Below are 112844 nucleotides of genomic sequence, written 5' to 3'. Positions count from 1 at the left end.
CAAGCCCTGTCGCAATTCTATACCGACACTCACCTGGCGCGTGGCGTACGCATCGTCACCGAAGCCTTTGTCAGCGAGCTGTCGCTTGGTGAAGGCGACGAGAAGATCGTGCACCTGGAAGATGGCCGCACCCACGCCTTCGATCTGCTGCTGGTCGGGATCGGCGCTCTGCCGGCCGACGATCTGGCGCAGGGCGCAGGCCTGGTGTGCGCCAATGGTACCGTCGTCGATGAAGAGGCGCGTACCTCCGTAACGAATATTTTTGCCATCGGTGACGTTACATCGCGCACCCTGCCCTTCTATGACGGCCGTTTCCGCCTCGAAAGCGTGCCCAATGCCCTGGAACAGGCCAAGCAGGCGGCAGCCGCCATCACTGGCTACAAACCGCCTGTGGTCGAAACGCCATGGTTCTGGTCGGATCAATATGAATACAAGCTGCAGATCGCCGGGCTGTTGCGGCCCGACACGCGATCTGTCGTGCGTGGTGATTCTGCCACCGGCGCCTTCAGTGTCTTTCATCTCGATGGCGACAACCGGCTGAAGACCGCCGAATGTGTCAGCCGGCCCGCCGATTTTATGGCTGCAAAGCTGTTGATTGCCAAGGGCGTGGCGTTGGACGACGCCGTCGTCGCTGACGCCGAGGCCTCCTTGAAACCCTATCTGCAAAAATAGCTTTCGCAGCGCACAAATATGCGCTTAATTCCCCGCGCAAGCGACAAATTGGAATTTCAACGATCGTTTAAAATTCCACATGACAGGCCGTCGCAAAGCCGCTACACGACCGCATAATTTACAAGAGGGACATCATGCCGACCTCAGCCACTCCCAAGATATTTCCCGACGCTGCAACGGCGTTGCAGGGCCTGACCTTCGACGGCATGACCGTCATGTCCGGCGGTTTCGGCCTGTGCGGCATACCGGAAAACCTGATTGCTGCCCTGCGTGATTCCGGCGCTAAGGGCCTGACGGTCATCTCCAACAATGCCGGTGTCGACGGTTTCGGCCTGGGTCAGCTGCTGACCACGCGTCAGATCAAAAAGATGATCAGTTCCTATGTCGGCGAGAATAAGGAATTCGAACGGCAGTTCCTGGCCGGCGAACTGGAACTGGAATTCAATCCCCAAGGCACCCTGGCCGAACGCATACGCGCCGGCGGCGCCGGTATTCCTGGCTTTTACACCGCCACGGGCGTCGGTACCGTGGTCGCCGAGGGCAAGGAGATCAAGCGCTTTGGCGATCGCGACTATGTGCTGGAAACCGGCCTGATCGCCGACCTCAGCATCGTCAAGGCGTGGAAGGGCGATGCCCGCGGCAATCTGGTTTTCCGCAAGACGGCGCGTAATTTCAATCCGATGATGGCGACCGCCGGCAAGATCTGCGTTGCCGAGGTCGAGGAGATCGTCCCGGTTGGCGCGCTGGATCCCGATAACATCCACACGCCCGGCATCTATGTCGACCGCATCGTGCAGGGCACCTTCGAAAAACGTATTGAACAGCGCACCATCCGCGCCAAGGAAGAGGCGTAATCATGCCCTGGACACGTGATCAACTCGCCGAGCGCGCTTCTCAAGAGCTTAAGGACGGTTTCTACGTCAATCTGGGTATCGGTATTCCGACCCTGGTCGCCAACTACATCCCCGAAGGTATGACCGTTACCCTGCAGTCGGAAAACGGCATGCTGGGCATGGGCCCCTTCCCGACCGAGGACGAGATCGACGCCGACCTGATCAATGCCGGCAAACAGACCATCACCGAACTGGATGAGACGAGCTACTTCTCGTCGTCGGACAGTTTTGCGATGATCCGTGGCGGCCATATCAACCTGACCATACTGGGCGCCATGGAAGTGGCCGAGAACGGCGACATCGCCAACTGGATGATCCCGGGCAAGCTGGTCAAGGGCATGGGCGGCGCCATGGACCTAGTCGCCGGCGTCAAGCGCGTCGTCGTCGTCATGGAACACGCCAACAAGCATGGCGAGTCGAAGATTTTGAAGGCCTGCACCCTGCCCCTGACCGGGACGCGCGTGGTCAATCTGATCATTTCGAACCTGGGCGTGTTCGAGGTCAAGCCGGACGGTTCGGGCCTGACCCTGATCGAACTGGCGCCCGACGTGACTCTCGATGAGATCGCCGCCAAGACCGAAGCCGCCTACGATGTCGCGCTGACAGTTTCCGCCTGACCTGAAGCCCGAAGGGCCTGATGAACTACCAACGTTCTGCGCCAGACGCAGAGGAACGCCCAGCATCTGGCTGTTCGTGCTTTTCGTTTTTTCGTGCTTTTCGTGGCCAAAAATTCCACCGCAAAACGTTACTTATTCACTGAGTTGCGCTGACAGATTTCTATCGCTTTGCCGCAGTTTCCATGTCACTGACGATGGAATTTATGGCCACGAAAAGCACGAAAAAACGAAAAGCACGAACGTTGCGGCGTTAGTCCAGCTCATGAGGCATCGATGGTATGTATATGAAAGCGCCTTTCAGGCGCGGCAGAATGACAACTAACGCAGCACCGGGATATGGGGCGAGGCATCCAGCGGCAGTTTGCCCAGCAGGCGCGGATCGTCATGGATCTCCACCATCCGGGCATAGGGCACGAAGCCCGAGCGGATATAGAAGGGCACGGCTTCAGGGCTGTCGAACGTGCAGCTATGCACCCACAGGCGGCTGATCCCGCGCGCCCAGGCACGGCGTATCGCTTCATCGATCAACATGCGTCCCAGGCCCTTGCCGACCGCGCCCGGAACCAGGCCCAAGAACGCCAATTCGCAAACACCCGAACCTTCGAAATGCAATTCCAGTATTCCAGAAATGTCTCCGTCCGTCCGAAAACGGAACGAATCGCGGGCTGGGTCGGCCAAGACCGCCGACAGTTGCGCATCCGGCATCAACAGGCGCGACGTCCACATCCATGGCCCGCCCACGGCGCGAAACAGGTCGCGATAGCCGTCGAGGTCGGTCGGATCGACGCGCTCCAGTTCCAGACCGTCGGCAAACGGCGCCATGGTGCGCTTCGGCGGGGCCAGCATCTCCAGGCAGGTCACCAGATTGACCAGCTTGGTGTTGGGCAGGTCGTAATAGCCGTCGGCCAGGTCGAACACAGCCACGCCTACAGACCCTCGACCTTCTGCTTGCCGTCTTTCGGCAATTCCGTCATCGGCGTTGCAGGCGGCGCCAGCGGCGACAAGGTCTCCTGGCTGAAACCGATCAGGGCGGCCACGGCCTGGCTGGTGGCCTTGCTATAGGCGTCGGCCGTCATCGACATGTCGCTGCGCTTCACTCCGATATCGGCCGTGATAAAACGCTGATTGATCACAGTGCGATCGCTGACGCGCGTGATGCGCGCATCCAGGGCGATAGAAACGGTCGGCTTATTGTGGCCGTACACCGTCTCGAAGCGACGAACCGCAACATCGAGCCGGTACGGCGCCGAAGACGGGCCGCGCGGTTCCAGGTGAATATTGTTACCGCCCCGTGCAAAACCTTCGCTAACCGCGGCATAGAACAGGGCCTGGGCCGGCGCCGACCAGCGAGCTTCGGACACATAGGCGACCTGATTGTCTTCGATGGTGACAATACCGTCGCCGGCGCTGCCCGGCGGGAAGATCACCGTGCCGAGCGTCACGGCCACCGGCACGCCGGTCGCCGACGCCGCGGGCGCGTCCAGCAAAGCCTGGTCGTAGCCGAAGCGATAGAGTTGCACGGGCTTGGTCTTGGGCAGCAGATTGATGCAGCCGCCAAGGCTGAGAGCAGCCACAGTCAGTGCCAAGGCCGCCGCGCCCTTTGTCAGGTGTGCATAGCGTCTCATTGGTTGACCTTTCTTTCCTTGGCGACCGGTTTGACGATCAATTCCTGCGGACTCTGTTGAACGGAATCAACGAGGGTTTTTAGCGACTGCGCAGCTTCGTTGAGGTTGTTGAGGCTTTCCTGCAGTTCCGGCAGCGTCGAGCTCTGGACCTGGTCGATCGGCGCCTTGAGGGAATCGGCGACGACCGCGACATGGTCAGCGGCGGTAGCCAGTTTATCGGTCGCCGCGTTGATCTTCTCAAGCGTTTCCGGCATCTGGCTGCCCAACACGCCATCCGTCGTATTGGCCAGTTTGGTGACGGCGTCAGCCGCCTGTCCGGCGCTGATGATCGCCTCATGGGCATCATCGATCATCTGCTGCCGGCTTTTCAGGTCCTCAGTCACGGCCTGCAGATTGGACAGTGTGTCGGAGAAGCTCTTGATATTGCGGTCCGACAGCAGGCGATTGACCCGGTCAAGGCTCTCATAGGTCTTTTCAACAACCGAGCCTGAGCCCTGCAACAGCTTTGACAGCGCGCTTTCTTCCGAACGGATGACAGGCGGCGGTCCGCCTGGTTTACGCCGCAACAGAGGCGACGCCGCGGAGCCCGGCGAAATCTGCATATACAGCAGGCCCGTAATCCCCTGGGGCTGCAGGGTCGCCACCGAGTCGGCACGTATGGGTGTTTCCGAATCGAGCTTGATGCGGGCAAACACCTGATGGGTATTGGCCTTGCCCAGTCGCAGATTGGTCACTTCGCCGACCTTGATGCCGTTGAAATGGACTTCGGAGCCCTTGTTCAGCCAGTCGACCGGTTGATTGAATTCGACGTCATAGACGCCAAATTCCTGGTTGACGTCGAACTTGATGAACCAAAAGGCGAAGCCAAGCAGAATCAGCGCCATGATAAAGGTGATCAAGCCGACAAAGGCGTAATGCGCCTGACGTTCCATGCAGCGTCTCCCTCTACGACTTGACGCGCCCTCTGGGCCCATGAAAATACTCATGAATCCAGGGGTGATCGGATTTTTCCAGCACCTCTATGCGGTCCTTCAGCACCACGCGGCGGTCCGCCAGAACGGCGATCTCGTCACAGATGGCATACAGACTATCAAGATCGTGCGTAATCATAAAGACCGTCAGGTCGAGACTGCTGGCCAGGTCGCGGATCAACTGATCGAAGGCCGCGGCCCCGATCGGATCCAGGCCGGCCGTCGGCTCATCGAGGAACAGCAGTTCAGCGTCGACCGCCAGGGCGCGGGCCAGCGCCGTGCGCTTGATCATACCGCCCGACAGTTCCGACGGCATCAGGTCGGCCGCGCGGAGCGGCAAGCCAGCCATCGACATTTTCAGCAGGGCGATCGATCGCGCTTCACGCGGGCTCAGCCGGGTAAACTCCAGCATCGGCGTCATGATGTTTTCGGCGACACTGAGGGTCGAGAATAGCGCCCCGCCCTGGAACAGCACGCCGGTCTTGGCACGGATGGCCTGGGCTTCCGCCGTCCTGGCGCCGGACAGCTTCTGGCCGAACAGCCAGATTTCGCCGCTCACCGGCTTTTGTAGCCCCAAAATCGAGTTCAGCAGAACGGTCTTGCCCGAGCCGGACCCACCGACAATACCCAGGACCTCGCCGCGTTTGACGACCAGGTCCAGATCCTCATGGATGACGTGGTCGCCAAAACTGTTGTTCAGCCCTTCGATGACGATCGGATCGTCGCCCTGCCCGTTGCGCGGTTTGGCGACATGGTTGAGGCTCAGCTTTTGGCGCGGCTTTCCGTCCTTCGAATCGCCACCTTCCGGTGGCTCAGCACCCGCCAGGTCATGGGCATCCGGCGCTTCGGTCGGGGGCTTTTCAGTCGGCGTTTTTTCATTGTCGTGGCTCATCAGAAGGTGAACCCGTTGAACAGAATGGCGAACATGGCGTCGAGCATGAAGACCAGGAAGATCGACTGGACGACCGCTGTCGTCACCTGACGACCGAGGCTCAGGACGTCGTCCTTGACATTCATCCCCTGCCAGCAGCCGACAATGGCGATCGTGGCGGCGAAGAATGGCGGACGGACGATGCCGACGAAGAAATTATAGAACGGAATATAGTCGTGCAGGCGCTGGAGGAATATCTGCGGCCCGGCGCCCAGGCTGCTCCAGATGGCCAGCATGCCGCCGAACATGGCGGCAATCGTGGCAATGAAGGTGATAAAGGTCGACATGAAGACCAGCGCGATCAGGCGCGGGACGATCAGGGCTTCGTACGGATCGATCCCCATGACGCGCATGGCGTCGATTTCCTGGTTCATCTTCATGGCGCCGACTTCGGCGGCAAAAGCCGAGGCCGAGCGGCCTGCCAGCAGGACGGCAGTGATCAGCGGGGCGAATTCACGCAACGAAAAGACGCACACCATGTCGATGGCAAAGATACCGCCGCCGAACTGCTGCAGCTGCAACACGCCGATAAAGCCGATCACGGCGCCGATAAAGAAGCTGGTCAGGGCCACGATGGGCACGGCATCGATGCCGGCGCGCTGCATGATATTGACCAGCGAGGCCCAGCGGATCTTGGTCGGACGGCCCAGCGACACCATCAACTGGGCGATGATATGGCCCATGAAAATCGACTGGGCGATAAACCCGCGCTTGAAGCGCATGGTCATCTGGCCCAGTTGAACCAGGCCGAAATAGATGGGATGCAGCCAGAACTTCGGTTTTTCGGGATTTTCCAGCGTGTAGGTGGTGATGTCCGGCGTGTGATCGCCAACGATGCGATAAAGTCGGGCGTAGTTGTCCTGGCCGGTAAAGATGTCGCCGTGCAACCGGTCGCCGATCGCACCCCGCAGCAGATAGGCGCCGGCCGTATCCAGGGCCTCGATATTCTCGCTGGCCACCGTCACGGCCGTGTAGGCTTTCAGGGCATTACGTAATCGATCAGCGAGCCCTTCGATGCTCGTGACAATCCACTGGCCTTTCGGTCGCAGCACAGCCGTGCCGTCTTCCCCGGCTTCAACCGCGAAATCCGCCTTGTGCGCTTTGGTTTTGGCCTTCGGCATCAGGGATTAGAGACTCACTTTACAAGCCTGTTCCGGCTCGACCTCATACATGTCGTAAATTGATAAAATGGCAAGAGCGAAGCCAAAAGAAGGCGTACAGATCGGTTCAACTTTTGGATCTAAGCCGCATTATCGGTCAGGCGCAGGCGATAAATGCCCTTGATGCCTTCCAGCTCGACCGGCTTACCCTTGCGAACCAGTTCGATTCGCCCCTGACGCACCAGGCTGGTGATGACGGCCCGGACCTTGGGAAGTTCGCGTTGCCAGTTGTCCGTGCTGACGGCCTTGGCAACATCGTTAGGGCTTATGGACTCGCCTTTACGCACCTGCGATAAGAGCGACAAAAGTGTCTCTTCTATAAGTTGGGACATGGTGTGCCTTTCGGAGTGCGTAGGATGAGCAGTGATGAATTCGCCGGCTGGCAGAGGGCCGAGCCCGGCGACACCTTTAACGGCCTGATTGGCGCCTACTACTACGATGCGTCCGATCCCGCCAAGGTAAAGGTGGCCTTCAAGGCGGAAAAACGCCATCTCAACGGTGGCGGCAGCGTCCATGGTGGCTGTCTGCTGACCCTTGCCGACACGTCCCTGTTCATCTTCGCCATCCCGTATCTTGGCGAAGGCGCCGCCGTGACGCTGCAACTGGACGCACAATTCCTGTCACCGGGCCGTGAGGGCGACATCATTATCGCCACTGGCGACATTACTCGCGCCGGCAAGACGGTGATCTTCGGCCGGGGCGAACTTCACTGCGGAGACCGGCTGCTGATGAGCTTTACGGGCATACTCAGCCGCAAGAAGTCCCGCCCGCAAGGCGACGGTTAAGCAAGGATTGGAATCCACAGATTACACCGATTACACAGATTTTTTCAGAGACTTATCACCGGCATTTGCGGCTTACCACCTTCCCCTAAGGATCGCTTCGCGATCGCAAAAAGCCGCTTAACAGCACCGGCGAGGGCTCGCTAAGGCTCTGAAAAAATCTGTGTAATCGGTGTAATCTGTGGATCGCCCTTCTTAAATCCCAAGTTGCGAAGCCCGCGCGCGCAAGGCAGTAAGCCACCGTCCCAGGTTCACCAGATCCTTGGCCGGTCGGAAACGGGCGATTCGGGCAAAGTCGAACGCACAGACCGCGATGATGTCCGCCACCGTCAGCCGTCCGGCGCAGACAAACTCCCGTCCTGCCAGATGCGCATCCAGCTTCGTGCAATAGTCGCCGGCAAAGCCCAGCATGTGCTCCGCGACCGCCGGATTAGGCGCCTCAAGCACCGCCAGGGCGGGCACCTTCATCCGCGTCCCCAGCATCAGTGGCGTCGCCAGTTGCTGTTCCAGCCGCCGCGTCCACATCTCGATCTCGGCGATCTCGCGCGCATCACGGCCAAACAGGTTCGGTTCCGGATACAGGCTTTCAAGATAACGCCCGATCGCCACCGATTCGGCGATGACCGATCCATCGTCCAGTTCCAACACCGGCAAGCCCGCCGCGCCGGACCGCGCCACCACCTCATGGCTGCGATGTTCCAGCCCCATAAGATCGACCTGGACCAACGCGATATCGCCGATCCCTTTCTCGGCCATGATCCAGCGCACGCGCCGCGGATTGGGCGCGTAGTCGGCGACGTATAACTTCATGAGGCGCTCCTGAGTTTCTTTTAGAAACCTTATAGGCCATACACCGCGTTCGGCAAGGCCCCGACCACGGCCGCCGACAAGCAGGTCGCCAGGAAGCCGGCGAACAGGGCTTTCCAGATCAGGCTGAAGATTTCCGGCCGTCGCGCCGGCATCAGGGCGCCGAAACCCGCCGCCGAGATACCGACCGAGCCGATATTGGCAAAACCGCACAGGGCGTAGGTCAGGATGATGCGCGTGCGCGGCGTCATGTCCGACACCGGAATGGCGGCCAGCTTCAGGAAAGCAACGAACTCGGTCAGCACCATCTTGACACCGAGTAGCCCGCCGGCCGTCTTGGCTTCATTCCACGGCACGCCGATCAGCCAGGCCAGGGGCGTGAAGATATAACCGAGGATGCGTTCGATGGTGATCGGCTCACCGCCAACATGGTAGAAGTTGCTGAGGATCATGTTGGTCAGGGCGACAAAGGCCACCATGACGATCAGGATGGCGGCGATGTTCATGGCCACCATCATGCCGTCCTGGGTGCCCTTGGAGACGGCATCGACCACGCTGTCATATTTCAGCGAGCTGTCGTAATCGATCTTTTCCGCCTTGCGGTCCAGCAGCTCCGGCACGATGATCCGCGCCAGCAGCACGCCGGCCGGAGCCGAAACAATGGCGGCAGCCAGGATATGGCCGCCGGCATTGGGAAGGACGTCAGACAGGATGAGCACATAGGCGACCATGGTCGAGCCGGCGACATTGGCCATGCCGACGACCAGCATGACGAAGACTTCCGAGCGGCTCAGCTTGTCGAGATAGGCGCGGATGATGATCAGGCTTTCGACATTGCCGACGAAGATGTTCGACGCCACGCCCAGGGCCGATGCCCCGCCAAGCCCGATCGTCTTTTCGAAAATGACGCCGAAGAAGCGGATGATCAGCTTCAGGATGCCGATATGCCATAGAAGAGCAGACAACGACGCGATGACCAGGATCAAGGGCAGGACGCGCAGCGCAAAGACGAACAAAGCGCCTTCGTTGGTCACGGCATAGGGCTGCGCACCGCCGCCCATATAACCAAAGACGAACTGCATGCCACGTCCGGTGGCTTCGCCCAGCGCCGCCATGCCGGCGCTGATGCCTTCCAGCACGACGTGCGACTTCGGAATGGCAAACAGCATCAGGATCAGCAGGACCTGGACGCCGATGGCCCCAACCGTCAGCCATATCGGAAACTTTTTCTTGTTTTCCGACAGGCCCCAGCACGCCAGCAGGATGACAACGATGCCCAGCAGGCTCTGCAAATTTTCCGTGCCGTAATGCATTTACGCTATCCCCTTAAAAGGAGATCATATTCCGTACCAATTGTAACCTTGGCAAGGGTTATTTTGCAGTGCGATCTTTGCGCCATGCGGCGCCCAGCACTGTATCGAAGATCTCCTTGCGGTCCGCCGGCGTTTGCAGGCCACCGGTCGCGGCCTGAAGGCGCGTCATGTTGCTCAGCACATAGGCCTGGCCGTGTGCCGCCGCGGCCGCCGCATCATAGGCCGCGTCGATATCCGTAGATATACCTTGGGCCAGCAGGGTCCGGGCCAGCATGGAGTCGACGCGGATCGCCACGCTGGAATTGGGGCTGTAGGGCGCCAGTATCTGCCGCGCCTGTTCAAGATCGCGTCGTGCGCCGGCATAGTCCTGAGCCGACATTTGTATCGCCGCCCGCAACATCAGGGCGTCCGCCGTCCGCGATGAGGTCGGCGCCGTGGCCAGACGTGTGACCAGAACCTCCTCGACCAGGGCTCGCGCCGCGTCCATGTCACCCGTCTTGAACTTGAGATTGGCCTGGACCAGAATATAGCTCAGCGAACGGTCGAACTTGCGATCGTGATTCTTCAGATTGATCGCCAGGGCCTGCGCGACCGCCGCCTCGGCCTTGCGATATTCGCCCTGGTATTGATAGGTATTGGACAGGTCGTTATAGACCCCGCCCAGCAGGACGTCGGCAAAGTCGCCCAGCGGTGTCAAAACATCGACCGCCTTCAATTGCAGGGTCATGGCCTCATCAAGCCTGCCGGTATAGACAAAGACCAGGGCCAGGTTCTGGTAGGCGCGGCCCAGGATCTGCGGGACCTGCGGCGTCGAATCCTCGGCGATACGCAGGGCGCGGCGGAAGTCGGCCTCCGCCTCGTCGTACCGCCCCATGCGACGCAGGGAATCGCCCAGAACGCCCAAGGTGTCGGCAATATCGGGATGGCCGGGTGACTGCATGCGTTCGCGCAGGGCAAGAGCCTGTTCGGCCAGGACGCGTGCGCCTTCATAGTCGCCGAGCGTAATCTTCATGTCGGCATAGTCGGTCAGGGTCGAGGCCAGATAGATATTAGGCTTTGCGTCGGGCGCGCTCATGATCGCCACTGCCCGGTCGAACGGCGCCATGGCGTCGAGATACACGCCCTTGTATTTGAGGGCCAGGGCCAGCATCGACCACGCCGCGCCCGACTGCCATTTTTCGTCCGGCGTTTTCGCCAGCCTTTCCATATTCTCGGCCGCCTCACGCGTCATGGCGATGGCACGTTCGGGATCGGAATCGAGATAGGCATTGGCCAGGGCCGCTTCGGCGGCGTAGGTCTTGAAATGATCCTTCCCAAGCGTGGCGATACGCTGGTCGTAGGCGGCTATGCACGGCGTCTCCGCGGTCTGCATGGTGGCGGCAATACTGGTCTCGCACACCGCGGCCAAGGCGTCGCCGGTCAGTTCCAGATTCTTGCCCTTCTGTGCCAGAGCCAGGGCCTGTTGTGCCATGGCCAGGGCTTCGTCGAGCTTGCCGTCCAGCGACAGGGCGTCGGACTGCTTGATCAGGTCATCGACCGTTGGGGCAGCCGCCATAGCCGGCATAGCCGCCAGAACCACAGCGCAAGCGCCAAGCATAATGCCTTGCCGTATAAGCGAAAATACCACTTAGCGCCCCTGTTGCGATCTGTTATGGACGGCAGTAAAGGCGCGCCGCGTCGCCCTTGTCAACGGGCGGCATAACAGAATTATTTCGACCTTGACATAGAGCGTCCGCCGTCACCATTGTCAGGCAAAATCGGGGAGAGGCGCCTTATCATGATCGCTGTCAAACGGCTTGTGCTGGCTATGGTATGTACGCTGGGCGCTGTGACCGGTACGGCCTCGGCGCAGGATGCCGTTCCGCTGCGCGCCCCGATCGATGAAGCCTTCCAAGCCGCGCAATGGGCGGATCTGTCGGTGACCAGCCAGGCCCTGGCGCGAGCGGCCGCGCGCAGTTCGGCGCGCACACCCGAGCTGAAGGACCTGATCGACCGGCTGATCGTGGCGCGCCAGCAATATGACGCCCTCGACCAGGCGGCCAATGCGGCGCGCGGCGGGACCAGCGAGGCCGCCAAATACAAGGCCCGCACCCTGTCGGAAGCCGCCGACAAGGCCTATGGCGAGGTCCAGTCGCTGTCGGCCACGCTGAGCCATGACTATCCCGCCTACGATTCCCTGGTCGCCCCCTTCCCCATCACCCTGGCCGACACCCAGGTCCTGCTGGCACCGGACGAAGCCCTGGTAATGATCCACCCGACCGCCGACGGCACCTATATCTTCGCCGTGCGCAACACCGGCACGACCTGGTACCGCAGCGACGCCACGGCCCAGTCGCTGCGCCCCGATGTCGACGCCCTGAGGTTCGCCCTTGATCCCGGCCGTGAAGCCCTGCGCGGCACGCCGACGTCGCGCGGCAGTCCGGTCGACGCCTCCGGCCTGCCGCCGGAATTCACTTTCTCGCGCCAGACCGCCTATCGCCTCTATGGCCAGGTCTTCGCTCCCGCCGAACCGGCCCTGAAAGGCGCCAAGGTGGTCTATGTGGTGGCGTCGGGACCGCTGTCCTATCTTCCGCTGTCGGTTCTGGTGACCACGCCGCCCAAGGGCAGTGACCACGATCCCCGCGCCCTGCGCAAGACCGACTGGCTGATCAAATCCTATGCCCTGGCGACCCTGCCGTCGGTCAACAGCCTGAAATTCCTGCGCGGCGCGCAAAAGACGGGTGCTGCCGGCCACGGTTTCCTTGGCTTCGGCTCACCCGATCTCAGCGCGGCCGAAGTCGCTAATAACCTGGTCCCCCTGCCCGGCGCCCAGGCCGAGCTGTTGGCCATGGCCAAACTGTTCGATGATGGTCCCAATGCCGCAAAGCAGGTCTATACGGGCGCCAAGGCGACGGAAAAAAGCCTGCGCAACGCCGACCTGTCGCAGGTCCGTATCATCGCCTTCGCCACACATGCCCTGCGCGCCGGCGAACTGGAAGGTCTCGATGAGCCGGCCCTGGTTCTCAGCGAAGATGGCGCGATCGGCGACAGCAATAATGACGGCCTGCTGACCGCTTCGGAAGCCGCCAACCTGCGTCTCAATGCCGACTGGGTGATCCTGTCGGCCTGCAATACGGCTTCCGGGCGCAAGGCCGTGGGAGTCGAAGGCGACGAGGTCCTGTCCGGCCTGGCGCGCGGCTTTCTGGCGTCGGGCGCCCACAGCCTGGTCGTGTCGCACTGGCGCGTGGCCGACCAGTCGGCGGCGCGCCTGACCTCGACAGCGGTCCGCTACTATGTCGGCGGCAAGTATGGACGGGCCGAGGCCTTGCGTGCCGCCATGCTCGACATGCTCGGTGATCGCACGAACCCGTCCGACGCCAACCCGGCCAACTGGGCCGCCATGGTCGTGGTCGGCGAAGCGCGTTGAGGATCAGTTGTACGGCGGAAATATCGGATAGGACTCGATAACCCCATATTTGGCCACAGCCGCCTGGACATCCGCGCGTGCCTTTACGGCTTCGAAGCGCGCCGCCATCTGTGCGTCGATCGGCGTCGGATGCGGTAAGGCCAGGTAAGTCTGCATATCGACCAGGGTCGCATTGCGCAGGTCCGGGTCGTCAAGCCGGCTGATGATCAGTTGCGCCAGGCCGTCACCGTCATCAGCACACAACAGCGCGGCTTCATACGGCCCGTAACCCTCGTCGGCATGGGTTTTCATAAAGGCCATGGACCTGGCGAGGCCGGCCTTGTCACCGGTCTGGGCGTAGGCGCAGGCCCGCACCTCCTCCGCCGACATCAATCCGTAGATGCTGGCGCCGTCGCCCTCGTCGTCGATTCCCTTGACCGCCGCCAGGGCATCGGACGGCCGGCCCAGGCTGTTGTAGATGTCGCCCAGATTGATCGTCTGGCTGACTGTGTCGTCCTTGGCGGCCAGAGCGATGTCACGCGCCTTCAACTGCGCCGCCAGCACCTCGTCGTGACGCCCCATCTTTGCCAGTACGCGGCTGCGGGTGTCATAGAGCCAACGCAACTGGTCGTCCTGGTCCGTGAAGGCCGGTTTGTCCTTAGGCGCCTTTTCCGCCCTGGCAATGGCGGCATCCAGCACAGCCAGGGCTTCGGGCAGGCGGTTGCGCTTCAGCAAAGCGCTGCCCAACGACTGCGCTCCGGCCAGAAGGCCCGGATTCGCGGCAACCTTCGCCGTCAGTTCGGCCAGTTCGCCGTCCAGCGCCCTGCTCACATCGCCACTGAAAGGCGCGTCGACCATGAACCGATTATAGCGCTTGTCGACACGCAAGCCGATAATCAGGTCCGGATCGGTAAGGACCGCCGCGATCTGCCGCGCCTTGTCGTCCATGCCCTTGGCGGCATAGATTTCCAGCAGCGACGACCAGAACCCCTGGGGGGACCAGAAGGGATCGTCCGGCGTATATTTGGCATCCCACAAGGCCTCCAGAAGCTTCTGCCGCGCCACATTGCCATCTTTCAACTGGGCCGACCGTCGCACGACATTGCCGACAAACGGCATGTAGAGCTCGCTGGCGCGCTCCGGCTCAACATTGATAGCCTGGGTCAGGGCCTGCACGGCGACGGCATCGTTATCGAGATGCAAGGCCACCTGGGTCAGCTGAATCCAGTAATAGCGGCTGGGGTTGGTAACTATGTCCTGCACCTTCATCAGGTGATCATAGGCCGCCGCATAATCTTTCAGGTCCTCTTCGGCCAGCGCCAGCATGAAATAGGCCGATGCCTTGACCGAAGTGGACGCGGTGGCGAAATCGGGCGCGGCGATCATAGCGCGCATATCGGCCGCCGCTTCCGCCGGTTTTCCATTGTCAATATTGGCGGCAGCGGCATCAATCCGCGCCTTCGCCGTCTCGGCAGCCGGCGCGACGGCCGGCAGCTTGACGATATGGCCGTCGGCCAGTGCCGGACCGGCGCTCAGCGCCCCGATTGCGACGGCTGCAAGCAACACAGGTTTCAACATGTTTCCCTCCCCTGAACAGTTGCCTGAAAACTAAACGGCTTATGGCCGCTTGTCATCCGATTTGCGTGCAAAACGGCTTTACATTTGGGGCGGATTGGTGACGATTGCGCTTTAATAACTAACCTGAAGGACGACTCGCACCATGAGCCTGGCCACAGGGCAGAACGATGCCACGGTCCGCCACCTCCTCGTTGTCGATGACGACGACCGCATCCGCACCCTGCTGAAGGAATTCCTCACCCGGCAGGGCTTTCGCGTTACGGCCGCCGCCCATGCCGACGCCGCCAAGCGCATGCTGCAACTGCTCGATTTCGACCTGCTTATCGTCGATGTCATGATGCCGGGCGAAGACGGCTTTTCGCTGTCGAAATGGGTGCGCGCCAATTCCAATGTGCCGATCCTGATCCTGACAGCGCGCGGTTTGCCCGACGACCGTATCATGGGCCTCAGTATCGGCGCCGACGACTATTTGTCGAAACCCTTCGAGCCGCAGGAACTGCTGCTGCGCATCGAAGCCATACTGCGGCGCACAGGTGTTAAGCCGGCCCTGCCGAAGTCAATCACCATGGGCGCGTTCAGTTTCGACCTGGAACGCTCCGAACTGAGCAAGAGCGGCACTCTGGTTCGCCTGACAGAAGCCGAGTCGCAACTGCTCAAATACCTGGCCGAACGCGCAAATGTCGCGGTCGATCGCATGGATCTGGCCAAGGACAGCGTCGACACCACCGGCCGCGCGGTCGACGTCCAGGTGACTCGCCTGCGCCGCAAGATTGAACAGGATCCAAAGAATCCGCGTTACCTCCAGACCGTACGCGGTAAGGGCTATATGCTGGCGCCCGACTAGCTGAGATGAAACTGCCCAAGCTCCGCGTCCTGTCGACGATCCTGAAGCGCAACTTTCCGCGCACCCTGATGGCGCGCGTGCTGCTGATCATCGTCCTGCCGATCGCCATCATGCAGGTCCTGATCACCTGGGTCTTTTTCGACCTGCACTGGGAAACCGTGACCGCCAAGCTCTCGGAAGGCCTGGCCGGCGACGTCGCCTGGGCGGTCTCCGCCTATAAGGAAGAACCGACCGATGCCAATCTGCGCAAGATCAAGCAGCAGGCCTTGGAGTCGATGCAGTTGTCGATCACGCTGAAAAAGGGCGACGCCCTGCCGCCCAGCCTCCGTCCGACCATCTTCGTGGCCCTGAACCGGACCATAGACCGCGCCCTGCGGGATCAACTCGACGATCCCTACTGGTTCGACACAACGCGCTTCGAAGGCTATGTCGATATCCGCGTCAAGGTCACCCAGGGGACCTTGCGCATCATCGCACCCAAGGACCGCGCCTACGCCACCACCGGCTACATCTTCATCTTCTGGATGTTGGGTGCGACGTGGCTGCTGACGACCATCGCCATGCTGTTCATCCGCAACCAGGTCCGCGCCATCGAACGCCTGTCCCAGGCCGCCGAACGCTTCGGGCGCGGCGAGGACGATCCCAATTTCAAACCCTATGGCGCCACCGAAGTGCGTGCCGCCGCCGAGGCCTTCCTGAAGATGAAGGCGCGTATCCAGCGCCAGATCGAACAGCGCACAACCCTGCTGGCCTCGGTCAGCCACGATCTGCGCACGCCCCTCACCCGCCTCAAGCTCGAACTGGCCATGGGCGAACAGGACGAACCCAACCGGCGCATGAAGCAGGACGTGTCGGAAATGGCCTATATGATCGACGAATACCTGGCCTTTGCGCGCGGCGAAATGGCGGAAAACACCGACAGCGTCTCGGTGCGCGCGCTGATGGACACGATTACCGACAACGTTAAGCGCACGGGCCACAGGCTGCAAACCGAACGGCTGGAGCACGACCTGCGCATCAACATCCGCGAAATGGCGATACAGCGCGCCATTACCAATCTGGTCATGAACGGCTTCCACTATGGCAAGCACGTCGCCTTCCGCGCCGAACTGAGCGAAGACGATGGCCGCCAGATGCTGCATTTCCTGATCGATGACGACGGTCCGGGTATCGCGCCGGAACGCCGCGAAGAAGCCTTCAAGCCGTTCAACCGCCTCGATGATTCACGCAACCAGAACATCCAGGGGGTGGGGTTGGGCCTTGCCATCGCGCGCGACATCGTCCGTGGCCATGGCGGCGACCTGTTGCTCGATACATCACCGATGGGTGGCCTGCGGGCGCTGATCAGCATACCCGCCTGAGAAAGCTCCGAAGGGCCTTTCGCATTCGGCTACATCTAAAAAGAACACCATGATTTTACAGTAACTTTCAACGCGGAAAGCGCCGAAAAGTCGGAAAGACGCGGAAAAAGAGCAAGCTGTCCCATTCTCGCCCGAAGGGCATGCGTTCCACGCCTTTGTCAATCGCATGAAAAGAGGGCGCTTCGCGCGGGAGCAGTAATCTCCTGAATTTCGGCGTCTTTCCGACTTTTCGGCGCTTTCCGCGTTGAAAATAGCTGTCGTCTGCAATGTGTTTTATGCCGTCCATGCCGCCCCCATACAGCCTGTACCGCTGCCAGCCGAGGTCGGAGCAGCCGGCCTACCCCAGTTCCTTGGCGCGCTTATAGGCCGCCAGAACCGACGCGCTCAACAGTTCATCAATTCCAGAACCATCGTAGCGAAGCACTTTCAAGGCTGCCTCTGTCGTCCCGCCCGGCGACGCGACCTTCTTGATCAGGTCCTCGGGATCAGCGCTAGTGCCGTCCAGCAGGCTGGCGGCCGAAATCAGCGTTGCCCGGGCAAGCACCCTCGCCTCCTCGGACGATAGCCCCGTTTCCAGGCCGGCTTTTTCCAGGGCACGCACAAAGGCATAGACGTAGGCCGGGCCCGAGCCGGATACCGCTGTCGCCGAATCGATCAGGTCTTCGCTATGCAGCTTGACCACAGCCGCCATCGGCTCGAACATGGCCCGCGCCGCCGCCATGGCCTCCGAGCGTTCAGCATATATGCTGGCAACGCCCTTGCCTGTAGAGACACCCGTCGTCGGCATGACCCGCGCAATGGCATGGCCGGCAAAGGCGTGTTTCAGATTTCCGGTCGTCACCCCGGCCATGACCGAGATCAGCGTTGCGTCGGGATTGAGATTGCCGTGCAGAATCTGGGCGACAGCATGCCAGCCCTGAGGCTTGACGGCCAGGATAACCGTCCGCGCTTCTTTCCAGGTTTCCGGCGACGGATTGAGCCTGGCGCCCTCGGCGGCGTAGGCCAGGGCCTCTTCGCCCGGCACTAGATCCAGTATCATGATGTCGGCCGGCTTGGCCTGGCCCTTTAGGCGAAACCCCTTGAGAATGGACGATCCCAGCGCACCGGCGCCAATCAGCAGGATGGGCTTGGTCGCAACGTCCATGCTCAGGCTTCTCCTTGCGTTTCGAACAGGCAGGCGGCGAAGGCATCGCGCGCCAGAGCTGCGCCCTTGAACCAAAAATCGAAGGCTGGATAAAACCGGTCGACCGCCTCGGCCGCGCTGTTGATCATGTGGGCGCTGGCCACGACCGAAGCGCGTTCCAGCGGATTGAGCGCCACCGTATGGCGGAACACCACGTCATAAAGTCCCATGCCCGCGGCCTCGCCCTCGGAATCGCGGAAAACCTCGAAATGACCGAACCAGACGTGCTGGTTGACGATGGCGAGCAGTTCGTAAAGCCCGGGCAGACGGTCCTCGGTCAGCGGCTTTCCGGCCCCCGACTCGACGTCCAGCGAGCAGCACAGTTGCAGGCACTCGCCCTCCGGCCGCCACGAGAACCACATCTCATAGGTCCGCCAGTCGCCGGTCAGGGCAAAGCCCAAATCGCCTTCGGGCGTGCGTTCGAACTCCAGCCCCTCCTCCGTCAGGATGGACTCCACCACATCGAGCGGGTCGAAAGTGGCATCGCTGTCATATTCCTGGGGCGTCGTCATGGGTTTCCCTGATTATACTCTGGTTCAGTCTTGCGGCAGGTCGAACTCGGGCTTTGCGCCCTTGCCCTTCGGCTTGGCAAGAAGACTCGCCACCTGCGCTTTAAGTTCGGCGACTTCGGCCCGCAAAGCCTCTAACTCGTCACGGCGGACGAGATCCATATCGGCGACGAAGCGGTCGGCCTGCGAACGGAAGGCGCTTTTTGCCTCCTCACCCGCCGCCTGAGCCAGCGACATGGCCGAGGTGGTCATCTTGGCCAGTTCGTCGAGGAATGGATTTTGGCTTTGCACGGCAGACGCTCCCTAAAATGCTTCACGCATTCAATATAGAGGCTTCTCCCTCAGTCGACAAAGTTTTTCCATGATTCTGCGCTCAATGTCTTCCTTTTGTGGCGACTTGTCACAGGGAAGTTGGTAAACGACGCAACGCTTACGGGGAGACGTCCTTTCATGCCTTTGACCTTGCCGGACATCAATCCGGTTCTCCTGCAGCTTGGCCCCATAGCCATACGCTGGTACGCCCTGGCCTATGTGGTGGGCATCGTCCTGGGCTGGCAATATATCGCCCGCATGCAGCGCAATACCGCCTTATGGGCGCCACGCAACGCGCCGCTCGAAACGGACCAGGTCGACGATCTGATCCTGTGGATTACGCTGGGCGTCATCCTGGGCGGTCGGATCGGCTACATCCTGTTTTATGACGCCTCGATCATCTGGACCAACTTCTGGGAAGTCTTCATGATCGGCCACGGCGGCATGTCCTTCCACGGCGGTTTTTTGGGCGTGGTCGTGGCGACCGTCGTCTACTGCCGGCTCAAAAAGTTCAGCCTGGCGCAGACCCTCAATATCGGCGACCTGTTGGCCGTTGCGGCACCAATCGGGCTGTTTTTCGGCCGCCTGGCCAATTTCGTCAATGGCGAGTTGTGGGGGCGACCAACAGACGCGCCGTGGGGTATGATCTTCTGCAACACATACAGCTGCGGCGGCGGTGCCGGAGTCGTGCGCCACCCCAGCCAGCTCTACGAAGCCGGCTGCGAAGGCCTGATCCTGTTCGCTGTCCTGTGGTACCTCAGCCATGTCCGGGGCGAGTTCAAGCGTCCCGGTCTGTTAATGGGCGCCTTCATTGCCGGCTATGGTGTCTTCCGCATTATCATCGAGAACTTCCGCGAGCCCGACGAACAGATGTTGCCCTTCTTCAAGAACGTCATCACCATGGGGCAAAGCCTGTCCCTCCTGATGGTGCTGTCGGGGACCTTCTTCATCTGGTTCGCCCTGCGTAACGCGAAGATCGAAACGGCCACCAAATAATGTCGCTAAAAGCCCGCCTGATCGAACAGATCGCGCTCGAAGGCCCTATGTCGGTTGCCGACTACATGGCGCGCTGCCTGCTCGATCCGCTCGACGGCTATTACAGCCGGCGCCCGGCGCTCGGCGCCGAGGGCGACTTTATAACCGCCCCCCTGATCTCGCAGATGTTCGGCGAAATGATCGGCGTCTGGGTGGCCCAGACCTGGCTGGCCCTCGGTTCGCCGGCGGCCTTTCGCCTGGTGGAAATCGGCGGCGGCGACGGCACGCTGATGACCGACATCCTGCGGGTGGCCAAGCAGGTGCCGGGCCTGCACGACGCCGCCCAGGTGGTGATGATCGAGCCGTCCCTGCCGCTGCGCATGGTGCAATCTCAGGCCGTACCCGGCGCCATCTTCCTGCCCGATGTCGATGCCCTGCCGCAGAGCCTGCCCCTCATTATTATCGCCAACGAAGTCCTCGACTGCCTGCCCGCCCGCCAATATGTCCGCACCGAAGACGGCTGGCATGAACGCCTGGTCGGTTTGCGCAACAACGACCTGTGCTTCGGGCTCAGCGCTGAAGCGAGCCCTGCCGTCAAGTTCGAACCGGCCAATCCGGGCGATGTCGTCGAATATTCCGCCGAGCAGGTGCGTTTCACAGCCGCCTGCGCGCACAAGCTGAAAGCCACGTCCGGCGCCATGCTGCTGATCGACTACGGCCGGGACGCGAGCGAGACCGGCGACACCCTTCAGGCCCTGAGCCACCATGAAAAGCGTGATCCGCTCGACTCGCCCGGTCTGCACGACCTGACCGTCTGGGCCGACTTTCCGCTCGTTGCCGCCACCGCGTCCAGCGCCGGATTGAAGGTCTCACCGGTCGTCGCGCAACACGTCTTCCTGCAACGCCTTGGCATAGCCACCCGCCTCGACGCACTTGAAACGAAGAACCCTGACCAGGCCGCCAAACTGCGGCGCCAGTATGAGCGGTTGATGGCCCCGGATCAGATGGGCGAGTTGTTCAAGGTCGTGGCCTTCGCCTTTCCGCCCGAACTGCCCCTGTTCGCCCTTGAAGCGAGCCCGCCTTCGCCGTAAAAGCCCGCCATGTCTCCTTTGCCGCCCCGCATTCTTCATCCGCTGCTCGACCTGCCGGGCATCCAGCACGGTTTCTTCACCCGTCAGGGCGGCGTATCGGAGGGTGTCTACGATTCGCTCAATATCGGCCTGGGCTCGAAAGATGTACCCGAAGCTGTCCAGGAAAACCGCCGCCGCGTCGCCGCCTGCTTCAACCGGCCGGCCGATCATCTGCTTAGCCTGTACCAGATCCATTCCGCGACGGCGCTGGAAGTGTCCGGTCCGTGGCAACAGGACCGCCCGGAGGCCGATGGCCCAAAAAACTATCGCCCCGAAGCCGACGGCCTCGTTACCACCACGCCAGGCCTGATCCTGTCAGCCCTGTCGGCCGATTGCGCGCCCCTGCTGTTTGCCGATCCGGAAGCCCGTGTCATCGGCGCGTGCCATGCCGGCTGGAAGGGCGCCTTGTACGGCATGATCGAGACCACCATCGCCCTGATGGTCGAAAAAGGCGCCACACCAGCCAATCTGCGCTGTGTCGTCGGTCCCTGTATCGCCCAGATCTCTTACGAAGTCGGCGCCGACTATGCCGAGACCTTCGCCGCGCATGACCCCGACAGCCCGTCGTTTTTCATTCCCGGCAGCAACGCGGACAGGCGTCAGTTCGACCTGCCGGGCTACTGCCTGATGCGCCTGCGCCGCGCTGGCCTGACTCAGATTGCCGCAACAGGTCACGACACCTGTGCCGACGAAGCGCTGTTCTTTTCGAACCGGCGTAACTTCAAACTGGGGCTGCCTGATTATGGCCGCCTGGTCTCCGCCATCGCCCTACGGGCCTGAGGTTTTTTAAGGTTTACGACGTTTAGGCCTTGAACCACGGCCAACCCCTGCTAAAAGCCGCCGCAAGTGTAACGGGACTCTGCCATGAAACTGCTCGCCGCCAATTCCAACCGGACTCTGGCCCAGGCCATCGGCGACTATCTCGACATGCCATTGACCAAGGCCCGCGTTCAGCGCTTCGCCGATCTCGAAATCTTCGTCACCATCGATGAAAATGTCCGCGGTGAAGATGTCTTCGTCATTCAGTCGACCAGCTACCCGGCCAATGACAACCTGATGGAACTGCTGATCTGCATCGACGCCCTGACCCGGGCCTCGGCCAAGCGCATCACGGCCGTCCTGCCCTATTTCGGCTATGCCCGCCAGGACCGCAAGACGGGCGGGCGCACGCCCATCTCGGCCAAGCTGGTCGCCAACCTGATCACCCGCGCCGGCGCCCACCGCGTCCTGACCATGGATCTGCATGCCGGCCAGATCCAGGGTTTCTTCGATATTCCGACCGACAACCTGGTCGCCATTCCCTTCATGGCCAAGGATGTCCAGGCCAATTACCGCAATCCCAACGAGTTGATGATCGTCTCGCCCGATGTCGGCGGCGTGGTCCGCGCCCGCGCCCTGGCCGACCGGCTGGGCACTGACCTGGCGATTGTCGACAAGCGCCGTCCGCGCGCCGGTGAATCCGAGGTCATGAATATCATCGGCGACGTCACCGGCCGCAACTGCATCCTGTTCGACGACATTGTCGACTCCGCCGGCACCCTGTGCAACGCCGCCAAGGCTCTGATGGAACGCGGTGCGGCATCGGTTTCGGCCTATGTCAGCCACGGCGTCCTGTCGGGTGAAGCGATGAACCGCGTCGACAAATCGGTGCTCAAGGAACTGGTGATAACCGACTCGATCGAGGCGACCGAAGCCATCCGCACGCACCCCAAGGTACGCATTGTCCGCGTCGCGCCGCTGATCGGCGAAGCCATACGGCGCATCGCCAATGAAGAGTCAGTTTCGAAGCTGTTCGACTAATAAATATTCGGGATTCCACATCAAAACTATTTGATCGGTTGGCCATAAAGCGGGCATAAAGCCGCCATTAGCCGCAAGTCGTTGTTTTAGCTAATTTTCCCTTAATTATGGGCCTTGAATTGGGCTTGAGAGATCGAAAATCGGCCACAATTTTGGCAACATTTTTATTGATCACTTATGGCCAAGTGAAGCACCATGTGATGTAAAGTCATGCAGTGGCGCGATCACGTTTCACAAACAAAATCAGCACATTCTCCGGATACGCGTATTTTCCCGGCACGCGTCCGGCACCTCGGTAAAAAAGGAAGTAGCGTATGAAGATGGCCATTACGAAGGGCTTATGCAGTAGCCTGGTAGCCCTTAGTCTCGCCATCACGCTGGTCGGCTGCGCCACCGACGCGCCACCGCCACCGCCACCGCCGCCACCTCCCGCGCCCGAAGGTCCTCCGGTCGCGCTGTCATCCAGTGTTTCGGATGCTGCCGCTGTCTATGTCGACTATATTGCCCGCACGCGCGCCATGAGTGCCAGCTTTGCCAGCGGCGAGATCGTCCAGGCCAAACTTCAGGAAGGCGCGTCCTACGAGCCGGCACAACTGTCGCGCGGCGTCGTGGCCTATGCCGCCATCGTCGCCATGCAGGAACCCAGCTTCCGGTCGAGCCTGCGCGGCTACGCTTCCAATGAGGAAGCCCGCTCCGATCTCGTACAGCGCATTGCCGCCGATCCACGCTACGCCGCGTCCCTGCCTTCGGCCAGCATCGCCGCGCGCCGCGTCATTCTGGCGCTCAGTTCGGATGGCCAGTCGGTCTATAATTCCGGCGCCGGTGTCAAACGCGCCGCCTATGACATCCAGCACCAGAATTGGTCCAAGGAAGTGGTCGCCGACCGCGATGGCCGCCTGATCCAGACCAAGCAGAATTCGGTCACCCTGCGCAGCGTTCAGAGCGATCAGAGTTCGCGCCTTCTGGCGGCCGCGCTTACCGGCTCTGGCCTTGTAACCCAGGCAACCACCGGCCAATCGACCGGCGGCTATGTCATCCAGGGTGACGGCGTGACCTTTACCCCCGCCACTGCGGCGTCCGACGACCAGAGTGCGGTCGAAGCTATTCCAGTGGCGGCCCCTGTGGCCGTTGCCACGGCCCCGGCCGGTAAGACAGGCACCAGCAAGACGGGCGCCACTGCGCCCGCCGCAACGGATTTCGCCATACCGGCTGCCGCATTCGCCTCGACCACCGATCTGTTCGACCGACCCGACCTGTTCGACACACCCTATACCAATGCGATCAATCGCGGCCTGACCATCGCCGCGCTCGCCATTCTGGGTGAAGGCGGTGACAACAATGCCAGCCTGATCAACAACCTGCTCGAAGAGGCCGATGGCGAGCGCTGCTTCGACATGAGCAAGCTCAACCTGTATCAATGTCTGGCCGTAGCCAAGCCCTATTACGAAGACGTTTTCTGCCTGGGTCAGCACGTCCTGATGGATACCGGTCAATGCCTGGGCAAGATGTCCAGCAATGCCCTTAGCTTTGATCCAGTTCGCACCATCAGCTTCGAAGACCACGCCGACGCCGAGCCCTATATCAAGCCGGCTCCCGTCAAGGCGACCAAGGGCAAGAAGAAGGCCACCGCCACGACCACCCGCAAGAAGCGCCGCCACTAGGCAGGGGCACAGCCCCTGCACCCGGAATCGCGGAAGCGTTGAACCGCGCGGAATTCACGACGGAATATGTGTATTTTCACAGCGGAATATACGCATTTTCCGCCATATGGGCGGTTGCGTACCGCGTGATGTTCGTGTATCACCCGCGCTCTTAAAAATTTTCTCGCCGTATCCGCGTCAGGATACGGCGCTATTGTTCGAGGAAGAGGCTTATGGCCGAGATTGTTTTGGACGTCGAAGTACGTGAGCGCACCGGTTCGGGTGGCGCGCGCGAGACCCGCAATGCCGGCAAGCTGCCCGGTATCCTGTATGGCGGCGACAAGGGCCCTGTCCCCATCGCGGTCAGCCTGAATGAATTCAAGAAGTCGCTGTTCACCGGCAAGCTGAACGGCCACCTTGTGACCCTGAAGTACGGCAGCGAGACCCAGAAGGTCATCGCCAAGTCGATCGAATTCCACCCGGTCACCGATACGCCGATCCACTTCGATCTGCTGCGCGTCGACGAACACGCCAAGATCAAGATCAGCGTTCCGGTTCACTTCAAGAACCATGAACTGTCGCCCGGCCTGAAGAAGGGCGGCGCGCTTAACGTATCGCTGCACGAACTGGAAATCCAGGTTCCCGCCGATCACATTCCGGAAGACATCATTGTCGACCTGACCGGTTTGGAAATCGGCCAGTCGGTGCACATTTCCGACCTGAAGCTGCCGTCCGACGTGACGTCGGTTGCCAATGGCGCGACGGTTGTGGCCTCGGTCACCGCTTCGGGCGCCAGCAAGAGCGACGACGCCTCCGGCGAAGCCTAAACCTTACGGCTTGGCTGAAAGTTCAAGCCCCGTGGCCAGATCCTTGTGATTTGGCGCGGGGTTTTTTCTTGCCCGCATGTCTGATACCAACAGACATCCATTTGGGAGTTTTCCGTGCATCTTATCGTTGGCCTCGGCAATCCCGGAGCGCAGTATGCCAAAAACCGGCACAATATCGGCTTTATGGTTATCGATGAACTGATCCGTGGCGCTACCTTCGGCCCCGAAAAGAAGCAGTTCGACGGCATCACCAGCGACGGCACCATCGATACGGCCAAGGGGCCGCAGAAGATTCTCGCGTTGAAGCCCCAGACCTATATGAACAACTCCGGCCTCAGCGTCGCCAAGGCCTTGCAGTTCTACAAGCTCAAGCCCGACCAGATCATCGTATTCCATGACGAACTTGACCTGGCGCCCGGCCGCCTGCGCATGAAGATGGGCGGCGGACATGCCGGCCATAACGGCCTGCGCTCGATCATGGCCCATATCGGCCCCAACTTCATGCGCGGCAGGATGGGGATCGGCCATCCCGGCGCCAAGGAACTGGTGCTCAACTGGGTACTGGCTGACTTCGCTAAAAGCGACCAGGCCTGGCTGACCGCGCTCAACGACGCCTGCGTTGCCGCTCTGCCCATGCTGTTCTCAGGCCAACTTGACTCGGCAGACCGTTACCAGGCCGAGGTTATGCGCCTGGCGCCCTCGCCCAAGCTCGATACGCGGCAACTGAACGCGAAAGATGCAGGTTAATGACTCCGAAATTCACTGATCTTCGATCAGGAATTTCGTCAAGGGCGACCGCCCGCCCGAGCTGTTGCGAGGAGCCATGCGGCGATTGAGCTCAAAAAAGAATATAGTGCTGGCCGCCTTTGGTACCTATGGCGATCTGCACCCGATGATGGCGCTGGGCCTCGCCCTGCAACAGCGCGGTGCTCAGGTCACCCTGGCCAGCCATCCGGATTACCGCGCCAAGGTCGAGGCGGCAGGCCTGACCTTCTGCCCGTGCGGCCCGTTGCGTGATGCCTATCTCAAACGGCTCAACATGCCGATGGAGGCTATAGTCGAGCGGACGGCGCGCGATGCCGCCTTCATGTTCGAACAGCTGGTCGCGCCGGGAATCATTCCGGGGGTCGAGGATATATTGCCGGCGATTCGCCAGGCCGATCTGGTTGTCGCCACGTCTTTGGCCTACGCCGCCGATATCGCCGCTCAACTGGCCGGCAAGCCTTTCATCGTCGTCGCCTTGCAACCGATGATTCTGATGTCGGCCTGGGATCCGCCACTATTGACCGAGGTTCCCTTCATCCTGTCGCCCAAGAGCCTGCTCGGACGCACGTGGAATCGCCTTATGCTGGCTGCGGGTGGTCTGTATCTGCGCCGCGGGTTGCGCCCGATCGCCGCCGCCTATCGTCATTTCGGTGTCACGTCGCGATTCGCCGTCAGTGGCGTCGCTTCCAACCGCATGACCCTGGCGCTCTTTTCACCGCTGCTGGCAAAAGCGCAGCCCGACTGGCCTCCCAACACCTGCATTCTGGGTACGCCCGTCTATGACAGCGAAGACGGCCGCGCGTCCAGCCTGCCGACGGCTGTCGCCGCCTTCCTCGATACCGGCCCGCCGCCGCTGGTCTTCAGCCTGGGCAGCGCCGCCGTCCACGCCGGTGAAACCTATTACCGCAATGCCATCGCCGCCACGCAAAGCCTGGGCCAGCGTTGCATCATCCTGTGCGGTCCTGACAGCCCCCTGCTGGGCGAGGACTTCGGCGCCGAGGTGTGTATCACCGCCTATGCGCCGCATTCCCTGCTGTTTCCGCGCGCCCTGGCCGTCATCCACCACGGTGGCATAGGCTCCACAGCCCAGGCGCTGCGCTGCGGGCGGCCCATCCTGACCACGCCGGTCTTCGCCGACCAGTTTGACAATGCCCGCCGCGTGGAGCGCCTGGGCTGCGGCCTCACGCTCGACTTCAAACGCTTCACCCCGGACGCTGCCGCGCGCGCCCTGGGCCAGTTGTTGGCCTCAGCGACGATTGCGGAGACTTGCGCCCGCGTCGGGCCGATCATTGCCGCCGAGGATGGGGCCGGCCGCGCCGCCGAGCTACTGATGGCCGGGTGAAAACCTCTGGTCGCTGAACGGAAAATGCTTTAGGGAACGGCGCAACTCCATTCGCCTCAAACTGTAAAGCTCCATGGCCCTTAAAGTCGCTATCGTCGGTCTGCCCAATGTCGGCAAATCCACCCTGTTCAACGCCCTGACCCAGACCGCCGCGGCCCAAGCCGCCAACTACCCCTTCTGCACCATCGAGCCCAATACCGGCGATGTGGCTGTGCCTGAGCCCCGCCTGCCCGTCCTGGCGGCCATTGCCGGCTCGAAGGAGATCATTCCGGCGCGCATCAACTTCGTCGACATTGCCGGCCTCGTGCGCGGGGCGTCGAAGGGTGAAGGCCTGGGCAACCAGTTCCTGGCCAATATCCGCGACTGTGACGCCATAACCTATGTCGCACGCTGCTTCGTTGACACCGACATTACCCACGTCGAAGGCCGTATCGATCCCATTTCCGATCTCGAAATTATCGAGACCGAACTGATGCTGGCCGACCTGGAATCACTGGAAAAGCGCCTGCCGCAACTCGAAAAGCGCGCCAAGACCGGCGGCGACAAGGAAGCCGCCATCACGGTCAGCCTGATCAATGCCGCCCTGGTCCATCTGCGGGCCGGCCGGCCGGCACGCCTGGCGGTCGAACAGGGCAAGGTCAGCAAAGAGGACATGAAGGCATGGAACATGCTGCAACTCCTCACCTCCAAGCCTGCCCTGTACTGCTGCAATGTCGAGGAAGCCTCGGCCGATAAGGGCAACGACCTGTCCGACGCCGTGGCCACGCGCGCCAAGGCCGACCATGCCAACAGCGTCGTCATCTCGGCCCATATCGAATCGGAAATCGCCCTGCTCGACGCCGACGAGCGCCAGGAGTTCCTGGAAACCCTTGGCTTGGAAGAGCCTGGCCTCAACCGCCTGATCCGTGAGGCCTACAAGCTGCTCGGTCTTCAGTCCTATTTCACGGTCGGCCCGAAGGAGGCGCATGCCTGGACGATCCCCGTCGGCTGCACGGCGCCCCAGGCCGCGGGCGTCATCCACTCGGACTTCGAAAAAGGCTTCATTCGTGCCGAAACCATGGCCTATGACGATTATGTCCAGTTCAAGGGTGAAGCCGGCGCGCGCGAACACGGCAAGTTCCGCCAGGAAGGCAAGGAGTATGTCGTCAAGGACGGCGATATCCTGAACTTCCGCTTCAACGTGTAAAATGCGAAACCGGTCGGGCTCGGTTGACACCGAAGAAGAGGCTGCGGCATTGACCTTGCCGCAGCTCGAGACCCTGATCGTGCGCGCCCGGTACGGCTATGAAACCGGCGGCAGTTCCGAAGGCCGCAGCGCCTTCTTCAATCGTCTCGTTGAGTTGGCAAGCCTCCGTGAAACGCACTACGGCATCCTGGCACGGAAACGCCGCCTCTGACGCGATTCAGTTGTCCTTCACCACGCATTCGTAGTTGACCACGCCGAAGTTCGAAGTGTCGGAGCCCTCGAGGTAATATGGATACTTGTAGCCCGGCTTTTCCTGGACCAGGTGAAGGTTGATATAGTCCGCGTCGTTCCAGGTCCAGTTATTGGGTAGGGCGTCGCCCGACGTCATATGCGCCGAGACAATGGTGACTCCGGTCCCGAAGGAGCTGTCATTGACGCCGAAGCCTTCGATGGCGTAGCGGCTGTGATAGTCGCGGCCTTCCGCCGTCAGCACCTGGTTGGCGTAGCCGGTAAAGCGATAGGCCTCGTAGGTATTTTTGCGCTCGAAATGAAGCTCGGCATTGGTTTCGATCACACCATCCTGCACTTCATCGAAGCCCTGTTTGGTCAGGCAATACCAATCGTGATCGATAATGTAGTCGTAATATTGCGGATAGTCGGTCTGACTGACCTGAGCCTGAGCTTGACCGGCCAGCAGCATCACGCTCGCTACGCAGGCGGCAAATGCAATTTTCCCATATGTCATTATATGCCTCCATGAGCCCGATCGCAGCCTGGAGCCGACAGAAACCGACCCCAGGCTGTCCGGGAACACCCCCGCCCCCGATCAAGGCTAACACAGGTTTAGCCGCGCCGTTAAGCCGTACGGCATACCTAACACTATTTGTAATTGTCACGGCGCCAGCCCCTACAGGCGCAAAAAAGCCCACCGACAGTGCGGCGGGCTCTTCTTCTTATCTTCAGCACCGGCTGCGGTGGCGGCATGATGAGCCGAAAATGGCTGGCTGCCGAGAAACGGAGCGGAGCGTACTCAAGTACGTGAGCACCGTATCCCTAGCATTGTGAAAACAATGCGAAGACGCATTGATGCCAGACGGCCGTTTGCAGGCCATCAGGGGCGTCACCGCCTAGTGTTTGCCCTTCCAGACTTGACGGTAAGCCAGATACACGACGCCGGCCAGGATCAGCAGATACAGGATGACGGCAAAGCCGGTCTGCTTGCGTTCGACGGCATGCGGTTCGGCGGCCCATTCCAGGAAGGCAGCGACCGCCTTGGCCTCGTTCTTCAGGGTCGAAGGCGTACCGTCGTCAAAGGTCACGCGACCGTCCGCCAGGGGCGGCGGCATGGCGAGAACGCCACCTTCCGGAACCTTCTTGGGATCGCCCGACCATGAGCTGGCGAGGCTGCCGTTGACATAGACGTTATAGTGCTGGCCCTCATTGACGTGCAGGCCGTAGGGTACGTCCTCGAAGCCGATCAGTACCGAATAGATATACTTGGCGCCGCCTTCGCGAGCCTTGGCTATCACCGACAGGTCGGGCGGCAGGGCGCCGCCGTTGCTGGCCTTGGCCAGTTCGTCGTTCTTGAACGGCGACGGAAAACGGTCCGACGGTGTACCCTTGCGGGTGGTGTCGTCGCCCGTGTCCGGATCGATCTCGGCAATATCGTATTCCGAGGCGATCTGCTTGACGATGGCGTTGTCGTTCGCGTTCTTGTATTTCTCGTCGTAAAAGGGCCCGCCCTTTTCGCCGAGATTACGGAACGACAGCAGATTCATGCTGTGGCAGCTGGAACAGACCTCGCGGTAGACCTTGTAGCCGCGCTGGACCTCGGCCTGATCGAAGGTGCCGAAAGGACCTTCGAAGCTGAAGCCGGGGTCGACCGGTTCCTTGCCGCCATGGTGGGCGGCCAGAGCCTGGCTACCGAAGCTGAGACCGACGACAACTGCCAGGCCAGCCACCAGTTTCAGGGATTTCGTCATAAGGTTAGACATGTGACCAAAGCCCTCACTTAATGTTTGGCGTGTTCGGCGAGCACGGCTTCGGAAATCGAAGCTGGCACCGGCAGGGGGTCTTCCTTCAGGCCAATCCACGGCATGATGGCAAGGAAGAAGGCAAAGTAATAAAATGACAGCATCTGCGACAGGCTCACGACCGAAAGGCCAATAGGCTGCCCCTTGGCGTCTTCTCCGAACGAGAAGACCATGTCGGAGGGCAGTTGCCCACCGCACCAACCCAGGCCGATACAGGCGATGACGAACAGGACGAAGAACCAGCGCATCACCGGACGGTAACGCATCGACTTGACCTTGGAGGTATCGAGCCATGGCAGCACGAAAATAACCGCGATGGCGCCGAACATCAGGATGACGCCGATCAGTTTAGCCGGAACCCCTAAGACGTCGACAGTGATGCAGCGCAGGATGGCGTAGAAGGGCAGCATGTACCATTCGGGCACGATGTGGGCCGGCGTCTGCAGCGGGTTGGCCTTCACATAGTTGTCGGCATGGCCCATGGCGTCCGGCGCGAAGAAGACGAAGACCGAGAAGAAGATCAGGAAGATGACCATGGCGACGCCGTCCTTGACGGTGGCGTACGGCGTGAACGGCAGGGTGTCTTCCTTGGACTTGATCTCGACGCCGGTCGGATTGTTCTGGCCGACGACGTGCAGCGCCCAGATGTGCAGGACGACAACGCCGGCAATAACGAAGGGCAGCAGGTAGTGCAGCGAAAAGAAGCGGTTCAGGGTTGGCTGGTCGACCGAGAAGCCGCCCTGCAGCCAGGTCAGGATCGAGGGTCCAACGACCGGGATAGCGCCGATCAGGTTGGTGATGACGACCGCGCCATAATAGGACATCTGGCCCCATGGCAGAACGTAACCCATAAAGGCGGTGGCGATCATCAGGAAGTAGATGACACAACCGAGCAGCCACAGGACTTCACGCGGCGCCTTGTAGGAGCCGTAATAGAGACCGCGGAACATATGGATATAGACGGCGAAGAAGAACATCGACGCGCCGTTGGCGTGGATGAACTGGATCATCCAGCCGCCGTTGACGTCGCGGCGGATGCGTTCCAGGCTGTCGAAGGCCAGGTTGACATTCGGCACATAGTGCATGGCCAGGATGATGCCGGTGATGATCTGGATGCCTAAGCACATCGACAGGATACCACCGAAGGTCCACCAGTAGTTCAGGTTCTTCGGCGTCGGATAGTCGATAAAGCTGTCATAGGCCAGGCGCACGATCGGCAGGCGCGAGTCGAGCCACTTTTCGATACCGGTCTTGGGCACATAGTTGGACGGATGCTCGCTCATGCTTTAGCCCACCTTGATCTTGGTGTCGGACAGGAAGGAATATTCCGGGACTTCGAGGTTCTTCGGCGCCGGTCCCTGACGGATGCGACCCGACGTGTCATAGACCGAACCGTGGCACGGGCAGAACCATCCGCCGTACTCACCCAGGCCGAAGTTCGGAACGCAGCCCAGGTGGGTGCAGACGCCGACCAGGATCAGATACTGTTCTTTGCCCGCTTTCACGCGCTCGGCGTCGGTCTGCGGATCGCGCAGCGTCTTGACGTCGACCGCCTTGGCCTCGGCAATTTCCTTGGCCGTGCGGTAACGCACGAACAAGGGCTTGCCACGCCACTTGACGACGACCTGCTGGCCTTCGGCGACCTTACCCAGGTCGTATTCGATGGAGGCAAGGGCAAGCGTATCGGCCGCCGGATTCATCTGGCCGATCAGGGGAATGGCCGCCATGGCCACGGCACCGGCCGCGCCGGCGCCCGCCGCTATATAGATAAAGTCGCGGCGATTGGGATCCTTCTCGCCGCTGTTGTCAGGTTCGCTCACCTTGCCACCTCTTCAATACCGTCGCGACCCCGCGACGGCTGCCGCATTCGCGCTAAAACTTTCGGCACTTCATGACTGATTCCCTTAACGAAGTAATCAGACTCAGGCCTGCGCAGCCCGCCTTTACGCGCCGAATGCGTCTATAACCACAATTGCGCTGAGGATTCAAACCACCAAAACACTTTCAAGGCCATTTTCTTGACAATAATGGTGCGCTCCCCATGCTGCGCACCTTTACCATCCCGACACCGGAGTCCCCAAGCATGCGCCTGGCCCTTTACCAGCCGGATATTCCACAAAATCTGGGCGCCGCCATCCGTCTCAGCGCCGCACTCGAGGTCGCGCTGGACGTCATAGAACCGTGTGGCTTTCCGTTGAATGACAAGGCTATCCGGCGGGCGGCCATGGATTATGGCGGATGCGCTAAAGTGTCGCACCACGCGGGATGGGCTGATTTTCTGACGTTCGCGCGACAAAACAGTGACGCCAGGCTGATCCTGTTCACGACGCGCGCAGCCCTGCCGGTGTACAATTTCGCCTTCGCGCCGGACGACATATTGCTCATGGGCCGCGAAAGCGCCGGCGTGCCGGATGAGGTCCATGATGTTGCCGATCACCGCGTCTGCATTCCGATCAGCGCTCAGGCGCGGTCATTCAACGTCATCACTGCCGCCGCCATGGGTTTAGGTGAAGCGCTGCGCCAGACGGGGGGCTTGCCGGTTCGGTAGGATTTCAAAACTTCTTTAAGCCTGCGACAAACTCAGCCCTTTGCGGGCACGGGCTCCTGGGCGTATAGGACCGCCATGACCGATACCGCTCCCCTCCCCGATACCCTTATTGATCGCCGGCAACAGGCTGCCGCCTGGTTCCGTGCTCTGCGTGACAGCATCTGCGCTGCCTTCGAAACACTGGAAGACGAAGCCCCTCCCGGCCGATACAGCGGACCGGCCGGTCGTTTCGTCCGCACGCCGTGGGATCGCGCCGAAGGCGGCGGCGGCGAAATGTCGATCATGAAGGGCCGGCTGTTCGAAAAGGTCGGGGTCCATATCTCGACCGTCCATGGCGCCTTCTCGCCCGAGTTTGCCAAGTCGATCCCGGGCGCAGCTGAAGATCCGCGTTTCTTCGCCACGGGGATCAGCCTGATCGCCCACATGACCAATCCGCATGTGCCGGCGGTGCACATGAATACGCGCTTCATCACCACGACCCAGAGCTGGTTCGGCGGCGGCGCCGACCTGACGCCGCTGATGGCCGCCGATCGCAGCCAGGACGCGCCCGATGCGGTGGCTTTCCACGCTGCGTTTCGCGATGCCTGCAATCGCTTCGATCCCGCCTATTATGAAAAGTTCAAGGCATGGTGCGACGACTACTTCCATCTGCCCCATCGCAACGAACCGCGCGGCGTCGGCGGCATCTTCTACGATCATCTCAATTCCAGCGACCACGACGCCGACTTCGCCTTTACCCGGGCAATCGGCGAATCGTTTCTCGACATCTATCCGGAGATCGTGCGCGGACGCATGAGCCAACCGTGGAGCGAGGACGAGCGCGAGGCGCAACTGGTCCAGCGCGGACGCTATGTCGAGTTCAATCTGCTGTATGATCGCGGCACGCTGTTCGGGCTAAAAACCGGCGGCAATGTCGCCTCGATCATGTCATCCATGCCGCCCGTGGTGAAGTGGCCTTAATTTCCAAGAAAATTGGAAATCGCGCCCAGAACCTGGCTACGGCTTGACGGCCCCTTCAGGGTTTCGACAGCCCGGTCGACCAGGGCCGCGTCGATCCGGATACCCCGCCGGCTGATCAGCAGGTCGCTGGCAAAATCCTGGCAGAATTCCGGATGGCACTGGAACGACAACCCCTTGCGGTCGGTGTAGTAGAGCGCGCCGTGCGGCGTGAAATCCGAGCCGGCCAGCACCACCGCACTGTCGGGCTTCTTCACCACCTGGTCCTGATGCGTTACCGCTACTCTAATCAACGTTTCATCGGCGGGCTTGCCAAGCAGGTCATGCCATACGTCGCGCGCCTTGATCCTGTATTCGTGCAGCCCGACGCCCCAGCCCTTGTGCGATTTCTCGACATGGCCGCCATAGGCCTGGGCCATGACCTGATGACCGAAACAGATGCCGACGACCGGAACGCCGGCATCCAGTGCACGCAGCCAGCCGATCAGGTCGCGAATCCACGGATCGTCCTCATAGACACCCGAGGGCGAGCCGGTGATGACCACGCCTTTCAACGTGTCATCGGCCATTGGCAACTCGCCTTGCAGCGTCTTGAATGTGCGGAAATTGCGCCCTTCCCCGGCCAGGAGGCTGGCGAACATGTCGGCATAGGTGCCGTAGGTCTGATCCAGTCCGGCCGGCGGCACGCCCGTTTCCAGAATGGCTATATAGTCGTTACGCATGAACGCCCCACGGGTCCAAAGTCTACTAAAACCTATGCAAATTCTGTGCCTGATAAGATCGTTTATTTCGCAAGTGCGTCAAGAGCTTCGTCAATCACGCTTTGTGAAAAATCATGATTAAGCCATTCGGTTTCTATTTGCTTAAGCCTCAGGCCGACCTCGGGACCGGGCGTCATGCCGCGCGCCAGCAGGTCGGCGCCCTTCAGGGGAAACACAGGCACGTCGATATTGCCGACCATGCGCATCAGGTGGTCCGGGGCACGACGCATATGGGCTGCGACCAGCAAGACGCCATCCTCCACCGCCTGGCGGCCGAAGCGATAGATCAGCCGCGCCAGGTCGTCGCGTTCGACGGTTTCGAGATAGTACAGGACCTGCCCCGCGGTTTGCAGCCGCGCCATCGTGGCTTGCGAAAACTTCAGCCGCATCTGGGCCGTCTTCAGGTCATGCGCCGCCAGCCCCAGGCCACTGTCGATCAGGGCCAGCAGACGCCGTTCGACCACATCGCTGAACGCCACCATGGCGGCGAGTTCCGGCAAGGCTTCGCTGGTCAGTTTCCAGCCCGGCACAATATGCGGCATCAACCCGCCGGCCTGCATGGCTTCGAAGGCCAGTAGCGGCGACGTCACGGCCATGGTCTTGCTGACCTCGCTCCAGATGCGCTCGCCCGACAGGCCGTCAATTCCAGTCTTCAGGGCAATGCAGGCCCCAAGGGAAGCGCTGTCCATCCCCTGGCCGTAGCCGGCCGTGAAACGGAAAAAGCGCAGGATACGCAGATAGTCCTCGCGGATGCGTTGTTCCGCGTCGCCGATAAAGCGCACCCGACGCGTTGCGATGTCCTCAAGCCCGTGGCCGGTCGGATCGTAAACATGGCCATCGATATCGGCATACAGGGCGTTGATATGGAAGTCGCGGCGCTGGGCGTCCTTAGCCCAGTCGTCGGTGTATTTGACCACAGCCCGGCGGCCGTCGGTCTCGACGTCTTCGCGCAGGGAGGTAATCTCATAGGGCTCGCCATCGACAACAGCGGTGATGGTGCCGTAGTCCTTGCCGGTCGGGACATGGCGGATGCCGGCCTTCCCCAGGGCCGCCTCGGTATCGTCCGGCAGCAACTGCGTCGACAGATCGAGATCGCTGCCGGGCACGCCCAGCAATACATTGCGTACGCAGCCGCCGACAAAGCGCACACAGCCCTTGCCGCCTTTCGCTTCAAGGGCTGAAAAGACGACGCGCGTGGCAGGCGCGTTCATGGCGTCGGAAAGGGTGATGATGCGAGTCATGGCGACAGCGTAGCAAGGTCAGACGACCTTGACGACCCGCCCATGCAGTTTCAGGCCGTCCTGGCAGTAATGGATCAGCAGGCGTTTGGCATCGACTGGACCTGGCATCTCGATATTTTCAGCAACATCGAAGCCGAACGGCTTGAAATAGGCCTGCGATCCGACCAACAGAACCGCGCGAAGCCCCCTGTTGAAGGCGGCGTCGACGGCGGCGCGGACCAGACTCTTGCCGATACCCAAACCGCGATGGGTCGGCTCAACGACGATGGGACCGAGAAAGACCAGGGGTTCGTAGATATTGGCGACTTCGTCGAAGACAAAGACCGGCCACTGACGAACCGAGCCCAGCAGGCGTTCACCCTGCATGGCGGTAAAGCTGAGATCGGCCTCCGGCGCCGAGCCTTCGCGCAGGCGTTCGGCCGTCTTGGTGTAACGCCCGGGGCCAAAAACACGATCGGTCAGTTCGAGAACGCGGCGCGACTGCTCCGATGTCTCGAGACTTATAGCGTAATCCAATGCAAATGTATCCAGAGCCAAAGCAAGCGCCCCCGACAAAACCAAGTCCCCTGACGTCGTTTTCCGGTTAGGCGCAATGCGAATGAAGGTCAAATCAATTAACGGCAAAGACCTTGCAATTAATGCGTCTATTTGTGACAAACACTCGCCCTAACGCCTTGTTTCCCTTGATGTATAAGGATATTTTCTACCGGGACAGGAATGCAGTGAACGCAGCCTTACCTGTTTAAGAACGCCGCAAATGCGGCTAGGGCCTCGGGACTTGTCAGCAGTTGCCGGAAAATCCGCCCCTCGGCCTCGATTACCGGCCACAGGGTGTGCGGATCGCGCATCAGCGCCTTGGTGTGACGCAGGGCTGCGGGCGACAGTTTCAGCAGGCTGCGCGCCAGGCCCTGAGCCGTCCCGGCCAGATGTTCCGGCGCGACCACGCGATTGACCAGGCCCCAGGCGAGCGCCGTCTCGGCCGTGACCGCCTCCCCCTGGGACAGCCATTCGAACGCCCGGGCATGGCCGATCCGTTGTTGCAGCAACAGGGTCGAGCCCGCCTCCGGGACCAGGCCCAACTGCAGGAAAGGCAGGCGCAGACGGACCGTGTCAGCCGCCGCCACCAGGTCGCAATGCAGCAGCAGGGTTACGCCGACACCAACCGCCTGGCCCTGCACCGCAGCGACCAGCGGCTTGCTGAAAAAGGTCAGCGCCCTGAGGAATCGAAATACCGGCATGCTGTCGGGATCGACATCCCCTGCCGTCAGGGCAGGCCCCGCTATCAGAGCTGGGATGTCCTGGGCAAAATCGAATATGTCATTGCCGGCCGAAAAATCACTGCCCTCGGCGGCAATCACCACGACGCGCACGGTATCGTCGCCGTCGGCCTGGGTCAGGCCCTCAGCCAGCGCCGTGTACATCGATCGCGTCAACGCGTTCTTCTTGGACGGACGGTTGAGGCGCAGCGTCAGTACGCCTTCCTCACAGTGGGTAATAATATCGTCCAAATCCTGCGCTCCCTTTAGTTGACGTGAACGTTAACGGAAATTTCGTGCGGGCGCAACGCGCGAAACACGGGCACGGAGACTTGCCTTCCAATAGCCATATCCTGTAGATAAGAGGGTAAATAGCCCGGCCGAAGCGAACCGCTAGCCTGGCAGTCTTGTGCAGCGGAGACCATCGCCCATGAAACTGGCGTCCTTGAACCCATTGAAATTTGCCGGGGCGCTACGCACCCTGGCCGTGACAGCCGGTCTGGCACTGATCGCCAGCTTAGCTGCTGCCCCCGCCTATGCGGCGACGACCAAGCCCATGACCGAAGCCGAATCGATTGCCGCGGGCATGGAGGCGGCGCCGAATATAATCGCGACGGCCAAGCTAAATTGCGAGATCGCCAATGCCAAGTTGCTCGGTCCAACCGAAACAGAGGTCAACGGCGCCAAGGTCAGCGGTAAGCTATATGAAATCGCTTGCAAGTCAGGCCCAGGTTTTATCATCACCGCTATTTCACCTACTCAGACCCAAGAGCCTTTCAGTTGCGTTGTGGCGGCCAAGATCCGCGAAAAGGCAGCGGATTCTACGGTGTGTACCCTGCCGGAAAACTTGCCGGTCTATAAGTGGCTGACCCCGGTGGTCCAGCCCTACCTGCCCGGTTGCGAGGTCACCAAAGCGCGTCTCATCGGATCGTCGACCACCGGCGCGCCCATCGACCGCTACGAAGTGGCCTGCGCCGCTGGCGTCGGCGGCCTTGTCGACTACGCCCGCTTGGGTACCGACACCCCGACCGAATTCAAAAGCTGCCTGGTTTACGACGGCTCGGCGTCGGCCTGCACCTTCACGACCAAGGCGCAGATCATCGAATCCATGAAGCCGATCGCAGCCGCCGGCAACGCCAATTGCGTCGTGACCGATGTCCGCTTCGTCGGCATCACCAAGGAAAGCGATGGTTACTACTATGAATTCGGCTGCGCCACGCCTCCGGGCTTTATCGTCCTGACCAAGCTCGACAACAGCTTTGTCCGCAACATTCCCTGCGCCAGCGCTGCGGGTCTGGGCGGTTGCCAATTCACCGACGCCGGTGTGGCTGCGGCCGATGCCAATAGCCGGATGAGCGCACAGTTGAAAGAAGGCGGCTACCCCTGCACTGTGAAGGACTACGAAGTCATCGGCACGCAAGAGTCGACCAAGCGTGACTATATCGAATTTACCTGCCCCGAGCAGCCGTTCGGCCTGATCGGCTTCATCCCACAGGAAGGCAGCACCGCCGCCCTGCGCGTAAATGACTGTTTCATCGACCAGGTTGGCCGCAAGTCGTGCACCCTGACCACGCCTGAAGTTCTTCTGGCCCAGGTCGACAAGCTGATCAAGGTCGCCAAGCCGGACAAGGGATGTGATGTGTCGGAAATCCGTTACATCGGTGAATCCGACAGTATCGACGCAGGCGTGATTGCCGAGGTCGCCTGCAAGAACAAGCGCGGCTACATCGTCATTATCGCCGCCGACCGTCAAAGCCTGATCACCGCTATCCCGTGCACCATAGCCAAGGCCCACAAGGAAGATCAGCAATGCGAAATCCCGGGCAACGGCACCTACGCCTCGGCCGAATAAGTCAATCGAGCCCATATATCAAAGCCCGCGAGGAACCACCTCGCGGGCTTTTTTTATGATTTCCCACACTGGGGAGTTTACGGCACCACCGCATAGGCGCGTACGGGAAACGTCCCCATGCCAACGATTTTCGGCGGTACGGCGTGAAAGCGGAAACCCGTATCGGGCAAGGCGGACAGGCCCGTCAGATGTTCGCCGATCGGTATCCCTGCCCTCAGCACGTGCGTATGGACCGGCCGGCTTTTGCCGCGCGTGTCGTCGATATTGTGTGAATCTATGCCGACAAAGGTTGCGCCACGGGCGACCAGCCACAGGGCCGCCGCTTCGGTGAGATAGGGGTGATCACTGAAATAGGTGGGTGTGCGCCAGAAACGGTCCCACCCCGTCGCGATCAGCACCGCCTTTCCGGCAACGTCAAGCCCTTCGAGATGTTCAGCATCGGTCCCGAGACCGCTTTCGAACGGCCGCCGGACGACGATACCGTCGAGTTCGGCCAGAGACTCCAGCGACAGTCCGGCCAGGTCGCAGCCATCGGCATGGCGATGAAACGGCGCATCGACATAGGTGCCCGTATTGGACACCATCTCGATACGGCCCATCTGAAACGTGCTGCCGTCGTCATAATTGGCACGCGAGTCCTCGCGCGACCAGTAGTCACAGATCACGGGCCCAGGCAGCCCCTTGTAGGTTTCCATGCCGGCTTCGATCGTGTGACTGAGGTCAATCCGCTTCATGCCACCTACAGCGACTCCATGAAGCGGCACGCCTCGCCTTGGCTGGGGCCGACGATCTCGTCGTCGCGCATCACCACCCGGCCACGAATAATGGTCGCCTTGGGCCAGCCCGTGACCTCCATGCCGTCGAACGGCGTCCAGCCACTGCGCGTACGCATGTTTTCGTGCTTCAGCACGCGCTTTGCCTTCAGGTCGACCAAGGTGATATCGCCGTCGTAGCCCTGCGCCATCCGGCCCTTGTTGGCGACCCCAAACACGCGCTGTGCCCCCGCCGAGGTCAGGTCGACCAGCCGCTCCAGACTCAGCCGGCCATTGGCGACGTGGTTGAGCATCACAGGCAACAGGGTCTGTACGCCCGGCATGCCTGACGGCGACTGAGGATAGGGCTTGGCCTTTTCTTCCAGCGTATGCGGCGCGTGGTCCGAGCCCAGCACGTCGGCCACGCCCTGGGCAATGCCGCGCCACAGGCCCTCGACATGGTACTTGTCGCGGATCGGCGGGTTCATCTGGGCCAGGCCCTTCAGCCGCTCATAGGCTTCCGGCGCCTCCAGAGTCAGGTGCTGCGGTGTCAGTTCGACGGTGGCGATGTCCTTTTGCCCGGCCAGGAACTCGATCTCCTCGCGCGTCGTGACGTGCAGGACATGGATACGCTTGCCGGCCTCGCGCGCCAGCCGCACCAGGCGGTGCGTCGACTGGATCGCCGACTGGGCGTCCCGGACAAAGTCGTGGCTGGTCCAGTCGCCTTCGCGCGCCAGCGGCCGGCGCTCGGCCAGGCGGTATTCGTCTTCGCTGTGGAAGGTCGCCCGGCGATTGACATTTTTCAGGACCTGGGCGACGCCCTCGTCGTCGGCGATCAGCAGGGTGCCGGTCGAGGCGCCCATAAAGACCTTGACGCCGCAGCAGCCTTTCAGCCGCTCCAGCTCGCCCAGTTCATGGACGTTTTCGTGGGTCCCGCCGACATAGAAGGCGTGGTCGCAGTGCATGCGATGATGCGCCCGGCTCAGCTTGTCGGCAAAGGCTTCGGGATTGGTGGTCGTCGGATTGGTGTTCGGCATTTCGAATACCGCCACGACCCCGCCCATGACAGCCGCCTGGCTGCCGGTCTCGAGATCTTCCTTCCATTCCAGTCCCGGCTCGCGGAAGTGAACCTGGGTATCGATGACGCCCGGCATGGCCAGCAGACCGGTGGCGTCGAACACGTCGGCCGCCGACGCCTGCGACAGATCGCCGAACTCCGCGAACCTTCCGCCGATAATGCCGATGTCGCCGCGCCCTCGCCCGGCGTGGTTGATGATGTCCGCGTTGCGGATGATCAGGTCAAAACTCTTCGGCATGGGCAGGTTCCTCCACGTCTTTTCCGGCAACAGGCTTTTTCGTCGCTCCGCCATCGTCTTTGGCAACCGGCGACACAGTATCACGCATGTCCGTGTCGTCGTCGCCGGACACCTCGATTTCGGCGTCCGCGTCGGACTCGATTTCTCCCGTCGCCTCGGCTTCAGCGTCTATCCCGGGCTCAGTCTCTATTCCTGGCCCAGCCTCTATCCCAAGCTCAGCATCGGCTTCAGCCTTGGGCTCGGTATCAGGCTCCACTTCCGGTTCTTCGACCTTGGGCGGAGTCAGGCGCGCCATGACCTCTTCAACCCCGTCATAGACCTTGTCGATGTTGAGGTCCAGCATATGACACACGGACAGTTTCAGCTTCGGATCGGCGGCGCGAATATCGGCCAGGCTGCGCGGCCCGCGGATGACATACATGTTATCGCCTGGCGGGGCATCGCCCTCGTCCGACGGCCCATAGAGCCCAAAGGTCGGCACGCCCGCTGCCGCGGCCAGACGCAACCAGATCTCGTCATTGCCGACAAAGGCCGCCGTCTTCTGCAACACGGCGCACGCCGTGGCGAGGTCGAGCTTGCCCGTCAGTTCCATCACCTGGGCGCGCGGCGTGGCCATGGCCAGAGCGACGGCCGTGTCGCGGTCGGCCTCATTGCCCAGGATTACCAGGCTGTGGGCGGCAAAGGGGCCGTCATCGCGCATCAGCCGCGTCGCCAGGACGGCAAAGCGTTCCGTCGGCCACCGCCGGCCCAGCCAGCCGGCGCCCGGCGCCATGGCCAGGATCGGCGCCGTCAGCCGGCCACCATCGAGCAGCGCCTGGGCCCTGACGCTGCGTTCCGGCGCCAGCTTCAGGCGCGGAATCACGTCGGTTTCCTTCAGGGCCAGGGCCTGGCATATCTGCTTTAAGGGTCCGGCCACATCATTGGGATTGATGATGATCCGCGTTTTTGAGCGAATCATCCGCGAAACCATCGATGGGCCGACATCGACCAGCAGCCCCCAGGCGCGGCGGCTCAACTCGGCCAGCACGCCCAGCGCCTTGAGATTGAAGATAGCCCCATCGAAGGCCAGGGTTTCGTCGATCGCCGGTTCGTCCACAAACAATTCGGCCGACGCCTTTGTGGTCACCAAGGTGATCCGGGCGTGCGGAATTTCCTGTTTCAGGCGCGGAATCACCCCGGCGAGCGCGATCGCCCGCGCTGGTTCGCACAGCGCCAGCAGGAGAATCGGAAAGGGTGATTTCATGCTATCTACCTAGTGACATTTGCGCCTATAGCAAGGCTGGCGCCCGCATTACACGAATTTGCTCATGACCCGAATAGCAGCCCTTCCGCACCGTACTCAAATCCGTATTACCGGTCCCGATTGGGCGCCGTTTCTCAAGGGATTGTGTACAGCGCATATCGACACCTTGATTCGCATGCTGGAGCAAAACGCGCCCTTAAAGCGGCTTTACGGGGCTTTTTTGCGGCCACAGGGCAAGATCTACGCCGATTGTCTGCTGCATGCCGTCTCGAGCGACGAAATCCAGCTCGACGTCGCGGTCGGTGCACGCGACGAATTGCTGGCCAAACTCAACATGTACAAGCTCCGCGCCAAGCTGACGATCGAGGCGCTCGACACTCCGGTTTTTGTTGCTTTCGACGGTCCGCCGCCGGAAGGATTCCTGCCCGATGCGCGCGGCGATATTCTGCAAACGTCCATTGCGTTTGCCTATACGCCGCAGACCGCCAATGCGACACTTGTCGAGTGGACGCAGTTCCGCTTTCGCCACGGCCTGTCCGAACCGGGCGAGGATTTCGCCAAGGACGAGCTCTACGCCATCGACGCCAATCTCGACCTGCTGGAGGCCATCGACTTCCACAAGGGTTGCTATGTCGGCCAGGAATTGACCTCACGCATGAAACGCCGCGGCCAGATCAAGAATCGCATCCTGCCGCTGGTCCATACGGGTGTTTTACCGGTTGGCGCCGAGGTTCTGCAAGGCGACCGCCGAGCAGGAAATGTGTTGGCCTCGGCCCCGGGCGCCTCCCTGGCCCTGATGCGTGTCGACCGCCTGGACGGTGAATTGCGCTGTGGCGACACGCCGACTAGCCTTGAAATCCCCTTATGGATAAAGCCTCACATCGAAATATTACAATCGTAATACGGAACATGCCATGACCGATCTGATCCGTTGCCACTGGCCAAAGAACGACCCGCTTTATTGCGCCTATCACGACGAGGAATGGGGCGTACCCGAGTTCGACTCACGCGCCCTGTGGGAAAAACTGGTGCTGGATGGTTTCCAGGCCGGCCTGTCGTGGATCACCATCCTGCGCAAGCGTGATGCCCTGCGCGCCGCCTTTGCCGGTTTCGATCCGGAAAAGGTCGCCCGCTTCGATGACGCAGATATCGAGCGGCTGATGGACGATGCCGGCATTATCCGCTCACGCGCCAAGATACTGGCCGCCATCGACAGCGCCCGCATCACGCTCGATCTGCGCGACAAGGGTATCGAGTTCAAGGACCTGATCTGGTCTGTCCAAAACCACAGGCCGCAGATCAACCACTTCGAAACCGGCCAGATCCCGACGGAAACCAAAACCTCCCAGGACCTGGCCAAACTGCTCAAGTCAAAGGGCTATAAGTTCTGCGGCCCGGTCATCGTCTACGCCTTCATGCAAGCGGTAGGTATGGTCAACGACCACGCTGTTACCTGTTTTCGCCACGGCGAGGTGTCTGAAATGATGAAAGCTGCTTAACCGTCTTCCTTTACGTCAAATTGAAACGTCCTGTGGCTGAGTACCGGCACTGCCAATGCGGGGAAGCCTCCATGCTGATGTTCAGACCCTTCGTCAAATACGCTGATTTCTCAGGTCGGGCACGACGTTCCGAATACTGGTTGTTTCAGCTCTTCCAGGTTCTCGCCTGCCTCGCCCTGATCGCTTTCATGATAACCGGCTTGTCCCGGGGCGCCGCTGGCGCCATAGCCGGCGGCATGTTAGGCATGGGATTGATCGGTCTGCTGGTCCTGGGCTGTCTTCTGCCCAACCTGGCCGTGACTGTCCGGCGCCTGCATGACAGCAATAAATCCGCCTGGTGGATGCTGCTGTACGTACCGGGCATATTCTCCTGGGGACATAATTTCCAGACCCTGGCCAATATTGGAACGCCTTACAATGCGAACCGCTCTGCCGAACTGGCGGCAACGGTTGGCCAGGGCGCCATGATCGGCATGGTGGCCTTGTTGGCCAATCTTACCATGTTCATCCTGATGTGTTTGCCCGGCACGCGCGGGCCCAACCGCTTCGGTCCGGATCCGAAAGGTGACGGTACCGACATCGCCCGGACGTTCGACGGGCCGGATTTCGATTCGCCCACCTCCCCTACGCCGAACACGTCCATCTTCGATTTTGGTGATGCGCCCTCCCCATCCCGGACCCAGGCGGCTCCACAGCCGCAGGCCAGCAAGCCTCAATCCTATACACCTCAACCCTATACCGCGCCTTCACGGCCCGCACCGCCGCCGTTCAGCACGGCGCGACCAACCTTCGGCAAGCGCCGCTGATTTTACGGCCGCCATCTTTCCGCAAACGGCGGAATCATTTAACAGGATTCCATGGCGGATTTTTATCACGAACAGAACTATAGCGGCCTCGTCTGCGGCGTGGATGAGGCCGGCCGCGGTCCCTGTGCCGGCCCGTTATGTGTCGCTGCTGTCATTCTCGATCCGCGACGCACGCCCGACGGCATAGACGATTCCAAAGCTCTGACCGAAGCCCGCCGCTTTGAGTTGGAACCGCAAATCAAGGCGGCCGCCATCGCCTGGTCGGTCATCACCATCTCGCCGGAAGAGATCGACTGCCTTAACATTCTGGCCGCCACACTGGAAGGCATGACCCGCGCGGTCGCGGCGCTCAGCCCCGCCGCGGATCATGCCCTGATCGACGGCAACCGCTGCCCGAAACAACTCAGCGTTCCCTCAACCGCCATTATCGGGGGTGACGCCCTGTCGCTGTCGATCGCTGCCGCCTCGATCCTGGCAAAGACGGCCCGCGACCGCATCATGATCGAACTGGATGCCGTCTATCCGCATTATGGCTTCAAGCAGCACAAAGGCTACCAGGCCGCGTTCCATCTCGACGCCCTGCGGCTGCACGGCCCTTCGCCTGTCCACCGCCGTACGTGGTCGACGATCCGCGAATTGACCGTGACCACGGTCCTGGCAGACGCCGGATAGCTCTGGGCTGCATTCAAGCGCAAAAGTGAGTCTTTTTCGACTCACTCACAACTATTTTCGCAAAGCTGATTCCCGACGAGTCAAGCCTTAAGCGTTTTTTAACGCGAAAGGATTCTTGTCACAGATTCAAGCTGTTACCTCCGCCGGCAAAATGCCGTGCGGATTTTGCGAAAGTGATACCATGCGCAAGCTCAAATCCGCCCCGGTCCAGGCCAGCCCTGTCGCGCTGTCCGCCCCCCTGAAGCTCGACACCATTCATCTGGGTGAATGCGTCGAGATTCTGAAGACCCTGCCGGACAATAGCGTCGACCTGGTTTTCGCCGATCCGCCCTATAATCTCCAGTTGGGCGGTGACCTGCTGCGCCCGGACAATTCCAAGGTCGACGCGGTCGATGATGAGTGGGACCAGTTCGCCAGCTTCGAAGCCTATGACGCCTTCACCCGCGACTGGATGCGTGAATGCCGCCGTGTGTTGAAGGACGACGGCGCCATCTGGGTCATCGGTTCCTATCACAACATCTTCCGCCTTGGCGTCGCCATGCAGGACATGGGCTTCTGGGTGATGAACGACGTCATCTGGCGCAAGGCCAACCCCATGCCTAATTTCAAGGGCACGCGCTTCACCAATGCCCACGAAACCCTGATCTGGGCGACCAAGGCCAAGGGCCAGAAGCGCTACACCTTCAATTACGACGCGCTGAAGGCCTTTAACGAGGACACCCAGATGCGCTCCGACTGGAGCATTCCGCTATGCACCGGCGACGAACGCCTGAAGGACGAACACGGCAACAAGGCGCACCCGACGCAAAAGCCGGAATCCCTGCTCTACCGCGTCCTGCTGGCCTGTTCCAAGCCCGGCCACGTCGTCCTCGATCCCTTCTTCGGTACCGGCACGACCGGCGCCGCCGCCCGCCGCCTCGGCCGCCACTTTATCGGTATCGAACGCGACGAAACCTACGCCAAACACGCCCGCGACCGCATTGCCCGCGTCATTCCGGCAACCGCCGAAGACCTGGCTGTGGTCGGGTCGAAAAAGGCCGAGCCGCGCATTCCGTTCGGCGCTTTGGTCGAGGCCGGCCTGCTGCAGCCTGGCGACGTTCTGTATACGCCGAAGGGCGACAAGACGGCCAAGGTTCGCGCCGACGGCTCTTTGGTCCACGGCGAATTGTCGGGATCGATCCACAAGATGGGCGCGATGATGGAACAGAGCCCCGCCTGCAATGGCTGGACCTATTGGCGCTTCAAGACCGACGCCGGCTTAAAGCCGATCGACGACCTGCGCGCCCGCATCCGTAGCGACATGAACTGACCAGCGGAGCGGTTCAATTTATTTTTGTGACAGCGCCGGCATTCAAATCGGCAGCTTAAGTATCTCGTTGAGTGGTCGAGGTATCAACAATGTCAGTCCTCCACCGCCTGCGGGGGAGCGGGGCGCCCCGTGGCGTGCGCCGAAGGCGGCGGAGGGGGGTGTTTTTAAACCTACCTTAATCAACGCTTTGAATTGAAGCCTAGCTCAGCATGCCTTTGCATCTACCAACAGTGCCCCCTCCGGCGCTTCGCGCCACCTCCCCCGCAGGCGGTGGAGGACTGCTACAGTGTTTCGTCTATAGTTCGCTGGCGATGTCCGAAAAGTAACGGTCGGCCTAGATTCGTCTAAACACCTACCGCGCGGCGATCCTCTGATCGTCGCGCTGGTCTTCTAGCCGGAATTGACAGGTCACAATCAAGACCCGCCCTTCAGAGCTTTCGCCATCACGCGTCTCCGGTCCAACAACCCAGCGGCTAACGGTTTTCACGGCGATCTTGACAAAATTCTGGTCGACAATGTCATTCTCTTCAGCCTGGCAATCGCTCATGCGACCGGACCGGGTGATGACACAGGTGACATCGAACGACTTGCCCTGGTCGGCCAGATCGAGATCGTCACCGTCGGGAATATAGCGTGCCGGCTCGGGCTGAAACAGGACCACGACATCCTCAGATGTCACCAGCTCCTGGGCCATGACATTGGCCGGGCAGGTCATGATCAAGCTTGCAATCAATCCGCCGCATATGGCGCTCAAACGCGCTAGCAAATCCGTCATCAGCTGTTCCCGTCCCATGACTCATACCACATTGTGGTACATGCCTATTAATTTTGACGTTTATGTCAATTATTATTTGACGGATAAGTCAATTATTTGCTTTCGGCGGTCGCAACGTCCGTGCGGTCGGCTCGCCGGAACTGGCAGGTCACCAGCAGGGTTCGTCCGACCGAAGACTTGCCGTCGACCGTCTGCGGCGACATCACCCACTGGCTGACATTGGCCACGGCGATACGGACGAAATTCTGATCGTAGAGATCGTTGTCACCCGCCTGGCAGTTCTGCAACTTGCCCTCAGCGCCAATGATACAGCTGACGTCGAAACTCTTGCCCTGATCGGAAAGGTCGATTTCCGAACCCTGCGGCTGGTATCCCGACGGCTGTGGCTGGTAGACGATGTTGACTTCGCCCAGATAGACAGCGTTCGAGTGGGCTGTGCTCTGCGCCGCCGCCACACCTGTCATCATGAATGCCAATGCCGCTGCGGCCGCTGCCACCACTATCCATATCGGTCTCATCTGCGACCTCCATCGGGAATGAATTATGGCGGAAATGTAGCAAACCCGACGCCGGCGACCCAATGTGGCTTTCCCCGTCAATACATTAAGGATGCGTAAGGAAGTTGAGCGCCTTGGCAAAGACGGTCGGCAGCGAACGTGGCGCTGTCAGGGACAGCAATTCATAGCTGTTGTGAAGGCGCAGGAAATCGCGCAGCGCCGGTGCGTCCAGCCGCAGCACCCACACAGACTGGCTCAGGGCAAAGTGCGTAAACACATGTTCATACGCCCCAACCGCCTCGTAGGCGCCATCCAACGGAGGTTGTACATGAACATTCAACCAGGGCCGATCCCGCCATTCGGCGTGCGGCAGGCCCAGCATTCCGCCCAGCAAACCCTTGTCAGGCCTGCGTTCCACGACGACAGACTGCCCATCGGTAATGACAAAAGCCACCCCATGGCGACGCGGCTTGGCAGCCTTGGCGATCTTGACCGGGAAAGCCTCGGGTGTTCCCATCGCCAGGGCCGCGCAGGCCTCGCTCACCGGACACAGCAGGCATAGTGGGCCCTTCGGCCGGCAGATCTGGTTGGCCATATCCATAAGCGCCTGGGGCCAGTCCCCGGCCCGCTCGGCCGACACCCACTGCGCCGCGGCTTGGCGGACCTCAGCCCGGCCGGCCGGCAAGGGCGTCGAGATCGCATACAGCCGCGTCATCACCCGCTCGATATTGCCATCGACCACATTGGCCGGCCTATCGAAAGCGATCGCTGCCACCGCCGCCGCCGTATAGGGCCCAAACCCTGGCAGTTGCAGCAACTGCGCCTCCGTGTCCGGAAACACACCGCCATGGTCGCGCACAACCGTCCGCGCACATTCCAGCAGGCGCCGCGCCCGGGCGTAGTAGCCCAGCCCAGCCCATTGCGCCATTACGTCGCTGTCCTGCGCCGCCGCCAGGTCGGCAACCGTCGGCCAGAGCTCGAGAAACCTTTGATAATAGGGCGCGGCATGGGCCGTCGTCGTCTGCTGCAGCATGATTTCGGACAGCCACACCCGGTAGGAATCGCGCCTACCGACCCGCCACACGAGATCGCGGCCGTGCGTATCGTACCAGGCGAGCAGCCGCTGCCGCAAATCCGAGACAAGCGCTTCGTCCTTCAGTATAATCGTCATTATGAAACGCTCTCTGCCGTCCATCGAAGACTCGGTGCGCATCCTGCGCACGACTCACACCAAACGCGCGCCAAAAGCGCCGCCGCCGGTAAAGAAACAGGTTCAGCCGCTGCTGAAAAGCCTGCAGGCGCGTTTTGAGGGCAAGGAAGACGAAGCTTTCAAGCTGAAAGGCCGCTGGGCCGAGATTGTCGGCGAGTCCCTGGGCCGCCTCTCCGAACCGGTACGCCTGATCAAGGGCAAGGCCAATGTCGGCGGGGCGCTGGAAATCCGCGTCCAGGGGGCCTACGCCACCTTGATCCAGCATCAGTCGCAGACCCTGGTCGACCGCATCAACCTGTATCTGGGCGGTAAGCCTGTCGGCCGGCTGCGCATAATTCAGGGGCCTCTGACCACCCGCACACGACCACCTCCCCTTCAACGTCCCGCCCCCCTGACCGCGAGCGAGGAACTGAGTCTGCAGCAATCGGTCGGTGATGTGACCGATGAGCGGCTGAAAGCCACATTGCTGCGCCTTGGTCGGGCCATCGTAAAGCGCCAAAAGACCAGCGGGCAACAAGGTTCCAGCTAAAAAGGGCTCAAAATGCAGATGCCATATTTACAGCGCAATCAGACTCTTTATTAAGTACAACCTCCAAAGGCGGAAACGGCCATCACTGGCGCGGTCTTTCGTCCAGAATCGCTCAAAAGAAACGATCCAAAGAAACGCCATGACCTTATCCCTCAACACGCACTCCGTCGCGCGCGTCGCCGCGCTTGGCCTGGTCGCCGCTGCGGCGCTCGGCATGGCCGCCTGTGGCAAGAAGCCGTCCTCCGCTGCCGGAGACGATGTCTCCATGGGCAGCCCGACGGCCAAGGTCACCGTCATCGAATATGCATCGGTCGCCTGTCCGATCTGCGCCCATGTCAATGAAAAGGTCATGCCTGCGTTCAAGGCCAAATATGTCGACACCGGCAAGGTGCGCTATATCTACCGCCCGATGATGACGGGTAACGGTACGGTCGCCGCCGCCGGTCATATGCTGGCCCAATGCGTCGGCAAGGACAAGTATTTCACCGTGATCGACGCCATCATGCGCGCCCAGAAGGAAATGGACGAAGGCGGCAACCCCGAAACCTACGCCAATGCGCGCCCGGTCCTGGTCCGTATCGCCGCCTCGGCCGGCCTGTCGGAAAGCGCCTTTACCGACTGCGTCAGCGACGCCAAGGGCATCGAGCACCTCAACGACCTGAACAAGCAATATCTCAATCGTGACGGCATCAACGGTACGCCGACCTTCCTGGTCAATGGCAAGAAGGTCAACGGCACGCCGGACGACATCAAGTGGTTCGACGACGCCATCCAGCCGGCGCTGAAGTAACCGGCAACGCCATGACCGGCCTGCGTGGCATATACCGAGGCATAATCTCCGCCGCCGTTATGGGCCTGGCCTTGCTGGCCAGCGCCTGTGCGCCGAAAATAACGCCGGTCGGCGACGGAGACATGACCAAGGGCAGCCCAACGGCGCCGATCACCCTGATCGAATATGCCTCGGTGACCTGTTCGCATTGCGCCGATTTCAACAAGCGCCTGATGCCGGAGATCGAAGCCAAATACATCCGGACCGGCAAGGTCTATTACGTCTATCGCGAATTCCTCACCCAACCGACGGAGGTCTCGGCCCAGGGCGTCCTGCTGGCCCGCTGCGCCGGCAAGGACAAGTATTTCCAGGTCATAGACGCCATCATGTCGTCGCAGGACGCCATGTTCGTCGACGACCACTCGGCCCTGCCCGTCCTGCTCAACATCGCCAAACAGGTCGGCATGTCGGAGGCCCAGTTCAAGGCCTGTGTCACGGACACCAAGGGGCTGGAACGGCTGCAGGCCAATGTCGACATCTATGCCAAAAATGACCGTATCGACGGCACGCCAACCTTCTTCATCAATGGCAAGAAGCTGGACCGCAAGACCGGCGATCTGGATGAATTCGAAAAGGCTTTCGCGCCCCTGCTGGCGGCGAAATAGGAACAGAATGGCCATGTTTTCCAGGCGCTTGACACTGCTGACCGCCGTTGTGGTCATGGCGGCCCTTTCGGTGCAGCCTGTGGCGGCCAAACCGAAAGCCCATCACGCCGCAACCAAGCCCACGCCGGCAAAAAAGACGCCGCCGGCGCCCGCTATTCCGGCGATCGTCATTCCAACGTCCGAGCCCGGCCTGCTGCCCGATATGTCGCTGGGTAGCCCCACGGCGCCGGTGACGGTGATCGAATATGCCTCGGCCGCCTGCTCGCATTGTGCCGCCTGGAACGCCGATGTCTGGCCGACCTTTCAGGCTAAATATGTCGCGACGGGCAAGGTTCGCTACATCTTCCGCGAAGTCCTGACCAACCCGCAGCAATATGCCCTGTCGGCTTTCCTGCTTGGCCGCTGCGCCGTCACCCACAGCAAGGACCCGGGCAATTCAGCGCCCTACTTCGCCGTGGTCAACAGCTTCTTCAGTGGGCAGAAGGCCTATTTCACCGATAACGTCATCAGCCCCATCATGACCGACGTCCGGACCAAGACGGGGATGAGCCAGGCCGATGTCCAGGCCTGTATCGGTGACAGTGCGGGCTTCAGCGCCTTCATGGCCAATATGAACGCCCGCACCAAGGCTGACCATGTCAGCGGCACCCCGACCTTCTTCGTCAATGGCCAACGAATCAAGGGCCACGACCTGGCCGATCTGGATGCCGCCATCGCGGCCGCCAACTAATCGTCATCGGCAAAGCGCGGCGCGCCGACCAACAGCTCCCAGACGCCGCCCAGGGCCCGGAAAAACCCGCCAACGGCCGTAAAGACCAACATCAGGCTGATGAACAGATCCAGGGGAACGGGAATCGGATTGGCGAAAAATGCCCCGATTCGCCCCGCCATCTCCGCCACACTGTCGACCCTGACCGCGGCAGCTATGGGTGACGCGCCCCACACCCACGCCGCCAACACCATGGCCGCAGTACCGAGCGCAATATCGATCGCACCGCGCATCCGCACCCCACGCGGCCAGGTCAGCACCACCACGCCCAATCCAATCAGCGCTATGAAATAGGCGAGGACCGGCCAGAAGATCGCGGCCTTCAAAGCCGCCAGGTCGACATTGGCCAGCCCGCCCGCACTTATCGGCATATTGCCGAAATCGGCCGGCATGGCGCGTAAGCCGAAGCTGATGACGCCGATCCACCACAATATGAAGACGCCCCCGCCGGTGACCAGGGCGACACCCCGGCCGGCCGACGACTGGCGCCGCGACCAACTGTGGAAGCCCCATCCATGTTCACGCGGATACTCGTAAGCTGCTGCTGTTGTCATTGCCTTGATCCTTTCGCTGATATCGCCCCATTCCCACGCTGCAAAATCGAGAAACCGCAGATCCCGCACGCGCCAGGTGTTGAAATACTCGATGGTTATGCCTTTACGCTCGATCAGCCATGCCGCGACCGTGGCAAACCCGATCAGGGTCATGACCCCGGTCAGCCCCGAACCTATGGCCTGGCCGAAGGCGTCGCCGATATGTGCGCCGCTGAACATCCGCCCGATAAACACCGCTGCCGAGATGCAGATTTCCAGCACCACGGCAAAACGCACGGCAAAAATCCAGTACGGATAGAGGGCCGGCCCGACACTATATTGCGGCCCGTCGCGATAGCGCGCCGCGACCACGATCGGATGGCCGAAATCGCGCAGCAACTGCTCGGTTTCGTTGTCGCTCAGCTTACGTCCCAGTTCGCTTTCGCGGACCTCGATCCGCGTCAGGATTTCATCGCGCAACTCGGCCGTGATGTCGTCGCGCTTCGCCCTGGGCAACAGCCGCGACACAGCGCGCAGATAGTCCTCCAGCATGTCCATTCCGAACCCCTTCAATTCCCGGTAATTTTCTCGAGCGAAGCGCTGATCGCCCGCCACTCCTCGACTAGCCGCCGCAACATGGTCTCGCCGGCCGGCGACAGGACGTAGAACCGCTTCTTGCGCTTCTCTTCCTCGCGCCATTCGCTGACCAGCAGCCCCTGCGTCTCCAGCCGCCGCAGCAGCGGATAGAGGGTGCTTTCCTCCATATCCAGGCCATCGTCGGCCAGGGCCTGGCGCAGGGTATAGCCGTAGCGCTCGACCCGCAGCCGGGCCAGCACGGCCAGGCTCAGCGAGCCGCGCCGCAGTTCCGCCCGCAGGCTTTCGAAGAGGTCGCCCTCGCCGTCCATATAACTGTATCTCGTATAGTGTGCTACATACACTGTGTATCATACAGTACTATCGCAGACTCAAGCCGGTGTCAACTGTCGCCGACGCCCTTCAGAATATCCGCAATTTTTTGAAGCGCGTCTCTCCTCTCCGCAGTCCTCCACCGTAGCGAAGCGTTGGCTGCCGCCTAGGCCGGGGGAGGTGTTGGCGAAGCCGACGGAGGGGGCATTCTACCTACCTAATCTATTCCGCCCCTACTTCAGCGGTCCATTTGCCACAGGTTCTCCGAATACCGGAACGCCATCAGCATTGTAAGCGATGGGCTGTACCCGAGTATGGCGGTTGGGATCGTACAGTGGGTCTCCCTGGATCTCGCGATAATCCCGGGCATGATAAACCAGCATGTCCCGGCCCTTTTCATCGACCGTAAAGCCGTTGTGCCCCGGTCCCCAGACATTGTGCGCCGGCGAGCTCTTGAACACGGGCACGTCGGACTTCGCCCACACGGCAGGATCCATGATATCGGCATCGTCGCGTGCGGTCAGCATGCCCATGCAGTAATGCTCATCGGTGGCGCTGGCCGAGTAGGTCAGAAACAACCGACCGTTCCGCGCCAGAATGGCCGGCCCTTCATTGACCTTATAGCCGATGATTTCCCAATCCAGGGTCGGCACCGTCAGCCGCGCCGGCTTGGCGCCCAGCGTCGTCGGCGAGGCCAGCGGCGCCAGGTACAGGTTGCTGTTGGTGTCGATCCCCGGCTCATGCTGGGCCCAGCACAGATAGCGCACGCCCTTGTGCACGAAGCTGGTGGCGTCGAGATTAAAGCTATCCCACGGCATTTCGACCTGGCCCAGAAGGCGCCACATGCCCGTCAAAGGATTGGCGTCGTCGCAGGCCAGCACAAAGGTCCGAACGTGGAAGACGTCGCCGTGGTCGCCGGCGCCGAAATAGATATGCCACCTGCCGTCAAAATGGTGCAGTTCGGGCGCCCAGATATGGCCACCCATCTTGCCGCTGGCTGGCCGCTTCCAGACTACGGCTTCGTCGGCAATGGCCAGTCCAGCCAGGGTCTTCGCCCGACGGATAACCAGCCGATCATACTCCGGCACGCTCGCCATCATATAGTAATAGCCGTCGCTGTGGCGTTCGATGTGCGGATCAGCGCGCTGCAACACCAGGGGATTCATGATCTTGGCCTTTCGGTGACGCGCCTGAGTTGCCACCGGAGTTATCAACCCCGCCCCGGCCGAGGCGATCAAAAAGCGGCGCGAAATGGAGGCATGGGACATGGTTTTACTCGAGCAGGGTTTGTTTTGTCTGACAATTAGCCATCACTTAGCACGCCCATTCGCCATGTCAAACCGAACCCTCGGGATGAGGATGGATATAGTCCTGCGGAAAGACGAAGTGCATCCGGTAAACCAAATCGAGATTTCGCGCCGCCATGACCTTTGCCTCCGCCTCGGTCTTGCCGAACCGCGCCACGTAAAAGGCGGTCAAGGCCGCTTCCGCCACCGGGTACTGCGCCTGTATCTGCCCGTATAGCGCTTTATAGCTGGCGCTGCCGCGCGACCATCGCTTTAGGCCCGCATCGACATCGCGCCGGCGATTATAGGGGTTGCGGCTGACAGCCCATGGCCGCACGGCCGTATTGGCCCAGCCGGCGTCGACATAATTGCGGATCCACGCCGTCGGCTGCAAGGTCCCTTCGCCCAGCCCGTCTCCCAAGGTAGAGTCCAGCAACCGGGCCAGAGTCCGCACCTCCGGTGGTAGCAAAGAACTGGCGTGCTTCACCTGTCGCGCGAAGCGGATCGTGCAACGCGCCATTACCCCGTCCTTCCCGGCCGCATAGACGGTCCAATCGTCGAGCGCCGCGAAAATATAGCCCGTATTCACCGCCCATAATGCCTTAGCGCCCTTATGGCGCAGCATCATCGCCGGCAGGAATTGCTGATCGATCACCAGTCCAGGCGTCTTGCCGTCGTCGCTCGAGGCGAAAGCGCCTTCCGCCACCTGGCTGTCGACACCATACAGCCTGTACCAGTCGCCGCGCCAGCTAAACCCTGCGTCGTCCATGACCCAGCGCGTCGCGCCCGCCGGGGCGATTTCCCAATAGAGCTCACGGCGCGCCCGGCCGTCGGCAGGGATCGTCTTGAACACCGCCGGATCGGCGACCAGCCCCCGCCCACCGGAAATGTCGCCCCTCGCCTTTTGCGCCACGATCTCGACCGCGCTGTGTGCCGGCATGGTCACGGCGTCATTGATGTAAAAGGACGACGAATAGAAGGCCGTGTTCGCCACGCTCAGCGTATCGCGACAGACCTGCGACGTGCCGCCGAGCAGCACCGGCGCCGCTGCGGCGTTCCCTGATAAGATTACGGCAGCCATCACCGCGCCGGCCACCCACACTCTGCACATTACCGTATTCCCTGAAAACCCGGCTCGATCCTACGCCGGACCCTGGCCGGGCGTTAGCGTCGTCATCGGCCATTTCCAGCCGCAATTATCCTTAAGATCGCGGCATGTGCGCATTTGTACGTAGTTGGCCGATGAACCAACTGTAACTGGACACAGCCCGCTGAATTGGTAGACAATGAGACGACCTACGAGAGGGAAGTTGGATGCGTTGGACATCGATAGTGCTGGCGATTGGGATCGCGACAAGTCTTGCGGGCTGCCAGCGCACCCCGTCCGAGCCCAAAGGCACCGAGGCCGTTACCCAGGGCCAGGACATCGCCTGGCGCGAAGGCGATGTCGATGACGCGCTGGCCGAAGCCAAAGAGAGCGGCAAGCCGGTCCTGCTGTATTGGGGCGCCAAATGGTGCCCGCCGTGCAACCAGCTGAAATCCACCCTGTTCAAGGACCCGTCCTTTATCGCCGAGACGCGCCATTTCGTGCCCGTCCATCTCGATGGCGACACACCGGGCGCCCAGCATTGGGGCGAGCGCTTCGGCATCAGCGGCTATCCGACCATCATCATTCTGCGCGCCGATGGCTCCGAGATCACGCGCCTGTCGACGGCATCCAACCTCCTGTCTGTGCTGCGCGTCGCCGCCGGACGCACGACCTCGATCGACGCCCTGTTCGACAAGGCGAAACAGACCCCCTCGGCGCTGTCGCGCGACGAATGGCAGTTGCTGGCTGCGTTCGACTGGCGGAACGATCCCAAGCACTTCGGCGACACTGCGTCCACGGCGGCCCTTCTTGAGACGCTTGCCGGTGCGGCGCCCGAAGACGCCCTGAAGCGCCGCTTTGCGCTCCTGGCCCTGGTCGTCGGCAGCGCGAAGGGAGCGGACGGCAAATACGTGCTAAGCCCGCCACAGCAGGCGACAATCGAACAGGTTCTTCCGGCCATCCTGAAAAACCGTGGCGAAGTCACCGCAAATCGCCAGGAATTGAGCAACACAATTCCGTCGCTCATTGCGGCCCTGCCGGATGCGGCCCAACGCACGGCGCTTGGCGGTTCGCTGATCGCGGCGCTCGACGGCGTCTATAACGACAAGAACCTCCCCGTCCCCGACCGCCTCGCCACGGTCAATGCCGATATCCTGCTCGACGCAGGAAACGGCGGGCCGGCTTCAAAGTCCGTGCTGAGCAAGGTACGCAAGCGGACACACTGGGCAGACCAGGTCGCCACGGATGCCATGGTGCGCCAGTCGGTTATCTCGGACGCTGCCGACCTGCTCCACCGCGCCGGTGACGATGCCGGCGCCAGGAAACTGCTCGAAGCCGAGCTCAAGCGCTCAGATTCGCCCTACTACTATATGCTCGACCTGGCCACGATTGCCGAGGACACAAAGGACGGTCCGGCGGCCATTACCTGGGCGCGCAAGGCCTATGAAACCTCCGAAGGCTCGGCAACCCGCGTCCAGTGGGCCATCTCCTACTCAAAGACTGTCCTGCGCCAGGCCCCGAACGACAGGGCGGCAGTGGAGGCCAGCGCCCAGGCGGTGATCGACGAACTGGGCAAGAATTCCGGCGACTATTATCAACGCACGCGCGTCAAGGTCGGGGCGTGGGGCGCGCTGGTCCGCGAGTGGAGCGAGGCGCATGATGGTGGGGCAGTGTTTGCGCGACTCGACAAGAACATGGCCGACGTCTGCGCCAAACAGGGCGAAGAAGCGGCGACCTGCCGCAACTGGGCGCAACCTGGGTGACGAGTTTTGCCGAGAGAAAAGCATTTAGCCACGGATGACACGGATGCGCCTCGCCTCCGCTGCGCTCCGGCCTCGCCGCTACACGGATTTCAGGATAGTCTGCGCCGCCAGTGTCCTGCTCCTCCTTATACATCCCTGACGCGAAGCCCTTGCGAAGCGTTGGGGAGGGGGACCATGCCAAGCCAAGCGTAACGAAGTGAAGCGCAGGCTGAAGCATGGTGGTGGGGATTCTTGCTTACCTTCCCTACCCTGCCTTACCTGCCGTTGCCGACACGCCCTTGGCCTCGCGCCAAAGCCTGCTATCATGCCCGCAATCGCGCCGCCGCCAAGGCACAGCCAAAATCAGGGGAGACAGCATGCGTACAACAGTCTTATGGGCGCTCACAGTGTTGCTGGCCGGTTGCGCAACCGCCCCCGCCTCTGATCTGCGCACGGCCGCCCAGGGGTTTCACGGCGTCTTCCTGCATGACGAATGCATCGGCGAGAACGTCGCCCAACCCGATACCTGCCTGCACGCGCGCCACCACGAAACGTCCTTCGTCTTCGGCGGCAAGGCCGGGACAACCTATGACGTGACGCTGCGGGTGCGCGGCCTGTTTGAACCGACCGCCATGCAAGGCGGCGCAGCGCCAGATCCGGCGCATCCCTATCTGTATACCGGTGGGCAGACCAGCACCCCGGATTATTCGCAGTGGCGTATCGATGTGTCGTCGCCGCAGCAGACCTACACGCTGAACAACTATCCAAAGGTGTCGCACACCATCTACAAGGAAGACTTCGAGGCGCCCATTCGCGTCGCGGCGGGAGCAAGCGTGACCATCCAGGTGATCGACGGCAATGACCGTCAGATCGACAACGGTGACCACGGCCACGCGGACCGGCAGCAGATGATCGAAGGTGTTACGGATACGCCCCTGGCGGGCCAAATGCTTCGGCTCGATGTTGTCAGCGTAAAGCCGCGTTAGTGTCGGATCGTATCCAGATGTCCGAAGACGTCGAGGCGAGCCTTTATAAACCTATCGAGCGAGGTCAGACTGTGGGTTTTGCCCCATAGCAGAATAACTTACCGACAAGGCGTGCAGACCTTCATCTTATTGATCACCGCAATCAACAACGAGACTAGTCATGACGGCTCCAGAGTGATGACAACCTTGCCCCTGGCGCGGCCGCCTTCGACATAGGCCAGGGCCTCGCCGGTCTCTTCAAACGGGAACACCTTGTCGACGACAGGCCGGATAGCGCCGGCTTCGACCAGGGCGGTGATGTCCCGCAGTTGTTGGCCACTCGCGCGCATGAAGAGGAAGGTGTAGCCGACGCCGAGTTTGCGCGCCTGCTTGCGGACCTTGCCGCTGAGCATGCCCATGACGAATTGCAGTATCGGGTTCAAGCCAAGACTGCGGGCAAAGGCAGGGTCGGGTGGACCGGAAATCGAGATAGCCAGGCCGCCGCGCTTGAGCACGCGCAGCGACTTTTCGAGGGTGGCAGGGTCCTGGCTGTTCAGGACCAGATCGTAGTCCGACAGAACCTCCTCGAAGTCCTGCGCCTTATAGTCGATGACCACATCGGCACCGAGGCGATTGACCAGGTCGACATTCGTCGCGCTGGTGGTGGTTGCAACCGTTGCGCCCAGATGTTTGGCGAGCTGGATGGCAAAAGTGCCAACGCCGCCCGATCCGGCCTGGATGAAGACCTTTTGGCCGGGCTTGAGCTTGCCCACTTCGACGAGCGCCTGCCAGGCGGTCAGGGCGACCAGCGGAAGGGACGCTGCCTCAGGCATCGACAGGTTCGCGGGCTTTGGCGCCAAGTCGGCTTCATTGACGGCGATGGCCTCTGCGAAGGTTCCGACGTGGTGGTCGCGCGGCCGGCCATAAACCTCATCGCCCAGCTTGAAAGTCCGGACGTTTGAACCGACGCGAACGACGGTTCCGGCAAGGTCGTGCCCGAGGACGAACGGCGGACGATAGGGCAGCAGGGCTTTGAATTCGCCGTCCCGGACTTTGGAATCGAGCAGGTTGACAGCCGTGGCGTGAATCCGAACCAGAACTTCATCGGCCCTCACCTTCGGCTCCGGCAGGTCGGCCAGGCGCAGGACGCCGTTTTTCTCGTATTTATCGACAACGAACGCCTTCATGGGGCTTTCTCCGGTTTTAGTGTTGTAGTGGGCGCTAAAGCGCCAGGAAGGACAAGGCCTTGGATACGAAATCGGCGTGATACTGGAAAATGCCGCCATGTCCGGCGTCTTCGTAGATAACGAGTTGCGCGTTCGAAATGCGCTGCGCCATGTCAACGCTGTTGACGGTTGGCACCATGATGTCGTTGTCGCCATTGGCGATGAGAACCGGGATGCGAATGCCGCTAAGATCCTGGGGTGGCTGCCGGCCCCAGGCCGTGATCGCCTTGAGCTGACGCAGGAGAGCGCTGTTCGTGAGCGCCTTGTCCCGGCCGGTCTTGCGCTCTTCGAGACGTTGTAAAAAGGCTTTCGCGGCCTGCCGGCCAGTCTTCGTGGAGGTGAAAAACAGGAAGGTTTTCGGGTCGCGTCGCGTCAACAGGCCCTTGAATATCAGCGGCCATGAGACCGGGCCGACCTTGTCGATACCCTTGCCGCCCGCAGGTCCCGTGCCGGTCAGGATGAGTTTTCTCACCAGGCCCGGTGCCTTCAGCGCGATATCCTGCGCCACAAATCCGCCGAGGGAAAAACCGAACAGATCGACCTTCTCGAATCCCAATGCCCGGATCAGGGCAATCGCATCGCGCGCCATTTCGTCGACGGTCAAGGGCGCCCTGCCCCCCGAGGCGCCGACGCCACGATAATTGATGGCGATGACGTTGTGACGGCTGGCCAGGCTATCGACAATCCTGGGGTCGAAATTGTCGAGAACCGCGCCCCAATGATTGAGAAGGATGAGCGGCACACCGGCCCTTGGGCCGAGTTCGCGGTAAGCAAAGGTCGTCCCGTCGACATCGATCGACCGATTTGGGGCATCGACATAGCGGGTAGCTGGTTCGGAGGTGTTGACAGAACGGGTCATTGTTTACGCCAGGCCGAATTGTTTGTGCAGAATCTTGTCAAAAAGGGCGCGAGGCGCGAAGCGGCGGGCGAACGCGACCTGCCGGGCTGCCTTGCCGGACGCGTAGCGCAGGCGTGGTGTTCTGTCGCGCGCCGCCTTTACGATGGTTGCCGCGACCTCCGCCGGTGAATCACCAGCCGCCATGGCCTGACCAAAGGCGATTCGATATTTTGCCTGGCTTGTCGCGTAGGCCGCAATCGGTCTGTCGCCCGGCGTGTTACTGGCTTCAAAGGATGTACGCGTCGCCCCCGGCTCAATGACAACGATGCGCACGCCAAACTCGCGCACCTCGTGATCAAGGGATTCGGAGTAGCCTTCGACGGCGAACTTGCTTGCCGAGTAATAGGCGCCGTAGGGAGCCGGTGAGAGGCCTAGTATGGAACCAATATTCAGGATCCTGCCGCCTTTTTGCTGGCGCATGATCGGCAGAATCGCATTGGTCACCCGCACGACGCCATAAAAATTTGTCTCGAACAAAGCGTTGACCTGCGCGATTGAGCTTTCTTCGGCCGCCCCCGTCACGCCGAATCCGGCATTGTTGACCAGTAGGTCGATATGACCGAGCTCGGCATGCGCCTGGGTGACCGCCGCCGCGACGGAGTCGTCGGACGTGACATCGCAGGCAATCATCCGGATGCCGTCGCGCACTTCGCCGGGGACCGCATTGCGGCTGGTTCCGATGACGCGGTAACCGGCCCTGGCCAGCGCCGCAGCCGCGGCCTTGCCGATGCCACTCGATGCTCCGGTCAGGAACGCGGTCTTTTGGCGCGCTTTCGCTTTGGAAATAGCCATGGTCTTACCCTTTTCGTGATGCGCGGCACCCACCGCGGCGGCCAGTAGCGACACCTTTTCAGGCCACTATTTTTATTGATGACGATCGTCATCATATGTTATAGATGATTTACGTCATCAAAAATGTCAAGCGAGATTTTGCGGAAATGAGGGACGTGCGTGCTCGGCGGAGGTATCGTGCACAACGCACGGCGTTTCCGCCGCAAACGGAGTGAGCCAATGAAGGTATCGCAAGAAAAGAAACTGGAGAACCGCGAGCAGGTCATTGAAACGGCGGCACGCCTGCTGCGTGAACGTGGTTTCGACGGCATTGGCGTAGCCGATATCATGAAGGCGGCTGGCCTGACTCATGGAGGATTTTATCGACACTTCGAGTCAAAAGACGATCTTGCCGTCAAGGCGAGTGAAAGGGCCATCGCGGAGACAACAGGCGTCCTGATAGAGGAATTGGCAAAACAGCCGCCGGACCCGTTCCGCGCGCTTATCGAGCGCTATGTCTCGCCGGAACATCGCGATGACCCAGGCACGGGCTGTATCCTGCCGGCGCTGGCCGCGGATGCGGCGCGGCGCGACGATCCCGCCCTGCGCGGCGTCTTTACGGCAGCCATAAAAGGCTATCTTGCGCAACTGGAGCTTATTCAGAGTGCACGACGACGCGAAGGCGGCCATCGCGCGCCGGCGGCCATCCTGGCTGAAATGGTCGGAGCCATGATATTGTCGCGTGTGATCAGTGATGAAGCCCTGGCGGATTCCGTCATTGCCGACGTTGTCGATGATATTGCCGGCCCGAGAACGTGAAAGCGGAATGTTGCACGATGGCGTAACTGAGATCCAACATCCAAATCCCCATTGACGGCGCCGGCGGGGTCCAGAAGAATAGCTTCCGGGCATCGCGCGTCGAGGAACGGGACATGACACAATTAAGCGACGTGCCGGCCGGCGGCAGCATCGGTGTTCGTATGCGCCGCGGCGAGCGTCTGCGCATTGTCGATATCGAGGGCGGGCAGTCCGGTGACTTGATGGTCTATTCCGCCGACGGCCGCGAGCGGTTGTCGAACGGCCGCAGTTTCGACTATAACGGCAAGATCAATCTGACGACCGGCGATATCCTGTGGTCCGACGCCAGTCGGCCGATGCTGACGATTATCGGTGACGATACCGGCCGCCACGACTTCCTGTATGTTTCGTGCAGCACCGAAATGTACCGCCTCCAGTACGGCCTGGATGACCATCCCAATTGCGTGGACAATCTTGGGCGCGCCTTGCGCGACCTGGGCATCGAACCTGGGCCGTTGCCGACCGCGTTCAATGTCTTCATGGTGACCGAGGTGGCGAGTGACGGGACCTTGTCAGTCCTGCCGCCGAAATCCGTTCCCGGCTCATCCATCGAATTCCGCGCCGAGATGGACCTGGCCGTGGCGATCTCGGCCTGTCCGGCATCAACGTGCAATGGCGGCGCGCCCCCGCACCGCATGGCATTCGAAATCCTGCCGTCATTGCCGGATTGAGCTTGACTGCGGGTGCCGCTGAAGCGTTCGCAGCTACGGCCTTTCGGCCAGAGACGAATTATAGGCCGTCGAAAGGCCGCGCCGCCGATAAACTCAGGATTTCGACCATACCGGGCGTGGCCTCAACGACGCAGAAGTGACGTCCGCGGAGCCGGAAGCATTGGGGGATAGTGCACCTGTCCCCTCAATCATGCAGATGCTGCGGCTTGATGTGATGAGCGTGAAAGCGCTATGACAAACTGAAGGGCAATTGCCGGCATTGCCCATGCAATATTCGGCGCCAAACCAAGCTCGTATATGGTCGGGCATTCACCTGAAGGAATAGCAAATGAAAATGGGCAAATGGGGTGCCTGCGTTCTCGCTCTCTTGGCTTTAGCCAAAATGGCAAAGGCCGAACCGCTCAATCTGCATCTGGCTTCCTCGGGATATGTCTATTTCAATCGGCCTGGCGCCGACCTGGCTACACACAACGCAGATCTTGCAGCCTGCGCGGCCGCCGTCCCTTTTGAAGTCGACCCCAATGCCGGCGATTCTCCAATACACGCTGGCCTGCTTTTATACGATGGCTTTATCGCGGCTGGAGCAGCTGACGTTGAAAACTGCATGGTGACACGGGGGTGGCGCGTCGTGCGATTGTCTAATGTCGAAGGGATAGAGGTTTCCGCCCTGCCACTGGCTGACCTCGTGGCGCGAATGACGCCCTGGATCGGCGCCGCGACACCCGAGGGCAGCCTCGCTCGTATGTGGAACAACGACGCCATACGGGCTTCATCGTTCACACCGGTCGATGCCCGCTTCTTTCATGACGGGCAGCTAAGCTGGAAGATCAACAACGATCTGAAAAACCGTCCCGCGAAAGGGCAAAGCGGGCCTCCTCGCGAACTCGTATCGTTCCCATTGTATTTCAAAAGAGGCAAAATCGACTCCCGATGGCCGGCCAAGATCGGGCAATCGGTGAACCTTGCCAATATTTCGAAGGCGCCCGCCGGCTCGGCGCTGATTGTGCTGCGCGTCGTGAATATAAGCATTCCCAAGCACAGAACACTTGCGATTTCTCGTCTGGGTCCGAACGGCGAGGACATACCCTCGCTGCAGGACCACGATCCGGATTTTTTTGCCTTTCTCGAAAACCGTTACAAAACCGACTGGTTCATCGAGGCCGTTCCTCCCGGTCGCTGGCGTATCAACACCCTCGGCATAAGTGTGCTGTGCCTCGGCGCGCCGGCCTTTGACGTGAAGGCCGGTGACGTCATCTATGCCGGCACGATCGATATGGCGTCGGAGAACCGAACACCCGACCTGGCGCTTGAACCGGTAAAAGCTTTTCTGGCCGGTACGACGGCAGCAGACACCGTCAAACCGGCGGACTATTACAATGGATCGGTCAGCAAATGCGGACTGGACATGTATGCCTTTGAAATTCCCGGAGCCCCGTTTCTTCCTGGTTATACCTGGGGCAGCCTCGCGGCAACCCCACCATTATCGCCACCGGACGGCAAGGATTCGTCTACCGTGCAAGGTCAGTAGAATCGGATTTGAAACCTGCGTCGTGCGGTGCGTGATCGGTCAGCCCGGGCAGCGCCCGAAATATCAAGGGAGGCTCCATGCTGTTTTTCAGTTCGCTCAAGGACATATCGAAAAATATCCAGAAACGCCTCAAGGCCGAAGTGCAACGCGACGGCACTGAGGTCCTGCACGTCTTCGCTTTTGGCTACAAATTCGACTCCGCCTTCTGGATCGGTGTCCGGACTGACACCGAACGGGATTGCCTGCTCTCTGACGAAGCCCTCAGGGCGCGCCTGAATGCGATCATTGCCAAAACCGGCTATGCTGAAAAGGCACGCAAAAAATACGGCGTCGAATTTCGCAAAGCTGGCCACGACTATCTGTTCGATATTGGCGTTACCTTCGAATCCCAGGAAACCGTTGATCGCACCTTTGACGGCAATTGGTGGTTGGCAATGAAGTAGCGCAGTGTGTTCCCACTCAGGATACCGGATTCATCGCTGGTCTCGAACGCGTACTCGGTCGCCCCATCGTTCGTCGTACGCTAGGAAGAAAACTGGGAGGCCTCAGCGCCTCCCATATCAATTTGTGTGCAACCAGACGACGCGGTCTGCGCTACTACTGCGGCATGAGACCGTCTGACTCCGCAAATATCCTGACCCGCTTCCTGTCACATGAACGCGAGAGCTCTGACAGTGATGCCGCACATATGTTCGTTTTGTTTATGCGCTTCTATTCAGAGCAGCGGGCCACGGGCCTAAGCGATGGTCCGAACAGCGACATGTTGCTCTTTCAGTATGGCTGCTATGATTGGGGCAAGGGTGAGTTTTTCGAGCTGAACCTGACCCGTCAGTTTATCGTGCCCAATGGCGAGGACGATACCACGATCAGTCAGCTTCAAATGACTTTCCGATACAAACCCAACGAAAGACTCCGCGACCTGCCGCGGCATAATCTATGGTGCCGAAACCCTGATGATGTGGATGCTTTACGGCGTGACGTGCTCAGCAGCCCCGCCTTGGCCCTGACAGCCGGTCGCGATATTGAGGAATTTGCCATCGAATGGGAACTGGTCTGATGACTGCCCGCGATTTCCTGGAATTAGATGCTGAGGATCAACCAGTCCTTCTGTCGTGCGGTTTCGCGGTATCGGACACATTGAAGAAAATTGCTCCTGTCCCCTTATTCTGATCACACACTCCCTATAGGGGTGTGACTGTTGTGACCGGGTGACGCCGGACGCAGGATGAAGAGGGCGGTGTCACAGCGACAGAGTTTCCCGGCGCGTTTTGGACAGCCCCTTGGCCACCGCTTCGGCGCGCGAATGGGCGTCGAGCTTGCGGAACACTGCCTCGACGTAGAACTTGACAGTATGCAGCGAGATGCCGAGCTGGCGGGCGATCAGCTTGTTCGAGGCGCCCTGGCCCATGGCGCTCAGCACCTCGATCTCACGCAGCGTCAGCAAATCGCCCAGGGCCGGTTCGGCGGCCGGGCCAAAGCCCGTCGTCCCTTCCGGTGTGCGCACGATCAGGCCAGTGGCGACAGCCTGGAGCGCGGCAGCGATCTGCTCCGCTGAAGCGTCGGCCGATAACTTTCCAGCCGATGCCGTCTTGCCGCCCAGGGCGACGACGGGGGTTTCGACTCCCGGCGCGCCGTTCGGCCCGGCCAATACGACTTCGGCCACCGCCGGGTGCGGCACGGCAATGAACGGACCGTCGGGCAGGCTCAGGCCCGGCGCGACATGGACGGCAATCAGGCGTGAGGTGGACAAGGCGGGAACAGTCATTCGGCCGGCCTTTCGGCGATGGTGACGGTGAGAGTCTGGATGGCTCCGCCACGTATCAGACGCAGTTCAATGGGCTGGCCGATGCTGTCGGCGCCGAACAGCGCGGTCACGCGCAGACGGCGCGCCACCGGCTGACCGGCAATGGCGATGACGATATCACCCGACAACACGCCCGCCCTGGCCGCCGGCGCATCGGGCACGGTCGACATGACCATTAGGCCGCGTTCTGGCGCCTCTTCGCCGAGTTCCGGCACAGCCACCGGCTGCAAGGCAGCGCCGATCCAGCCGCGCGCCACCCGACCGCCTTCCAGCAATTGAGGAATGACGCGTTCGATGGTGGCGTGCGGAATGACAAGGACCTGGCCGCGCGGCCCAAAGGCCGACACCCCGACCACGCCGCCGTCGGCATCGAGCACCGGCCCGCCTTCCTCGGACATGGCCATGCCGAGATCGACCTTGACGTAGGCATCGATGCGTCCGCCGGCCTGGCTGGTCCAGGCGGGGCCGACCTGGTTGACAACACCGAGGCAGACGCTGGCGCCGCCGTCCTTGCGCGCTCCAACTGCCAGCGCTAGAGCGCCGGTACGGGCGACTCCGGCCGCCGGAGATTCAAGGCCCGTTGTCTTCGACAGGCGCAGCAAGGCGATATTGCTGCTGTCATCGCGGCCGAGGACAGTGGCTTCGGCTTCGGAACCATCGGACAAGGTGGCCGGGAACGAGTCGCGACGCGGCAGGGTCTGTTCCGAAGCGATAGCCAGGTCCCCGCGCCACAGGGTGGCGGTCAGGTGGCGGCCGTGCCGCATGTGCAAAGCGGCGACGCGCGGCGCGGCCTGGGCCGCCTGATCGGCCAGGGCATCGGACAGGGCGGCGAGCGGATTGGGGGAAGCGGTCATGTTAGGGGAAGCGGTCATGGCATATACTCCGGGACTTAAGATGGGGACTGTTTTCGCATGCGCACCCCGGTGGCGAAACCGGCCGGATGGCCGGGACCGCGCCCGGCTGAATGACTGGGTTGCAATCAGGCGGGCCGAAATTCATCTCGTTGGCATGACCCAAACCCTGCACCCAGATATCGACCTGCCACTGGCCCCCTATTCCGAAGCCGTGGCGCGCGCCTTCGACCGCGCCGGTCCCGCCGTCGCAAAGGTCAACGCCCTGGCCGCCAACGGCCGACCGATGGGCCATGGCTCGGCGGTCCTGTTCACACCCGATGGCTACCTGATGACCAACAGCCACGTCGTCGCCAATGCCAAGGCGTTGCGCGTCTCCCTGACCGATGGGCGGGAACTGGAAGCGTCTTTGGTCGGCGACGATCCGGCGACCGACCTGGCCGTATTGCGCGTTAGCGGCGATCACCTGAGCCGCGCCGAACTGGGCCGGTCGTCCTCCTTGCGTGTCGGCCAGCTGGCCGTCGCCGTCGGAAATCCATTCGGCTACCAGGCAACGGTGACGGCCGGGATCATCAGCGCGCTGGGCCGGACGCTGCGCTCGCAGTCCGGGCGGCTGATCGATAGCGTCATCCAGACCGATGCGCCGCTCAATCCCGGCAATTCCGGCGGACCGCTGGTCGACGGCTGGGGCCGGGTCATCGGCATCAACACCGCCGTGGCCGGCGGCGCCCAGGGCATCTGCTTCGCCATCGGCATCGATACCGCCCTCGACGTCGCCATGCGGTTGATGCGCGACGGCCGGGTGCGGCGATCACGCCTGGGCGTCGCCGCCCAAACGGTGATGCTCGACCGCCGCGTCCAGCGCGCCACCGGCCACCCGCACCTTTCGGCGGTGATGATCAGCGAGGTGTCGGAACCGTCGCCGTTGCAGGCGGGCGATATCCTGCTGCGCTGGGACGACGTCGCCCTTGCCGGCGTCGATGAGTTGCACCGGCAGTTGACCGAAGAAGCGGCGGCGAAAACGGCACACCTGTCCCTGGTGCGACGGGGAAAGATGATCGACGCGCAAGTGCGGCCGCATTTGACAATGTAGGAGATGGTCTGCTCGCGTGGCGATTTCGCGTCGCGATTAAACAACAGTGGCAGCAAACGTCAGGCCAAAATGTCGGCAAGGCGCCATCGATTACGTGGCCTCAATTCTCTAAAATGTGGTCCCAAGGCAGGGGGCGGTCAAGCTGCCGAAGGGCCGATCCGACCTTTTTCAGGATCAATAATTCCGCAATTGATATCATGTTACCGTAATTCAAGGGCGGCGACTACGACGTATCGTCTGAAATATACAAGAAGGTCTGGCCGGACGGGTCGATCTGCTTCGAGGTCCACCCCGGTCGTCTCGCTTTACCCTGGCTGTCATATGACATCTGTCCGACGCACACCACGGCCGGCCGCCGAAGTCCCGCCTCCTAACCATTCGGACAATATGGTAGACGACGTTCGACGCGAATCTAGCGATCTTCCAACCCACATTTTCCAACGAAGTCGCACGCGCGCCATGGCATGCGGGACGGTTTGGCGGAAGCAGTCGATAACGACTCTGACCCCTTAAATTCTAAATTCTGACCCCTTAAATTCCATTCATCCCAATCCCAACATGCCTGGAAGCTCAGCAACGAACTGTCGTTGCTTCGGTTCATAATCTTCAGCCAGAGCTATAATCTGTCGGCTCAACGCTTGCTGGTCGTCGTGCGACATAAGCTGTAACTCGGCGGCAAGCTGCTCCAGGGCTCCGATAGCAGCGTCTTCATCGAGCAACTCTGAGTTAGTATACTCAAGAAATATCGCCATATCGACGATGGCCTTGACCAAATGATGCGTCTCCAACGGCGTCCCCACTTTTACCAGACGTTCACCTACGGCAAGGCTTCCGGTGACCTAAGACACACATATCCGGTATGTCATCCAATTTCATCTTGCAATTGCGACAGCATTAATTGAGATTTTCACCGAAAGCCGAGGAACCGTACATGAAAGCCGTCGCCTTATGTCTGAGCCTCGCTATTATTTTTGCGGCAGGAGACTCCTTGGCTCAATCCACGCATATTCCGCGCGCTCAGCTTGATACCATGTTCGCCGACATGAGGGCCCGCGCCCCTTGGAACGTCGACGGGGACCTCCTCTGGGGTTACTTCTTCATTAGCCCCTATCGCAACCAACTGGACAAGGCCGCCGATGAGCTTGCCGCCAAGGGCTACCGCGTCGTGGATATCCGCCAGGTAGCTCCGGAGCGTTGGGGTCTTCATGTCGAGAAGGTTGAACACCATACGGCTGAAAGCCTGTTCAACCGCAACGAAGAACTCTACATTTTCGCCGCCGCTCACATGCAAATGGTCTATGACGGTATGGACGTCGGCCCGGTGCAATGAACCTGCCCTCCAACTCAAGCGCCGACGACACCGATGAACGACCTCCGCGTCCAATTAAAGCGCCCCGCCATTCGCTTCATCGTCGGCGGCTTCCGGCCGTCTGATGACCCAACGGACAGTTGGTTCGGCCGCGTCAATCTTTGCGCCCCGGGAGAAGATTGGCCACAGCATAACGGCAGGCCGATGCATGCGCTTTGCCAGATCAACCTAACCAAGCTTCCTTTTCGTCCCCCGCGTCTCGATGACCTCGCCTTCATTACCGTCTTCATAGGCCCCGACACCCTACCCTTGGATACACCCAACGGCGAAGCCTGGTGCCTCCGCGCCTATAAGAACTTGGACGCCCTCCTCCCGCTTCATGCGATCGAGACTGGCTCACGTATCAAACCATTCCCCATGGCTGCAACTGTGATCGAGGAAGACTTCCCATGCCACGAAGACGTGCCGATCGAACTGCCCGACGAATTCTCCGACCAGTATTTTGATCTTTTCCCAAATGCCTCGGGCTTCAAGCTGGGTGGCTGGCCGACCCTTATTCAGTCGGAAATCTGGTGGGCGCCTTGGAACGGCCATCCAGCCGCCCCGGAGTTTGTTTTCCAGATCGATTCCGAAGAAAAAGCGAAATGGGCCTGGGGCCACGGAGGAGTCGGCTATTTTGGCCGCGGCACCGTCGAGGGCATGCAAGACCAATGGACGATATCCTGGCAATGCCTCTGATGGAATTCCTCAGAATTGCAAAATTGGGAACCGCGAGACGGAAATGAGCATCAACCGCTCTTTCTGTCTTGCCATTTCACTGCACGGGAAGCATGGGGGCATAGTGCTCGTGACTTTAATTTGCCCTAAGGGCATATGGCAACAGCGTTGGCAGGATTTGACAAGTAAATGAGATATTGCGCGTGACCGAAAATATGAACTTGGCGCAGCTAGAATTCGAAAAGATTTGTGCCGACGGAGAAATCGCGGGTCCAAGTGGGGATGATGCCATTCACGATGCTGAACAAACGCTAGATGTGATATTTCCTGCTGATTATACCGAGTTTTTGAAAAAATTTGGAGCGGCTTTGCTTTCTGTTGGCGAGATATATGGATTGCCACATTCTTCAGAAAAGGAGCCTCCAATTTGGAATAACGTGGTTGAAGTCACAAAACGCCTCAGAAAGCTTGGACAGGAGGGCACGGAGGATAAAGCCTTTTTCCCCTTTGCTGAAGACGGAACAGGTATTTATATTTTTTTCAACACGCGCATGTCCCCAGCAACAGAAATTTGGGCCATAGGACCTGGAGTGCGGAATCTGGTTCCAGGGACGTTGCATAGTTTAATATTGGCGCTCGCCGAACGGCGTACGTTATTTTGACTTTTTGAATTACGGTCACTACTGTCTGGTCAGGCGAGGCTTAAACGAGGTAATTAGGCTCGATTGGTCCACGGGTCCACAGAAAAGGGGGCAGAAGGCCGTTCAGTAAATGTCTCTGACCCCATTGTTTTTGTCCTTCTGTCTTGCCATTTCACTGTGCGGGAAGCATTGGGGCATAGGGCCATGTCCCATAATTTGCCCTTTTCGTAAGGTTGTATTAGGTAGCTAATCGGACGAACAACGCCTGCTTGGGGGGGGGTAAATGCTGCGCGGGATCACCAATCTTTTTGATGCATACAAAGCACGAAAGCGCTCCGTGCTGGGACAACAAATCGGCTCGACACTGTGTGCTGGCATGACAGTGCCGCCCTCCCTCGAATTGCTCTTTCGGTGGATCGAGTCGCGGCAATGTTTTGTCGACACGCCAAACGGCAGGATTGGGTTCCTCTTTCCCGAAGCTGAAATGAAGCGCGGTTGGACCGATCATGGACGACCGGGTGGAACCGACATTAACTTTGCGGCGGAAGGCAATGTGAACTTAAGATATTGGTTCAAAACCACCAATGCCGAGATCATGAACCGACTCTGCGTCTTCGCGAAATCGGGCGGTGATGGGTCGATGGCCGCGTTCTGGTTGGCGGACGATGGCACTCAGAAAATTGTTCACTTGGGTTCGGGTTCAGGATCCGTGACGCTTTGCATTCTTGCTGACGATCCGGTCGATTTTCTCCGACTGTTAGCCATAGGATATGACGAGATTTGTTGGGGCGACGCCTATTCTCAGCCGCCCAATACCGGCGGAGAGTTCATTGTCGAACCGAATCTGCCTTACCGAGATTGGGTAACAAATGTGTTCCAAGTCACCATTCCCACAAGGGCAATCGATATAGTTCGGCACCCGGCTTCGATGGATGACGACCACTCGGAAGATGCCTTCTGGCAATGGGTGAGGAAGCATGTCGGGTAACCGCTTCTGAGCGCCCTGTACTTGGGTAGTGCATGGTCTGACACGTTGGGGAATATTGCTCCTGTCCCCATAATTCTACCGAAGGCGTGCGGGACAGTTGGCGGAAGCAGTCGATATCGACACCGACACCTTATGTTAACGCGCAGTCGGCACCGGAGTTTGGTCACCCTACAAAGTGATTCTTGCAACTTACCCGCTGTATGCAGCAACTTCTCTAGCAAGCTTTTTGATATCCCATGTTTCAAAAGAAACATCGAGAAGAGCAGCTAATTCCGCACTCAAGATCGGATGCGCTATCCCTTCTCGACTCCAATCAGGCTTCTTGTCATTTGTGACTAATACGACTTGGGTAAACGCAAACCCTCGGTCTTTAGCTAACAGAAGAGCGCAGAGCATATCTAACCATACAAAAAAATCTCCATCACCCTCATCTCGAAATCCAGGCGGTGTCTTCGTCATTTTTCTATGAATTGCCAGAGATGCGAATTTTTCCCTAGAAACATAACAAATTATTGCTTTTCTCTGCAGAAGTTCAAACAAAGAATGAGTTCTTCTAACGGTTCCGCCGTCATAAGCGTACCCATAAGAAGTCTTAAACTCATCTAACAAAGCATCAAATCTTTGAGAGAAATTTTGAAATGAGCTATCGACTTTTTCTATCTCGCTTTTTAGCGCATCAAATTTTTTACTTATTCCGGTAGCAATTGAGTCCGTCACATTTAAGTTATTATTCCAAAATTCCTGTACAGCTTGACCAGGCAATACAAGTGGCGCGGCATGCGCGACATTTAAGTAATCAATCACGTCATCGTACGATCCAAGTCTTAGAAACACACTCGAATCCAATACTATCGCAGTTTCCGCCAAAACAATAGAACGTGCCTCTGGCTTATAAGCACGAACAAGTGCGCTTAAACCGTCCACACTCGATTGACGATTGAGTACCGCCATAATTTGCGTTTCGCGGTCACCGTTACTCCGCATTTCATTCCTCAAACCAGATCGCTGCTGCCGCCCGAGCCAATTCCTCGCCCACCTCTTCCACGGCGTCAGCATCCCATTCATCCACCTCATCGAGTCTATCGCTCCACTCACCGCGTATCGCTAGCGGTAGAAATTCCTCTTTAAAGTCATACCATGTATCAATATCTTTCGGACGGCTTTCGGTCGCAGCCAATATAGTATTACCAATGGTCGACGCCCAATAACTTCCATCCTCAGCACTCATATCGTGCCATTGATCCGCTTGCTTCGTCCAAATGAAATGAAGATTTCCCCATTTCGTTGGCGTCAATACGCCCTCGATAATAGATCTTCTAACAAATGAAAGTACGCTTTTATTAAATGACCTTTTCTTGAGTTGTGAAATAAAATCAGTTTTGGATGGATTTAAATCCCTCAAGTCGCCAACAATATTTTGCCACTTACCAGTGTCGGAAATTTTCTTTGCGGCCTCACCAAATCGTCGCTCTACATTACCAGTTCCCAAATTCCCCACGACAATCCGACGAACGACCAATCGCAAAACGTATTCCATACCCGTTAAAGAATCCGGGACACCAGAAATGGCAATGAGCAACGGTCGAACTGCAATAACTCCCAAGCTGTTAAGTGCAGAAAAAATTTTTAACGCCCCCGGTTCCGCAGGCCCATCGAGGCTCGGATCAATCATTTGAAGATATAGAGGCAGCCGCAACTCCAGCAGCCGCATCAGTTCAGGAACTGTCGGAGGTTCCTTGCCTAGGAATGTAAGTCTATTAGCTAGAAAACCAAATAAATCTTTAGGCAAGATGTGCCCGGACTCTACAGTTATTACATGTCTTATATATTGGACAAAATTATTTGCCCCCTCGTCGACAAACCGCCGCTGAATGATTTGCCATTCCCTATACCGTTGCTGGCGATTGGTCTCATTAGTTTGACTTAAAACATAACTCTTTAGTAAGTCTGCAGTAGTTAATTCTTTGCCACGCGTATTTATTACCTCATACACTTGATATGCAGATGATGGATCCGGATGCACGAAAACAGCAAAATAGAGCCTTTCTGTGAGAAATTTCGTCCACTTACCTAAGCGTTTGAAAGGATCTTCGGCAAGATCACCTTTCAATTTTCTCGACAAATATTCATAGGATTCTACAATTCTCGCCGATACTGAATTCTTATCTGCAACTTTTGGCGCTTTTCCGGTCTCAATAATTGCTTGAAAAGTATCATTGTCCCGCTCATCAGACAATTTGACCCTGGGATCTGTATTATCTGACTCATAATCGATAGCTTGTATAAAATCGGCTTGAATCCTATCCGCTAACGCAAACCTCTGACGCCTTTGACACTCGTGATAAATAGCATTTACCAGAAGCGTAAGCGTCATTATTCGCTGCTGCCCATCTACAACACGCTTCCTTTTCTCGCTATCAGTCAATATTATTAGACCGAGAAAATACGAATCTGAATCTATGTTGCTACATAGATCGTTCCAAAAATCAGAAACCTCATCCTCTCCCCAGGAATACTCTCTTTGAAAAGGTGGAATTTCAAATACGGCGTTCGAAAATAAAGCACCGGCGCTACTTGCTGAAGCGTTCAAAGGCGTCTGCACGTTTTAACCATTCTCTCATTAAGCGATGACACTAACTTAGATACCGAGATAATAATGAAAATGCCACTGTTTGACACACGTGCATATAGAATAAATGCCCAGCAATCGAGCATTCTCACTTTCGTGTCTACGCAATCCGTGTCCCTATATAAATGTCGTCAGAGAATAAGGTTTTAACCCCGCTACTAATTACCAGTAAGGCCGCCTACTCCCTGCAAGCGGCCTCGCGCTTTGGAGCGCAGGTAGTCCTGAAGCCGCGCCCCCATTTGCATCCGCGCGCACCCCTCCCTATTATAACCGTAAAGAATCGGTAAACATCGCTTCCCGCGCGTATCAGGCCCCCCCCTTGCAGTTTCAGAAGATCAAGCTTTCGGGATTCAAGTCCTTTGTCGATGCGACCGAGTTCCGCATCGACCCGGGCCTGACCGGTATTGTCGGGCCAAACGGCTGCGGCAAGTCGAACCTGCTCGAAGCCCTGCGCTGGGTCATGGGCGCCACGTCAGCGAAAGCGATGCGCGGCGCCGGCATGGACGACGTCATCTTCGCCGGCTCCGACAAACGCCCGTCGCGCAACTGGGCCGAAGTCACCCTGACCATCGACAATGCCGATCGCCTCGCCCCCCAGCCCTTTACCGACCAGCCCGTGCTCGATGTCGCCCGCCGCATCGACCGTGGCTCCGGCTCGTCCTACCGCATCAATGGCAAGGAGGTCCGCGCCCGCGACGTCCAGCTGCTCTTCGCCGACGCCTCGACCGGCGCCAATTCGCCCGCCCTGGTCCGCCAGGGCCAGATCTCCGAACTGATCGCCGCCAAGCCGCAGAACCGCCGCCGCGTCCTCGAAGAAGCCGGCGGTGTTTCCGGCCTGCATACCCGCCGCCACGAAGCCGAACTGCGCCTCACCGCCGCAGAATCCAACCTGTCGCGCCTCGACGACATCGCCCGCGAACTCGACACCGCCCTGTCGCGCCTCAAACGCGAAGCCCGCCAGGCCGAAAAGTACAAGAAGATCTCGGCCGAGATCCGCGCCCTGCAAAAGGCCATCCTCCACGCCAAATGGCTGGAAGTTCGTGCCCTGCTCGAAACGGCCATGGCCGACATGCAGGCCCAATCCCTGCGCGTCGAAACCTCCGGCCGTGCCGCCGCCCAGGCCCAGACCGACCAGATCAACGCCACCGAAGCCATCCCGCCCCTGCGCGAGGAAGAGGCCATCGCCGCCACGGTCATGCACCGCCTGACGATCGAAAAGGAACGGCTCGACCTCGAAGAAAAGCAGGTCGCCGCCGAGATCGAACGGCTGAAATCCGAACTGAAACGCCTGGCTACCGACTTCCAGCGCGAACTCGACCTGTCGTCCGACGGTTCCGTCCAGTTGGAACGCCTGCAATCCGCTCTCGCCCGCGTCCAGGCCGAGATTGCCGACGCCCCGTCGCGCGAACCCGAACTGCGCACAGCGCTCGACGCCGCCGAAGCTGAACGCAAACAGGCCGACGCCGCCATTGAAGCCATGGCCGCCGAACAGGCCGCCCAGGTCGAGCGCCAGCGTCTGGAAGCCGCTCGCCTGCAGGAAGCCAAGTCACGCTTCGACCGCATCGCCGCCCAGCTTCAGACCGCCCACAACGAACGCAATGCGCTTGGCCATTTCGACTATACCGCCGTCGACACCCTGAAGGCCCAGGCCGCCCAGGCCCAGACCGACTTAGATTCCGCGCGCAAGGCTACCGACACCCTGGACTCCGAAAGAGTCGCCCTGGTCAATGCCGAGGCCCAGGCCCGGAAGGCCATGCGCGAGATCGAAGACCAGTTGGGCCGCCTGACCGCTGAAGCGCGCGGCCTGGCGCAAATACTACAGGGGGGCCAAAAGGCGTCCAAGCCCGTCCTCGACGAAGTCCGTCCGGAAAAGGGTTATGAACTGGCCCTGGCCGCCGCCCTAGGGGACGACCTTAATCTCACTCTATCGAAAAAGGACAGCCAGGCCCTCGCCTTCTGGAGCGAGGATTTCGAATCGAAAGCCGCCCATATCGACCTGTCGGGCCTTGGGGTCGCGCCGCTGCGTGACCATGTCCGCGCCCCAGCCGCCCTGGCCCTGCGCCTGTCCACCGTCGGCGTCGTCACCGCCGGCGACGGCGACCGCCTGCAGGCGCAACTGCCCGTCGGCGCACGCCTGGTCTCGAAGGAAGGCGACCTATGGCGCTGGGACGGCCTGATCGTCCGCGCCAAGGCGCCCAAACCCGCGGCCGTCCGCCTGGCCCAGCGCAACCGCCACGACGAGCTTGAAGCCGAGATCGCTACCCTGCGGCCGCGCTTTGCCGAGGTCCAGACGGCGCAACGCACGACGGCTGAGGCGCAGGCTCGCCACGACGACGCGCTCCGCCAGGCGCGCAATCGCCTGCCCGACCTCGAACGCGCTGCCCGCAACCGCCAGCAGGCCCTGGAAGAGCGCCTGCGCGCGCAGACCCATTACGAAGCCCGCCTCGAAGGTCTCGAAGCCAGCCTGGCGCGCTTGTCCGGCGACCATGGCGAGATGGAACACCTCTATAAGCTGGCCGTGGCGTCGCAAACCGCCGCCATCGATACCTCGGGCATGAAGGCGTCGCTCCATTCGGCACGCGCCATGGCCGAAGGCAAGCGCCAGTCGGTCATGCGCGCCCGCGCCGACCTCGACCAGGAAATGAGCAACCGCTCGGCGCGCGAAGGCCGCGAACGCACCTTCAGCCGCGAACTGGCCGAATGGACGCGGCGGACCCAGGATTCGGGCTCGCGCCTGATGAAGCTGGAAAAGGACCAGGCCGCCGCCCGCGCCGCCCTGGAACAGTCGCAGTCCGCGCCGCACGAATTCGAAACCAAAAGGGTCAGCCTGGTCGATCAGCTGGAAACCGCGCAAAAGCGCCTCAATGCCGCGCGCGACGCCCTCAATGCCGGTGAAACCGCCCGCCGCGACGCCGATATCAACCTGCGCACCCTGGAACAGGAAGCCTCGGCTGCCCGCGAAGAACGCGCCGGCGCCCAGGCCCGCCTCGAAGCCATGCAGTCGAAATCGGCCGATCTCGAAGCCGTTATCCTGGACCAGACCGGCGGCACGCCCGACGACCTGGGCAAGCGGCTGAAGGAAGAAGCTATTGCCACCCCGGCCGACGCTTCCGGCGCCGAATCACTGCTGTCCGGCCTGGAACGCGAACGCGATGCGCTCGGCGCCGTCAATCTGCGCGCCGAGGAAGAAGCCGCCGAATATGAAGGCCGGCTCGATACCCTGGGCCGCGAACGCGCCGACCTGATCACCGCCATCGCCAAGCTGCGCGACGGCATCGACGAACTGAACGCCGAAGGCCGCGAACGCCTGCTGGCCGCCTTCCATATCATCAACGAGCACTTCAAGACCCTGTTCGTCACCCTGTTCGACGGCGGCTCGGCCGAGCTGCGCCTGGTCGAATCGGACGATCCGCTCGAAGCCGGCCTCGAGATCTTCGCCTGCCCGCCGGGCAAGCGCCTGTCGACCATGAGCCTGATGTCGGGTGGCGAGCAGGCCCTCACCGCCACCGCCCTGATCTTCGGCGTCTTCCTGGCCAATCCGGCGCCGGTCTGCGTGCTCGACGAAGTCGACGCGCCGCTCGACGACGCCAATGTCGATCGCTATTGCCGCCTGCTGGCCGAGATGCGCACGCGGACCAAGACGCGCTTTATCGCCATCACCCACAACCCCGTCACCATGTCGCGGATGGACCGTCTGTTCGGCGTGACGATGAGCGAACGCGGCGTGTCGCAGCTGGTGAGCGTCGATCTGTCGCAGGCAGCCGAGATGGTCGCCGAAAACGTTGCCTGATCAGGGCCTGAACTTGGCCTGATCGGTGTAAAAGCCGCCGAAAATGCCCCCAAACCTGCCATAAAAACGTTATATTGTACGGACTTCCGAAGCCATTATGGCATAAATATGCCTTGTTTTGGCTTTTGTCCCCGCACGCGCTTGACCTTTGGCAGTCGTTTCAGTAGGTTCCGCCGCGTTCGAGCCAGGCTGGTTTTCCGCCAGTCCTGCCTGCGTGGTACTGACCGTGACAGATGAACCTCCCAACGGACCTTCAACCGACGACGAGTTGAAGGATCTCGATGACCGCCTCAAGGCGGCCGAAGCGCGTCAGCGCAAAACGGTCGACGCCAGCGCGGAAGTCGGTGCGAATCAAGGCCTGCAGGTCTTGGGCGAGTTGGTGGGCGGTATTCTGGGCGGTCTTGGACTGGGTTGGGTCGTCGATCACTACCTGTTGGGCAGTACGCCCTGGGGCATGATCATCGGCGTTCTTCTGGGCATGGTGGCTTCGATCTATCTGGTCGTGAAGCGCAGTCAGTCCGGTTCTTCCTGAGACAAGGCAGAAGCCCTGGTCTCATCCGTGAAATTTCAATCGGCGCCCTCCAAGGCGCTGAATTTATATAGAGGTTGAGGGCTTATGGCCGATCCATTGCACCAGTTCCAGATCGAGACGATCTATGAACTTCCCGCCTTTGACGTTGCGGGCGTGCATGTCAACATGTCGATCACCAATTCGGTCCTGGCCATGCTTATCGCGGTGGGGACGACCCTGCTGTTCTTCGCCCTGACCACGGCGCGCGCCAGCATCATCCCCGGCCGCGGCCAGGTGATGGCGGAAAGCCTGTTCCGCCTGATCGACGACCTGACCGATTCGATCATCGGCCACGACGGCCGTCAGTTCATGCCCTACGTCTTTACGCTGTTCCTCTTTATCCTCAGCTGTAACCTGGTCGGGATGTTCACCTACTTCACCGCGACCTCGCAGATCGCCGTGACCCTGACCCTCGCCGCCATGACGATCGTGATCGTACTCGGTGTCGGCTTCGTCCGCCACGGCTTCGGCTTCTTCAAGATGTTCGTGCCGTCGGGCGTGCCATTGCCGATCCTGTTCGTGCTGGTGCCGATCGAAATCCTGGCCTTCATCATGCGCCCGGTCACCCTGACGCTTCGTCTTTTCGGCAACATGCTGGGCGGCCACATCGTCATGAAGGTCTTCGCCGGCTTTATCGTCTCGGCGGCTGTCCTGGGCCTCGGCGGCTATGCCATCGGCCTGGTGTCGTTCAGCACCATCGTCGCCCTCACCACCCTCGAATTCCTGGTCGCCTATCTGCAAGCCTTCGTGTTTGCCGTTCTGACCTGTGTCTATCTCGGTGACGTGGTCAATATCGGCCACCACTAATCACTCAACTCGACTATCACTTACGGAGCTACCCCCAATGGACGTTCAATCCGCCACCCTCTTCGCCATCGGCCTCAAGTACATCGGCGCCGGCCTGGCCACCCTCGGCATGATCGGTGCCGGTATCGGCCTCGGCATCCTGTTCGGCAACTATTATGTCGGCGCCCTGCGCAATCCGTCGGCTGCCAAGACGCAGCAAACCAACCTGTTCATCGGCATGGCGCTGACCGAAGCTCTCGGCATCTTCGCCTTCGTTATCGCCCTGCTGATCCTGTTCGGTAAGCCCACTCTCTAATTGAACCTGTTTCCGGCCACTGGCCGGAACGGGCCTTCAAGGACCTGTTATGACCGCAGCCTCCTCTACTGCTGTGACGGATGTCGAAGGCGTTGCTGCCTCCGCTGACGCCTCGGTGCCCACGACCGTCGTGTCGCTGGTGCCGCTGGCCGGCGAAGGCCAAGGCACGGCTGCCGATCACACCGCCGGCACAACGGCCATGACCGAGCACGCGGACAGCCATGAATCGGGCGGCCTGCCCCAGCTCAATACCGAGCATTGGGCCGGCCAGATCGTCTGGCTTCTGGTGATCTTCACGGTCTTCTACGTGCTGATGGCCACCGTCTTCACCCCGCGTCTGCGCAAGGTGATCGGCAACCGCGGCTCGACCATCGCCGAAGACCTGGCCAATGCCCGCGCCAACCGTGACGAAGCTGAAGCCCAGGCCCGCGAAGCGGCTGCCGAAACGGCTGCAGCCCACACGGCGGCGCGCAAGCTGGCCAGCGAGGCCGTGGCGCGTTCCAATGCCGAGGTCGCAGCCCTGACCGCCGCCGAAGACGTGAAGCTGAACCAGCGCCTGTCGGAAGCCGAAAGCCGCATCCGTGCGGCCCGCGACGCCGCCATGGCCCATGTCACCGACATTGCCGGTGACACGGCCCAGGCCCTGATCGAAAAGCTGACCGGCAAGGCCGCGACGGCCGCTGCCCTGAAATCGGCCTTCGGAAAGGTATCGTAATGGAATTGTTTACCGAAGCCGAAACCTGGGTACGTCTCGCCCTCGTCATCTTCCTGTTGATCCTGGTCTTCGCCAAGGTCCCGGGCAAGCTGTGGACCTCGCTGGGCGATACGGGCAAGGCCGTCAAGGCCGAGTTGGACGAAGCCGTCCGCATTCGCCAGGAAGCCACCGACCTGCTGAACAGCATCCGGGCCCAGCGCCAGGCGGCTGAACAGAAGGCGCGCGAGATCATCGCCCTGGCCGAGGAAGAAGCGACACGCCTGGCCAAGGAAGCCCGCGAGAAGCTGGCGGAATCGATCCAGCGCCGTGAGGAACTGGCCGAACGCAAGATCGCCCAGGCCGAAGCCAAGGCCGCAGCCGACGTCAAGGCTGCCGCCACCGACCTGGCGACGCAACTGACCGAGATCGTTCTGGCCGAACGCACGGCCAAGATGGACAGCGACGCTTCCATCGACAAGGCGATCGTGCAACTGCCCGGCCGTTTTAACTAAGCAGTCGCGATTGTGCTGAGAATATGAAGGCCCGGAGTTCGCTCCGGGCCTTTTTCGTGGCGCAAGCTGCGGGCGGCATCCTCTGCGGCGCAAGACATTGAACTTACAGTCATTTTCAACGCGGAAAGCGCGGAAAAGTCGGAAAGACACGGAAAGGGAGCTTGTCGAGCAGCTTCTGCCCGAAGGGCATTCGTCCGTGTTGGTGATATCGAATTTGTGAGAAAGCGCTTCGCGCGGACGTGTGTATTGCCCTGAATTTTCCGCGTCTTTCCGACTTTTCCGCGCTTTCCGCGTTGAAAATTACCACTATTTCAGTGGCTTATGATTCATCTGTAGCCGAACACAGATGAAAATTGCGAAGGTCATGAGATTATCCGGAACACCTTGCCAATATCGCCCTGGCGGCCGGTATTTCGGTGTGCTTGTAGCGCTCGGCCAGGGTCCCACGGGTGTCCATATCCGTGAATATGGCCAATGACTCCCGCGCCGCGGCGCAGGCTGGTCCCTGCCGTTTCGCCGCCACATAGTGGTCGCCAAGGCGCTGCAGGGTAACCGCAAGATTGACGCGGTTGTCCGGGTCCGCGGGATGGATCACCGACATCCGCCGGCGCCGCGCCACAGCCAGTTCGGCCTCCGCGACCGCTTCCCTGCCCCGTCCAAGAGCCTCCAACGCCAGGGACCGATGCATGCTCAGAATATCCAGTATGTGTAGCGTCGGTGCGCTATCGTCATAGCGGCTGAGATCGGCCATCAGCTTTTCCCCCCGCTCCGCCCATAACAAGGCCTTATCCGGCTGGCCCATGTCTTCGAAGGACGACGCCAGTTGATAGTCGTAATAGCCCTCGCGCTGGGGGATGCGCATATCCATGACACCGTCCGCGTCGGCCTGGGCCAGGATAGCCTGGGCGCGCAGATAGTGATCGACACCCGCCTGCGGACCGACGACATAATAGCTGGCGTCGCCCAACGAATTTTCACTGCTGGCCTCCAGCATGGCGTGCTGGGCGCGATACTTGCCCGGCGCCGGCAGGGTTTTGAAATGCGCCAGGGTCTCTTCCATCAACGCTTTCAGGCGCGGCATGTCGTTCTGCCCGAAATACATGTCGCCCAGGCCAATGGCCGCATTCCACCGCCCGTAGGCCGCTTCGAGATCGCCGGGATTACGCGCCAGCACACCGTCGTATAGCGCGAAGGCTTCGTCAAAGGCGGCGCGCGCCCCCTTTGGGTCCTTGTGCGCTATCAATATGACGCCGGATCGCCAGGTCAGGGTCCGGGCCAGCTCGCGCTTGAAATCGTCGCGCCCGGGATAGGCCTTGATCAGCCCCCTGAGCAGGTCCTCCGACTTCGCCAGCGCTCCATTGCCGTCCTTTACCTTGCCATTGCCATTGGTGCTGGTCGTCGCCTGGGCATTGCCAAGCCGGCCGTAACCGACGGCAATGTCGCGCTGAACGTCCGCCGACACGGCATTACCTTCGGAGAGTCGCGTGATATATTGCCAGCCGACCGTGGCGTTGCGCTCACGCAGGGCTGTCGATCCGGGCAGCTTGACCAGTTCGTCGTGAAAGTCGTCCAGCATATAGTTGGCCAGGGCGCGCACGTCATTGAAGCGCTTTTCGGCCAGCGACCGCTGATGCGCCGCCTGGACATAGAGCCCGGTAATGACACCCAGGGCAACCACGGTGCCGGCAATGACCGCCAGCCCGGCCGCCACGGCGCGCGGGCGGCGTTTGACCAGCAAGCGCGCCTCGCTGCGCCACTGACCGGCCTGCAGGCTGGTCGGGCGATGCTCCAGCATGGCGCGCAGGTCGTCGGCCAGAGCCTGCGCCGTCGGGTAGCGCTGATCGGCATCCGCGGCACTGGCGCGGGCGATGACGGCGTCGCAATCGGCGTCACCGGTCGACGGCAGAGGACCTGACGCCGGCGCTTCCGGCCATTGGCGCGCCAACAGGCCGTGCAACAGCAACCCCAGGGCAAAGATATCGTCCGACGGCGTCGGCACCTTGCCCGCCAGCCGCTCCGGACTGGCATAGGCGGGAGTCGACGGGAAGGTGATCTTGTTGTCCTGCTCGGCGGCATTGGCGGCCAGGGAGGCGATACCGAAATCGACCAGGCACGGCGCGCCATCCGGCCGGATCAGGATATTCGACGGCTTCAGGTCGGCATGGACGACCAGTTGCTGGTGGGCATATTGCGTCGCGTCCGTGATCTGCGCCATCAATGCCAGGCATTCCGGCTTTGTCAGGGCCTTGCCGGCGGCATAGACATGTAGAGGCAGCCCGTCGATCAGTTCCATGATGAACCACGGCAGGCCGACCTCGGTGATCCCGCCGTCCAGCAGCCGCGCAATGTTCGGATGGTTCAGACGCGCCAGGGCCCGGCGTTCGGTGTCGAAAAAGGCCAGGGCCTCAATCGCGTAGCGGCTGGGCCGCATCAGTTTTACGGCGACTTCCTGGTCGAAAAGACCGTCGTCGCGCACGCCGCGCCACACCTCCCCCATGCCGCCGACGCCGATCATGCTGTCCAGGCGAAAGGGCCCGATACGTTCCGGCGTCTGCAATATGGCCTGCCCGGCCTCGCCCGGCATCTGGGTGGGCATGATCTCCGGCGCCACGGCATCCGCCGCGATCAGCGCCTTCACGGCGGTGATTGCATCGGCATCGTCGGGGAAGAAGGTGGTGAGCCAGGCTTCCCGCGCGCCTTCTTCGACATCGAGTACCTGATCGAAGGCATCGAGGATACGCCGCATCCGGTCGCTGGATGTGCCCACAGGCGGAGTCATTGATCGATCTCGCGCAATTTAACCACCCTCGGCTTAGCTATGGGATAGGCAGGTAACTTACCCCACCCCGTCGCAACGGCAAGCGGCAAAAAATCGCGGTTATGTCGTCATGCCGCGCCGCAGGAAGGCCTTGATCTCCCGTACCCGCTGCGGAGTCAGCTCGCCCAGGGTGCCCCGGTCGATTTCCGTCAAATGCGCCAGGGCGTCGCCGCCGGTATTGAAGACGTAGTAGTCGAACAGGCTCTTCCACAGCCGATGATGATCGGCAGGCATGTCGCGCAGCGCCAGTATGGCGTGGAACAGGGCTTCATAGGGCGAAGCCTGGGGCGCCGCCGTATCCCACCAATAGTTGACGAGGACATTGAAGGGCGACAGGGCGTGGACCTGATGCCACCAGCCATACGGAATATACAGGGCATCCCCCGCCTCGAGATCGGCGGTCAGCATGCTTGCCTGCGCCTCGGCAAAGCGTGGATAGAGTTGCAGATCCGGGTTCGACGCATCCACCATGCTGACCGGCACACCGCCGATCGTCCGGTCGAAGGGGCCGGGATAGAGATTGACCAGCTGTTCGGGCGGAAACAGCAGGAAACGCCGCCGGCCGGCAACCACACAGGCCAGGTTGGCATTCAGGTCATAATGCGCGCGCGTCACCGTCGCATTGCCGATCCAGATGCGCGGCGCGACATCCGGCAGCAGATCGAGCCGGTTTTCCGCGGCGAATCCCGGCAGATGCCTGTCGATTTCGGCGGATTGCATATAGACAGAATGGGGATGTTCCTTGGCGCGCTCCTCCACAAGACGATCGAGGATCTGCGCCAGTGGCGCCGGGCCGAAGCGGAAATTGTCGCTGCGTGTATCGGCGCCATAGAAGAATTGACCGTGGATGTCCGGTGCGCCGACATAGACGCCGGCGAGCGCACCATTGTCATGGCGCCGGAGATAATCGATCAGGGCATCGTCCGACTGCCGGCCCAACTGGACGGCCGGCCAAGGCGCGGTCACGCCCTTCAGAACGACCGGACGTCCAGCCGCCTGCATCCCGGCGAACAGGTCCGGCGTAACGGTATTAAGCGCGGTGACCGCCCCGTTTGAAGCCCCCAGCAATGACATAAAAGCATCACCTTCAAAAATCGTATACTTTATTACAGAGAATCGTATAACATATATTGACGTTACGGGACATCGGTGTTTTTTGAATCCCGTTGGGATTGTTACAGACCGACGTGCCAATCGAACGTGCCAATCCGACGCGGAAGTACACGCTGCACAGACAGCTCGCCAAATCGACACAAGATCGGGAAAAAATTATGAAAACCAGAAAAAGAGCGTTGAGTCTTACCGGGGTCGCTCTGATCGCCCTCATCCCCACCTGCCTGGCCATGCCGGCCTTCGCCCAGGACGCCACGACAAATGCCGCTGACGGCAGCGAGACCGTGGTTGTGGTCACCGGCACGCGTATCCGCCGGCCCAATCTGAAGAGCGCTTCGCCGATCACGTCCATCGACGACAAGGAAGTCAAGCTCGAGGGCGCAGTCTCTGCTGACATGTTCCTGAAAGACCTGCCTCAATTCAAAGCCGGTGTTAACGAATACCAGTCGAATGGTTCCGACGGTACGGCGAACGTCAATTTGCGCAGCCTGGGCGGCAACCGCAGCCTGGTGCTGATCGACGGTCAGCGCCTCCTTCCGCAACAAGGCGTTGATCTGAACTTCATTCCCTCAGCCCTGATTGAGCGCACCGACGTCCTGACCGGCGGCGCGTCCTCGGTCTACGGCTCCGACGCCATGTCAGGCGTCGTCAATTTCATCATGCGCAAGAGGCTGAACGGCGTACGCATCGACTCGCAATACAGCATCTTCCAGCACACCAACGACGACAGCTATCTGCGCGACATTCAAACGGCGAAAGGTATCACACCGGCACCGAAAAGCATAACTGACGGGCAGAAGTACGACTTCAACATTGCCATCGGTTCCAATCTTGATGACGGCCGCGGCAATGTCACCGGCTATTTCGGTTATCGAAAGATGGAACCGGTTCTGCAGTCTGGCCGCGACTATTCGGCCTGCGCCCTTTTTGAGCCGACGCCAGAAACCTTCGGCTGTGGCGGCTCCAGCAACCACGCCTACGGCCGCTTCCTTCCCTCAACTGGCCCCAGTGCAAGTGTGAGTTATGCCAATAACAAGGATGGTTCCAAGACGTGGGTGCCGAACGATTCGTCGTTCTCCTACAACTACGCGCCCCTTAACTTCATCCAGCGCAATTCCGAACGCTATCAGGCCGGTGGTTTTGTGAGCTACGACATTACCGATCACCTGACCTACTCCGGCAGTGTCATGTTTATGGACGATCATTCTCGTTCCCAGGCAGCGCCGTCCGCCATCTGGTCCGGCCGTCAGTTCACCATCAACTGCGACAATCCGCTGATGAGCAATGACCAGAAGATGAAGCTGTGCGGCTCGACGACCTCGACCGACAGCCAGCAGACTGAAGTGGCTTTCCGGGCAGCCGCCCTGGGCATGGGGCGTATCAATGATATGCGTCATACCGATTACCGCTTCACCAGCGCGCTCCATGGCGACATCAATGATGCCTTCAGCTTTGACGCCAGCATCATGTACGCCAAGACGATTGGCGCCTTCAACTACCAGAACGACATCAACCAGGACAAGGTTGCCAACGCCTTGCAGGCCGTCACCTCGGGCGGTCAGATTGTCTGTAAGGGCGGTCAGCAGGGCTGCGTGCCGGTCGACGTCTTCAGCGCCAAAGGCCCCAGTATCGAGGCCTATAACTACATTTTCTCGCCGACCTTCACCAATGACTCACAGGACATCAAGGTGTTCAATGCGTTCATTAGCGGCGATCTCGGCAAGTATGGCTTGACCTCGCCCTGGACCGATGACGGCATTGCCGTTGTTCTCGGTGTGGAAAACCGCGCTGAAACCTACGACCATAAGATTGACCAAACCCAGATTGACGCAGGTTTGGCGCCTGCAAACGGCAAGGTGAGCGCGAAGGAAATCTTCTTCGAATCCGAAATACCCCTGGTCTCTGACAAACCGCTCATCCACAGCCTCAACATTTCGGTGGGTTACCGGAGTTCGACCTTCGAGACCTCGTCGGAGTTGACCAGCCCCATTGAGAAGAAGACCACCACCTACAAGATCGAAGGCCGCTACGCTCCGACCGCTGACATCCTGTTCCGCGCCAGCTACAATAAGGCCGCGCGCGCTGCCGGCATTTCCGAGCTGTTTGCACCACAAAGCGTGGGCAATACATCCCTGGTCGATCCCTGCTCCCGCGACACCCAGACCGCCACGCTCGCGCAATGCAAGCTCACGGGCGTAACGGACGCGCAGTACAATAACAAGACCATCACGTCGCCACCGGCTGATACCGGCTCGGCACTTGGCGGCGGCAATCCAGATCTGAACCCGGAAATCGCCAAGACAACCACGTTCGGAGTCGTTTTCACGCCACAGTCTCTGCGTGATTTCACAGCCAGCATCGATTACTACAAGATCCGCGTCGATGGCTATATCGGAACGATCGACCCAGGTGTCGTCATGCACCAGTGCATCGCCGGCGAGGCCTTTTATTGCGGACTAATCCATCGCGATCCTGCCACCGGCGGGCTGTATGGTTATAATACCGCGGGCGGCTACATCAAAGGTACCAATCTCAATACCGGCTACCTTCAAACGACCGGCTACGACATCAACGCCAGCTACCGCCTGGAGACCGCTATTGGCGAAGTGAATTTTGCCCTGGCCGGCTCTTATCTGGCTTCGCATGAGACGGAGGCCCTGCCGGGCGGCGGCTCCTATGACTGTACCGGCCTCTACGGCGTAACCTGCGGCCAGCCGTTGCCAAAGTGGCGTCACAACCTGCGCTCTACCTGGTCTACGCCGTGGACCGACAAAGCGTGGGCACCCTCAGCGATCTCGTTAAACTGGCGATATCTCGGTGGGACCGAGTTGTCTAAAAACACCGATAACCCGTTCCTTGCCGGCAGCCCGTCAGTCATCAACGCGAAAATCGCCGCCTATAACTACTTCGACCTTGCGACGGTTTTCAACGTGACGCATGCGGCCGTTATCCGTGTCGGCATCAACAACATCCTCGACAAGGCACCCCCGGCGATCGATGCCGGGCTGCTGGTCGAGAATGGCAACGGCAACACCTATCCCGGCACCTATGACCCGCTCGGCCGGACGATCTTTATTGCTCTGTCAGCGGCGTTCTGATCGGTTCCTAAATTCCTCTTCCGGCGCATACTTTTTGCTCTCTCATCTTTTTGACTGTGCAGAACAGCTAGTAGGGCCAGTCCTCCACCGTAGCGAAGCGTTACGGGGGAGGTGGCGCGAAGCGCCGGAGGGGGCAATACCACACCTTTAAAGTAAGAAAAGTCCCCCCTCCGCCGCCTTCGGCGCACGCCACGGGACGCCCCGGTCCCCCGCAGGCGGTGGAGGACTAGCTTTTTGGGTCGCTACCAGGCTGTAGGTGGTTTGCCGATTTGAATACACAGCATAAAAAAAAGCCCGCCGGTTATTCCGGCGGGCTTTCCTGTTGTTTGATGTCTGTTTCAGGCGACCGCGCGCGTCCGGCGAAAGGTACGGCGGCGCCAGCTGCCCAGCACCACCTTACTGCGCAGGAGGAAACGTTCGACCTTCAGGACCTGTTGCCAGAAGATCGAGGCTACCGGCGGATTGCGGCGCAGGAGCTTGCGGATCGGCATGATCCAGGCCGGGTGGCGGCGCTTCAGGTGAATGAACTGGCGGCGCGCCCAGAAGGCGTTACGAAGCACAAGGATGAGGCCCAGCACGACCAGGAAGTAGTGGCCTGGGACAATAACCAGAACCAGGCCGGCACCGATCAGCACAAAGCCGAGCGCAATCAAAATCCAGCCCAGTACCTTCTTGGTAAAGCGCTTCGCACTGCGCTTGATGGCGCGCCAGTGAACTCCGGGATGATGATGTTCCGGTGCTACCGCACCCTTTTCGCTCGACATGGACCTAACAGACGCCTTCAATCGCCCTAAACTCTGAAACCTTATACGTCAGCCGCTCGCTGATGGATCTGATATGGAGACGCTTCGTGGCAATGTAAAGGCGTGTCCTGAAGATCAAATGAACGTGGACAAAATTTAATTTCCGTAGCGACAAGATGTGTCAGTAATAGCTTGTATTTATAGAAAAACGCGGTGTTGACCGATGCCCTGCGGCCATAAACCGCAGGCCTTATGGCACCTTCAGGGGCGCGCGTCAGGCGGGAATAAGCTGCCAGCGCGGACGGCGGAATCGCATGTGAAGCAGCGATTTAAGCTCGTGACGGAAGCGATACATGAAGCGAAAACGGCGTGGCAGGACGCGGCGTTCGATACGCAGCGTGTTCAGCCACAACAGGGCCACGACCTTGGCGCCGGGACGCAGAAGTGCCCGGATCGGCCCCATGATTTTCGGATATTTGTGAACCAGCTTGACGAAGTGGCGCTTGACCCAGGTCGACCCTCTCAGGACCAGAACCAGGCCCAGCAGGATGATCGGAATACCGAAGGGACCGGGCAAGGGCGTCACGACGACACCCAGCAGCATCAGGACGAAGCCGGCAACCGTCATCAGTAGTTTCAGCACAATGGTCATGGCCCCGATCCTTATCTATGAAGGATATAGGAGCCGCTGCCTTCCCCTGCAAGGCGGAAAAACAGCGGCGTCCGTAAGGGCTTAGTTAAAGGCCAAGAAGGGCTTAGCTAAAGGTGAGGCGGGGCTGGCGGGCCGCCCGCGTTTCGTCCAGACGCTTGGCCGGCGCCAGATAGGGCGCGCCCTTGAACCGCGCCACATCGCCGCCCAACGCCGCCTGGGCCAGGGCCCGCAGGACGGCGATAAAGCGGTCCATTTCGGCGCGCGACTCGGTTTCCGTCGGCTCGATCAGCATGGCGCCGTGGACGACCAGCGGGAAATACATGGTCATCGGGTGGAAGCCTTCGTCGATCATAGCCTTGGCGAAATCGAGCGTGGTGACGCCCGAGCCTTCCAGCCAGCGATCGTCGAACAGGGCTTCGTGCATGCACGGCCCTTCGGGGAAAGGCACGCTCATCAGGTCGCTCAGCGACGCCTTGATATAGTTGGCGTTGAGTACGGCGTCCTCGGCGACCTTCTTCAGGCCGTCAGCGCCGTGGCTGAGCATATAGGTCAGGGCGCGGATATACATGCCCATCTGGCCGTGGAAGGCGCACATGCGGCCGAAATTGGCGGCGCTGTCCCCTTCCCCATGTTCTTCCAGGACAAAACCGGCATCCGTGCTGACCACCCACGGACGCGGCGCGTAGGCGGCGAGCGCCGCGCTGAGCACCACCGGACCGGCGCCCGGACCACCGCCGCCGTGGGGCGTCGAGAAGGTCTTGTGCAGGTTGATGTGCATGGCGTCGACGCCCAGGTCGCCCGGGCGAACCCGGCCGACAATGGCGTTAAAATTAGCGCCATCGCAGTAGAAATAGGCGCCGGCGGCGTGCACCACTTCGGCTATGTCGACGATGTCGCGTTCGAAAAGGCCGCAGGTATTGGGGTTGGTCAGCATGATGGCGGCGACACCGTCATCGATCTTGGCCTTCAGATCGGCGAGATCGACACGGCCATCGGCCGTCTGGACGATTTCGCGCACCGTATAGCCGACAAAAGCCGCCGTCGCCGGATTGGTGCCGTGGGCCGAGGTCGGGACCAGCACCGTGCGGCGATGCCCCTGCCCCTTGGCTTCGTGGGCCGCCTTGATGGCCAGCAGGCCGCACAGTTCGCCATGGGCGCCCGCCTTGGGCGACAGGGCGACGGCAGGCATGCCGGTCAGGGTCTTCAGCCAGTGGGCCAGGCTGTCCATCAGGGCCAGCGCGCCCTGCACGGTCGAGACCGGTTGCAGGGGGTGGATATCACCGAGACCGGCCAGGCGCGCCATCTTTTCGTTGAGGCGCGGATTGTGCTTCATGGTGCACGAACCCAGCGGATACAGGGCCAGGTCGATGGCGTGGTTCTTCTGCGACAGCCGGACATAGTGGCGCATGGCTTCCGGCTCGGTCAGGCCGGGCAGGTTCAGGTCGTCGCCGCGGACCAGGTCGCCTAGATCCGAAGTATCGATGGCGACATCGGCAAAATCGACGCCGGTGCGGTGATAATCGTCCCATTCGAAGATCAGGCGCTCCGACTGGACCAGGCCGCGACCGCCCAGCAGGCTTTTGAAGGACGTGGTTTCAACTTCGAAATCGGGGGCGGACGGACGGCCGACCGTGTTCATCTTCATATCGCCGCTCATGACAGCACCTCCTCGAGAGCGCCCACAAGCGCATCCATATCCGCATCGCTGACGGTTTCGGTCGCCGCAATTATCAGGTGATTGGCAAAGGCCGGATCGTCGCTCAGGCGCGAAACCGGCACACCACCCAACAGGTCGCGCGTTGCAAGGGCCTCGACCACTTCGGCCGCCGGCCGGGACAGCCTGACGGTGAATTCGTTGAAGAAGCGCGGCGTCACGACCTCGACACCTGCCAGTTCGGACAGGCGATCGCGCAGGGCGTGGGCCTTGGCGTAGTTGATCTTGGCGACGCGATTCAAGCCCTCCTGGCCCAGCAGGGTCATGTGGACCGAAAATGCCAGGGCGCACAGGCCAGAATTGGTGCAGATGTTCGACGTCGCCTTGTCGCGGCGGATATGTTGCTCGCGCGTCGACAGGGTGAGGACGAAGCCACGTTCGCCATCGGCATCGACCGTTTCACCGCACAGGCGGCCGGGCATCTGGCGCAGGTATTTTTCCTTGGCGGCGAACAGGCCGACATAGGGCCCGCCATAAGACAGCGGCACGCCGATCGACTGGCCTTCGACGGCGACGACATCGGCCCCCATCTCACCGGGCGATTTCAGCAAGCCCAGCGACATGACCTCGGTCACCACGACGATCAAGAGCGCACCGGCAGCTTGCGCGGCGGCGGCGATTTTGGTCAGGTCGGTAGCCGTGCCGAAAACGTTCGGCGTCTGGACGACGACACAGGCCGTGTCGGCGTCGATATGGTTCAGCACCTCGGTTTCGTTATCGATGGCCAGGGCGCAGGCTTCGGTTTCGATGCCGACGGCGTGGGCCAAGGTCTCGACCGTTTCGCGGTAGTGCGGGTGCAGGCCGCCCGACAGCACCGCCTTGTTGCGGCGTGTAACGCGGGTGGCCATCAGTACGCCTTCGGCGGCGGCGGTCGAACCGTCATACAGCGAGGCGTTGGCCACGGGCATCCCCGTCAGGCGCGCCACCTGGGTCTGGAATTCGAACAGGACCTGCAATGTGCCCTGGGCGATTTCCGGCTGGTACGGCGTGTAGCTGGTCAGGAATTCCGAGCGCTGGATGATATGGTCGGCGGTTGCTGGGATATGGTGGCGATAGGCCCCTGCCCCGACAAAGCACGGCACACGCGACGGGCTGAGATTCTGCCGCGCGAAGTGCTGAAGCTGGGCTTCGACCTCCAGTTCGCCGGCATACATCGGCAGGTCGACCGTGCCCGAACGACGCGCCACGGCCGGCACGTCGACAAACAGATCATCGACCGAGCCAACCCCGATCTTTTCCAGCATCGAGACCCGGTCGGCCTCGCTTAACGGCAGATATCTCATCACTCATTCCCGACCGATATGTTTTTACAGGGTGCCCAGATAGGTTTCGTAGGCGTCGCGATCCATCAATTCGTCCAGCTCGGCCAGGTTGGTCAGCTTGATCCTGGCGATCCAGCCGGCGCCTTCGGGCGAGGCATTGACGGTGTCCGGGCTGTCCGACAGGCCGGTATTGGCGTCGAGCACTTCACCGGAGACCGGCGCATAGACGTCCGACGCCGCCTTGACGCTTTCGACGACGGCGAAGCTGTCGCCCTTTTTCAGTGCCGTGCCGGCGGCCGGGACCTCGACAAATACCACATCGCCCAAAGCGTTGGCGGCATAGGCTGTGATGCCGACAAGGGCGGTATCACCGGTCACTTCGACCCACTCATGATCCTTGGTAAATTTCATGGTCTTATCCTTTCGGCTTGCGGTGGTAACCGTTCTTGACGAACGGCAGATTGACGACTTCGGCGGCGTAGGGCTTGCCGCGAACTTCCAGTTTCAGGCGCGTGCCGAGGGCCGATTGAGCGGGGGGCACATAGCCCATGGCGATCGAATAGCCGAGCGTCGGCGACGGCACGCCCGAGGTGACGACACCCAGTTCGGCGCCGTCGTCGCGGAGGATCTTCGCACCTTCACGGGCCGGTGGCCCTTCCAGGACGCGCAGGGCGACGCGGACGCGACCGAGATCGCCATTGAGTTGGCTCTGAATGCGGGCGCCGCCCTTGATATCGCCCCGGCTGAGGCGCGACTTCTGCATGGCGAAACCGAGATTGGCCTCGACCAATGTGTAGCCGGCGTCCATCTCGTGACCATAGAGCGGCATGCCGGCCTCCAGGCGCAGGCTGTCGCGGGCGCCCAGGCCGATCGGCTTGACCTGCGCAAAGGTCAGTAACAGGTCCCACAACTCGCCTACCTTCGCCGCCGGAAAGCTGATCTCGAAACCATCCTCGCCGGTATAGCCTGTGCGCGAGATAAAGGCTGTCTCACCCAGTATGTCGAAGGTTCCGCATTCCATGAAATATAGATCACACGCCGCCGGGCAGACGTCTTTCATGACGTCGGTCGCCTTGGGACCCTGCAAGGCCAGCAGGGCGCGGTCATCGATAACCTCAAAGGTCGTATCGCCGATCAGGTTGGCGGCAATGATCGCAAAGTCCTGTTCCTTACAGGCAGCATTGACCACCAGGAAGAAACCGGTCGCTTCAGGCCGCGACACCATCCAGTCGTCGAGTATACCGCCTTCGTCATTGAGCAGCAGGGAATATTTCTGCTTTCCCGGAAGCAAGGTCGCGAAATCGGTCGGGGTCAGGGCTTCCAGGGTGGCGATGGCATCGCTGCCGGTCAGGCGCGCCTGGCCCATATGCGAGACGTCGAACAGGCCCGCACTTTCGCGCGTCCATTTGTGTTCGCCGAGCACGCCGTCATATTGAACCGGCATGTTGTAGCCGGCGAACGGCACCATGCGCGCGCCCAGCGCCACATGGCGGTCGAACAAGGCTGTGGATTTGAGGGTTTCTGGGGAATCGGACATGGGGGCTCGCAGTCTCGTTAAACACGTGATCTGCCCCCGCTGTCCTTGGGCCTGAGAGATTTGCTCCTTCGGCGAACGCCCTTACGGCGCTACTTTCCAGCGTGTCGTGGCTCGGTGCGGTCCGTGGTACCTGAGCGTTTCCGGGGCGGTTGCGCCTTCGGTGTCGTGACGAGTCACGATCTCTCCCGCATGAGCGAAACGGTTGTGCGTTAACGAACGGGAAGAGTCAAGCGTCGCGGGGTGAGGATCAGCCGTTATTGACCACAAGCCGCAGATGCTGCTTCACGCGCAGTTGCGGCGGGTCATACAGCTCCGGCCGCGACACGCGTTCGGGCCGGCGCAGGAAGCGTTCCTTGTACTTGGCCATCTGCGGCAGCAACGACGCTTCGAGATGCGCGACGTCGATCTCGATACAGGCGTCGGCCAGGCGTTCGATATGGCGGTTATGATGGCGGCCCGGCGGTGTCACCAGGACCAGCTTCTTCTTCGGGAAGCGCTGTTTTAGATAGCGCGCGGTCGCGGCATGGTCGCCATCGGCCGTGACGAGATAGCAGACGTCGAACAGGTCGTCCTCGGCATCGGCGGCGATCGACAGGGCCAGATTGACGTCGCCCTGCTTCTCGATCGACAGCTGCCATTTATGGCCACAGGCATTGCAGCCGTCGGTGGCGTGAACGAAGTGGCCCATGCGGCAGACAACGCCCTGCCCTTCCAGGGCTTTGCGATAATCTTCGTGGCGTTTCAGCTTGGTCTTGTTCTGCGGGCGAAAGGCCGAGCACCAGACGACGCGCTTGACCGCTTCCGATTTCGGCGCGATGGCGCGCGACAAGGCCTTAAGGTTCAGCCATTTGAGATAGGGGCGCTTATAGGCGTCGACGGCGTGGTACAGATTGAAGCCGTCGAAATAGAAGGCAGCGCGCTTGCGGAAAAACGGCAAACTCCAGCCCGATTCTTGTCCGCCCGCCATTCTGACGCCCCATTAAGACTTGGGTAACACTAAAACCCAAGTCCGGCGTTTTGTCACCGGGTTTCGTCAAAAAGCACAAAAGGTTTTTGCCACGGATGCCACGGATCACGGCTATGCCGTGACACGGATGCAGAAAAGGACACCTGTGACACCTGTCACCCGAAGCCTTGGCGAAGGGTGATCCGTGGCCAAAATTACATCTGTTCCGGCGCGCTGAGCCCCATGAGGTCGAGTCCGAGTTCCAGCTGCCGCAGCACCACCGACACCAGGCCGAGACGGGAAATTTTCACGGCCTCGTTGTCGCCGGCCAGGACCGGACAGGCGGCATAGAATTTCGAAAACGCCTGAGCCAGCCGATAGACGTGATCGGCCAGGATGTTCGGGGCGCGCTTCAAGTAGGTTTCCTTCAAAGCATTGTCGAAAGCGTCCAGAAGAAGGACCAGTTCACGCTCGGCGCCTTCGCTCACTGTGATGGTTCCTGCCTTCAGCCCCTGGTCGGCAGCCTTGCGCAGGATCGACTTCATCCGAACCGCCTGATACAGCAGATAGGGTCCGGTCTTGCCTTCGAAGGTCACGAAGCGATCCAGGTCGAAGATGTAGTTGGTCAGGCGATGGTTGGACAGTTCGGCGAACTTCAACGCCGCCACGGCGACCTTATGCGCCGTCGCATTGAACTGCTCTTCCGGAAGACCTTCGCCCAAGCCGGTTTCGTGCAGACGCGCCACAGCCTTTTCGACAGCCTCCGCCACGAGGGCGTGGAGCTTCAATGTCCCGCCGTCGCGGGTCTTGAACGGCGTGCCTTCCGTGCCGTTGACCGTACCGTTGGCAGCGTGTTCCAGTTGACCTTCGACGGCATATCCGGCCAGATAGGCCGTCCTGAATACCTGCTCGAAATGCTCCGCCTGCCGCTGGTCCACCACATACAGATACAGGTCCGGCTGAAGCTCGGTCTTGCGCTGCAGGATGGTCGCCACGTCGGTGGTGCCGTACATCGCCGAACCTTCCGATGATACAACCAACAGCGGCGGCGGGCTCGGGCCTTCGATGATCGATCCGTCGTCCAGCTTCTTCTTGCGGGTTTCGCCCGGCCGGGCGACATGGACCACCCGCGCGCCCTGGTCCTCGACCAGCAGCCCCTTGGCTTCCAGGTCCGCAATCATCGGCTCGACATAGGGATCAGCGTCGGATTCACCGTTCCACAGGTCGAACTCCACGCCCAGCAGCGCATAGTCGCGCTTCAGCGCCTCGCGGCTGACCACGACGAAATGCTGCCACAGGGCGCGATAGCCCGTCCGGCCGTGCTGCAGTTCACGCGTTGCCTTCCGCGCCGCATTGAGGAAATCGAGGTCCTTGTCCTTGATGCGTTGGCTGGTCTTCGGATAGATCCGGCCAAGATCGGCCAGGGTCACCGGCGACTGCGCCGGGTAAGGCCCCGAAAACGCGGCATCGAAATACGGCAGGTCCGGCATTTCCTCCGACACGCCAACGATCAACTGGCCCATTTGCAGGCCCCAGTCGCCGAAATGGGCGTCGCCGATAACTTCGTCGCCCAGGAAGCGCATGATGCGCTTCAGGCTTTCGCCGATCACCGCTGTGCGCAGGTGGCCGATATGCATTTCCTTGGCGACATTAGGTCCGCCGAAATCGATAACGACCTTGCGCTTATGCGCCACGGACGGCGCGCCGAGACGCGAGTCGTCGGCGATGGCATTGACGCGCTCGCTTAAAGCGCTGTCGGCCAGCTTGAAATTGAGAAAACCCGGCCCGGCGATGTCGAGGCTCGACAGGCGCGTATCGTCAACCAAACGCGAAACAATACGGGTGGCGACCTCGCGCGGATTGGCCTTGGCCGCCTTGGCGACGGCGAGCGCGCCATTGCACTGAAAATCCGCCAGGTCCGGACGGTCGGACGCATTGACTCGCCCGGCCGCAGCATCGAAGCTTTCGGCGACGAAGGCGGCGGAGGTCACGTCGCTGAGCTGCGTACGGAAATCGCTGGAATCGGAGAAGGCTTCAGGCGTCAGGGCGGTCATCATCAGGTCTTTCAAAAAGCCCCGCCCTGATACAGGCGAGGCTTCTGTCTGACAACCCTAGTTCTTGGCAAACTATTGCGCAGGCTTGGTTTCAGCCGGGGTGACATAGCGGAAGTGCTTGCCTTCACGGTTGAACTCGGCCATCTGCGGCGTCACGTCAAAGCCGACCAGGACTTCGAAGTTCGAGCCCGAAACGTTGATATTGGCGCGCGGAATGACAATATTCGCCACGTCCTGGCTGACGTCGATGCGCTGTTCGCCGGGACGGAAGGTCACCGGCAGGTCGAATTCCTGCTTGGCCAGGACGACCGTGTCACGTTCCGTCACGGCTACCCAGTAGTGATAGACCTTGGTCTGGCCGTCGGCCATGGGACCGCGGCCCAGCGAAAAGCCGATATTCATGCCGACCTGGATCGGTGCTTCGCCCTTATAGGCGCAGTCCGACGCGACACCGTTGATCTCGCCCGTCCACATGGCGTTGCCGGTCGTTTCCTTGTTGTCCTTGAACTCGTGATAACGCGCCGCATCGTACAGCACCTTGACAAAGGGGCATGGCCCTTCGGCTTTCAGGGCCTTGAGGTTCAGGCTGCGTTCGCCCCACTCGTCGTCCTTCTTGGCCTTGTCCTCGGCCGTTTCGCCGTCGCCCTGGCCACCGCCGCGACTTTGGGCATAGGCCGTTGCCACCGGGCCGGCCGTCATCATGAGACCGAGGCAGACACCCGCCAGAGTAAGACCCAGAGTGCGAGACTTGGCCAAAGTGCGAGACTTGGTGAACGACATGGACGAATCAATCCTTTGAGCGAGACAAAGGGCAGGCTTGCCGCCCCCTTTGGGTTTGTGTAGCGCGGGCCGCGCGCTTTTCAAAGTGTTTATCGGCCAGATAAGGCGAAATCACGGCGGACTGTGATGCAAAGCCCGCGCCCGCGTTACGGGTTTGCAACATGCACAGATGTGTGGCCTGCGCGCATATGTCAGTGGAAAAGCGGGGGGAAACGCCTTATGTATGGGCCATGACCTCACGCCTGACAGTTCATCTCGCCACGCCGCGCGGCTTTTGCGCCGGCGTCGATCGCGCCATCCAGATCGTCGAACGCGCCCTGGAGCTCTATGGCGCGCCCGTCTATGTGCGTCATGAGATCGTCCATAACAAGCATGTGGTTGACCGGCTGAAGGGGCTGGGGGCCGTTTTCGTCAAGGAATTGGACCAGTGTCCGCCCGACCGTCCTGTCGTGTTTTCCGCCCACGGCGTGCCCAAGTCGGTGCCGGCCGAGGCGCGCGACCGCAAGATGTTCTTCCTCGATGCGACGTGCCCGCTGGTGTCCAAGGTCCATGTCGAGGCCGAGCGCCATTTCAGCGAAGGCAGCGAAATCGTACTGATCGGCCATGCCGGCCATCCCGAAGTCATCGGCACCATGGGCCAGTTGCCGCCTGGGGCTGTGACGCTCATCGAGACCGTGGCCGACGCGGAAGCCTATGTGCCGCGTGATCCGGACAACCTGGCCTTTGTCACCCAGACCACCCTGTCGGTCGATGACACCGCCGGTATTGTCGGCGCCTTGCGCGCCCGGTTTCCGTCGATCAAGGTGCCGCACAAGGAAGACATCTGTTACGCCACGACCAATCGCCAGGAGGCCGTCAAGGCGGTGAGCGGCGATTGCGACCTGATGCTGATCATCGGATCGGCCAAGTCATCCAATTCACAACGCCTGGTCGAGGTCGCCCTGCGGGCCGGCGCCAAGGCGGCCTATCTCGTCGATGACGCCAGCCACGTCGACTGGGCCTGGTTCGACGGGGTCGCCAATGTGGGCGTCTCGGCCGGGGCTTCCGCGCCTGAAAACCTGATCACCGGCTTGATCGACGCCATCACCGCGCGCTTCGAGGCCGAGGTGATCGAGACGTCGGGCGTCCAGGAAACCGTGACCTTCAAGCTGCCTCGGGTTCTGACGGAAGCATAATTCACAGAATTCGCAGCGGCCCGCCCTCGCCTTCCGTGGCGAGTCGCTTATAAATTACCGCATGTCACTTTCCAAAGTCACCATCTATACTGACGGCGCCTGCAAGGGTAATCCCGGCCCGGGCGGCTGGGGCGCCATCCTGATATCGGGCGAGCACGAGAAGGAGTTGTATGGCTACGAAGCCCAGACGACCAATAACCGCATGGAACTGATGGCGGTGATCGTCGCCCTGGAGACGCTGAAAAAGCCATGCGAGGTCGAATTGCATGCCGACAGCCAATATGTGCTGAAGGGAATCAAGGAATGGATCCACGGCTGGAAGGCGCGCGGCTGGCAAACGGCCGACAAAAAGCCAGTGAAGAACGATGATCTGTGGAAGCGCCTGGACGCGGCAACCAAGCGCCACAAGATCAAATGGCACTGGGTTAAGGGCCATGCCGGACACGAGCTCAATGAACGCGCCGACCAGTTGGCCAACAAGGGCATCAGCGAAGCGCGGGCGGCTTAAATCCGCGGAAGTGTATCGATCAAGGCCCGATAGCCGGCGAAAACTGCGTGGACATTGAGGACGCAAGTCTCTGCCGTTCTGCTGACGTCGAGCAGTTCCATACCGTATTCAGGCACCCTGCCGGCAAAACTGTAGGCCGATAACCCCGGAATAAGATCGAACAGCGCTGGACCATAATAGGTGTCGCCGCCATCAAGCCGCCAGACATCGTACGGGACATAACCGGCAAACGGCGCGCGCGGGTGCTGATCGAGGGCGATACAGTGTCGGACACCTCCAGGTCCCTCACGGTAATACCATTTCGACGTCGTCAGTTCCGGACGCGGCATCCGGGACGTGCCGCGCTCGAAGCCGTAGAGCTTCGCCGCGTCGGCAAACACCTTCTGGGCCTGTCGTTTGCTGCCGTCCCAATGGGCGCCGGTCAGATCGAGGCGGCGGATTTCAGTGTCTTTGATAGCTTGTATTTCGTCCCGCATGGCTACCAAAACCTCGGGGAGACACATGCGGCCACGCGGAAACGCGACAGGATCGGACAGAATATCGGAAATGACGCGATCAGGCCGCGCCAATCCATCAAGATCGTCTTCCGACGTACGAAAACCTGCATACAGATCACTCGCTGTGCCGTTGGCTGATGAGAGATAGTGAAGACGCGCAATGTCGCCGAAACCTGGGCTAAGTTCCGCCGCCAAACGTTCTTTCGTCCATTCTTCCCAATACGACAGCAGCGAACCACTCTGCCCGCGGGACCGCAGGATCGCGCCCAAATGAGCAAGGTACAGCTGATGCGCAGAATAGCCGGCTTCTTCAAACAAGGTCAGTATGGGGTCGACTCCGCCCCATGCCTCAATCTGGCTCAGGGTCAGGAAAGGCGGGATCAACATGGCTGCAGCATCGTCGCGAAACGACGGCCATTGGCGACATAATGGTCGGCCGAGCGCCGCAATTTCGCAATCTCGTCGACGCTGAGCTCGCGTATCACCCGCGCCGGTGAGCCCAGCAGCAGGACCCCGTCCGGAAACACCTTGCCTTCAGGCACCAAACTGCCGGCGCCGACGATGGAATCGCGGCCGATGACCGCGCGATTGAGAATAATGGCGCCTATTCCGATCAAAGAATTGTTGCCAATGATACATCCGTGCAACACCACCTTATGGCCGACGGTCACGCCCTCACCCACCACCAGCGGTGCGCCGGGATCGGAATGCAGCACACTACCATCCTGGATATTGCTCCGGGCGCCGATGATCATCGGTTCGTTGTCGGCGCGAAGAACCGCTTGAAACCAAACGGTTGCGCCCTCCCCCAGCCGGACGTCGCCGATAATATCCGCCGATGGCGCGATCCAGACAGCGTCCGAAGGCGGAAGATCCGGCGTTGTTTCACCCAGCCGATATGTGCTCATGCGAGAGACTTTCCCTTTTTGAGTTTCGTTTTTTACGCGAGTGCGAAACAAACCACACAGCTTTTTTAAGAACTCGGTAAGACAATAGCGAGATCATGGTATCGTCGTAGCGGGGGAATCAGTTTGCCCCCAACGACGTCGGTACACCGCACTTAAGGTCTATCAGCCTTAGAGGTAAAAGTGGCAATTCGGGTTGCGTATTTACCAATTGTTGTTCCCCCTCCGCCACCAACCGGCGACGGCGGCTTTCTTTTAAGCCGCATTTTCTCCTCCCTAACCGTAGTCGAAGGCGAGCCTCTATGGGCCTCGCCTTTTTTCATGCCCGATGCGCGCCTAACGGCCGCACGGAGCCTTTGTAGGAGCCCATCATGACCAAGCGATCCGCCAAACGCTTTATGCGCGAAGGAACCCTGGATGCCGAGCAATATGCCTCGGACACCAAAGTGCGCCGCTTGAGCATACACGGCGGCGGTGCGAGCTCGAGCTGGTCCCCAATGGGGCCGGCTGCAAACTCTCCGGGCGGAGAGCGCGACCAATCCTACGTCAAGACGATCAAGCCGAAGTCCGAGGGCCAGGCTGAACTGCTGGCCGCGATGGACGAGAAGAACATGATCCTGGCGCTTGGGCCTGCGGGCACCGGCAAGACCTATCTCGCCATCGCCAAGGCCGTCGAGGCACTGGAAGCTGGCAAGGTCGGCCGTATCGTCCTGTCGCGCCCCGCGGTCGAAGCCGGTGAATCGATCGGATTCCTGCCTGGCGACATGGAAGACAAGCTGGCGCCCTATCTGCGGCCGCTGTACGACGCCCTGACGGACCGGCTCAGTATGAAGCGCGTCAAGGCGTTGATGCAGGAAGGGCTGATCGAGATCGCGCCCGTCGGCTATATGCGCGGCCGGACGCTGAACAACGCCTTTGTCGTCATCGACGAAGCGCAGAACTGCACCTATGTGCAGTTGAAGATGCTGCTGACGCGGCTGGGCTGGAACTCGACCATGGTGGTCACCGGCGACCCGGCGCAGTCCGACCTGATGCACGGCCTGTCCGGGCTAGCGGATGTGGCCGACAAGTTCGAAGCCGTCGAAACCATAGCCGTGGTCCGCTTGAAAGATAAAGACATTGTCAGGCATCCTCTCGTCGCGCAGATGCTGGGTGTCTTGTAAATCTGATCGGGCGGTCTGCAAAGTACCGTCCCGCTGCGAAACGATGCTCACGTACTTGAGTACACTCCGCTTCGTTTCTCGCGGGCCAGCCCTTTTCGACTCGCCCGATCAAATTTCCATTAGAACCACAAGTTTATAAGGAAAAGCGGCGGATCAAACCGCCGCTTTTTTGTGCCCGCTGGCATTAAAAAAGGCGGCGAGGATAACCTCGCCGCCTCAATTCTTTTATTTCAGCACCGGCTGAAAATTCGTCCAGGGGAGTCGAAAACGGCTGGCTGGCGAGACGCGGAGCGGAGCGTACTTTTGTACGTGAGCACCGTATCGCAGCCAGACGGCCGTTTGCAGACCGCCTGGGCGGATTTTCCCAGCTTAGAAGTCTTTGCTGAGGTTGAGATAGAACTGCCGTCCAATCAGGCCGGAATAGTACTGGCTGGAGAACGGATAGTTGCCGAGGCGAGAAGCGGAACCGGCATAGATGCCCGAACCGATTTCCGGAGGCGTGTCGTTCAGCAAGTTGTTGATGCCGGCAATGACCTCGAATTCCTTGCCACGGTAGCGCAGCTCCAGGTCATGGGTGACGAACGGCGGCGTCGAAGCCGTGTAGGTCGAGGTCGCCGTTTCACCGGTTTCGTTGTAGTAGCCGAGATTGGACGACACGCCGGTATAGTTGGCAGTCCAGGCGACGGTCCAGTCCTTGTGGGTGAACTTCGTCTGCACGTCACCGACCCACTTGGGCTGGCCGATCAGGCCGGCATAGTCGTTGATGACGGAGCCTTCATAGGCTTGGCTCTTGTAGTAGCGATACCAGCTGAACTGGGCATCCGAGCTGAGCTTGCCGAAGTTGAACTCGTGCTCGTAGCTGACCGTGTAGTCGATACCGGCGGTCGATTCCGTCGGAATGTTACGGTAGCTGCCGTCGATTTCGGTGATGGCATGGCTGCCCGGATCACGCGTGAACAGGTCGCAGAAGCCAGGTTGCGAACGGAACTGAACGCTGCCGTAACAGGCCCCGACAACCGCCCCGCCGTTGGAGGTGATCTGGTCGCTGATCTTGATCTTCCAGATATCGATGGCCATCTTGAAGCCGCTGCTGGGCGGCGTGATGACGAAGCCCAGGGTCGTGGCGTAGGAGGTTTCAGGCTTCAGCCCCATGCCGCCACCGGTGGTGACGCGCGCCGACGGATTGTTGCCGGCATAGTTGCCCGGTACGCCATCCGCCGCGCAGTTGGCGCGCACGGTCGCATTGACCTTGAATTCGCCGTCAGCGCCCAGTTGGTTATAGTTGATGCAGGGGTCGACGCCGAGCTGGCTCAGGTAACCGGTCTGGTCGTTGAGGAACAGTTCATACAGGGCGGGGGCACGGAACGAGGTGCCGGCGGTGCCACGGAGGCGGAAGATATTGTCGACCGCCCAGTTGAAGCCCGCCTTGTAGGTCGTCGCGCTGCCAACGGTGTCGTAGTCGCTGTAACGGCCCGACAGATTCAGGGTCAGGTCTTCGAACATGAACTTGCCCTTGACGACGGGCACTTCCAGTTCGCCGTAGACTTCCTTCAGGCTTTGCTTGCCCTTGGTTTGACCGGCCGACGAGCGGTTATACGAGTTACCGCTGCGCGACAGTTCGCCCGGCAGGTCGTCGATCTCGTCCTGGCGGTAGCTGATACCGAAGGCCGCGCCCAGAGGACCGGCCGGCAGTTGCATCAGGTCGCCGGTCAGAGTGGCTTCCGCCGTCAACTGCGTATAGTCGGTCTTGCCGTGATCGATGGTGAAATAGTAGGCCTCTTCCGCCGGCGTCAAGGTACCCGACTGCAGGGCGGCCGGCGTGAACAGGTTCAGGACCACACAGCCCGCAGGTGCACCGGCGCCGCATTCCGGAACGTCGACAAAGTTATCCTGATCGAAGCCGGTGCCCCAGTTGACGCGATCGGCATAAACGACGTCGTCATCATAGGTACCGTGGCTCTTCGAATAGGACAGGTAGCTGTCCCACGACCATGTGCCGACCGCCCCCTTGGCGCCGCCCAGGAGGCGGGCGAAATCGACCTGCTGCTGCGAGTCGAACTGATGGATGACCACCGGCTGAGCGTACGGCAGGGCATAGCCGGCCGCGGCCGAATACAGCGGATTGACGCTGGAATAGGCCGAATAATAGGGGAACAGTTCGCCCCAGTTGCGTTGCGACGATTCACGGCGGCCGAACATCAGTTCGGTGTACAGCTCAACCTCACCGACGCGGTAATTGCCCTGGGCGAAGACCGAGGCGCGCTTGACCGGCGAAATGGCGGTCTGGGTCAGGGCCGCTTCGGGGTTGTCGTGTTCGTAGACAACCGTAGCGCCTGTACCGTCATAGGTGACGAAGTCTTTCATATCCGTATCGCCCAGCGCCCAGTCGTAGGTCGCGCCGGGGTTCTTGCCGGGTTCGTAGAAATAGATGTTGCCGAAGATATTGTCATAGACCGAACCGCCGAAGATGCCCGCGGCGTTATAGCACTTGTAGGTGCCGGTATGCGGATCGATACGGTCGGAGCGCGTACCGTCGGACTTCTTGTAGCGCAGCAGTTGCGGGCAGGCCAGGCCTTCGCGATCGGCGTAGGTCAGTTCCTTTTGTTCATAGTATTCGCCCGAGACGAGGAAGCTGCCCTTGTCGAAGGTCTTGCCGTACATGGCGCTAGTCGTATAGCTGTCGGCACCGGACTCTTCGGAGGCCAAGGCCGAAGCTTCGATATGGAAGCCATCATAGTTCTTGGTGGTGATGATGTTGACCACGCCGCCGACCGCGTCGGAGCCGTAGATGGACGACGCGCCGTCCTTCAGGATTTCGTAGCGCGAAACCATGGATTGCGGGATGAAGTTCAGGTCGACCGGGCCGACCGTGCCGCCAACACCGGCGGGCGGCATGCGACGGCCATTGATAAGGATCAGGGTACGCTGGGCACCGAGGCCGCGCAGGGATAGCGTGTTGATGCCGTCGCCACCATCGACAATGTAGCCGGTGAAGGTGTTGTTGATCTGGCCGGAACCCGCCGCGATCGAAGAGCTCTGCAGGACCTGGGCGGCGTCGATCATGCCCGACAACGACGACTTTTCAGCCGTGATGACCTGGACCGGGGCAGCGGAATTGTATTCGCTGCGGCGAATGCGCGAACCGGTAATGACAACTTCCGTCGGCTCGCTGGCGTCAGGTGCGGACTCAGCCGCAGGGGGGGTATCACTGGCCGGCGGGGTATCCTGAGCCATGGCAGGCAGGCCGAGCGACAGGGACGTCAGCACGGTACCGGCGAGCAGCCATGTACGCGTCAGGGTGGAAGTTTTCGACATTGGGGACTCCAAAGTTTGAGGCGAACTTATGGCAACGACCCTAATCCGTCACATGATTGACGCAATACGAAATTGTTGCATTTGCACAGGTCTTACCCATGCGTGACCAATTTGTCGCAGTCGTAAGGGAAAAGGATAAATAAATCCGTCGATCATTACAAAAATTTAATGATCGACGGAGGCAGTATTCTCAAGATATTCTGACGATTAAAGCAGCCCGCACTTCGGACTCTTGAGATAATCTTCCATCAGCTTCAGGGTTTCCTGCTGCCACTCGACGTGCCACGGCAGGGTGTGCCACATCCCCTTGATTTCATGGTATTCGACGTCCTTGCCGGCGGCCTTCATGGCAGCATAGAACATACGGGAATGTTCTGTATCGGCCTGGCGGTCGTGGTCGCCATGATACAGCATGATGGGAATGCTGGCATTGGCGACATTCTTCAGCGGATCCATGCCCGCCACGGTCTTGCCCTGGATGTCGCGCTGGATGTGGCTGTCACCCCACAGATTGCCGATACGTTCGAGACTGGACACGCCCGCCCCGGCAATGGCGCATTTGTACGGGCTGTTGGGCCGGACACTGGCGGCTATGGCGGCAAAACCGCCATAGGAATAGCCGAATATGGCCATGCGTTTCGGATCGGCCACCCCCTTTGAGACCAGATAGGCGGCCGCGTCGTCGTTGTCATCCGACATCTTCTGGCCCCATTCCTTGTCGCCGGCGGTCCACAGATGGTAGCCCCAGCCTTCCGAGCCGCGGTACTGCGGCTGAATGACGGCTATGCCGCGTGTCGCAAAGAATTGCGGCCAGTTGGACGCATCCCAGTCGGCATAGTCGCGCGCCCACGGGCCACCGTGCGGCAGGACGATCGTCGGCACCGCCCCCTGATCGGGAGTCCAGCCCGGCGGATAGGTGACAAAGGCCGGTATATCGAGACCGTCACGCGCCTTGTAGGTAATGAATTCCGGCTTGCCCAGGCCCTTGGGGTCGATCCACGGACGCGCCCCGCCCAGCCCCTGAAGCTTGCCGTCCTTGTACAGGAAGTATTGCGGCGGCATGTTCGGCGCCTCGACCTCGACGACGGCGGTCGTGTAGGTATCGCGGTCGATCGTCAGATGGACGTTCTTGCCTGGGAACGCCGCCTGGATGGATTTCTGGACGGCCGACCATTTGTCGTCGAGATAGCTGACGATAACCGTTGGGCCGCTCAGACCAATGGCAAAGATCGATACCGACTTGTTCGCCCGGTCGACGCGGAAGCCGACGCGATCGATATCGTACTTGTCGTTGGCGAATAAAGGCTCGGCCGAGAAGGACTTGGCGGCGATGTCGTAATCGTAGATGGCCGCGTGGTCCGAATTGATGTTGGACGACACAACCAGCTTGTTGGGATCGTTGTCGAAACCCAGGATGGTAATGTTCTTGCGATCCGCCAGCTTGTAGCTCAGGGGCTCGTGGTAGACCCATTCGCCAGTCTTGCGATCCTTGATATAGACCTTGTACCAGTATTCGCTGCCGATCGTATCGACCTCTTCCTTGATCATCGGCTCGCCGGTATCGAGGTCGACACCCGCCGAAATATAGTTGGAGTCGTTGTTGCCCAGGGCAACGGTCCGCGTCTTGCCGGTCACGGTGTCGAGTTCGAAGATCTTCTGGACGAAGTCGTCAGGATTGACCGTCTCCATCAGCACCTTGGTGTCGTCATAGAGATTGTTATTGAAAACGGTCGCCGACACGCCGCGCTCCATGGAGTCGCGAACCTCCTTGTTCAGCGTACCGGTCATGCGGAAGGGTTCGTCGATATTCTTGCCGTCGAGGTCGGCGTAGTAGAGCTTTTGCGTAAAGGTCGGCTTGCCGTTATAGCCGGTGATCGGCTGTTCGATCAGGAAGTAGACCTTGTTCGAGGTAAAGAAGCCGACCGCGACGATGCGGTTGGTCTTGGACGGAATCCAGATCGGCGGCTTCTTGAGATCGGACGTATCCCAGATCGATATGACGGGCCATTTCTGGTCCTTGACGGCGATCAGGCCGGCCATGTGCTTGCCATCGGGGGAAATCGTCAGGTCGCTAAGCTCGTCGTAACGGGCCGCGTCGTCGATCGACATTGGCGCGGGCGCCTTGTACTCGGCCAGGGCGGAGCTTGCGAACCCGGCCCCCAGACCTGCGACGACCGCAACCAAGGCCACGGATTTCATGAGATTTTTCAAACCATTTGACGAGAGGCGCGTCATGAGAAGAACTCCAATTACCATTTGGTGTCAGTTGAAACTCTATAGCTTCGCGGCGTCAAGCGATTTGGGGCGCGATTGCGGCGCAGCGCGACCAGGTTACCAATTTGTAATAAAGTGCCTGCGGCGGCCTGTGCGTCCGTTCGCATGGGCTAATCGATCACAATCCAGGTCGGCGCGTGGTCCGATGTCTTCTCCCAGCCGCGAACATGGCGATCAACTCCGGCAGATTTCAATCGCGGCTTCAAGGCCGGGCTGAGCAGCAGATGGTCGATGCGCAGGCCGGAATTGCGCTCCCAGCGATGGCGCAAATAGTCCCAGAAGGTGAAAATCTGCTCGTCGGGGTGCAGATAGCGAAGACTGTCCGTCCAACCCTGGGCCAGCAAGTCGCGGTAGGCCTGTTTCGACTCCGGCTGAAACAGGGCGTCGTCGACCCAGCTTTTCGGCGTCAGGGCGTCGAAATCCGTCGGAATGACATTGTAGTCGCCGGCCAGGACAACGGGCAGATCGCTATTGATCAGGACCGATGCATGATCCTGAAGACGTTTGAACCAGCGCAGCTTGTACTCGAATTTCGGGCCGGGCCACGGATTGCCGTTCGGCAGATAGAGGCAGCCGACCATGATCCCGTTCACTGCCGCCTCGATATAGCGGCTATGACTGTCGTCGGGATCGCCTGGCAGGCCGCGCCGTGTCTCGTGCAGTGATGCGCCGCGGGCCAGGATGGCGACGCCGTTCCAGCCCTTCTGACCGTGCCAGATAGCGGAATAACCCGCCTGTTCGAGTGCGGCGTGCGGAAACTTTTCGTCGGGCGCCTTCAACTCCTGAAGGCAGACGACATCCGGCCTCGCCTCTTCCAGCCAACGCAGCAGAACCGGCAAGCGACCATTGATACCATTGACGTTGTAGGTGGCTATTTTCATCGTTTTTTGGCATCACACGCCGGACGAGATGGCGGCGGAAGCTGCCGGGACCAATTCTAGTTCGGCGGCCGGCACCCTGCCGACCGGAAACCGGTCGTCGTCCCAGACAACATAGACCATGTCGGGCCCGCTCTTGGCGGCCTCGGCCGGCGCAATGACCAGGTCGTCTTCGGCGGGCTGCGTCTTTACGGTCCCAAGGCCCTTGACCGCGTGACTCACCCGGTCGTCATCGCGCAATGTAGGTTTCGTATCGTCGGCCATGACCTGCTCCTGTGGGTGCAGGATCATCATCAGGCCATCTGGCATAAGGGGGAAATGGGAATTTGCGGCGCGAGATCTAATGGGGCCGCTTTCCCCTTTCGCGCGCAGCACTCAAACCTGGCAAGTTGCGACTCAGGCCTTCACGGCTTTGTCGGCGCCCACGCCGCGACCAGACTCTGGGCTTCCGCAATCTGGGCTGCGGTCATATATTGCGCAGCTACATCGCGATCATGCGCTGCAGCGCCCCGGATATCTTCCGGTCCCGGAGGCGCCGGGTTGGATGCCGCCAAGCTAAGCCATTTGTAGCTCTGTACGAAGTCATTCGGCACCCCCAAACCTTGACCGTAGGCGTCTCCCAATTTGAGTTGTCCAAGTGCGTCTCCCTGGTCAGCCGCCTTGCGATACCAAAGTGCCGCCTTGGTCAGGTCTTTTACTACGCCTTGACCGTTATCGTAGATCCACCCAATCCTCGATTGGGCGACAGGCAAGCCTTGCTCGGCGGCCTTTTCATACCATTTCGCAGCGACAGCGTAATCCCGTGCAACACCCTGGCCGCCTTCATAGAGGATAGCCAGATTAAATTGTGCCGAGACTATCCCCTGCGCAGCACCCTTTTCCAGCCAACCCGCCGCGATGACATAGTCTTGCGCTATGCCACGGCCTTTCAAATAGTCGATTCCCAAATTGGTTTGTGCCAAGGCAACGCCTTGTTCGGCCGCCTTTTGGTACCATTTCACCGAGGTCACATAATCCTGCGATACGCCCTGGCCGATTTGGTACAAGGTGCCAAGATCTGCCTGCGCGATAGCATTGCCGGCTTCGGCCAATTGTTGGAATATGCGAACAGCCTTTGTGAAATCACCGGCATTGAAGGCCGCTTCGGCTGCAGCAAGCTGTGCATCCTGATCCGCCACACCGGCGCTCGATGAAGACTTTTCCTCAGCGCTAACAATAGTTGGAGCTAATAGCGAAAGCCCCAGAAAGCTTGCGACTATCAACGATTTAATACACATGCACGTCGCCCCTTATTTATACCGCACCCATACTAACTTGTGGCAGCTTTCCAGGTCCATGTGCAAGCTCTGGTACGAAATTTAGCAGAAGGCCGTCAAACAACGGAAACGAGATAACAGCCAAAAACCAACGACCGATCGCCGCAAGTCCAACCGCCAGAGATTATGGTCAAAATCGCATTAACCAGCGGCCCGGTATCGTTTTTTTACAGCCCGTCAGTTCAATACTGCGACGCAACAGGAGCGTAGTCATGGGACCGGAAATTGACCAGATTTTCAGACGGCTTGACCAAAAGGTTATCGCCCGAGAGGTCGCCAAGGCGGCCATGAAGCAGCTTGTCGGATTGCACGCGCGGTCCATTGCCGGCTTCAATACGGCAGGTCTCCATCACCAAATCGATGACATGTTCGAGCGCCAGCAAGCTGCGGGATCCTTGCCACCCAGTTTTTTCTTCGCCCTGAAATCGGTCATAGCGGCGCATTTTGCCGAGGCGCGGCGTGATGCGGCCGAAGCCTCCCGCGTCTTGCTGATCTCCGACTGATGCCTTCAGGCGACGCCAGCCAACCCAGGATCATCTTCCGCGCGACCTGTCACGTTGGGGGCCCACCTTCACCGAGTGTCACGGACGATCCAGGATTTCCCGAACCTTTTCCGCCAGGTCGTCCAGGGTAAACGGCTTGCCGATCAGTTCCACTCCGGGATCGACCACGCCGTTATGGACAACGGCGTTGCGCGTATAGCCCGTGGTATAGAGCACCTTCAATCCGGGCCGCAGAAGTATGGCCTGGTCGGCAAGCTTGCGACCATTGGTGTCAGGCATGGCGATATCGGTGAACAGAAGATCGATGTCGGGATTGGCGGCCAGGATGCGCAGTGCCGCGGCGGCGCCGTCGGCTTCCATAACCCGATACCCCAACTCGGACAGGGCATCGACGCTGATCTGGCGCACGGCTTCTTCGTCATCGACAACCAGGATCAATTCCAGGTCATCGCCCATTGGCAAGGGCGTTTCGACGTCGCTCTCGACGGCAGCATTCATGTCTGTGGTTCGCGGCAGATAGATCTTCACCGACGTGCCCTGGCCGGTCTCGGAATAGATTTTGACGTGGCCGCCCGACTGTTTCACGAAACCATAGACCTGGCTAAGTCCCAAACCAGTGCCCTTACCAACCTCTTTGGTGGTGAAGAATGGATCGAAAGCCTTGGCCATGATGTCCGGCGTCATGCCCGTGCCCGTGTCCGTCAGGGCGATCATGACATAGTGGCCTACAGTCGTGCCCGGATTTCTGCTGACATATTTGGCGTCGAGTGAGGCGTTCTGGGTCTCGATCGTCAGCCGCCCACCGTCGGGCATCGCATCGCGCGCATTAACGCCGAGATTGAGAATGACGTTTTCCAGTTGGTTGGGATCGACATGTGTATGCCATAGCCCGCCGGATAGCACGGTTTCGAGCCGGATTTGTCCGCCAAGGGCGTGAAGCAACAATTCGGACATGCCGGAGACGAGCTTGTTGATGTCCACCGTCTCCGGCCGCAAGGGCTGCTGGCGCGAAAAGGCCAGAAGTCTCTGCGTCAGCATGGCTGCACGCTTGGTGCTGTCCACCGCGGTGTCGACATGCCGTTTTGCCCGAACGTCTTCTGCCGAGATGCGCTTCTTCAACAGTTCCAACGAGCCCATGATGACGGCCAGCATGTTGTTGAAATCGTGGGCGATGCCACCTGTAAGCTGGCCCACGGCGTCCATCTTCTGGGCCTGACGCAACTGCACCTCGGCTTCTTCCAATCGCGCCTGATCCTGCATGCGCCTGGTCACGTCGTAAACAAATTGATAGGCGCCGATTATCTTACCGGTGACGTCGTGAAGCGGATTGAACTTCATCTCATAGAACCGGCGATCATGCGGTGGGTCGCCAAAGTCTTCAACTGTGGTGAACGCTTCGCCGGCCAGCGCCCGGCTCCAGTTGGCCTCCACTGACGCTCGGTGTTCCGGCCTGTTTTCAAGAAGGTCGAGCACGCTGTCGCCAGCTTTCGGCCGCACACCGAAAATACGCTCGAACGCGTCCGCGCTCGCGCGGTTGATAGCCATCCAGCGAAAATCCGGCGATACCACCTGGATCAAGACGTCCGTCGACTCAACGATATCAGCAAGAATTTTGCGTTCAGCCAGGGCTTCCGCCATGCCGCGCTCAAGCGTTTCGTTGAGTTCGCGCAGATGCACCTCTGCTCGCTTTTTCTCCGTGATGTCGCGGGCGATCTTGGAGACGCCGATCACCTGGCCGGTCTCGTTCTTGATGGGGGACGCAGTCAGCGAAATGTCGAGCAGTGTTCCGTTCTTGTGCCGGCGCACCGTCTCGTAATGTTCCATCCGCTCACCGGCTCGCATCTTGCCGAGAATGAGCGCCTCTTCGTGCTGACGGTCCATGGGAATGATGAGGGTTATCGATTGCCCGACAGCTTCGTCCACGCTGTACCCGAACATGTTTTCGGCAGAGCGATTCCACGAAGAGATTGTGCCGTCGAGCGTCTTGCCGATAATGGCGTCGTCCGAGGATTCGACGATGGCCGCGAGATTGGCCTTCAGCCAGGAAACCGTCGCGTCGTCCGAACTGTTGTGAGGATCGTTCATACGCAGAACGCCTTTCCGACCGCATGGGACGCGAGTCACCGCCAAATCATGAGTGCGTTAACGCTACTGTCAAGGTCACGATAGGTGTTTACAAATAAAATCGCAGTCGGTGAATCAAGGTTCCGGCATACAATTCAAACAAGCCTTTCTCTTGTCGCCGCGCACCTATCTGACATGTCCTTGATGGCGTTTTCGAAACTATTGCCTCAGGCCGTTCTGCGCGCCAAACGTCTGCTGAACCGATACAACGCTGGTCCGTGAGTCTAGAC

General features: G+C 60.4%; 111 protein-coding genes and 1 riboswitch (1 of these 112 cut by a window edge). Of the genes, 52 read left to right on the top strand and 59 right to left on the bottom strand.

The window, feature by feature from the left end; all coding sequences use genetic code 11:
* The 3 genes from AC1DXO_RS15805 to AC1DXO_RS15795 form a co-directional block, all read left to right on the top strand.
* Positions 1-672: the 3' portion of an NAD(P)/FAD-dependent oxidoreductase gene (locus AC1DXO_RS15805; protein ID WP_476979130.1), read on the top strand. 552 nt of this gene lie to the left of the window's left edge; 672 of the gene's 1224 nt are visible here — the last part of the coding sequence; its start codon lies off the left edge, out of view; it ends in the stop codon at positions 670-672.
* Between the two features lie 134 nt (positions 673-806).
* The gene (locus AC1DXO_RS15800) at positions 807-1526 is read left to right on the top strand and encodes a CoA transferase subunit A (RefSeq protein WP_476979129.1); all 720 of its coding nucleotides are present in this window, start codon (positions 807-809) and stop codon (positions 1524-1526) included.
* 2 nt (positions 1527-1528) lie between these two features.
* Positions 1529-2182: a 3-oxoacid CoA-transferase subunit B gene (locus tag AC1DXO_RS15795; RefSeq protein WP_476979128.1), complete on the top strand. Its 654-nt coding sequence runs from the start codon at positions 1529-1531 to the stop codon at positions 2180-2182.
* A gap of 318 nt (positions 2183-2500) precedes the next feature.
* On the opposite strand, the gene AC1DXO_RS15790 is transcribed toward AC1DXO_RS15795, so the two are convergent.
* The 6 genes from AC1DXO_RS15790 to AC1DXO_RS15765 all read right to left on the bottom strand — a co-directional run bounded on the left by AC1DXO_RS15790 (position 2501) and on the right by AC1DXO_RS15765 (position 7201).
* A complete protein-coding gene (locus tag AC1DXO_RS15790) occupies positions 2501-3106 on the bottom strand; it encodes a GNAT family N-acetyltransferase (protein WP_476979127.1) in 606 nt (201 codons plus the stop codon).
* Between the two features lie 2 nt (positions 3107-3108).
* On the bottom strand, positions 3109-3807 hold the full coding sequence (locus AC1DXO_RS15785; RefSeq protein WP_476979126.1) for an ABC-type transport auxiliary lipoprotein family protein: 699 nt from the start codon (positions 3805-3807) through the stop codon (positions 3109-3111).
* The gene (locus AC1DXO_RS15780) at positions 3804-4739 is read right to left on the bottom strand and encodes an MlaD family protein (RefSeq protein ID WP_476979125.1); all 936 of its coding nucleotides are present in this window, start codon (positions 4737-4739) and stop codon (positions 3804-3806) included. Before AC1DXO_RS15780 ends, AC1DXO_RS15785 begins: the two co-directional genes overlap by 4 nt.
* 13 nt (positions 4740-4752) lie before the next feature.
* Positions 4753-5670 carry an ABC transporter ATP-binding protein gene (locus AC1DXO_RS15775; RefSeq protein WP_476979124.1) on the bottom strand — a complete coding sequence of 306 codons (918 nt, stop codon included), beginning with the start codon at positions 5668-5670 and terminating at the stop codon, positions 4753-4755.
* Positions 5670-6830: an MlaE family ABC transporter permease gene (locus AC1DXO_RS15770; RefSeq protein ID WP_476979123.1), complete on the bottom strand. Its 1161-nt coding sequence runs from the start codon at positions 6828-6830 to the stop codon at positions 5670-5672. The genes AC1DXO_RS15775 and AC1DXO_RS15770 overlap by 1 nt, the downstream gene beginning before the upstream one ends.
* A gap of 119 nt (positions 6831-6949) precedes the next feature.
* Complete coding sequence (locus AC1DXO_RS15765; RefSeq protein ID WP_476979122.1) at positions 6950-7201, bottom strand: DUF3253 domain-containing protein; 252 nt, start codon at positions 7199-7201, stop codon at positions 6950-6952.
* Positions 7202-7225: 24 nt separating this feature from the next.
* Between AC1DXO_RS15765 and AC1DXO_RS15760 the strand changes: the two genes are divergently transcribed.
* The gene (locus tag AC1DXO_RS15760; protein ID WP_476979121.1) at positions 7226-7654 is read left to right on the top strand and encodes a PaaI family thioesterase; all 429 of its coding nucleotides are present in this window, start codon (positions 7226-7228) and stop codon (positions 7652-7654) included.
* 192 nt (positions 7655-7846) lie between these two features.
* On the opposite strand, the gene AC1DXO_RS15755 is transcribed toward AC1DXO_RS15760, so the two are convergent.
* From AC1DXO_RS15755 to AC1DXO_RS15745, 3 genes are read right to left on the bottom strand one after another with little or no spacing between them, the layout of a single operon-like run.
* Positions 7847-8461 (bottom strand): glutathione S-transferase family protein, encoded by a 615-nt coding sequence (locus tag AC1DXO_RS15755; protein ID WP_476979120.1) that lies wholly within the window; start codon positions 8459-8461, stop codon positions 7847-7849.
* A gap of 29 nt (positions 8462-8490) precedes the next feature.
* Positions 8491-9771 (bottom strand): NupC/NupG family nucleoside CNT transporter, encoded by a 1281-nt coding sequence (locus tag AC1DXO_RS15750; protein WP_476979119.1) that lies wholly within the window; start codon positions 9769-9771, stop codon positions 8491-8493.
* A gap of 58 nt (positions 9772-9829) precedes the next feature.
* On the bottom strand, positions 9830-11326 hold the full coding sequence (locus tag AC1DXO_RS15745; RefSeq protein WP_476979118.1) for a tetratricopeptide repeat protein: 1497 nt from the start codon (positions 11324-11326) through the stop codon (positions 9830-9832).
* 222 nt (positions 11327-11548) lie between these two features.
* Here AC1DXO_RS15745 and AC1DXO_RS15740 point away from each other — a divergent pair, with 222 nt between their 5' ends.
* The gene (locus tag AC1DXO_RS15740; protein ID WP_476979117.1) at positions 11549-13177 is read left to right on the top strand and encodes a CHAT domain-containing protein; all 1629 of its coding nucleotides are present in this window, start codon (positions 11549-11551) and stop codon (positions 13175-13177) included.
* 3 nt (positions 13178-13180) lie between these two features.
* Here AC1DXO_RS15740 and AC1DXO_RS15735 read toward each other — a convergent pair whose 3' ends face one another.
* Positions 13181-14734 carry a hypothetical protein gene (locus AC1DXO_RS15735; protein ID WP_476979116.1) on the bottom strand — a complete coding sequence of 518 codons (1554 nt, stop codon included), beginning with the start codon at positions 14732-14734 and terminating at the stop codon, positions 13181-13183.
* Between the two features lie 142 nt (positions 14735-14876).
* Here AC1DXO_RS15735 and AC1DXO_RS15730 point away from each other — a divergent pair, with 142 nt between their 5' ends.
* The gene (locus tag AC1DXO_RS15730; protein ID WP_476979115.1) at positions 14877-15578 is read left to right on the top strand and encodes a response regulator; all 702 of its coding nucleotides are present in this window, start codon (positions 14877-14879) and stop codon (positions 15576-15578) included.
* A gap of 5 nt (positions 15579-15583) precedes the next feature.
* Entirely contained in the window at positions 15584-16939 is a 1356-nt protein-coding gene (locus tag AC1DXO_RS15725) for an ATP-binding protein (RefSeq protein WP_476979114.1), read from the top strand.
* A 67-nt stretch (positions 16940-17006) separates the two neighbouring features.
* On the opposite strand, the gene AC1DXO_RS15720 is transcribed toward AC1DXO_RS15725, so the two are convergent.
* The 4 genes from AC1DXO_RS15720 to AC1DXO_RS15705 are packed head-to-tail and all read right to left on the bottom strand — an operon-like array spanning position 17007 to position 18922.
* Positions 17007-17225, bottom strand: coding sequence for a hypothetical protein (locus AC1DXO_RS15720; protein WP_476979113.1), 219 nt, complete (start codon positions 17223-17225; stop codon positions 17007-17009).
* A 51-nt stretch (positions 17226-17276) separates the two neighbouring features.
* The gene (gene proC / locus AC1DXO_RS15715; RefSeq protein ID WP_476979112.1) at positions 17277-18083 is read right to left on the bottom strand and encodes a pyrroline-5-carboxylate reductase; all 807 of its coding nucleotides are present in this window, start codon (positions 18081-18083) and stop codon (positions 17277-17279) included.
* Positions 18084-18085: 2 nt separating this feature from the next.
* Positions 18086-18634 (bottom strand): type III secretion system chaperone family protein, encoded by a 549-nt coding sequence (locus AC1DXO_RS15710; protein WP_476979111.1) that lies wholly within the window; start codon positions 18632-18634, stop codon positions 18086-18088.
* 24 nt (positions 18635-18658) lie between these two features.
* Positions 18659-18922 (bottom strand): accessory factor UbiK family protein, encoded by a 264-nt coding sequence (locus tag AC1DXO_RS15705; protein WP_476979110.1) that lies wholly within the window; start codon positions 18920-18922, stop codon positions 18659-18661.
* A 165-nt stretch (positions 18923-19087) separates the two neighbouring features.
* Here AC1DXO_RS15705 and lgt point away from each other — a divergent pair, with 165 nt between their 5' ends.
* From lgt to AC1DXO_RS15655, 10 genes are all read left to right on the top strand, one after another.
* Complete coding sequence (gene lgt / locus AC1DXO_RS15700) at positions 19088-19939, top strand: prolipoprotein diacylglyceryl transferase (RefSeq protein WP_476979215.1); 852 nt, start codon at positions 19088-19090, stop codon at positions 19937-19939.
* Positions 19939-21009, top strand: a complete 1071-nt coding sequence (locus AC1DXO_RS15695) for a class I SAM-dependent methyltransferase (protein ID WP_476979109.1) — start codon at positions 19939-19941, stop codon at positions 21007-21009. Before lgt ends, AC1DXO_RS15695 begins: the two co-directional genes overlap by 1 nt.
* 9 nt (positions 21010-21018) lie before the next feature.
* A complete protein-coding gene (gene pgeF / locus AC1DXO_RS15690; protein WP_476979108.1) occupies positions 21019-21828 on the top strand; it encodes a peptidoglycan editing factor PgeF in 810 nt (269 codons plus the stop codon).
* Positions 21829-21912: 84 nt separating this feature from the next.
* The gene (locus AC1DXO_RS15685; RefSeq protein WP_476979107.1) at positions 21913-22848 is read left to right on the top strand and encodes a ribose-phosphate pyrophosphokinase; all 936 of its coding nucleotides are present in this window, start codon (positions 21913-21915) and stop codon (positions 22846-22848) included.
* A gap of 314 nt (positions 22849-23162) precedes the next feature.
* Complete coding sequence (locus AC1DXO_RS15680) at positions 23163-24509, top strand: hypothetical protein (protein ID WP_476979106.1); 1347 nt, start codon at positions 23163-23165, stop codon at positions 24507-24509.
* Between the two features lie 212 nt (positions 24510-24721).
* A complete protein-coding gene (locus tag AC1DXO_RS15675; protein ID WP_476979105.1) occupies positions 24722-25315 on the top strand; it encodes a 50S ribosomal protein L25/general stress protein Ctc in 594 nt (197 codons plus the stop codon).
* A 114-nt stretch (positions 25316-25429) separates the two neighbouring features.
* Positions 25430-26062, top strand: a complete 633-nt coding sequence (gene pth, locus AC1DXO_RS15670) for an aminoacyl-tRNA hydrolase (RefSeq protein ID WP_476979104.1) — start codon at positions 25430-25432, stop codon at positions 26060-26062.
* A gap of 106 nt (positions 26063-26168) precedes the next feature.
* Positions 26169-27422 (top strand): glycosyltransferase, encoded by a 1254-nt coding sequence (locus tag AC1DXO_RS15665; protein WP_476979103.1) that lies wholly within the window; start codon positions 26169-26171, stop codon positions 27420-27422.
* A 73-nt stretch (positions 27423-27495) separates the two neighbouring features.
* Entirely contained in the window at positions 27496-28608 is a 1113-nt protein-coding gene (gene ychF, locus AC1DXO_RS15660; protein WP_476979102.1) for a redox-regulated ATPase YchF, read from the top strand.
* A gap of 1 nt (position 28609) precedes the next feature.
* A complete protein-coding gene (locus tag AC1DXO_RS15655) occupies positions 28610-28819 on the top strand; it encodes a hypothetical protein (RefSeq protein WP_476979101.1) in 210 nt (69 codons plus the stop codon).
* A 6-nt stretch (positions 28820-28825) separates the two neighbouring features.
* Here AC1DXO_RS15655 and AC1DXO_RS15650 read toward each other — a convergent pair whose 3' ends face one another.
* The 4 genes from AC1DXO_RS15650 to petA all read right to left on the bottom strand — a co-directional run bounded on the left by AC1DXO_RS15650 (position 28826) and on the right by petA (position 32461).
* On the bottom strand, positions 28826-29353 hold the full coding sequence (locus tag AC1DXO_RS15650) for a hypothetical protein (protein WP_476979100.1): 528 nt from the start codon (positions 29351-29353) through the stop codon (positions 28826-28828).
* Positions 29354-29735: 382 nt separating this feature from the next.
* Entirely contained in the window at positions 29736-30602 is an 867-nt protein-coding gene (locus tag AC1DXO_RS15645; RefSeq protein ID WP_476979099.1) for a cytochrome c1, read from the bottom strand.
* A 17-nt stretch (positions 30603-30619) separates the two neighbouring features.
* Positions 30620-31924 carry a cytochrome b gene (locus AC1DXO_RS15640; protein ID WP_476979098.1) on the bottom strand — a complete coding sequence of 435 codons (1305 nt, stop codon included), beginning with the start codon at positions 31922-31924 and terminating at the stop codon, positions 30620-30622.
* A gap of 3 nt (positions 31925-31927) precedes the next feature.
* Positions 31928-32461, bottom strand: coding sequence for a ubiquinol-cytochrome c reductase iron-sulfur subunit (gene petA / locus AC1DXO_RS15635; protein ID WP_476979097.1), 534 nt, complete (start codon positions 32459-32461; stop codon positions 31928-31930).
* Positions 32462-32724: 263 nt separating this feature from the next.
* Between petA and AC1DXO_RS15630 the strand changes: the two genes are divergently transcribed.
* Both AC1DXO_RS15630 and hemF read left to right on the top strand, forming a co-directional pair.
* On the top strand, positions 32725-33189 hold the full coding sequence (locus AC1DXO_RS15630; RefSeq protein WP_476979214.1) for a tRNA (cytidine(34)-2'-O)-methyltransferase: 465 nt from the start codon (positions 32725-32727) through the stop codon (positions 33187-33189).
* A 75-nt stretch (positions 33190-33264) separates the two neighbouring features.
* Positions 33265-34149: an oxygen-dependent coproporphyrinogen oxidase gene (gene hemF, locus AC1DXO_RS15625; RefSeq protein ID WP_476979096.1), complete on the top strand. Its 885-nt coding sequence runs from the start codon at positions 33265-33267 to the stop codon at positions 34147-34149.
* On the opposite strand, the gene AC1DXO_RS15620 is transcribed toward hemF, so the two are convergent.
* From AC1DXO_RS15620 to AC1DXO_RS15605, 4 genes are all read right to left on the bottom strand, one after another.
* Positions 34146-34868: a type 1 glutamine amidotransferase gene (locus tag AC1DXO_RS15620; RefSeq protein WP_476979095.1), complete on the bottom strand. Its 723-nt coding sequence runs from the start codon at positions 34866-34868 to the stop codon at positions 34146-34148. The two genes, hemF and AC1DXO_RS15620, sit on opposite strands and share 4 nt — an antisense overlap.
* A gap of 62 nt (positions 34869-34930) precedes the next feature.
* Positions 34931-36148, bottom strand: a complete 1218-nt coding sequence (locus AC1DXO_RS15615) for a CCA tRNA nucleotidyltransferase (protein ID WP_476979094.1) — start codon at positions 36146-36148, stop codon at positions 34931-34933.
* Positions 36149-36166: 18 nt separating this feature from the next.
* Positions 36167-36664, bottom strand: a complete 498-nt coding sequence (locus tag AC1DXO_RS15610; protein WP_476979093.1) for a GNAT family N-acetyltransferase — start codon at positions 36662-36664, stop codon at positions 36167-36169.
* 218 nt (positions 36665-36882) lie between these two features.
* Entirely contained in the window at positions 36883-37656 is a 774-nt protein-coding gene (locus AC1DXO_RS15605) for an enoyl-CoA hydratase (RefSeq protein WP_476979092.1), read from the bottom strand.
* Positions 37657-37834: 178 nt separating this feature from the next.
* Here AC1DXO_RS15605 and AC1DXO_RS15600 point away from each other — a divergent pair, with 178 nt between their 5' ends.
* Positions 37835-39256: a hypothetical protein gene (locus AC1DXO_RS15600; protein WP_476979091.1), complete on the top strand. Its 1422-nt coding sequence runs from the start codon at positions 37835-37837 to the stop codon at positions 39254-39256.
* Between the two features lie 77 nt (positions 39257-39333).
* Here the strand turns inward: AC1DXO_RS15600 and AC1DXO_RS15595 are convergent, their stop codons facing one another.
* From AC1DXO_RS15595 to AC1DXO_RS15585, 3 genes are read right to left on the bottom strand one after another with little or no spacing between them, the layout of a single operon-like run.
* Entirely contained in the window at positions 39334-39990 is a 657-nt protein-coding gene (locus tag AC1DXO_RS15595) for a cyclase family protein (RefSeq protein WP_476979090.1), read from the bottom strand.
* A gap of 5 nt (positions 39991-39995) precedes the next feature.
* Positions 39996-41324 carry a dihydroorotase gene (locus AC1DXO_RS15590; RefSeq protein WP_476979089.1) on the bottom strand — a complete coding sequence of 443 codons (1329 nt, stop codon included), beginning with the start codon at positions 41322-41324 and terminating at the stop codon, positions 39996-39998.
* Positions 41308-42567, bottom strand: coding sequence for a glycosyltransferase family 9 protein (locus AC1DXO_RS15585; RefSeq protein ID WP_476979088.1), 1260 nt, complete (start codon positions 42565-42567; stop codon positions 41308-41310). The genes AC1DXO_RS15590 and AC1DXO_RS15585 overlap by 17 nt, the downstream gene beginning before the upstream one ends.
* 64 nt (positions 42568-42631) lie before the next feature.
* Between AC1DXO_RS15585 and ygfZ the strand changes: the two genes are divergently transcribed.
* The 5 genes from ygfZ (at position 42632) to AC1DXO_RS15560 (ending at position 46853) form a co-directional block, all read left to right on the top strand.
* Entirely contained in the window at positions 42632-43468 is an 837-nt protein-coding gene (ygfZ, locus tag AC1DXO_RS15580) for a CAF17-like 4Fe-4S cluster assembly/insertion protein YgfZ (protein WP_476979087.1), read from the top strand.
* Between the two features lie 13 nt (positions 43469-43481).
* Complete coding sequence (locus AC1DXO_RS15575; protein WP_476979086.1) at positions 43482-44066, top strand: DNA-3-methyladenine glycosylase I; 585 nt, start codon at positions 43482-43484, stop codon at positions 44064-44066.
* A 71-nt stretch (positions 44067-44137) separates the two neighbouring features.
* Positions 44138-44872 carry a DUF805 domain-containing protein gene (locus tag AC1DXO_RS15570; protein ID WP_476979085.1) on the top strand — a complete coding sequence of 245 codons (735 nt, stop codon included), beginning with the start codon at positions 44138-44140 and terminating at the stop codon, positions 44870-44872.
* A gap of 51 nt (positions 44873-44923) precedes the next feature.
* Complete coding sequence (locus tag AC1DXO_RS15565) at positions 44924-45544, top strand: ribonuclease HII (RefSeq protein WP_476979084.1); 621 nt, start codon at positions 44924-44926, stop codon at positions 45542-45544.
* 181 nt (positions 45545-45725) lie between these two features.
* A complete protein-coding gene (locus tag AC1DXO_RS15560) occupies positions 45726-46853 on the top strand; it encodes a DNA methyltransferase (protein ID WP_476979083.1) in 1128 nt (375 codons plus the stop codon).
* A gap of 352 nt (positions 46854-47205) precedes the next feature.
* Here AC1DXO_RS15560 and AC1DXO_RS15555 read toward each other — a convergent pair whose 3' ends face one another.
* From AC1DXO_RS15555 to AC1DXO_RS15545, 3 genes are all read right to left on the bottom strand, one after another.
* A complete protein-coding gene (locus AC1DXO_RS15555; RefSeq protein WP_476979082.1) occupies positions 47206-47628 on the bottom strand; it encodes a hypothetical protein in 423 nt (140 codons plus the stop codon).
* Positions 47629-47720: 92 nt separating this feature from the next.
* Positions 47721-48146 (bottom strand): hypothetical protein, encoded by a 426-nt coding sequence (locus AC1DXO_RS15550; RefSeq protein ID WP_476979081.1) that lies wholly within the window; start codon positions 48144-48146, stop codon positions 47721-47723.
* Between the two features lie 85 nt (positions 48147-48231).
* The gene (locus AC1DXO_RS15545; protein WP_476979080.1) at positions 48232-49296 is read right to left on the bottom strand and encodes an A/G-specific adenine glycosylase; all 1065 of its coding nucleotides are present in this window, start codon (positions 49294-49296) and stop codon (positions 48232-48234) included.
* Position 49297: 1 nt separating this feature from the next.
* On the opposite strand from AC1DXO_RS15545, the gene AC1DXO_RS15540 reads away from it, so the two are divergent.
* The 4 genes from AC1DXO_RS15540 (at position 49298) to AC1DXO_RS15525 (ending at position 52028) form a co-directional block, all read left to right on the top strand.
* Positions 49298-49864, top strand: coding sequence for a DUF721 domain-containing protein (locus AC1DXO_RS15540; RefSeq protein ID WP_476979079.1), 567 nt, complete (start codon positions 49298-49300; stop codon positions 49862-49864).
* 139 nt (positions 49865-50003) lie between these two features.
* Entirely contained in the window at positions 50004-50654 is a 651-nt protein-coding gene (locus AC1DXO_RS15535) for a DsbA family protein (protein ID WP_476979078.1), read from the top strand.
* Between the two features lie 11 nt (positions 50655-50665).
* The gene (locus AC1DXO_RS15530; RefSeq protein WP_476979077.1) at positions 50666-51298 is read left to right on the top strand and encodes a DsbA family protein; all 633 of its coding nucleotides are present in this window, start codon (positions 50666-50668) and stop codon (positions 51296-51298) included.
* Between the two features lie 13 nt (positions 51299-51311).
* On the top strand, positions 51312-52028 hold the full coding sequence (locus tag AC1DXO_RS15525; protein WP_476979076.1) for a thioredoxin domain-containing protein: 717 nt from the start codon (positions 51312-51314) through the stop codon (positions 52026-52028).
* Here AC1DXO_RS15525 and AC1DXO_RS15520 read toward each other — a convergent pair.
* The 4 genes from AC1DXO_RS15520 to AC1DXO_RS15505 all read right to left on the bottom strand — a co-directional run bounded on the left by AC1DXO_RS15520 (position 52025) and on the right by AC1DXO_RS15505 (position 55903).
* Positions 52025-53158 (bottom strand): HAAS signaling domain-containing protein, encoded by a 1134-nt coding sequence (locus AC1DXO_RS15520; RefSeq protein WP_476979075.1) that lies wholly within the window; start codon positions 53156-53158, stop codon positions 52025-52027. The two genes, AC1DXO_RS15525 and AC1DXO_RS15520, sit on opposite strands and share 4 nt — an antisense overlap.
* Positions 53159-53169: 11 nt before the next feature.
* Positions 53170-53505 carry a PadR family transcriptional regulator gene (locus AC1DXO_RS15515; RefSeq protein WP_476979213.1) on the bottom strand — a complete coding sequence of 112 codons (336 nt, stop codon included), beginning with the start codon at positions 53503-53505 and terminating at the stop codon, positions 53170-53172.
* A gap of 234 nt (positions 53506-53739) precedes the next feature.
* Positions 53740-54774: a glycoside hydrolase family 43 protein gene (locus tag AC1DXO_RS15510; RefSeq protein WP_476979074.1), complete on the bottom strand. Its 1035-nt coding sequence runs from the start codon at positions 54772-54774 to the stop codon at positions 53740-53742.
* Positions 54775-54841: 67 nt separating this feature from the next.
* Positions 54842-55903, bottom strand: coding sequence for a hypothetical protein (locus AC1DXO_RS15505; RefSeq protein WP_476979073.1), 1062 nt, complete (start codon positions 55901-55903; stop codon positions 54842-54844).
* A 203-nt stretch (positions 55904-56106) separates the two neighbouring features.
* Between AC1DXO_RS15505 and AC1DXO_RS15500 the strand changes: the two genes are divergently transcribed.
* Both AC1DXO_RS15500 and AC1DXO_RS15495 read left to right on the top strand, forming a co-directional pair.
* On the top strand, positions 56107-57642 hold the full coding sequence (locus AC1DXO_RS15500; RefSeq protein WP_476979072.1) for a thioredoxin family protein: 1536 nt from the start codon (positions 56107-56109) through the stop codon (positions 57640-57642).
* 356 nt (positions 57643-57998) lie between these two features.
* A complete protein-coding gene (locus AC1DXO_RS15495) occupies positions 57999-58607 on the top strand; it encodes a hypothetical protein (protein WP_476979071.1) in 609 nt (202 codons plus the stop codon).
* Between the two features lie 158 nt (positions 58608-58765).
* Here AC1DXO_RS15495 and AC1DXO_RS15490 read toward each other — a convergent pair whose 3' ends face one another.
* From AC1DXO_RS15490 to AC1DXO_RS15480, 3 genes are read right to left on the bottom strand one after another with little or no spacing between them, the layout of a single operon-like run.
* On the bottom strand, positions 58766-59773 hold the full coding sequence (locus tag AC1DXO_RS15490) for an NADP-dependent oxidoreductase (RefSeq protein ID WP_476979070.1): 1008 nt from the start codon (positions 59771-59773) through the stop codon (positions 58766-58768).
* 34 nt (positions 59774-59807) lie between these two features.
* Positions 59808-60671 carry an alpha/beta fold hydrolase gene (locus AC1DXO_RS15485; RefSeq protein ID WP_476979069.1) on the bottom strand — a complete coding sequence of 288 codons (864 nt, stop codon included), beginning with the start codon at positions 60669-60671 and terminating at the stop codon, positions 59808-59810.
* A gap of 3 nt (positions 60672-60674) precedes the next feature.
* Complete coding sequence (locus tag AC1DXO_RS15480; RefSeq protein ID WP_476979068.1) at positions 60675-61502, bottom strand: oxidoreductase; 828 nt, start codon at positions 61500-61502, stop codon at positions 60675-60677.
* A 219-nt stretch (positions 61503-61721) separates the two neighbouring features.
* Here AC1DXO_RS15480 and AC1DXO_RS15475 point away from each other — a divergent pair, with 219 nt between their 5' ends.
* The 5 genes from AC1DXO_RS15475 (at position 61722) to AC1DXO_RS15455 (ending at position 65595) form a co-directional block, all read left to right on the top strand.
* Positions 61722-62300 (top strand): TetR/AcrR family transcriptional regulator, encoded by a 579-nt coding sequence (locus AC1DXO_RS15475; RefSeq protein ID WP_476979067.1) that lies wholly within the window; start codon positions 61722-61724, stop codon positions 62298-62300.
* Between the two features lie 113 nt (positions 62301-62413).
* Positions 62414-63010 carry a DUF1989 domain-containing protein gene (locus tag AC1DXO_RS15470; RefSeq protein WP_476979066.1) on the top strand — a complete coding sequence of 199 codons (597 nt, stop codon included), beginning with the start codon at positions 62414-62416 and terminating at the stop codon, positions 63008-63010.
* A 328-nt stretch (positions 63011-63338) separates the two neighbouring features.
* Positions 63339-64538, top strand: a complete 1200-nt coding sequence (locus tag AC1DXO_RS15465; protein ID WP_476979065.1) for a hypothetical protein — start codon at positions 63339-63341, stop codon at positions 64536-64538.
* Positions 64539-64615: 77 nt separating this feature from the next.
* Positions 64616-64981 carry a hypothetical protein gene (locus tag AC1DXO_RS15460; protein ID WP_476979064.1) on the top strand — a complete coding sequence of 122 codons (366 nt, stop codon included), beginning with the start codon at positions 64616-64618 and terminating at the stop codon, positions 64979-64981.
* 245 nt (positions 64982-65226) lie between these two features.
* Positions 65227-65595 (top strand): hypothetical protein, encoded by a 369-nt coding sequence (locus AC1DXO_RS15455; protein WP_476979063.1) that lies wholly within the window; start codon positions 65227-65229, stop codon positions 65593-65595.
* Positions 65596-65778: 183 nt separating this feature from the next.
* Here AC1DXO_RS15455 and AC1DXO_RS15450 read toward each other — a convergent pair whose 3' ends face one another.
* Positions 65779-66303 carry a helix-turn-helix transcriptional regulator gene (locus AC1DXO_RS15450; RefSeq protein ID WP_476979062.1) on the bottom strand — a complete coding sequence of 175 codons (525 nt, stop codon included), beginning with the start codon at positions 66301-66303 and terminating at the stop codon, positions 65779-65781.
* Positions 66300-67214 (bottom strand): S1C family serine protease, encoded by a 915-nt coding sequence (locus AC1DXO_RS15445; RefSeq protein ID WP_476979061.1) that lies wholly within the window; start codon positions 67212-67214, stop codon positions 66300-66302. The genes AC1DXO_RS15450 and AC1DXO_RS15445 overlap by 4 nt, the downstream gene beginning before the upstream one ends.
* A 136-nt stretch (positions 67215-67350) precedes the next feature.
* Between AC1DXO_RS15445 and AC1DXO_RS15440 the strand changes: the two genes are divergently transcribed.
* The gene (locus AC1DXO_RS15440; RefSeq protein ID WP_476979060.1) at positions 67351-68286 is read left to right on the top strand and encodes a S1C family serine protease; all 936 of its coding nucleotides are present in this window, start codon (positions 67351-67353) and stop codon (positions 68284-68286) included.
* Positions 68287-68828: 542 nt separating this feature from the next.
* On the opposite strand, the gene AC1DXO_RS15435 is transcribed toward AC1DXO_RS15440, so the two are convergent.
* The gene (locus AC1DXO_RS15435; RefSeq protein ID WP_476979059.1) at positions 68829-69059 is read right to left on the bottom strand and encodes a hypothetical protein; all 231 of its coding nucleotides are present in this window, start codon (positions 69057-69059) and stop codon (positions 68829-68831) included.
* A gap of 158 nt (positions 69060-69217) precedes the next feature.
* On the opposite strand from AC1DXO_RS15435, the gene AC1DXO_RS15430 reads away from it, so the two are divergent.
* The 4 genes from AC1DXO_RS15430 to AC1DXO_RS15415 all read left to right on the top strand — a co-directional run bounded on the left by AC1DXO_RS15430 (position 69218) and on the right by AC1DXO_RS15415 (position 71941).
* The gene (locus tag AC1DXO_RS15430; RefSeq protein WP_476979058.1) at positions 69218-69616 is read left to right on the top strand and encodes a ribonuclease E inhibitor RraB; all 399 of its coding nucleotides are present in this window, start codon (positions 69218-69220) and stop codon (positions 69614-69616) included.
* 33 nt (positions 69617-69649) lie between these two features.
* A complete protein-coding gene (locus AC1DXO_RS15425) occupies positions 69650-70333 on the top strand; it encodes a DUF1963 domain-containing protein (protein ID WP_476979057.1) in 684 nt (227 codons plus the stop codon).
* A gap of 182 nt (positions 70334-70515) precedes the next feature.
* Positions 70516-70974 carry an SMI1/KNR4 family protein gene (locus tag AC1DXO_RS15420; protein WP_476979056.1) on the top strand — a complete coding sequence of 153 codons (459 nt, stop codon included), beginning with the start codon at positions 70516-70518 and terminating at the stop codon, positions 70972-70974.
* A gap of 262 nt (positions 70975-71236) precedes the next feature.
* On the top strand, positions 71237-71941 hold the full coding sequence (locus AC1DXO_RS15415) for a hypothetical protein (RefSeq protein ID WP_476979055.1): 705 nt from the start codon (positions 71237-71239) through the stop codon (positions 71939-71941).
* A gap of 189 nt (positions 71942-72130) precedes the next feature.
* Here the strand turns inward: AC1DXO_RS15415 and AC1DXO_RS15410 are convergent, their stop codons facing one another.
* Positions 72131-72892 (bottom strand): PIN-like domain-containing protein, encoded by a 762-nt coding sequence (locus tag AC1DXO_RS15410; RefSeq protein ID WP_476979054.1) that lies wholly within the window; start codon positions 72890-72892, stop codon positions 72131-72133.
* A gap of 34 nt (positions 72893-72926) precedes the next feature.
* A complete protein-coding gene (locus tag AC1DXO_RS15405; protein ID WP_476979053.1) occupies positions 72927-74531 on the bottom strand; it encodes a DUF262 domain-containing protein in 1605 nt (534 codons plus the stop codon).
* Between the two features lie 358 nt (positions 74532-74889).
* On the opposite strand from AC1DXO_RS15405, the gene smc reads away from it, so the two are divergent.
* The 6 genes from smc to AC1DXO_RS15375 all read left to right on the top strand — a co-directional run bounded on the left by smc (position 74890) and on the right by AC1DXO_RS15375 (position 81239).
* Positions 74890-78360, top strand: coding sequence for a chromosome segregation protein SMC (smc, locus tag AC1DXO_RS15400; protein ID WP_476979052.1), 3471 nt, complete (start codon positions 74890-74892; stop codon positions 78358-78360).
* Positions 78361-78586: 226 nt separating this feature from the next.
* A complete protein-coding gene (locus tag AC1DXO_RS15395; RefSeq protein WP_476979051.1) occupies positions 78587-78892 on the top strand; it encodes an AtpZ/AtpI family protein in 306 nt (101 codons plus the stop codon).
* Positions 78893-78976: 84 nt separating this feature from the next.
* Entirely contained in the window at positions 78977-79738 is a 762-nt protein-coding gene (locus tag AC1DXO_RS15390; protein WP_476979050.1) for a F0F1 ATP synthase subunit A, read from the top strand.
* 37 nt (positions 79739-79775) lie between these two features.
* Entirely contained in the window at positions 79776-80033 is a 258-nt protein-coding gene (locus AC1DXO_RS15385) for a F0F1 ATP synthase subunit C (protein WP_476979049.1), read from the top strand.
* Positions 80034-80082: 49 nt separating this feature from the next.
* Positions 80083-80748 carry a F0F1 ATP synthase subunit B family protein gene (locus AC1DXO_RS15380; protein ID WP_476979048.1) on the top strand — a complete coding sequence of 222 codons (666 nt, stop codon included), beginning with the start codon at positions 80083-80085 and terminating at the stop codon, positions 80746-80748.
* Entirely contained in the window at positions 80748-81239 is a 492-nt protein-coding gene (locus AC1DXO_RS15375) for a F0F1 ATP synthase subunit B family protein (protein ID WP_476979047.1), read from the top strand. The genes AC1DXO_RS15380 and AC1DXO_RS15375 overlap by 1 nt, the downstream gene beginning before the upstream one ends.
* A gap of 370 nt (positions 81240-81609) precedes the next feature.
* Here the strand turns inward: AC1DXO_RS15375 and AC1DXO_RS15370 are convergent, their stop codons facing one another.
* Both AC1DXO_RS15370 and AC1DXO_RS15365 read right to left on the bottom strand, forming a co-directional pair.
* A complete protein-coding gene (locus AC1DXO_RS15370; protein ID WP_476979046.1) occupies positions 81610-84018 on the bottom strand; it encodes a serine/threonine-protein kinase in 2409 nt (802 codons plus the stop codon).
* A 99-nt stretch (positions 84019-84117) separates the two neighbouring features.
* The gene (locus tag AC1DXO_RS15365) at positions 84118-85131 is read right to left on the bottom strand and encodes a cupin-like domain-containing protein (RefSeq protein WP_476979045.1); all 1014 of its coding nucleotides are present in this window, start codon (positions 85129-85131) and stop codon (positions 84118-84120) included.
* 197 nt (positions 85132-85328) lie between these two features.
* Here AC1DXO_RS15365 and AC1DXO_RS15360 point away from each other — a divergent pair, with 197 nt between their 5' ends.
* Positions 85329-88268 carry a TonB-dependent receptor plug domain-containing protein gene (locus tag AC1DXO_RS15360; RefSeq protein WP_476979044.1) on the top strand — a complete coding sequence of 980 codons (2940 nt, stop codon included), beginning with the start codon at positions 85329-85331 and terminating at the stop codon, positions 88266-88268.
* A gap of 338 nt (positions 88269-88606) precedes the next feature.
* Here the strand turns inward: AC1DXO_RS15360 and AC1DXO_RS15355 are convergent, their stop codons facing one another.
* The 9 genes from AC1DXO_RS15355 to AC1DXO_RS15315 form a co-directional block, all read right to left on the bottom strand.
* Positions 88607-89032, bottom strand: a complete 426-nt coding sequence (locus tag AC1DXO_RS15355) for a hypothetical protein (RefSeq protein WP_476979043.1) — start codon at positions 89030-89032, stop codon at positions 88607-88609.
* Positions 89033-89285: 253 nt separating this feature from the next.
* Positions 89286-89663 carry a hypothetical protein gene (locus AC1DXO_RS15350; RefSeq protein WP_476979042.1) on the bottom strand — a complete coding sequence of 126 codons (378 nt, stop codon included), beginning with the start codon at positions 89661-89663 and terminating at the stop codon, positions 89286-89288.
* 103 nt (positions 89664-89766) lie between these two features.
* Complete coding sequence (gene gcvPB, locus AC1DXO_RS15345; protein WP_476979212.1) at positions 89767-91308, bottom strand: aminomethyl-transferring glycine dehydrogenase subunit GcvPB; 1542 nt, start codon at positions 91306-91308, stop codon at positions 89767-89769.
* Between the two features lie 8 nt (positions 91309-91316).
* A complete protein-coding gene (gcvPA, locus tag AC1DXO_RS15340) occupies positions 91317-92660 on the bottom strand; it encodes an aminomethyl-transferring glycine dehydrogenase subunit GcvPA (protein ID WP_476979041.1) in 1344 nt (447 codons plus the stop codon).
* 24 nt (positions 92661-92684) lie between these two features.
* Positions 92685-93050 (bottom strand): glycine cleavage system protein GcvH, encoded by a 366-nt coding sequence (gene gcvH, locus AC1DXO_RS15335; RefSeq protein WP_476979040.1) that lies wholly within the window; start codon positions 93048-93050, stop codon positions 92685-92687.
* A 4-nt stretch (positions 93051-93054) separates the two neighbouring features.
* The gene (gene gcvT / locus AC1DXO_RS15330) at positions 93055-94176 is read right to left on the bottom strand and encodes a glycine cleavage system aminomethyltransferase GcvT (protein ID WP_476979039.1); all 1122 of its coding nucleotides are present in this window, start codon (positions 94174-94176) and stop codon (positions 93055-93057) included.
* Between the two features lie 29 nt (positions 94177-94205).
* A riboswitch (glycine riboswitch) is annotated at positions 94206-94286 on the bottom strand.
* Between the two features lie 137 nt (positions 94287-94423).
* Positions 94424-95143 (bottom strand): NYN domain-containing protein, encoded by a 720-nt coding sequence (locus AC1DXO_RS15325; RefSeq protein WP_476979038.1) that lies wholly within the window; start codon positions 95141-95143, stop codon positions 94424-94426.
* A 194-nt stretch (positions 95144-95337) separates the two neighbouring features.
* Entirely contained in the window at positions 95338-97176 is a 1839-nt protein-coding gene (argS, locus tag AC1DXO_RS15320; RefSeq protein WP_476979211.1) for an arginine--tRNA ligase, read from the bottom strand.
* A gap of 72 nt (positions 97177-97248) precedes the next feature.
* Positions 97249-97956, bottom strand: coding sequence for a Tat pathway signal sequence domain protein (locus AC1DXO_RS15315; RefSeq protein WP_476979037.1), 708 nt, complete (start codon positions 97954-97956; stop codon positions 97249-97251).
* Between the two features lie 230 nt (positions 97957-98186).
* On the opposite strand from AC1DXO_RS15315, the gene ispH reads away from it, so the two are divergent.
* Positions 98187-99131 (top strand): 4-hydroxy-3-methylbut-2-enyl diphosphate reductase, encoded by a 945-nt coding sequence (ispH, locus tag AC1DXO_RS15310; RefSeq protein WP_476979036.1) that lies wholly within the window; start codon positions 98187-98189, stop codon positions 99129-99131.
* A 61-nt stretch (positions 99132-99192) separates the two neighbouring features.
* Positions 99193-99639 carry a ribonuclease HI gene (gene rnhA, locus AC1DXO_RS15305; protein ID WP_476979035.1) on the top strand — a complete coding sequence of 149 codons (447 nt, stop codon included), beginning with the start codon at positions 99193-99195 and terminating at the stop codon, positions 99637-99639.
* On the opposite strand, the gene AC1DXO_RS15300 is transcribed toward rnhA, so the two are convergent.
* Both AC1DXO_RS15300 and AC1DXO_RS15295 read right to left on the bottom strand, forming a co-directional pair.
* Positions 99636-100523, bottom strand: a complete 888-nt coding sequence (locus AC1DXO_RS15300; RefSeq protein ID WP_476979034.1) for a hypothetical protein — start codon at positions 100521-100523, stop codon at positions 99636-99638. The genes rnhA and AC1DXO_RS15300 overlap by 4 nt on opposite strands.
* On the bottom strand, positions 100517-101044 hold the full coding sequence (locus tag AC1DXO_RS15295) for a gamma carbonic anhydrase family protein (RefSeq protein WP_476979033.1): 528 nt from the start codon (positions 101042-101044) through the stop codon (positions 100517-100519). The genes AC1DXO_RS15300 and AC1DXO_RS15295 overlap by 7 nt, the downstream gene beginning before the upstream one ends.
* 368 nt (positions 101045-101412) lie before the next feature.
* Here AC1DXO_RS15295 and AC1DXO_RS15290 point away from each other — a divergent pair, with 368 nt between their 5' ends.
* On the top strand, positions 101413-102204 hold the full coding sequence (locus AC1DXO_RS15290) for a PhoH family protein (RefSeq protein WP_476979032.1): 792 nt from the start codon (positions 101413-101415) through the stop codon (positions 102202-102204).
* Positions 102205-102573: 369 nt separating this feature from the next.
* On the opposite strand, the gene AC1DXO_RS15285 is transcribed toward AC1DXO_RS15290, so the two are convergent.
* The 5 genes from AC1DXO_RS15285 to AC1DXO_RS15265 form a co-directional block, all read right to left on the bottom strand.
* Positions 102574-105519, bottom strand: coding sequence for a TonB-dependent receptor plug domain-containing protein (locus tag AC1DXO_RS15285; RefSeq protein ID WP_476979031.1), 2946 nt, complete (start codon positions 105517-105519; stop codon positions 102574-102576).
* A 207-nt stretch (positions 105520-105726) separates the two neighbouring features.
* Entirely contained in the window at positions 105727-107718 is a 1992-nt protein-coding gene (locus AC1DXO_RS15280) for an alpha/beta hydrolase family protein (RefSeq protein WP_476979030.1), read from the bottom strand.
* Between the two features lie 185 nt (positions 107719-107903).
* Complete coding sequence (gene xth / locus AC1DXO_RS15275; protein ID WP_476979029.1) at positions 107904-108674, bottom strand: exodeoxyribonuclease III; 771 nt, start codon at positions 108672-108674, stop codon at positions 107904-107906.
* A gap of 12 nt (positions 108675-108686) precedes the next feature.
* A complete protein-coding gene (locus tag AC1DXO_RS15270) occupies positions 108687-108935 on the bottom strand; it encodes a hypothetical protein (RefSeq protein WP_476979028.1) in 249 nt (82 codons plus the stop codon).
* A 140-nt stretch (positions 108936-109075) separates the two neighbouring features.
* Positions 109076-109948, bottom strand: coding sequence for a tetratricopeptide repeat protein (locus AC1DXO_RS15265; protein ID WP_476979027.1), 873 nt, complete (start codon positions 109946-109948; stop codon positions 109076-109078).
* Between the two features lie 251 nt (positions 109949-110199).
* Between AC1DXO_RS15265 and AC1DXO_RS15260 the strand changes: the two genes are divergently transcribed.
* Positions 110200-110490: a hypothetical protein gene (locus AC1DXO_RS15260; protein WP_476979026.1), complete on the top strand. Its 291-nt coding sequence runs from the start codon at positions 110200-110202 to the stop codon at positions 110488-110490.
* A gap of 78 nt (positions 110491-110568) precedes the next feature.
* On the opposite strand, the gene AC1DXO_RS15255 is transcribed toward AC1DXO_RS15260, so the two are convergent.
* Complete coding sequence (locus AC1DXO_RS15255) at positions 110569-112575, bottom strand: hybrid sensor histidine kinase/response regulator (protein ID WP_476979025.1); 2007 nt, start codon at positions 112573-112575, stop codon at positions 110569-110571.
* Between the last annotated feature and the right edge of the window lie 269 nt (positions 112576-112844).

It is taken from the genome of Asticcacaulis sp. P2_C5 (assembly GCF_056404555.1).
The sequence above is the reverse complement of the archived record's forward strand: the minus strand, read 5'-3'. Positions and strand labels throughout refer to the sequence as shown.

Excerpts from the sequence above, each read along its gene's own strand:
- rnhA (WP_476979035.1), top strand. The coding sequence starts at position 99,193 with ATGTCACTTTCCAAAGTCACCATCTATACTGACGGCGCCTGCAAGGGT.
- AC1DXO_RS15590 (WP_476979089.1), bottom strand. The coding sequence starts at position 41,324 with ATGCCGAAGAGTTTTGACCTGATCATCCGCAACGCGGACATCATCAAC.
- AC1DXO_RS15620 (WP_476979095.1), bottom strand. The coding sequence starts at position 34,868 with ATGCGTAACGACTATATAGCCATTCTGGAAACGGGCGTGCCGCCGGCC.
- AC1DXO_RS15655 (WP_476979101.1), top strand. The coding sequence starts at position 28,610 with ATGCGAAACCGGTCGGGCTCGGTTGACACCGAAGAAGAGGCTGCGGCA.
- AC1DXO_RS15765 (WP_476979122.1), bottom strand. The coding sequence starts at position 7,201 with ATGTCCCAACTTATAGAAGAGACACTTTTGTCGCTCTTATCGCAGGTG.
- AC1DXO_RS15415 (WP_476979055.1), top strand. The coding sequence starts at position 71,237 with ATGCTGCGCGGGATCACCAATCTTTTTGATGCATACAAAGCACGAAAG.
- AC1DXO_RS15510 (WP_476979074.1), bottom strand. The coding sequence starts at position 54,774 with ATGTCCCATGCCTCCATTTCGCGCCGCTTTTTGATCGCCTCGGCCGGG.
- AC1DXO_RS15550 (WP_476979081.1), bottom strand. The coding sequence starts at position 48,146 with ATGAGACCGATATGGATAGTGGTGGCAGCGGCCGCAGCGGCATTGGCA.
- AC1DXO_RS15500 (WP_476979072.1), top strand. The coding sequence starts at position 56,107 with ATGCGTTGGACATCGATAGTGCTGGCGATTGGGATCGCGACAAGTCTT.
- AC1DXO_RS15265 (WP_476979027.1), bottom strand. The coding sequence starts at position 109,948 with ATGTGTATTAAATCGTTGATAGTCGCAAGCTTTCTGGGGCTTTCGCTA.
- AC1DXO_RS15650 (WP_476979100.1), bottom strand. The coding sequence starts at position 29,353 with ATGACATATGGGAAAATTGCATTTGCCGCCTGCGTAGCGAGCGTGATG.
- AC1DXO_RS15475 (WP_476979067.1), top strand. The coding sequence starts at position 61,722 with ATGAAGGTATCGCAAGAAAAGAAACTGGAGAACCGCGAGCAGGTCATT.
- AC1DXO_RS15775 (WP_476979124.1), bottom strand. The coding sequence starts at position 5,670 with ATGAGCCACGACAATGAAAAAACGCCGACTGAAAAGCCCCCGACCGAA.
- AC1DXO_RS15740 (WP_476979117.1), top strand. The coding sequence starts at position 11,549 with ATGATCGCTGTCAAACGGCTTGTGCTGGCTATGGTATGTACGCTGGGC.
- AC1DXO_RS15260 (WP_476979026.1), top strand. The coding sequence starts at position 110,200 with ATGGGACCGGAAATTGACCAGATTTTCAGACGGCTTGACCAAAAGGTT.
- AC1DXO_RS15545 (WP_476979080.1), bottom strand. The coding sequence starts at position 49,296 with ATGACGATTATACTGAAGGACGAAGCGCTTGTCTCGGATTTGCGGCAG.
- AC1DXO_RS15540 (WP_476979079.1), top strand. The coding sequence starts at position 49,298 with ATGAAACGCTCTCTGCCGTCCATCGAAGACTCGGTGCGCATCCTGCGC.
- argS (WP_476979211.1), bottom strand. The coding sequence starts at position 97,176 with ATGACCGCCCTGACGCCTGAAGCCTTCTCCGATTCCAGCGATTTCCGT.
- AC1DXO_RS15575 (WP_476979086.1), top strand. The coding sequence starts at position 43,482 with ATGACCGATCTGATCCGTTGCCACTGGCCAAAGAACGACCCGCTTTAT.
- AC1DXO_RS15750 (WP_476979119.1), bottom strand. The coding sequence starts at position 9,771 with ATGCATTACGGCACGGAAAATTTGCAGAGCCTGCTGGGCATCGTTGTC.
- AC1DXO_RS15645 (WP_476979099.1), bottom strand. The coding sequence starts at position 30,602 with ATGTCTAACCTTATGACGAAATCCCTGAAACTGGTGGCTGGCCTGGCA.
- AC1DXO_RS15490 (WP_476979070.1), bottom strand. The coding sequence starts at position 59,773 with ATGAAGGCGTTCGTTGTCGATAAATACGAGAAAAACGGCGTCCTGCGC.
- AC1DXO_RS15390 (WP_476979050.1), top strand. The coding sequence starts at position 78,977 with ATGGCCGATCCATTGCACCAGTTCCAGATCGAGACGATCTATGAACTT.
- AC1DXO_RS15515 (WP_476979213.1), bottom strand. The coding sequence starts at position 53,505 with ATGGACGGCGAGGGCGACCTCTTCGAAAGCCTGCGGGCGGAACTGCGG.
- AC1DXO_RS15570 (WP_476979085.1), top strand. The coding sequence starts at position 44,138 with ATGCTGATGTTCAGACCCTTCGTCAAATACGCTGATTTCTCAGGTCGG.
- AC1DXO_RS15425 (WP_476979057.1), top strand. The coding sequence starts at position 69,650 with ATGAACGACCTCCGCGTCCAATTAAAGCGCCCCGCCATTCGCTTCATC.
- AC1DXO_RS15675 (WP_476979105.1), top strand. The coding sequence starts at position 24,722 with ATGGCCGAGATTGTTTTGGACGTCGAAGTACGTGAGCGCACCGGTTCG.
- AC1DXO_RS15755 (WP_476979120.1), bottom strand. The coding sequence starts at position 8,461 with ATGAAGTTATACGTCGCCGACTACGCGCCCAATCCGCGGCGCGTGCGC.
- AC1DXO_RS15595 (WP_476979090.1), bottom strand. The coding sequence starts at position 39,990 with ATGAAGCGGATTGACCTCAGTCACACGATCGAAGCCGGCATGGAAACC.
- AC1DXO_RS15735 (WP_476979116.1), bottom strand. The coding sequence starts at position 14,734 with ATGTTGAAACCTGTGTTGCTTGCAGCCGTCGCAATCGGGGCGCTGAGC.
- AC1DXO_RS15465 (WP_476979065.1), top strand. The coding sequence starts at position 63,339 with ATGAAAATGGGCAAATGGGGTGCCTGCGTTCTCGCTCTCTTGGCTTTA.
- AC1DXO_RS15745 (WP_476979118.1), bottom strand. The coding sequence starts at position 11,326 with ATGGCGGCTGCCCCAACGGTCGATGACCTGATCAAGCAGTCCGACGCC.
- AC1DXO_RS15385 (WP_476979049.1), top strand. The coding sequence starts at position 79,776 with ATGGACGTTCAATCCGCCACCCTCTTCGCCATCGGCCTCAAGTACATC.
- AC1DXO_RS15555 (WP_476979082.1), bottom strand. The coding sequence starts at position 47,628 with ATGACGGATTTGCTAGCGCGTTTGAGCGCCATATGCGGCGGATTGATT.
- AC1DXO_RS15600 (WP_476979091.1), top strand. The coding sequence starts at position 37,835 with ATGAAACTGGCGTCCTTGAACCCATTGAAATTTGCCGGGGCGCTACGC.
- AC1DXO_RS15450 (WP_476979062.1), bottom strand. The coding sequence starts at position 66,303 with ATGACTGTTCCCGCCTTGTCCACCTCACGCCTGATTGCCGTCCATGTC.
- AC1DXO_RS15370 (WP_476979046.1), bottom strand. The coding sequence starts at position 84,018 with ATGACTCCGCCTGTGGGCACATCCAGCGACCGGATGCGGCGTATCCTC.
- AC1DXO_RS15505 (WP_476979073.1), bottom strand. The coding sequence starts at position 55,903 with ATGTGCAGAGTGTGGGTGGCCGGCGCGGTGATGGCTGCCGTAATCTTA.
- AC1DXO_RS15720 (WP_476979113.1), bottom strand. The coding sequence starts at position 17,225 with ATGGACGGCATAAAACACATTGCAGACGACAGCTATTTTCAACGCGGA.
- AC1DXO_RS15530 (WP_476979077.1), top strand. The coding sequence starts at position 50,666 with ATGACCGGCCTGCGTGGCATATACCGAGGCATAATCTCCGCCGCCGTT.
- AC1DXO_RS15780 (WP_476979125.1), bottom strand. The coding sequence starts at position 4,739 with ATGGAACGTCAGGCGCATTACGCCTTTGTCGGCTTGATCACCTTTATC.
- AC1DXO_RS15360 (WP_476979044.1), top strand. The coding sequence starts at position 85,329 with ATGAAAACCAGAAAAAGAGCGTTGAGTCTTACCGGGGTCGCTCTGATC.
- AC1DXO_RS15300 (WP_476979034.1), bottom strand. The coding sequence starts at position 100,523 with ATGTTGATCCCGCCTTTCCTGACCCTGAGCCAGATTGAGGCATGGGGC.
- AC1DXO_RS15295 (WP_476979033.1), bottom strand. The coding sequence starts at position 101,044 with ATGAGCACATATCGGCTGGGTGAAACAACGCCGGATCTTCCGCCTTCG.
- gcvPA (WP_476979041.1), bottom strand. The coding sequence starts at position 92,660 with ATGAGATATCTGCCGTTAAGCGAGGCCGACCGGGTCTCGATGCTGGAA.
- ychF (WP_476979102.1), top strand. The coding sequence starts at position 27,496 with ATGGCCCTTAAAGTCGCTATCGTCGGTCTGCCCAATGTCGGCAAATCC.
- AC1DXO_RS15710 (WP_476979111.1), bottom strand. The coding sequence starts at position 18,634 with ATGACGACGCCCCAGGAATATGACAGCGATGCCACTTTCGACCCGCTC.
- hemF (WP_476979096.1), top strand. The coding sequence starts at position 33,265 with ATGACCGATACCGCTCCCCTCCCCGATACCCTTATTGATCGCCGGCAA.
- AC1DXO_RS15680 (WP_476979106.1), top strand. The coding sequence starts at position 23,163 with ATGAAGATGGCCATTACGAAGGGCTTATGCAGTAGCCTGGTAGCCCTT.
- AC1DXO_RS15560 (WP_476979083.1), top strand. The coding sequence starts at position 45,726 with ATGCGCAAGCTCAAATCCGCCCCGGTCCAGGCCAGCCCTGTCGCGCTG.
- proC (WP_476979112.1), bottom strand. The coding sequence starts at position 18,083 with ATGGACGTTGCGACCAAGCCCATCCTGCTGATTGGCGCCGGTGCGCTG.
- AC1DXO_RS15725 (WP_476979114.1), top strand. The coding sequence starts at position 15,584 with ATGAAACTGCCCAAGCTCCGCGTCCTGTCGACGATCCTGAAGCGCAAC.
- AC1DXO_RS15315 (WP_476979037.1), bottom strand. The coding sequence starts at position 97,956 with ATGTCGTTCACCAAGTCTCGCACTTTGGCCAAGTCTCGCACTCTGGGT.
- xth (WP_476979029.1), bottom strand. The coding sequence starts at position 108,674 with ATGAAAATAGCCACCTACAACGTCAATGGTATCAATGGTCGCTTGCCG.
- ygfZ (WP_476979087.1), top strand. The coding sequence starts at position 42,632 with ATGACCCGAATAGCAGCCCTTCCGCACCGTACTCAAATCCGTATTACC.
- AC1DXO_RS15355 (WP_476979043.1), bottom strand. The coding sequence starts at position 89,032 with ATGTCGAGCGAAAAGGGTGCGGTAGCACCGGAACATCATCATCCCGGA.
- AC1DXO_RS15455 (WP_476979063.1), top strand. The coding sequence starts at position 65,227 with ATGTTCGTTTTGTTTATGCGCTTCTATTCAGAGCAGCGGGCCACGGGC.
- AC1DXO_RS15640 (WP_476979098.1), bottom strand. The coding sequence starts at position 31,924 with ATGAGCGAGCATCCGTCCAACTATGTGCCCAAGACCGGTATCGAAAAG.
- AC1DXO_RS15565 (WP_476979084.1), top strand. The coding sequence starts at position 44,924 with ATGGCGGATTTTTATCACGAACAGAACTATAGCGGCCTCGTCTGCGGC.
- AC1DXO_RS15520 (WP_476979075.1), bottom strand. The coding sequence starts at position 53,158 with ATGGACATGCTGGAGGACTATCTGCGCGCTGTGTCGCGGCTGTTGCCC.
- AC1DXO_RS15285 (WP_476979031.1), bottom strand. The coding sequence starts at position 105,519 with ATGTCGAAAACTTCCACCCTGACGCGTACATGGCTGCTCGCCGGTACC.
- AC1DXO_RS15365 (WP_476979045.1), bottom strand. The coding sequence starts at position 85,131 with ATGTCATTGCTGGGGGCTTCAAACGGGGCGGTCACCGCGCTTAATACC.
- gcvPB (WP_476979212.1), bottom strand. The coding sequence starts at position 91,308 with ATGAAGATGAACACGGTCGGCCGTCCGTCCGCCCCCGATTTCGAAGTT.
- AC1DXO_RS15460 (WP_476979064.1), top strand. The coding sequence starts at position 64,616 with ATGCTGTTTTTCAGTTCGCTCAAGGACATATCGAAAAATATCCAGAAA.
- AC1DXO_RS15350 (WP_476979042.1), bottom strand. The coding sequence starts at position 89,663 with ATGACCATTGTGCTGAAACTACTGATGACGGTTGCCGGCTTCGTCCTG.
- AC1DXO_RS15800 (WP_476979129.1), top strand. The coding sequence starts at position 807 with ATGCCGACCTCAGCCACTCCCAAGATATTTCCCGACGCTGCAACGGCG.
- AC1DXO_RS15495 (WP_476979071.1), top strand. The coding sequence starts at position 57,999 with ATGCGTACAACAGTCTTATGGGCGCTCACAGTGTTGCTGGCCGGTTGC.
- AC1DXO_RS15485 (WP_476979069.1), bottom strand. The coding sequence starts at position 60,671 with ATGACCCGTTCTGTCAACACCTCCGAACCAGCTACCCGCTATGTCGAT.
- AC1DXO_RS15730 (WP_476979115.1), top strand. The coding sequence starts at position 14,877 with ATGAGCCTGGCCACAGGGCAGAACGATGCCACGGTCCGCCACCTCCTC.
- AC1DXO_RS15440 (WP_476979060.1), top strand. The coding sequence starts at position 67,351 with ATGACCCAAACCCTGCACCCAGATATCGACCTGCCACTGGCCCCCTAT.
- AC1DXO_RS15525 (WP_476979076.1), top strand. The coding sequence starts at position 51,312 with ATGTTTTCCAGGCGCTTGACACTGCTGACCGCCGTTGTGGTCATGGCG.
- AC1DXO_RS15280 (WP_476979030.1), bottom strand. The coding sequence starts at position 107,718 with ATGAAATCCGTGGCCTTGGTTGCGGTCGTCGCAGGTCTGGGGGCCGGG.
- AC1DXO_RS15270 (WP_476979028.1), bottom strand. The coding sequence starts at position 108,935 with ATGGCCGACGATACGAAACCTACATTGCGCGATGACGACCGGGTGAGT.
- AC1DXO_RS15795 (WP_476979128.1), top strand. The coding sequence starts at position 1,529 with ATGCCCTGGACACGTGATCAACTCGCCGAGCGCGCTTCTCAAGAGCTT.
- AC1DXO_RS15325 (WP_476979038.1), bottom strand. The coding sequence starts at position 95,143 with ATGGCGGGCGGACAAGAATCGGGCTGGAGTTTGCCGTTTTTCCGCAAG.
- gcvH (WP_476979040.1), bottom strand. The coding sequence starts at position 93,050 with ATGAAATTTACCAAGGATCATGAGTGGGTCGAAGTGACCGGTGATACC.
- AC1DXO_RS15615 (WP_476979094.1), bottom strand. The coding sequence starts at position 36,148 with ATGACTCGCATCATCACCCTTTCCGACGCCATGAACGCGCCTGCCACG.
- AC1DXO_RS15785 (WP_476979126.1), bottom strand. The coding sequence starts at position 3,807 with ATGAGACGCTATGCACACCTGACAAAGGGCGCGGCGGCCTTGGCACTG.
- AC1DXO_RS15760 (WP_476979121.1), top strand. The coding sequence starts at position 7,226 with ATGAGCAGTGATGAATTCGCCGGCTGGCAGAGGGCCGAGCCCGGCGAC.
- AC1DXO_RS15685 (WP_476979107.1), top strand. The coding sequence starts at position 21,913 with ATGAAACTGCTCGCCGCCAATTCCAACCGGACTCTGGCCCAGGCCATC.
- AC1DXO_RS15470 (WP_476979066.1), top strand. The coding sequence starts at position 62,414 with ATGACACAATTAAGCGACGTGCCGGCCGGCGGCAGCATCGGTGTTCGT.
- AC1DXO_RS15695 (WP_476979109.1), top strand. The coding sequence starts at position 19,939 with ATGTCGCTAAAAGCCCGCCTGATCGAACAGATCGCGCTCGAAGGCCCT.
- AC1DXO_RS15410 (WP_476979054.1), bottom strand. The coding sequence starts at position 72,892 with ATGGCGGTACTCAATCGTCAATCGAGTGTGGACGGTTTAAGCGCACTT.
- ispH (WP_476979036.1), top strand. The coding sequence starts at position 98,187 with ATGACCTCACGCCTGACAGTTCATCTCGCCACGCCGCGCGGCTTTTGC.
- AC1DXO_RS15445 (WP_476979061.1), bottom strand. The coding sequence starts at position 67,214 with ATGACCGCTTCCCCTAACATGACCGCTTCCCCCAATCCGCTCGCCGCC.
- gcvT (WP_476979039.1), bottom strand. The coding sequence starts at position 94,176 with ATGTCCGATTCCCCAGAAACCCTCAAATCCACAGCCTTGTTCGACCGC.
- AC1DXO_RS15255 (WP_476979025.1), bottom strand. The coding sequence starts at position 112,575 with ATGAACGATCCTCACAACAGTTCGGACGACGCGACGGTTTCCTGGCTG.
- AC1DXO_RS15585 (WP_476979088.1), bottom strand. The coding sequence starts at position 42,567 with ATGAAATCACCCTTTCCGATTCTCCTGCTGGCGCTGTGCGAACCAGCG.
- AC1DXO_RS15430 (WP_476979058.1), top strand. The coding sequence starts at position 69,218 with ATGAAAGCCGTCGCCTTATGTCTGAGCCTCGCTATTATTTTTGCGGCA.
- AC1DXO_RS15380 (WP_476979048.1), top strand. The coding sequence starts at position 80,083 with ATGACCGCAGCCTCCTCTACTGCTGTGACGGATGTCGAAGGCGTTGCT.
- AC1DXO_RS15480 (WP_476979068.1), bottom strand. The coding sequence starts at position 61,502 with ATGGCTATTTCCAAAGCGAAAGCGCGCCAAAAGACCGCGTTCCTGACC.
- AC1DXO_RS15290 (WP_476979032.1), top strand. The coding sequence starts at position 101,413 with ATGACCAAGCGATCCGCCAAACGCTTTATGCGCGAAGGAACCCTGGAT.
- AC1DXO_RS15375 (WP_476979047.1), top strand. The coding sequence starts at position 80,748 with ATGGAATTGTTTACCGAAGCCGAAACCTGGGTACGTCTCGCCCTCGTC.
- AC1DXO_RS15770 (WP_476979123.1), bottom strand. The coding sequence starts at position 6,830 with ATGCCGAAGGCCAAAACCAAAGCGCACAAGGCGGATTTCGCGGTTGAA.
- AC1DXO_RS15535 (WP_476979078.1), top strand. The coding sequence starts at position 50,004 with ATGACCTTATCCCTCAACACGCACTCCGTCGCGCGCGTCGCCGCGCTT.
- pgeF (WP_476979108.1), top strand. The coding sequence starts at position 21,019 with ATGTCTCCTTTGCCGCCCCGCATTCTTCATCCGCTGCTCGACCTGCCG.
- AC1DXO_RS15630 (WP_476979214.1), top strand. The coding sequence starts at position 32,725 with ATGCGCCTGGCCCTTTACCAGCCGGATATTCCACAAAATCTGGGCGCC.